The organism is Sphingomonas sp. CROZ-RG-20F-R02-07, from assembly GCF_022662335.1.
In the GTDB taxonomy this organism is placed as follows: Bacteria; Pseudomonadota; Alphaproteobacteria; order Sphingomonadales; family Sphingomonadaceae; genus Sphingomonas.
In genome coordinates, this window is the sequence record NZ_JAKNQJ010000002.1 from 173015 (window position 1) to 286792 (window position 113778).

Below are 113778 nucleotides of genomic sequence, written 5' to 3' on the forward strand. Positions count from 1 at the left end.
CAGCGCGGCGCGCATGTCGTCCTCGAGCTGCTTGCGGCTTTGGGCGCCGGCCAGCATGTCGTTCGAATAGAAACGGTGGACGCCGCGCCCGTCGCCCTTGGCGGCATAGAGCGCGAGGTCGGCGTTGCGGATCAGCGTCTCGGCGTCCTCGCCATGCTGCGGCGTGATGGCGATGCCGATCGAGCACCCGATCGCAACCGAGGCGCCGGCGATGAAATAGGGCTGCGACAGCGACGCGATCAGATCGCGCGCGAGTTCGGACAGCGCCTCGCGCGAATCCATGCCGGGCAGCAGCACCTGAAATTCGTCCCCGCCGATCCGCCCGACCAGGCCATTGTCGCCGACGCCGCGCTGGAGCCGCTGCGCCACCTGCTTCAGCAGCGCGTCGCCCGCCTGATGGCCGAGCGTGTCGTTCACCGCCTTGAACCGGTCGAGATCCATCAGGAACAGCGCGGTCGCGCGGTAGGGGCCGGCGCTCGGTGCGAGCGTCTTGTCGAGCGACAGGCGCATGCGCTGGCGGTTGGCCAGGCCGGTGAGGCTGTCGAACAGCGCCAGCCGCGTGATCTCGGCCTCCGATCGGCGGCGCTCGGTCAGGTCGGATCCCGATCCGATGAAGCCCTGGAACCGGCCGAGCTCGTCGACCACCGGTCGGCCCGAGATCGACCACCAACGCTCGCCGCTGGTGTCCGGCGCGGCGCACACGGAATAATCGGAAAACGACGTGCGCGACGACACGTGAAAGGCGAGCGTGCGCTCGGTGCCGGGCGCGTCGCTGTCCATCCGGAAGATGTCGGTGAGCGTGCGGCCGAGCGGCGCGATTCCCGCCGCGGTCAATTCGCTACCCACCTTGGCCGAGACATAGGTGAGCCGGCCGTCGCGATTGGCTTCCCAGAACCAGCCGGTGCCGTGCTGTTCGAATTCCGCCACCATCTTGGCCGCGCGCTGGCTGCGATAGCCGTCACGCAACTGGTCGATCGAAGATTTCAGGTCGAGCCGCGCGAGACGCAGGATCGCCGCCCAGAGACAGGCCAGAAAGCCGATCGCGACGCCGATGGTGACCAGCGACGCCGACAGGAACGCGACGCCCGCGACCAGCCCCGACGCCAGCGCGAGCGTCGCGCTGCGCACCGGGTGAAGCGTGATCGCACCGATCGCGATCGCGCCGACCATCGCTACGAAACAGCTCAGCCGTATCGGGCCGGCCGGCAGCGTGAGGCAACTCCACAACAGACAGGACTGCGCCAGCGCCAGCATCGCGGCGGCGAGCGCCACGCCGCGCGTGCGCAGGAAGGTCGAGCGATCGCAAAGCACGGGTAGGCGGAGCAAGGCCAGAATGCCGCAGGCGATGAGGAGAAGCCCCGCGCCGTTCACCGCCATCCTCGCGGTCGATCCGGCATCATGCGCGAGACAGGCGGCGATCGGAAATGCGGTGGCGGCCAGCGCCTGCGCACCGATGGCGATCGGCCACACCGCATCGACTTGGTTCAACCGGTGAAGATGCGTGCCGGTCGCCGGATCATTCTCGTTTTCCGCCAGGCCGAGAACACGCAGCACGCCGGCCAGGCCGGAGGGCGGCGTTTCGTCGAAAGGCACGATGAACTGCATCGCGTCATCTATCCAAACCTAGCTTACAAAAATGCTAAGCGAACACCATTAACGCGCCGCCGTTGCCGTGATGGGGTTTGGAATCTAGAGCATGCGCATGACCACGATCATCCGCGAAGCCGATCTGATCGAGAGCGTCGCCGACGCGCTCCAGTTCATCAGCTACTATCACCCGATGGATTATATCCGCGCGCTGGGCGTGGCTTACGAGGCGGAACAATCGCCCGCGGCCAAGGACGCGATCGCGCAGATCCTCACGAACAGCCGGATGTGCGCCGAGGGGCATCGCCCGATCTGCCAGGATACCGGGATCGTGACGGTCTTCATCAAATGGGGGCAGGATTGCCGGCTGGAACGCGGCGACCGTTCGCTGCAGGCGGTCGCCGACGAGGGCGTGCGCCGTGCCTATCTCCACCCCGAGAACAAGCTGCGCGCCTCGATCCTCGCCGACCCTGCGTTCACGCGGCGTAACACCAAGGACAATACGCCGAGCGTGCTGAACGTCGAGATGGTGCCCGGCAACACCGTGTCCGTCGATGTCGCGGCCAAGGGCGGCGGATCGGAGAACAAGTCCAAGTTCAAGATGATGAATCCGAGCGACTCGATCGTCGACTGGGTGCTGGAGATGATCCCGCAGATGGGCGCGGGTTGGTGTCCGCCGGGCATGCTCGGCATCGGCATCGGCGGCACCGCCGAGAAGTCGATGCTGCTCGCCAAGCAATCGCTGATGGGCGCCATCGACATGGCGCAATTGAAGCAGCGCGGGCCCCGCAACGATATCGAGGCGCTGCGCATCGAGATCTACGACAAGGTCAACGCGCTGGGCATCGGCGCGCAGGGGCTGGGCGGCCTGTCGACCATCCTCGACGTGAAGATCCTCGACTGGCCGACCCATGCCGCCTCGAAGCCGGTGGCGATGATCCCCAATTGCGCCGCCACCCGCCACGCGCATTTCGTGCTCGACGGTTCGGGCCCGGTCTATCTCGAAGCGCCAAGCCTCGCCGAATGGCCCGAGGTGAACTGGACGCCCGACCAGGCGGCGATCCGCGTCGATCTCGACACGCTGACGCCCGCGGTGGTGCAGTCGTGGAAACATGGCGACCGGCTGCTGCTGTCGGGCAAGATGCTCACCGGCCGCGATGCCGCGCACAAGCGAATCCGCGACATGCTGGACGCGGGCGAACCGCTGCCCGTCGCGTTCGCGGGCCGGGTGATCTATTATGTCGGCCCGGTCGATCCGGTCGGCGAGGAGGTGGTCGGCCCCGCCGGCCCCACGACCGCCACGCGGATGGACAAGTTCACGCGGATGATGCTCGATCAGGGCCTGCTCGCGATGGTGGGCAAGGCGGAGCGCGGCCCGGCGGCGATCGACGCGATCCGCGACGCGCGATCGGCCTATCTGATGGCGGTGGGCGGCGCGGCCTATCTGGTGGCACGCGCGATCAAGGGATCGAAGGTGGTGGGCTTCGCCGATCTGGGCATGGAGGCGATCTACGAATTCGAGGTGAGCGACTTTCCCGTCACGGTCGCGGTGGATAGCGAGGGGCAGTCGGTCCACCATCTGGCGCCGCTGGTGTGGCGCGAACGGATCGCGCGCGAAGGCCTGTTGCAGAACGCCTGAGCGCGGCCGGATCGGGCGCGGCGTCGTCGGGAAAGGGGTCGGCGGAAAACACCGCCTCGACAGGCCTTGCCAGCAGGCGCGCGATGGCCATGCCCAGTTCGAGGCTGGGCGCATAGTCGCCGCGTTCGAGGCAGCCGATGGTCTGCGGATTGACCCCCACCGCGATCGCCACGTCGCGCCTGGAAAGCCCATGCGCCTTGCGAAGCGTGCCGATGCGATTGAACATGGCAGCGTTCAACCGCAACGCGAAAACCGGAGCAAATCCAATCGCATCCGATTTGATCGGCATTCCCGCGCCTGCGCGATGCGCCACCGGACGCGCAAATGAAAAGAGGTTGCCGGACGCCTCTCGGCAGCCCGACAACCTCCAGACATGGTCAGCGGCCGGAAGCTCCAGCCCGGAGGACCATGCGAGCCGCAGGTCTATGCCGATGCGCGTTGACTGGGGGAGGATACCCCCCGCACACCGACGGCGAACCTAGCGGCGCGTCCCCCGAACGAACCGAACCGAACTCACTGCTGAACCATGAGACATCGGATCACCTCCTTTCGCTTGTTGATAAGAGCACCCAGCCTTGGGTGCGTCCGCAATGTGAGCGCGACGCGGCCGCGATGCAAGCCTTGTCTTGATCGGTCCGGCGCATGCCGCGCACGGGCGGCGGTCAGCCGCGGCAATCCTCGGTCACGCGCTCGATCTCGGCCCAGGCGGGCACCACGAGCGTCGGCGCGCCCGGCTGCTCGATCGCGAAGCGGCCGCGGCTGAACCCCATCGCGTCGAGCAGCGGATCGCGGGGGGCGAGCGCCACCGCGACATAGGGCGGCGTGCCCCCGGTCGGGCGCGTCGGCAGCGCGCGCGTGACGCTGCTCGTGCGGATCGTGAGCGCAGCCGGCGATCCGCCGGCGCGCGACAGGAAGATCTGGCGCGCGGGAAGGTCGCAGCGCAACGTCAACAGCGCGTCGGCGCCCGGCGTGCCGAACAGCGCGAGGCTGCCGCGATCGTCGCGCGTGTAGCTCCAGGTGCCGGGCGTCACCGGCCAGTCGCGCCAGTCCGCCGCGAGCGGCACGGGGGCGGGTGCCGCCGTCACGACCGGCGGGCGGCGGACCGGCTCGGGCGCCGGTCGGGGCGCGGGCGCTCCGCAGGCGGCGAGGGCGGTCAGGGCGGCGAGGGGAATGAAGGCGCGCATCCCGGCGGCTTATGCGCCTGCGACCGCGCGTGCTCAACCGCCATGCCCACGGGAACCGCCGCAGGCCGCCACCGGTTGGGCGCAACGAACATCGATGATCCGGAGAGTCCCGTGCCCCATGAGCCTGTCACCCCCAATCTCCTGCTCGTCCAGGCGACGATCGCCGGCACGCTGAAGGTCGAAGGCCGCGACGGGGACCATGTGGGCTCGGTGTTCGCGGTGATGGTGCACAAGGCTTCTGGCCGCACGACGCACGCGGTGCTGAGCCTCGGCGGGTTTCTCGGCATGGGCAAGAGCTTCTACCCGATTCCGTTCGAGCTGCTGCAATATGATCCGGTGCGCGACGTGTATGTCGTGACGATCGACAAGCGCGTACTGGAGGGCGGCCCGAGCTGGGCGAACAACGCGCCCACCTTCGACCAGGCCTATGCCGATCGCGTCGCCAGCTATTACGGCGTCACCAGCGGGTCGCTCGCCGCGGGATAGAGCTGGTCGCAGAGAGTCGCGAAACCGTCACATGGCTGCGTCAGGATGGGATGCTATACGGAGGAACAGCCATGGCATCCCAGGCGATCGACGCGAACGACGGCGCGGCTCTTCCGAGTCACCGGATGCATCCTGCCGGGATGACGGTGTTCCTGCTCCTGCTGGTCGGCGGGATCGTCTATGCCGGCGCGAGCGTGCTGCTCGACACGCGCAACGTCGGCGAACCGCTCGCGATCGGCGCGTTCCTGTTCCTGGGTCTCGCGCTGCTCGTTGCGCTCGGCTTCGAATTCGTCAACGGCTTCCACGACACCGCCAATGCGGTGGCGACGGTCATCTACACGCATTCGCTCAAGCCCGTCGTCGCCGTGATGTGGTCGGGCGCGTGGAACTTCATCGGCGTGCTCGTGTCGACCGGCGCGGTGGCGTACAGCATCGTCACGCTGCTGCCGGTCGATCTGATCCTCAACGTCGGCTCGGTCGGCGGCTATGCGATGATCTTCGCGCTCCTGATCGCGGCGGTCACGTGGAATCTGGGCACCTGGTTCTTCGGGCTGCCCAATTCGTCGAGCCACGCGCTGATCGGATCGATCCTGGGCGTGGGCCTCGCCAACCAGATCCTGACGCACGGTGCGTCGGGCGTGGAATGGAGCCAGGCGGAAAGCGTGCTGCTGGCGCTGCTGGTCAGCCCGTTGATCGGCTTCTTCGGCGCGGCCGCCTTGCTGTGGGCGATGAAGCGCGTGCTGCCCGACCCCACGCTCTATCAGGAGCCGAAGGCGGATACGCCGCCGCCCTTCCATATCCGCGTGCTGCTGATCTTCACCTGCACCGCGGTGTCGTTCGCGCATGGCGGCAATGACGGGCAGAAGGGGATGGGGCTCATCATGCTCATTCTGATCGGCGTGGCGCCCACCGCCTATTCGCTCAACCGCACCATGCCCGACAGCTCGACGCCCGCGTTCATCCAGGCGGCGACCAGTGCGCAGGGCGTGTTCCGCCAGAAATCGGGCGGGGCGCATCCCGATCTGCCGACCGCCCAGGCGACGTTGAAGCAGGCACTGCGCGATCACAAGCCGGATGCCCCTGCGGTCTATGCCGCGCTCGACACCGTTTCGGGCGAAATCGCGACCGAACTGACCAATTACGGCTCGATCCGCCACGTCCCCGCCGCGCAGACCAAGAACGTGCGCAACGCGATGTACCTCGTCTTCGATACGCTGCGCCTGTCGACCAAGGACGAGGACACCGCCAAGACCCGCTTCCCCAACGGCGGTGCGGCCAAGCTCAAGACCTATGAGGGGCTGCTGGAAAAGGGCACGCGCTACATCCCGCTCTGGGTGAAGGTGGCGGTGGCGCTCGCGCTCGGGCTCGGCACGATGATCGGCTGGCGGCGGATCGTGGTCACGGTCGGCGAGAAGATCGGGCGCACGCACCTGACCTATGGCATGGGCGCCGCCGCCGAACTGGTCGCGGCCAGCACGATCCTGCTTGCGCAGGTGAAGGGCATGCCGGTCTCGACCACGCACATCCTGTCGAGCGGCGTGGCGGGCACGATGGTGGCGAACGGCTCGGGCCTCCAGGCCAGCACGGTGCGCAACATCGCGCTCGCCTGGGTGCTCACGCTGCCGGCCGCCATGGCGATCGCGGGATTGCTCTACGCGCTGTTCCTGGCGGGGCTGCACGGGCTCGGGATCGCGTGAGCCGCGGCGGGCGGGGGGTGTGGGTTGCGATGATGCTCCCGCCCTCCGGCATCACGACACGACATTTGCTGCCTAGAGCGACGGTAGTTTGATCCAGCCTCGATCCGTTCTTGCGGAGCTTGTCGAAGCACGCTGTCCCCTGGCGAGCGTTCCCCGGTTTGGCACGCCCTCCGACGAGCTCAGGGCGAGCGGAACAGGGTCAAGTCATCGGACGCTGAAGCAACCCCGACGCACGATCACTTGGATCAGATCAGCTTCAGATCCACCGGCTCCGCGCCTGGGAACAACGTGCCCATCCGCGCCTGATCGATGCCATATTGGCGCTTCACCAGCCCGCCGATCAGCGCGCGGTAATCGGTCAGCACCGGCAGGTCGCGGCCCTGGTTGAGCGTCGCGGCGCTCACCGCCGCCTGCGGCCCCGCGATCCGGCCGCCGGCCACGCCGCCGCCCATCACCCAATAGACGCTGCCATGGCCGTGGTCGGTGCCGTGATCGCCATTCTCGCGAAAGGTGCGGCCGAATTCGGAGACGACCACCACCGTCGTAGCGCGCCACGCATCGGGCCCGATCGCGTCGGCGAAACCCGCGAGCCCGCGACCCAGTTCGCCGATCCGGTCGGCAAGATAGCCGGTCGCGCCGCCCTGGTTCACATGCGTGTCCCACCCGCCGACATCGACGAAGGCGAGGTTGAACTGGCTGCGCATCAGCGTGCCGATCCGCTGCGCCGACAGTTCGAAGCCGCGCGCGCTGACTGCGCCGCGGGCGGAGGCCTTCATCTCGTCGTCCAGCGTGCGGAACACCGTGTCGCGCACCGCGAACCCCTCGGCGACGGATCGGCCGAGATCGCTCGTGCCGACATGCTGCCCCTGGTACATCGCCTCGATCAGCTTTGCTTGGCGCGCGTCGATCGGCTTGCCGACATTCGCCATCGCCAAATTGGGGATCGGATCGGCGCCGCCGCGAAAGCACAAGGGAAGCTGGTCGGTGAAGGCGATCGGCCGGTCGCGGCTGCCGAGCACGCCCGCCAACCGCGCCATGAAGCCCGATCCGTAATCGCGGTGGCCGGCGATCGGCTGGCCGAGTTCGATGGTGTCCTGCGTCTCGAAATGGCTGCGGCTCATATCGTCGGTGCCCGCGAACGGCACGAAGGCGAGCTGCCGTTTCTGCCACAGCGGGTAGAGGCTGTCCTTCAGCGCGGGATGGAGGCTCCAATCGGCGTCCAGCGGTAGCGCGGATTTGGGATCGGCCGGATCAGGCTTGGCGAGGCGGATGCCGGGGCGCGCCTGGTGGTAGAAGTCGCTGCCCGTGGGCGCGACGATGTTGGCGGCGTCATAGGCACCGCGCAGGAACACGACGAGCAGTCGGCTGTCCGCCTGCGGGGCGGCGAACGCCTGTCCGGCCACCACGAACGGCAGCGTTGCGGCGGCGCCGCGCAACAGGTCTCGACGATGGATGTGCATCAGGCGTCTCCCGGCTAACGGCGCATGAACTCGGGCGAGGAGAGGAACAGCGCGTTCCATTCCTGCGGCGAGGCCGCCTGCGACAGCGTGGCGCGCGTTGCCGGCGCCAGCGTCGCGGCGATCGCGCCATAATAGAGCGCGTTCTGCAACTGCGGAAAGGCCGGCCGGTCCGCCGCGGCGCCGGAGGCGCGGAACAGCCCCGCCGCACCGCCGCCGATCTGGCGCGCGATGTCGAACCGGGTCGCCATCTGCCCCGGCCCCGACCAGGCAGCCGAGGTGAGCGGATAGCCATCGGGCGTCTCGTGATTGTAGAGGCCTTCGCCCATCCGGTTCAGCCAGTTGAGCAGCGGCTGCGCATTCAGGATCGTGCGGTCGCCATAAGCGAGCCGCACGGCGGAGACCGCATAATGGATCGGATCCTTGAACGCCCGCCCCAGCGACGCGCTGAATTCGGGCGAGCGCGTCATCGTGCGGATCACCTGGCCGATATCGCCGTCGCTGCGGCGGAAGGTCGCCGCCATCCGGTCGACCACGGCGGGGGGCGGGGTGTCGCCCATGAAATAGGTCGCGATGCGCAGCGACACATGGTGCGCGGTGGCGCGCGCGCGCGCGATCAGGTCCAGCGCCTGCCCCACCTCGTCGAACCCCGATCCCTTGATGACATGGCCGAGGAAATGCTTGTCGCCGAAATCATGACGCGCCGGATTGAACTCGAACAGCCCGGCGCGGACGTAGAGCGGCTGGAGCGCCGGCTTCAGCCGCGGCGCATCGGGCTTCAGATCGACGCCGACGCCGGTCAGGATGCGTGCCAGCTCCTGCACGTCCGCCTGGCTATAGCCGGAGCCCACGCCCATCGTGTGCAGTTCCATGATTTCGCGCGCGTAATTTTCGTTGATCTTGCCCGCCGCATTCTGGTCGTTGTCGAGATAGCGCAGCATCGCCGGATGGCGCAGCGTCGCCTCCAGCAGATCGCGGAAGCGGCCGAGCGCGTGGGCGTGGAGCGTGTCTTCGTAATCGCCGACCATCGCGCGGATGTCGCGCTTGCCCGCCTGCACGTTGAACTGGTCGAACCAGAACCACGTCATCTGCTCGCGAAGCTGATCGGGCGCATAGAGATCGCGCAGCACCGACCGCGCGCGGGCCTCGTCGGCCAGCGCGTTCATCGATTTCTGATAGACGTCGCGCGCGGCCTTTTTCTGGTCGGGATCGGTCAGCGCGTTGCTGTCGCGGTTGGCGGCGTCCTGCTCCACCACGATCGCGGCGAGCGGCTCGGTCGTGATCCGCATCGCCGCCACCTGCGCGGCGGCGTCCGGCGGCAGCGTGGTGTCGGCACTGGCGAGTTGCGCCGCCAGCCAGCGATCGGAACCGGGTGGATCGCCCGCCGGGGTCGCGCCGGTCGCGCCCCAGGTCAGCCGGTCGGCCCAGGCGATCCGCGCCGCCGGATTGGGCTGCGCGGCGCCGAGCGGCGTGGACGCCAGCGCCAGGGCGCCGATCGCCGCGGCGCCGATCCGCGCTGTCCAAAGCCCCGATGGGCGTGCCCGGTTGGCCGATCTCACCATGAATCCGCTCTAATAGGCGGAAGATGAACCTATGATGGAAGCGTGCTGCGTGACGCCGATTTCATCGCTGCTTCATCCGCGGCGATCTCTCAATAGGGCGGCGCGCGGCGGGCTTTCTGCGCGCGCGTCGCCTCGGTCCACCAGGCGAGATCGTCGGCGAAGCGAGGAAAGGCGTGCGTCACTGCGGCGCCGCCGTCTCCGGTCGGCAGGCCTTCCGCATCGAACGCCGCGGCGATCCCGCCCACCGCCAGCGTGCTCGACACCACCACCATCCCCATTTCCGACAGGATGCCGTGCCACGCCGTTCCCGCGCGCACGCCGGCGGTGCGCCCGGCCGAATAGCTGGCGATCGCCGCCGGTCGCCAGAACCATTCCTCGAGGAAATGATCGGTGAGGTTCTTGAGTCCCGGCTGGACGCTCCAATTATACTCGCCCGTCACGAAGACGAACGCGTCGGCGGCCTTGATCTTGCCCGCCAGCGTCTCGAGCGCGGGTGGGGCGCTGCCGGCGGGATATTCCTTGTACATCCGGTCGAGCATCGGCAGCCCGATCGCCTGGGCGTCGATCAGCTCGGCCCGCGCACCGCGCGCGTTCAGCGCGGCGACGATATAATGGGCGAGACGGATGCCCAGGCGATCGGATCGATAGGAGCCGTAGAAGACGAGGATGGAGTCGGTCATCGCGCTATCCTCATGCCGGGCGACGATCGGTCAAGCCCTGCACGGCGATCATGCGGCATCGACGAGGACGATCTCGGCATCGTCGATCGCCGTCACCTGCAGCATGCGCTCGCCCAGGATCGCCGCGCCGTCGCGCGCCTCGATGCGCACGCCGTTCACCAGCACCGTGCCCCGCGCGGGCACCAGATAGGCGTGGTGCGCCGGGTCGAGCGCATAGTCCGCCGTCTCGCCCGCGCGGATCGTCGCGCCGACGATACGGGCATCGGTGCGGATCGGCAGCGCCTCGGCATCGTCCGCGAAGCCGCTGGCGAGCGTCACGAACTGGCCGGCGCGCTCGCCCTTGGGGAAGGGCTTGGCGCCCCAGGCCGGCGTCGCGCCGCGCGTTTTCGGCTCGATCCAGATCTGGAAAATCCGCGTTGTGTCGCCCTCGCGGTTATATTCGGAATGGCGCACACCCGATCCGGCGCTCATCACCTGCACGTCGCCCGCCTCGGTGCGGCCAGTGTTGCCCAGGCTGTCCTGATGCGTGATCGCGCCTTCGCGGACATAGGTGACGATCTCCATGTCGGCATGGGCGTGCGGCGGAAAGCCGGTGCCGGCGGCGATCGCATCGTCGTTCCACACGCGGATCGGACCCCAGCCCATGCGCGCGGGCTCGTAATAATTGGCGAAGGAGAAATGGTGGTGCGCGTCGAGCCAGCCGTGGTTGGCCGCACCCAGCGTCGTAAAGGGCCTGCGTTCGATCATGATCGGTCTCCAAATGGAGCGATGGCGCCCCGTTGCCGTCTAGATGTGGCGTGGTGCGCATCATCGAAATAGAAACATCGGCATCGCATCGTTGCAGAAATGATCGATCCGCCACGCATCCGGGATGGGGGGCGTGCGTTTGTGCAGGCATATCGACAGGAGATTTGCGATGCTGGCTTCGTTTCTGATGGGTCTGGTCGGCGGCCAGCGGGCGATGACGCCGCTCGCCGTCGTCGCGATCGCCGCCGCCCGCGACGAACTCCCCGACGACAATGGCGCACCGGCGCTGCTCGGCCATCCGCTCGTCGCGGCGGGCGCGCTGGTGCTGGCGATCGGCGAGATGGCCGGCGACAAGCAGAAGACCGCGCCGGACCGGATCGTGCCGGTGGGCCTCGCCGCGCGCTTCGCCACCTCCGCCATCGCCGGGGCGGCGCTCGCCCCGCACCGCCGGCGCTGGCTGGGCGCGGCGGTCGGCGGCCTGACGGCGGTCGCGGCCTCCTATCCCGGCTGGCGGGCGCGCAAGGCGGCGATGGCGCGCTATGGCCAGACGCCGACCGGGTTCGTGGAAGATGTCGCGGTGATCGCAGGCGCCGCGGCGATCGCGCGCACAGCCGTGGCTTGACCGAACAACCGCGTCACCCGCCCTCGAGTGACGGAGTGACCGGCGCCATCGCGCGGCTGGCGGGCGGGGCCGAGCGTTGCGCGCAAGCCTCGCGCAGGCAGGCGCGGCATCCGAGCCCGATCGGGGTGGCATAGCCCGCCAGATCCACCCCTCGCGCCGCCGCCAGCCCTGCGGCCTGCGCGGCCGACACGCCGAGGCCGATCGCGAATTCGGCGGGCACCGCATTGGGCCCGCCATGCGCCGGATCGCCGACCGCGGGGACCGCCTGCGCCTGGACGAACCAGCGTGCGCCGTCTTCCAGTTCGACCAGCTGGATCGTGAGCGATCCCGGCCGGTCGAACGCATGGTGGATCCGCCATAGCGGGCATCGCCCCTCGGCTGCGACGAGCACCGATCCGCTCGCACCTGCCTGACGCACCGACGCCTGCCCGGCCCGGTCGATCCGGATCATGAAGAAGGGCAAGCCGCGCGCGCCCACGCGTTGCAGGCTGGTCAGCCGCTGCGCCACCTGTTCGAAGCCCGCGCCGAACCGGTGCTGCAAGGTCGTCAGGTCATAGCCGCTGCCCTCGCAGGCGCGCAGGAAGCGGGCATAGGGCATCATCACCGCCGCGGCGAAGGCGCCGGTCAGATGGCTGCGGAACAGCCGCTCCGCCACGCGATCGGCAAAGCCCGCGCCGCGCACCAGCGCATCGATCTCGGCGCGTGCCTCCAACTGGCCGAGCTGCGCGGCCAGTTCGAAGATCCTGGCGGACGGCGGCAGCGTCTCGCTCAGCTGCAATTGCCGCGCGTGCAGATCGAGCCGCCGCAGCGCGTCGGGCAGCACGTCGGTCGGCAGGATGCGGATCGACAGCCCGTGGCGGACGCGCAGCCGCTCGACCATCGCGCCATAGAGATCGGCGCCGCTCAGCCGCAACTCGTCAGCCAGCGCTTCGGCGGCGGCGTCGAGATCGGGAAAGAAGTTGCGCCAGCGTTCGACCTCGCGCCGCACCGATCCTGCGGCATCGTCGCCCGCCGCCGGCATCCCACCACCGCCACCGCGATCGAAGGCGCGCGCGAACGCCTCCGCGCCGCCCGGCGCCGCCGCCAGCCATTCCTCGATCTCGTGGCGGTCGATGTCCAGATCGGCGAACAGTGGGTCGCCGAGCCGCCGGCGGATTGCCTCACCGCCGCCGCCGGGCTCGCCCGCCGCCAGTTCGCGCGGATCGAAATCGAACGCCTCGGCCAGGCGGACGAGCAGCCCGGCGGGCACCGCACGCTGGTTGCGCTCGATCAGGTTCAGATAGCTCGGCGAAATGACGAGCATCTCCGCCATGGCCGCCTGGGTGAGCCCGTGGCGGCGGCGCAGGCGGCGCACGGCATGGCCGGCAAGCAGTTTTTCCCGCGCGATCGTCGGCTCCAATTCGTCACGTTCTTTACAATATAGCTATGGATACCCTGATTCCGACGACCTGACGACACGATAATCGAGCCGCACCGGCTTCGCGGCTGCATTCTTGCGGATTACACCACAACCAACGGACCGATGAAGGAGAGACCGGATGTCCAACGAACCGCAACGCAGCCGCGCCGTTTTCTCGACCGAGGATTTCTCGCTGCTGAAGGAAGCAGTCGGCGATTACGTCCGCAAGATCGCCGACGAGCCCCGCTCGGCCAAATTCTCGAATCTCTATCACCGCCTCGGCCGTCTCGGCTGACGACTTTCCTGGGGAGGAAAGGTGTCCGCCGGACGGGAGACCGGCCGGCGGACAATCCCTTCCCGCACCATCATTCGCGGAGCCGCCTCCGCGCGAAGGAAGTTTCATGACCTATCAGGACGAAACCGGCCGGATCGGCCAACTGGTCGCAAGCCATGGCGAAAGCTGGGCCGGGATCGACCCCGAAGGCGTCGCGCGGATGCGCGTGCAGAACCGCTTCCAGACCGGGCTCGACATCGCGCGCTACACCGCAGGGATCATGCGGCGCGACATGGCGGCCTATGACGCCGATCCCGCGGCCTACACCCAGTCGCTCGGCTGCTGGCACGGCTTTATCGGCCAGCAGAAGATGATTTCCATCAAAAAGCATTTCGGCTCGACCGAGCGGCGTTATCTCTATCTCTCGGGCTGGATGGTGGCGGCGCTCCGCAGCGAATTCGGGCCGCTGCCCGACCAATCGATGCACGAGAAGACGAGCGTGCCCGCGCTGATCGCGGAGCTCTACACGTTTCTGCGTCAGGCCGATGCCCGCGAACTCGGCATGATGTTCCGCGAGGTGGACGCCGCGCGCGCGGCGGGCAATGCGATCGAGGAGCAGCGGTTGCTGAAGGCGATCGACAACCACCAGACGCATGTCGTGCCGATCATCGCCGATATCGATGCGGGCTTCGGCAATGCCGAGGCGACCTATCTGCTCGCACGCAAGATGATCGAGGCAGGCGCCTGCGCGCTGCAGATCGAAAACCAGGTGTCCGACGAAAAGCAATGTGGGCATCAGGACGGCAAGGTGACGGTGCCGCACGAGGACTTCCTCGCAAAGGTGCGCGCCTGCCGCTACGCTTTCCTCGAACTGGGCGTCGAGGACGGGATCATCGTCACGCGCACCGATTCGCTGGGCGCCGGCCTCACCAAGCAGATCGCCTATTCTAAGGAGCCGGGCGATCTCGGCGATCGGTATAACGCGTTCCTCGACTGCGAGGAGGTGACCGACATCGCGGCGCTGCGCGGGGATGTGGTGATCGAACGCGACGGCAAGCTGATGCGGCCCAAACGCCTGCCGTCCAACCTCTACCAGTTTCGCGAGGGCAGCGGCGCGGATCGCTGCGTGCTGGATTGCATCACCTCGCTACAGAACGGCGCCGACCTGTTGTGGATCGAGACCGAGAAGCCGCATATCGAGCAGATCGCCGCGATGGTCGACCGGATCCGCGACGTCGTTCCGAACGCCAAGCTGGTCTACAACAACTCGCCCTCGTTCAACTGGACGCTGAACTTCCGCCAGCAGGTGTTCGACGCCTGGCAGCAGGAGGGCAGGGACGTCGCGGCTTATGATCGCGCCCGGCTGATGAGCGTGGATTACGACGACACCGCGCTGGGGCGCGAGGCGGACGAGCGCATTCGCACCTTCCAGAAGGATGCCGCGGCGCGCGCGGGCATCTTCCATCATCTCATCACCTTGCCGACCTATCACACCGCGGCCTTGTCCACCGACAACCTGGCCAAGGAGTATTTCGGCGAGGCAGGGATGCTGGGCTATGTGAAGGGCGTCCAGCGCCGCGAAATCCGCGAGGGCATCGCCTGCGTGAAGCACCAGAACATGTCGGGCAGCGATCTCGGCGACGATCACAAGGAATATTTCGCTGGCGAGGCCGCGCTGAAGGCGGGCGGCGCGCACAACACGATGAACCAGTTCGCCGCCTGAGGCGGCGTTTGCCGACGTGACTTCGCTGCGTCAGCCCTGAACCGCTTCGTCCGTGCGCGGAGCGGTTCAGGGCCGGTCTTCGCCCCGCATCGCGCGGACTTCGGCGGCGATCGCGGCCAGGATCATCTCGAGCAGCATATCGGTATCGCGCAGCGGCCGCAGCAGCCGGTGCTGCATCAGCCCCAGCGACTGGGTGAGGATCATGTCGCCCAGCACCGCGCGGCGGCGCGCCAGATGGTCGCCCGGCGCGAGAAGGGCGAGGGCGGCGTGCATGTCGCCCTCCACCGCGCCCTGCGTGCGCGTGAAGATCGCGGCGATGCGGGCGTTGCGAGTCGATTCGGCGATGATCTCGGCGAACAGCGGCTCGCTGGTGCTCTGGTCGGAAGGGCGCATGAACTGGCGGATCCACGCCCATACCAGCGTCTCGTCACCGGCCGCGATCGCACGATACAGCGACTCGCGTTCGAGAAAGGCGTAGCAATCGCCCTCGACGATCGCGGCGACGATATCTTCCTTGGCCTCGAAATCGCGATAGATCTGGCCGACCGCGACACCCGACTCCCTGGCGATCTGCGCCACGCCGGTCGCGTGAAAGCCGTTGTTCACGAACAGCTTGCGCGCCGCATCGATCACGCGCAGCCGGCGCGATCCCGCACGATCCCGCATCCCCCCGCTGCACAAGCCTTCCATTTCCATCCTCGTCCCAAGTCCAAGCCGCTTGACGCTGCTATCGTCTTCGCAGTAGCAGCATTTTGTGAGTGATCGATCACTCACATAAATTATTCGGCAGATCCACGCATGAATTTTCTTCGTCGCACCGCGCCTGCGCTGACTCTGATGCTGGCCGCGTGCGGCAAGCCGGCCACGCAGCCGGCCCAGCCACCCGCACCGGCGGTCGGGTATGTGACGGTACGTGAACAGGCGGTGACGCTGACGAACGAGCTGCCCGGCCGCACCTCCGCCTACGAAACGTCGCAGGTCCGGCCGCAGGTCAATGGCATCGTCGAGGCGCGGCTGTTCACCGAAGGCGACATGGTCCGCCAGGGCCAGCCGCTCTACCGCATCGACGCCTCGCCCTATCAGGCGCAGGTGGCCAACGCCCGTGCGGCGCTGGCGCGGGCGAAGGCGGCGATCGCGTCGAGCGCGGCGCTGGCGCGGCGTTACGGCGAGCTGGTGAAGATCAACGCGATCTCGAAGCAGGATTACGAGAATTCGCAGACCAGCGCGGCACAGGCGCAGGCCGACGTCGCGGCCCAGCAGGCCGCGCTGCGCACCGCGCAGATCGATCTGGGCCGCACCACCGTGCGCGCGCCGATCGCCGGACGCATCGGCCGCTCGGTCTACACCACGGGCGCGCTCGTCACCGCCGCGCAGACCGATCCGCTCGCGACGATCCAGCGGCTGGACCCGATCTATGTCGATATCCAGCAATCGAGCGCCGACCTGCTGAAGCTGCGCCAGCAGATCCTCGCGGGCCAGGTGGCGCGCGACGGCAATGCGCGCGTGAAGCTGCTGCTGGAGGACGGCACGACGTTCGGCCCCGAGGGCACGCTGCGCTTTGCCGACGTGACGGTGGACCCGACGACGGGCACGCAGGTGATCCGCGCGCTGTTCCCCAATCCCAACGGCCTGTTGCTGCCGGGCATGTATGTCCGCGCGCAGCTGGTGGAGGGCACGCAGGCCAGGGCGATGCTGGTGCCGCAACGCGCCGTCAGCCGCGACGAGCGCGGCAACGCGACCGTGATGGTGGTGGGGCCGGACAACAAGGTCGCGCCGCGCTCGCTCCAGACGAACCGGACAATCGGCGACAATTGGCTCGTCACCGGCGGCCTGCGCCCCGGCGACCGGGTGATCGTGGAGGGTGGCATGAACCTTCGCCCCGGCATGCCGGTGCAGCCCAGCCCCTGGAACCCGAACGCCCAGCCCGCCGCACCCGCGCAGGCGCAGCCTCAGGCACAGGGCAAGTAACGCACCATGGCCCGTTATTTCATCGATCGCCCCATCTTCGCATGGGTCATCGCGATGGTCCTGATGCTCGCGGGCATCCTGGCCATCCGATCGCTGCCGATCTCGCAATTCCCGACCATCGCGCCGCCCGCGGTGTCGATCACCGCGACCTATCCGGGCGCGGACGCGCAGACGCTCGAGAACACCACGACGCAGCTCATCGAGCAGCAGATGAAGGGGCTCGACCATCTTCGCTACTTCTCGTCGGTGTCGAGCTCGGCGGGCACCGTCACCATCACGCTGACGTTCGAACAGGGCACCGATCCCGACATCGCGCAGGTGCAGGTGCAGAACAAGCTGCAGGCCGCGACGCCGCTGCTGCCGCAGGAGGTCCAGCAACAGGGCATTCTTGTCGCCAAGGCGACGCAGAACTTCCTGCTCTTCGTCGGGCTCTATTCCGAGAACGGCAAGCATAACGGCGACGATCTCGCCGATTACATCGTCTCCAAGCTCCAGGATCCGCTCGCGCGCGTCAACGGCGTCGGCGATACGCAGGTGTTCGGCTCGCAATATGCGATGCGCATCTGGGTCGATCCGCTGAAGCTCAACAATTACGCGCTGACCATGGCGGACATCCGCAGCGCAGTCATCGCGCAGAACGCGCAGGTCGCCGCCGGCCAGATCGGCGCGCAGCCGGCCCCCAAGGAGCAGATGCTCAACGCGACCGTCTCGGTCGAATCGCGCCTGACCACGCCCGAGCAGTTCGGCGCGATCAGCCTGAAGAGCAATGCCGACGGGTCGATCGTCCGGCTGCGCGACGTGGCGCGCGTCGAAATCGGCGCGGAGAATTACGGCTTCTCGTCCAAGTGGAACGGCAAGCCTGCATCGGGCATCGGCATCAAGCTGGCGCCCGGGGCGAACGCGCTCGACACCGTCACCGCGGTGAAGGCGCGGGTGAACGCGATCGCCAAGCAGTTCCCGCCCGACGTGAAGGTGATCTTCCCCTACGACACCTCGCCCTTCGTCCGCCTGTCGATCAAGCAGGTGATCGAGACGCTGGTCGAGGCGGTGGTGCTCGTCTTCCTCGTGATGTTCCTGTTCCTCCAGAATTTCCGCGCGACGCTCATCCCGACGATCGCGGTGCCGGTGGTGCTGCTCGGCACGTTCGGCGTGCTGGCGATCGCGGGCTATTCGATCAACACGCTCACGCTGTTCGGCATGGTGCTGGCGATCGGGTTGCTCGTCGACGATGCGATCGTCGTCGTGGAAAATGTCGAACGGCTGATCCAGACCGAGCATCTCAGCCCCAAGGATGCCGCGCGCAAATCGATGGACGAGATCACCGGCGCGCTGATCGGCATCGCGCTGGTGCTGTCGGCGGTGTTCCTGCCGATGGCGTTCTTCGGCGGGTCGACCGGCGTCATCTATCGCCAATTCTCGATCACGATCGTCTCCGCGATGGTGCTGTCGGTGTCGGTCGCGTTGATCCTCACGCCCGCGCTGTGCGCGACGATCCTGAAGCCGCACGATCCCGACAGGCGGGAGAGCAACGGGCCGCTCGCGCGCTTCTTCCGCTGGTTCAACGACAAGTTCGATCGCGGCCAGGCAAAATACGAGCGCGGCGTGCGCGGGACGGCGCGCAACTGGAAGCGGTCTGCGCTGATCTACGGGCTGATCGTGATCGGCATGGCGGTGCTGTTCGTCCGCCTGCCCACCGGCTTTTTGCCGGACGAGGATCAGGGCATCATGATCGCGCTGGTGCAGGGCCCGTCGGGTGCATCGAGCGCGCGCACCGAAAAGGCGCTCGACACGATCCAGAACCATTTCCTGAATGCCGAGGGCAAGAACATCCAGGGCGTCTACACGCTCAACGGCTTCAGCTTCGCGGGCAGCGGCCAGAACAGCGGCATCGCCTTCATCCCGCTCAGAGGCTGGGAGGATCGCGCCGGCGCCGCCAACAAGGCGCAGGCGATCGCCGGCCGCGCGATGGGCGTGTTCTCGCAGTTCAAGGATGCGATGATCTTCGCGGTCGTGCCGCCGGCGGTGCAGGAACTGGGCAACGCGACCGGCTTCGACTTCCAGTTGGTCGATCAGACCGGCATCGGCCACGCCAAGCTGCTCGAGGCGCGCAACATGATGCTCGGCATGGCGATGCAGGACAAGTCGCTGGTCGGCGTGCGTCCCAACGCGCTCGACGACGCGCCGCAGTTGAAGATCAACGTCGATCACGACAAGGCGCGTGCACTCGGCCTCGATCTCTCGACCGTCAACGACACGATCTCCAGCGCCTGGGGCGGCAGCTACATCAACGACTTCATCGACCGTGGCCGCGTGAAGCGCGTCTATTTCCAGGCCGACCAGCCCTATCGGATGGCGCCCGAGGATATCGGCGACTTCTATGTGCGCGGGGCGACGGGCACGATGGCGCCGTTCAGCTCCTTCGCCGATCTGAGCTGGAGCCAGGCGCCGGTGCAGCTCACCCGCTATAACGGGCAGCCGGCGATGGAAATCCTCGGCCAGCCCGCGCCCGGCGTGTCGTCGGGCACCGCGATGGCGGCGATCGAGGCGATCCACGCCAAGCTGCCGCCGGGCACCGCGCTCGAATGGACCGGTCTCAGCTATGAGGAGCGGCTATCGGGCGGCCAGGCGCCGGCGCTCTACGGGCTGTCGCTGCTCATCGTGTTCCTCTGCCTGGCGGCGCTTTACGAAAGCTGGTCGGTGCCGATCTCGGTGATGCTGGTGGTGCCGCTGGGGATCGTGGGGGCGCTGCTCGCTGCGACGCTGACGGGCCTTGGCAACGACATCTATCTGCAGGTGGGCCTCATCACCACGATCGGCGTTTCGGCCAAGAACGCGATCCTGATCGTGGAATTCGCCGAGGAGCAGATGCGCGACGGCAAGAACGCGTTCGACGCCGCGATCGCCGCGGCCAAGCTGCGCCTTCGTCCGATCCTGATGACGTCGCTGGCGTTCATCTTCGGCGTCTTCCCGCTCGCCATCTCCACCGGTGCGGGTGCCGGCGGACAGAATGCGATCGGCCGTGCGGTGGTCGGCGGCATGCTGTCCGCTACCATCCTGGCGATCTTCTTCGTGCCGATGTTCTTCGTCGTCGTGCTGCGCCTGTTCGGCCGGCATGGCGGCAAGGACGAAGCGCACGAGGAGCGCCGCGCCGACCCGAACGATACCGATGGCGCGACCCCCGCGCCGCAGGGAGCCTGATGGCCGTGACGATCCGTTTCCCCCTCGTGGCGGCGCTCGCCGCCAGCACCGCGCTCGCTGGTTGCAACCTCGCGCCCACCTATGTCCGCCCGGCGGGTGGCGTGCCCGCGGCGCTCCCGCAGGGCGGCGTCTATCCCGCCGCGGCGACCGACGCGCGCGACATCACGCGCGTCGGCTGGCGCGATTTCTTCATCGACGAGCGCCTGCGCCAGGTGATCCAGCGCGGCCTCGACAACAACCGCGATCTCCAGGTCGCGGCGGCCAATGTGCTGCAGGCGCGTGCGCAATATCGCGTGCAGCGCGCCGAGTTGCTGCCATCGGTGGCGGCGTCGGGATCGGCGACGTACACGAACAATCTGTTCGGCGCCTCGGGAGCCACCGGCGGTGCCACGGGGGCCACGGGCACCACGACGACGGGGAGCACGACGACCGGCGGCACCACCACGGGAACCGCCGCCACGGGCACCGGCACGGTCGGCAGCGCGGTCGGCACGGGATCGACCGACCTTCATTATTACAGCGCGAACGTCGGCGTGTCGGCGTTCGAACTCGATCTGTTCGGCCGCGTCCGCAATCTGAGCAAGGCGGCGCTCGAGCAATATTTCGCGACCGAGGAGGCGCAGCGCAGCACCCGCATCACGCTGATCGCCGAGATCGCGTCCGCATGGCTGACGATCGCGTCGGACGAGGATCAGCTCGCGCTGTCGCAGCAGACGCTGGGCACGTTCAAGGAAACGCTGGATCTCACGACCGCGCAGTTCCGCATCGGGGTGGCCTCCGAATTGGAGTCGCGTCAGGCGGAGACGAATTATCAGGCCGCGCGCAACGACATCGCGGTGCTGCGCACGCAGATCGCGCGCGATCGCAACGCGCTCGACCTGCTCGTCGGCACGCCGGTGGAAGCCGCGCTGCTGCCCCCTGCGCTCGGCGACATGCGGCCGGGCATCCAGGTGCTGCCGACCGACCTGTCCTCGACCGTGCTGCTGCGCCGCCCCGACGTGCTTCAGGCGGAGCATCAATTGATCGCGCAGAACGCGAATATCGGCGCGGCGCGTGCGGCGTTCTTCCCCACGATCTCGCTGACGGCGACGCTGGGCACGATCAGCACCGCGCTCGGCGGCCTGTTCGCCAGCGGAACGCGCACTTACACCGCCAGCCCTTCGATCGCGCTGCCGCTGTTCGACGGCGGCCGCAACAAGGGCAATCTCGATTATGCCCGCGCCTCGCGCGATGCGGCGGTCGCGACCTATCAGAAGACGGTGCAGACCGCGTTCCGCGAGGTGGCCGATGCGCTGGCGGAGCGCGGCACGATCGACGAGCAGATCGCCGCCCAGTCCGCGCGTGCCAATGCCGCACAGGTGGCGGCGCGGCTGTCGGAGGCGCGCTACCGATCGGGAGTGGATTCCTTCCTCACCTCGCTCGATGCGCAGCGCACCGCCTATGCCGCGCAGCAGCAATTGGTGACGACCCGGCTCAACCGCGGAAGTAACCTCGTCGAGCTGTACCGGGCGCTGGGGGGCGGCCTGAGCTGAGGGCCGGCCGCCCGCTTGCCAGCGGCGAAAATGCGCGTACCTTGTCCGAAAACGATAAGGAGAGAGCGATGGCCACCACCCCGTCCTTCCAGGCCGATCCCGGCGAGGAAAGCCTCATCATCCTGCAGAGCCTGCTCTGCCTGATGCGCGAGAAGAACCTGCTGACCCGCGCCGATATCGAAGAGCTTTGCCACAAGGTGGAGCGGCGTTCGGACGCGGCGGCGGCACCCATGCCGATTTCGTGCTGCCCGCAAAGCGCCGCCGAGGCGTCGGGCATCATGCAGCGGCTGACCAGCTATATCGGCCAGCGTTATGGCGGGAAGCATCTGCGCGCCTATCGATAGGTTTGGCCGAATCCTCTCGTGTTGCGGGCCTCATTGGCTATAGCGACAGGCCTGTGGCGAGCCGAAGCATCGGCCGCCGACCGACCTGGAGAGGACCGCCCCATGAGAGGCCATGACGAGCCCCGTTCGTTGACCATCGACGCGCCCACGCGCCACCACGCGCTGCGCGCCTGGGTGGAGGACGTCGCAGCGCTGGCCAAACCCGACGCGATCCACTGGTGCGACGGATCGGAGGCGGAGTGGCAGGCGATGGCGGCGGCGCTGACGGCGGCCGGCACGCTGATCCCGCTCGATCCCGCCAAGCGCCCCAACAGCTTCTATGCGCGCTCCGATCCGCGTGACGTCGCGCGGGTCGAAAGCCGCACCTTCATCTGCTCCGAGCGCGAACAGGATGCGGGGCCGACCAACAACTGGCGCGACCCCGCCGAGACCCGCGCCACGATGGCCGCGCTGTTCGATGGCTGCATGCGCGGGCGGACGATGTACGTCGTGCCATTCTGCATGGGCCCGATCGGCGCGGCGCAGAGCGCGATCGGCGTCGAGATCACCGACAGCGCCTATGTCGTGATGTCGATGCGGCTGATGACGCGGATGGGCGACGCGGCGCTGGCGATGCTGGGCGAGGACGGGTTCTTCGTGCGCTGCGTCCATTCGGTGGGCATGCCGCTCGCGCCCGGGCAGGCCGATGTCGCCTGGCCGTGCAACGCCGAGAAATGGATCGTCCATTATCCCGAGACGCGCGAGATCTGGTCCTATGGCTCGGGCTATGGCGGCAATGCGCTGCTCGGCAAGAAATGCTTCGCGCTGCGCATCGCGAGCGTCATGGCGCGCGACGGCGGCTGGATGGCCGAGCATATGCTGATCCTGAAGCTCACCAGCCCCGAGGGCCGCGTCCATTTCGTCGCCGCCGCCTTTCCCAGCGCGTGCGGCAAGACCAACATGGCGATGCTCGAGCCGACCATCCCCGGCTGGACGGCGGAGACGATCGGCGACGACATCGCGTGGATGCGTTTCGGCCAGGACGGCCGGCTCTATGCGGTGAACCCGGAGGCGGGGTTCTTCGGCGTGGCGCCGGGCACCAGCCCCGCGACCAACCGCAACGCCATCGCCACGCTTCACGCCAACGCGATCTACACCAACACCGCGCTCACCCCCGATGGCGACGTGTGGTGGGAAGGGCTGACCGAGACGCCGCCCGCCGGGCTGATCGACTGGCAGGGCGAGCCCTGGGATCCCGCGAGCGGCAAGCCCGCGGCGCACCCCAATGCGCGCTTCACCGTGCCCGCCGCGCAATGCCCCGTGATCGCACCCGAATGGGACGATCCGGCAGGCGTGCCGATCTCGGCGATCCTGTTCGGCGGCCGGCGCGCGAGCGCGGTGCCGCTCGTCGTGGAGGCGTTCGACTGGGAGCATGGCGTGTATCTGGGCGCGAACATCGCGTCGGAGGGTACGCCCGCGGCCGAGGGCGCGGTGGGCGTGTTGCGCCGCGATCCTTTCGCGATGCTGCCCTTTTGCGGCTATGACATGGCGGATTATTTCGACCATTGGCTGCGGATCGGCGCGGCGGCGCAGTCGGACGACCGGCAGCTGCCGCGCCTCTTCCTCGTCAACTGGTTCCGCAAGGGCGCTCACGGTCGCTTCCTCTGGCCGGGCTATGGCGACAATGCGCGCGTGCTGAAATGGATCGTCGAACGGTGCGAAGGCCGGGGGGAGGGCGTGGCCACCCCGATCGGCACGCTGCCGAGCCCGGACGCGCTCGATCTGGAGGGGCTGGACTTGTCGGAGGACGCGCTCGCCACGCTGTTGCAGGTCGATCCGGTCGCCTGGCGCGAGGAGGCGCGCGCGAACGCCGCCGATCTGGCGATCTTCGGCGACCGGCTGCCGCGGGCGCTGGTCCGGCAGCAGCACGCGCTGGAGGAGCGGCTCGCGCGGGGATAGCGGGGCCATCGGCGGGGCGGGAATGGCGGGTGCGGCCTTATCTTTCGGCGCGCACCGCCTATCTGTTCCTTACCGATGCCCCCGAATTTTCCGCTTGTTCTCGCGTTCGGCGACAGTCTCGTCGCCGGCTATGGCCTGTCCCGCGCCGATGGCTTTTGCGCGCAGCTCGAACGCGGGCTGCGCGCGCGGCATCCAGGGGCGGTGGTGATCGACGCGGGCATGGCGGGCGACACGACCGCGGATGCCGTGCGCCGCCTGCCGCGCGTCCTCACGCGGCTTGGCGCGCGCCCGGATCTCGCGATCGTGCAGATCGGCCCCAACGACGTGCTGCACCGGCTGCCACCGGCCGCGACCCGCGCCAATCTCGACGCGCTGCTGGCGGAGCTGGGCCGTTGCCGCGTGCCGGTGCTGCTGACGACGGTGACGCCACCCGCCTTCCTCGCGGCGCGCGCGGGCGGCCATGTGGGCATCCACGAGGCGGTAGCGGCGCGGCACGGGGCGGCGGTGTGGCCGTTCTTTCCGCCTGGCGTGCTGGGGCATCCCGACATGGTGCTGGCCGACCGCGTCCACCCCAACGCGCGGGCGATTACCGCGGTGGTGGCGGCGATGCTGCCCGCGGTGGAGCGGGCGCTCGCGGCAGGCGACGGCTAGGCCTAATGACATCAGCTCTATCCGTTCGTACCGAGCTTGTCGAAGCACGCTCCCCGCAAGGCTGACTTTGCCGTCGGTACGGCCCTTCGACAAGTTCAGGGCGAACGGATCAACGTAACGTCATCAAATCCAGGCCGAGCGCCGTGCCGTCACCGCCTGGCAAACAGCGCCTTGGGCACCACGACGTGCACGCCCTTGTTGTGGTCGACCAGTTCGGTGATCTCGACATCGCCCGCCACGCTGACGAGCATGTAGGCGTCGTCGCGGGTCATGCCCTTTTCGCTCACCAGGAAATCGATCATGTTGCGCAGCGCCTTGCGCGTCGCGTTGCTCAGATCGTCGTCGAAGCCCATCGCGATATAGGCCTTGGGCGTCTCGGCGCGCAGATAGGCGAGCGGCGCCTTTTTGTGCAGCACGAATTCAAACGTGCCCGTCAGCGAGGTTTCGAGCGCGGTGATGTCCACCTCGCCATTGCCCTGCGCCGCATGGCCGTCGCCCACCTGAAACAGCGCGCCCGCCGCGTGCACGGGCAGGAACAGGATCGTGCCCGCCACCAGCGCCTTGTCGTCCATGTTGCCGCCGTTGATGGTGGGCGGTGCGGAGTCGTAGCGGCCGAAGGAAGGCGGCGGCGCCACGCCCATGCTGCCGAAGAACGGCGCGAGCGGCACGTCGATGCCGGGCGCGAACCGGCCGACCATCCGCTTGGCGTCGAGCGGCACGATCTTCATCCGCGCATAGGGAAAATCGTCGGTCAGGAAGCCGGCGCCGTAGCGGAACGCATTATAGGCATAGGGGATCGCCAGATCGATCTTGCGGATCCGCACCTCGAGCATGTCGCCGGGCTCCGCGCCGGCGATCGCGATCGGCCCGGTGAGGATATGGCCGCCGGGGCCGCGCGCGCTGGCGGGCACGCCGTCGAACACCGCGCGCAGCGCCGGCTCCACGTCCGCCGGTGCCACGCCCGCCTTTTCCAGGCCCGTGGGGCTGTTGGTCAGCAGCGTGTGGATCACCACCGTGTCGCCCGACCGGATCGTCAGCACCGGCTTGTCGGTGGCGTCGTAATGGCCCCAGGCGACGGTCTGCGGCGTGGCCTTCAGCTCATAGGTTTCGGCGGACAGCGGGGCCGCAAGCGTGGCGGCGGCCAGCGTCGCGAAAAGGGGGAGGCGCATCGTCATTCTCCTCATTTGGCTCTTCAATAGGCGAGGGCGCAGCCATCAGCGCGCATCTCGCTCGCCGCGGCATAGACGCGCGTCGCGCCGTCCATCCGGTGTTCGACGCATTCGTACCGGCCGAAGCCGCCATCGGGTTCGCCGATCGTCCAGCCGATCTCGGCGAGGCGCTGGCGCGTGGCGAGCGGCACGCCGGTCTCCAGCCGCAACAGGCCCTTCGGCCCCAGGCCGGGCGCATCCTCGCCCATCGACTGCGACGATCCCTCGTGATGCCAGCGCGGCTCGTCGCCCGCGGATTGAATCTCGAGGCCATAATCGACGCGGTTGACGATGATCTGCGTCTGGCCCTGGGGCTGCATGTCGCCGCCCATCACGCCGAAGCTCATCCACGGATCGCCGCCGCGCGTGGCGAAGCCGGGAATGATCGTCTGGAACGGCCGCTTGCCCGGCGCATAGATGTTGGGGTGGCCGTCGCGCAGGCTGAACAATTGGCCGCGATCCTGGAACATGAAGCCCAGCCCGTCCGCGACCAGCCCCGATCCCATGCCGCGAAAGTTCGACTGGATCATCGAGACCATCATGCCGTCCTTGTCGGCACAGCTGAAATAGGTGGTGTCGCCATGGCTCGGCGCCTCGCCCGGATGGACGGGGTCGAGGATCCGGTCGGTGCGGATCAGCTTGGCGCGCTGGCGGGCATAATCCTTGGAGATCAGCCATTCGACCGGCACCTGCGCGAAGCGGGGATCGGCATAGAAGCGCGCGCGATCCTCATAGGCGAGCCGCTTGGCCTCCGCCTGCAGATGGATCGACTGCGCGGACTGGAAGCCCGCACCCGCCAGATCGAACGTCTCCAGGATGTTGAGCATCTGGAGCGTGGCGATGCCCTGCGTGTTCGCGCCCAGCGCATGCACGTCGGTGCCGCGATAGCCCGTCCGGTGCGGTTCCACCCATTCCGAATGGTGCGCGGCCAGATCCTCGCGGCGCAGCCAGCCGCCGATCCGCCGGAAATAGCGATCGATGGTGCCCGCGATCTCGCCGCCGTAAAAGGCGTCGCGCCCGCCCGCCGCGATCGCGCGATAGGTGCGCGCGAGATCGGGGTTGCGGAACACCTGGCCCGCCGCCGGCCCCTTGCCGTCCGCCAGCCCATAGGTGCGCAGCGCGTTGGCGGTTTCCTCGATGCCGTTGCCGGAGCGCCGGAACGCGGCCATGCTGCGGCGGATATAATAGGCGATGATGTCGGGCACCGGCGCGCCCGCCTCGGCATGCGCGATGGCGGGTTCGAACAATTGCGCCCAGGGCAGCCGGCCATAGCGCCGGTGCATCGTCCACCATGCATCCACCGCGCCCGGCACCGACACCGACACCGCGCCCAGCGGCGGCAGCGCGCCGTTCACCGCCCGCGCGCGCACCGTCTCCAGGCTGAGCCCGCGCGGCGAGGCGCCGGAGCCCGCCAGCCCGACGACCTTGCGCAGCTTGGGATCCCAGATCATCGCATAGGCATCGCCGCCGACGCCGCTCGACGTGGGTTCGAGAAACCCGAGGCATGCGTTGATGGCGATGGCGGCATCGACCGCCGAGCCGCCCCGGCGCAGCATCTCGATCCCCGCCTGGGTCGCGAGCGGGTGCGCGGTGCCCGCCGCGCCGTTCAGGCCATAGACCGCGGTGCGCGAGGCGAAGCTCGCGCCCACCGGCCGGTCGCCGGCCGTGACGTCGGGCCGCACGAAGCGGTCCTGCCCGGCGACCCAGCGCGCCGGCCGGTCGGGTGCCGCCGATCGTGCCGCGCCGCCCTGGCCCGGCCCGGCAAGGCTCTGCCCGGTCTGCGCACCCACGGTGCCGGGCAGCAACGCCGCACCCGGCAAGGCGGCAAGGAAGGTCCGACGACGCAAGGGCAGGCTCCCGCAAATCCGCCCCGATCCTCGCGACATACGACCGTGCTGGCAAGGGGCGTCATACGGGGCGGGGCGAGGAGCGACGGGCCGCCCGATGGGCCGCACGCGAAAAGACCGGGGATCGCGTATCGCGACCCCCGGCCCCTCGTCGTTACCGGCCGTTCAGGCGTGCTTAGCGGTGCAGGTCGAAGCGGTCCGCTTCCATCACCTTCACCCAGGCCGAGACGAACTGGTTCACGAACCGGTCCATCCCGTCGCTGCTCGCATAGACCTCGGCCAGCGCGCGCAGCTCGGAGTTCGAGCCGAACACCAGATCCGCCCGCGTGCCGGTCCACTTGACCTCTCCGTCGACGGTCGCCTCGAACGTCTCCGACTGCCGATCGAGCGGCCGCCACGTCGTGTCGAGCGCCAGCAGGTTGACGAAGAAGTCGTTCGTCAACGTGCCGACCCGGTCGGTCAGCACGCCCTGCTTGGTGCCCTTGTGCGTGACGCCCATCACGCGGAGACCGCCGACGAGCGCGGTCATGTCGGGTGCGCTGAGGTTCAGCAGGTTGGCGCGGTCGATCAGCAGATATTCCGCGGGCAGCCGGCTGTCCGGGCTCTTGTAGTTGCGGAACGCATCGGCGCGCTGCTCCATATGGCTGAACGATTCGACGTCGGTCTGCTCCTGCGTCGCGTCGGTGCGGCCGGGCGTGAACGGCACGACCAGGTCGCGTCCCGCCGCCTTGGCCGCCTGTTCGATGCCGACGCTGCCGCCGAGCACGATCAGGTCGGCGACCGACACCGTCTTGCCGCCCGTGCTATAGTCCGCGGCGATCGCCTCGAGCGCTTCGATGACCGGGCCGATCACGGCCTGATCGTTGGTCGGCCAGCTCCGCTGCGGCTCCAAACGGATACGCGCCCCATTGGCGCCACCGCGCTTGTCGCTGTTGCGATAGGACGAGGCCGACGCCCAGGCGGTGGTGACGAGCTGCGTGACGCTCAGGCCCGACGCCGCGATCCGCTGCTTCAGATCGGCGATGTCGTCCGCCCCGAGGGCCGGGCCGGTCGGCTGCGGCAAGGGATCCTGCCACACCAGCTCTTCCTGCGGGACTTCCTTGCCGACGTAACGCGACTTGGGGCCCAGATCGCGGTGCGTCAGCTTGAACCAGGCGCGCGCGAACGCGTCGGCAAAGGCATCGTGATCGTTCAGGAAGCGGCGCGAGATTTCCTCATAGACCGGGTCGACGCGCAGCGCGACGTCGCTCACCAGCATCGTCGGCCGGTGAGTCTTGCTCGGATCATGCGCGTCGGGAACGTCGGCAGCGGCGTCCTTCGCTACGAACTGGTGTGCGCCGCCGGGGCTCTTGGTCAGCTCCCACTCATGCTCGAACAGGTTCTTGAAATAGAGGTTGGTCCACTTGGTCGGCTCCTGCGTCCAGGTGACCTCGAGCCCGCTGGTGATCGTGTCGCCCGCATTGCCGGTACCGTGGCTGTTCTTCCAGCCGAGGCCCATTTCCTCGATCGGCGCGCCCTCGGGCTCCGGTGCGACGACGCCTTCCGGATTGGCCGCACCGTGCGTCTTGCCGAAGGTGTGGCCGCCCGCGATCAGCGCGACGGTCTCCTCGTCGTTCATCGCCATCCGGCCGAACGTCTCGCGGATATCGCGGGCCGAGGCGGCGGGATCGGGGTTCGCGTTGGGGCCCTCGGGGTTGACGTAGATCAGGCCCATCTGGACGGCGGCCAGCGGGTTCTCCAGGTCGCGATCGCCGGTGTAGCGCTCGTCGCCGAGCCACTCGTTCTCCGGGCCCCAATAGACGTCCTGATCGGGCTCCCACACATCGGCGCGACCGCCCGAGAAGCCATAGGTGGGCAGGCCCATCGATTCGAGCGCGACGTTGCCGGTCAGCACGATCAGATCCGCCCAAGAGAGCGACTGGCCGTATTTCTGCTTGATCGGCCAGATCAGGCGGCGCGCCTTGTCGAGATTGGCGTTGTCCGGCCAGCTGTTGAGCGGTGCGAACCGCTGCTGCCCTTCGCCCGCGCCGCCGCGGCCATCGGCCACGCGGTACGTGCCGGCGCTGTGCCAGGCCATGCGGATCATGAAGGGGCCATAATGGCCGAAATCGGCCGGCCACCAGGGCTGCGAGGTGGTGAGCAGCGCAGCGATGTCGGCCTTCACCGCATCGAGGTCGAGCGCCTCGAACGCCTTTACATAATCGAAATCGGCGGGCAGCGGATTGCCGACGGCCGGGTTCTTGGCAAGGATCTTGAGGTTCAGCGCCTTGGGCCACCATTGCTGGTTCGTCCCGCCCTGCGTCGGATGCGCGACGCGGTCGGGCATGATCGGGCATTTCTGGCCGGCGGCGACGGCGCCGTCGGTGTTCATCTCGGCGACGACGGCGTCGTCGTGCTTCACTTCAGCCACGGTGGTTCTCCTTGGGGGAAAGGGATTGCGAAACAGGAATGGCAGCCGGCCGCGCGGCGACGCAGCTTCGGCACAGGCCGCGATAGGTAATCTCGGCCTCGTCGATCACGAAGCCCGCGGCATCGGCCACGTCGAGGCAGGGGGCGGCGCCCACCGCGCAATCGACATCGACCACCAACCCGCAGGCGCGACAGACGCAGTGATGATGGTTGTCGTGCGTGCGCGTCTCGTACACCGCCGGGCGGCCGTCCACGATCAGCCGGCGCAACAGCCCGGCCTCGGTCAGGTTGGCGAGGCAGTCGTAGATCGCCTGGTGCGACACGTCGGGCAGCACCAGCGACACCGCCGCCAGCACCGCGGCGGCATTGGTGTGCGGTGCGGCCTCGACCGCCTCCAGCACCGCCACGCGCTGGCGCGTGACGCGCAGCCCGGCCGCGCGGATCAGATCGATCGAACCCTGGGTCTCGGCGCCGTGCATGGAAGCCGTTTAACGGCCTTTCTGGGATGATTCAAGAAAACTTCTCGATAAAGGGATGATCCAGCCGGAGATCGTCGACGATCCGCTCGACCGCGTCATTCTCATAGGCATCGCCCGAGGGCGCGATCGACCAGTTGCAATGCGCATGCGTCGCGCGGTCGTGGACTCGCACCGGCCCGACGACGAGCCGCCAGTGCCGGCGAGTGCGGCCCGCCTCCCGCACGAGCTTCGTCACGAGGATGTCCTGGAGATCGCCGGCGGTCATCGCGCGTCCCTGGCCGAGCCCGCCCTGATCGGCAACCCGGCCGAAGCCCGCGCCATCACCGTTTGAACAGCGGCACCAGTATTTCGAGGACCGATGCCCCGGCGAGCGGCCCCACCAGCAGCATCAGCAGGTTGAAGCCGAGCAGCCAGCCGATCATCCGCTCGCGCGTCTTCGTCATGCGCGGGCGTGATGGTGGAGACCAGGGTTCGGGCGGCGGCCAGGCGTTGTGAAGATCGAGGAACATCGATGATTCCTTGCGGCCGACTCACATCGGCGGAACGCACGATCGGATGGCCCGCGCGATATAGGCCTTTTCCGCGGATCGGGAACCATCGGGCCGCTCGCCGGTAACTAGGCGCAAGCGCGCGACCAAGCAGAACAGGCGTGCATCCGGGGGCGGATCGTCATCATCTTGGGGAACGCCATGTCGGCATCGACTCACAACACCCGCCTATGGCTTCGCCTCGCGGCGCTGGCAGTGGCCGCCGTCGGGCTGTTCAACCTGATAGGCGGCGGCTGGCTCGTCGCGATCGGCGGCAGCGTCTATTATCTGCTGCTCGGGGTCGCGCTGCTGGTGGCGGCGGTGCTGCTGTGGCGGGGGCGGCCCGCCGGGCTCCACGTGGTGGCGGCGGCGATCGCAGCGACGCTCGTCTGGGCGGTCTGGGAAATCGGTTTCGACTGGTGGCAGCTCGTGCCGCGCGGCGACGTGCTGTTCGTGCTCGGCGCGCTGCTGTTGTTGCCGCCCGTGTCGCGCGGCCTGCAGGGCCGCGGCGTGGCGCGCGCGGTACCGCTGGCGCTGGTGTTGTGTGCGGCCGGCGGGGTGGCGCTCGTCTCCGCCTTTCACCGCGATCACGATCGCCCGGGCCAGCTCGACCTTGCCGCGCGGGCGCCTTTGTCGGGAGCGCCGTCCGCTACCGCGGGCGGCGACTGGCCGGCTTATGCCGGGAGCTGGAACGGACAGAAATTCGCCGCACTCGACCAGATCACGCCGGCCAATGTCGACCGGCTGAAGGTTGCGTGGCAGATCCACACCGGCGATCGCAAGCGGCCGACCGATCCCGACGAGACGACCTATGAGATGACGCCGCTGAAGATCGGCGACACCGTGTATCTGTGCACGCCGCACAACTGGATCGTCGCGGTCGACGCCGAAACGGGCAAGCCGCGCTGGCGCTTCGACCCGCATGTCGTCGTCTCGCCCAATCTCCAGCATCTGACGTGCCGCGGCGTTTCCTATGCGCGCGTGGCCCCGGGCGGCGCCTGTGCCGAGCGCCTGTACATGGCGACCGCGGACGCCCGGCTGATCGCGATCGACGCGCGCAGCGGCCGGCCGTGCGGCGGCTTCGGCGAGCACGGCGCGGTCGATCTGCGACGCGGAATGCGGGTCGGCAAGGCGGGCTGGTATCAGGGCACGTCGTCGCCGCTGGTCGCGAACGGCGTCGTGGTCATGGGCGGCGCGGTCTATGACGATGTCTCCACGCACGTGCCCTCGGGCGTGATCCGCGCCTATGACCTGCGCACCGGCGCGCTGCGGTGGAATTTCGATCCCGGCCGCGCCGGCGACACCCGGCCGCTGCCCGACGGCAGCCTCTACACGCCGTCTACGCCCAATATGTGGAGCACGGCGGCGGCAGATCCCGCGCTGGGCCTCGCCTATTTCCCGATGGGCATGGGCGCGGTGGACCAATGGGGCGGCAACCGCTCGCCCGCCACCGAGCGCTGGGCGACCACGATCCTGGCGCTCGATCTGGCCACGGGAAAGCCGCGCTGGGCGTTCCAGACGGTGCATCACGATCTGTGGGACATGGATATTCCTGCGCAGCCGACGCTGGTCGACCTCGATCTGCCCGGCAAGGGCCGCGTGCCCGCGCTCGTCCAGTCCACCAAGACGGGCAACATCTTCGTGCTCGATCGCCGGAACGGCCATCCCCTCTTTCCCGTCACAGAACGGCGCGTGCCGGGCGGCGCGGCGCCGGGCGATCATACATCGCCCACCCAGCCCTATTCGGCGGTGTCGCTGTTCCCCGAACGGCGGATCGAGGAGCGCGACATGTGGGGCGGCACGATGCTCGACCAGCTCGCCTGCCGCATCGCCTATCGGCGGCTGCGCTATGACGGCCCGTTCACCCCGCCGAGCGAGCAGGGCACGATCGTCTTCCCCGGCAATTTCGGCGTGATGGACTGGGGCGGCATCGCAATCGATCCGGTGCGGCAGGTGGCGTTCGCGCATCCCAATTACATGGCGTTCGTCGACCGGCTGATCCCGCGCAATACGGCGGGCGCCGAGAGCAAGGGATCGGCGGGCGGATCCGATTTTCGCGGGGCCGACGTGCATGGCTACAACCCCAATGCCGGCGCGCCGTTCGCGGTCGCGATGAACCCGTTCCTCTCGCCGCTCGGCCTGCCGTGTCAGGCGCCGCCCTGGGGCTATGTCGCGGGAATCGACCTGCGCACCGGCAAGGTCGCGTGGCGCCACGCCAACGGCACGGTGCGCGACGAGACGCCGCTGCCGCTGCCGTTCAAGATGGGCGTGCCCTCGCTCGGCGGGCCGCTGGTGACCGCGGGTGGCGTCGCGTTCCTGTCGTCGGCGATCGACGATTATGTTCGCGCCTATGACCTGCGCGACGGGCATGTGCTGTGGCGCGCGCGGCTGCCGGCGGGTGGTCAGGCCTCGCCGATGAGCTACCGTTCGGCCGCCACCGGGCGCCAGTTCGTGGTGGTGGTGGCGGGCGGCCACTCCTCGCTCGGCACCAAATTGGGCGATTCGGTGATCGCCTATGCGCTGCCGCGTTCGTGACAGCGATCGCAATTGACGGAGTACGGGACGCCGGCGGCCGCGACGCCCCGGTCGCCGTCGTCCTGTTCGCGCTGGCCATGGGTGGTTTCGCGATCGGCACGACCGAATTCTCGGCGATGAGCCTCTTGCCCTATTTCTCCAAGGCGCTTGGCATCGACGCGCCGACCGCCGGCCATGTCATCAGCGCCTATGCGTTGGGCGTGGTGGTGGGGGCGCCGACGATCGCGGTGGTGGGCGCACGGCTGCCGCGGCGGACGCTGCTGATGGGCCTGATGCTCGTCTTCGCGCTCGGCAATCTGGCGAGCGCGCTTGCACCCTCCTATCGCTGGATGCTCGCTTTCCGTTTTCTCAGCGGCCTGCCGCACGGCGCCTATTTCGGCGTCGCCTCGCTCGTCGCGGCATCGATGGTCGAGCAGCATCGCCGAACGCAGGCGGTCGCCAGGATGTTCACGGGGCTGACGGTGGCGACGGTCGTCGGCGTTCCCGTGGCCTATGCGATCGGCGAGTATATCGGCTGGCGCTGGGGCTTCGCGCTCGTCGCAGTCCTCGCCATCGCCACCGTGGCGCTCGTCTGGCGGTTCGTGCCGTCAACGCCCGCCGACCGGACGAGCAGCCCTTTGCGCGAACTGGGCGCTCTGCGCCGGCCGCAGGTGTGGCTGACGCTCGGGGTGGGCGCGATCGGGTTCGGCGGGATCTTCGCGGTCTATACCTATCTTGCCACCACGCTCGTGGCGGTCACGGGCGTTTCCGCCAGCGTCGTGCCGTTCGTGCTTGCCATCTTCGGCGCGGGCATGTTCGGCGGTACGCTGGTGTGCGCCTGGGCGGCGGATCGCGCGCTGATGCCGGCTGCGGGCGCCACGCTCGCCTGGACCCTCGTGTGCCTGCTGCTCTATCACGTCGCGGCGCAGAGCATCTGGACGATGGCACCGATCTGTTTCCTCATCGGCACCGGAATCGGACTTGGCACGATCATGCAGACCCGGCTGATGGATGTCGCGGGCGATGCGCAGACGCTGGCAGCGGCGCTCAATCACAGCGCGTTCAATACCGCCAACGCGCTCGGGCCGCTGCTCGCCGGGTTCGCGCTCGCGGCCGGGTTTGGGTGGACGTCGGTCGGCTGGGTGGGCGCCGCACTGGCGGTCGGCGGGCTGGTGATCTGGGCGATCTCCTGGAAGATGGACTCCAGGATCGCGGCCGCCTGACCGTAAGGTACGATAGAGGAGCCGCTCAGGCAATCGGGGCGTCGCGCGTCGCGCGCTGTAAGCAGCGGCATAAAATTTCTCGACAAACCAGCGGTCTCCTCTCGTGAGGTCGACCAACGTAGCCAATCATAAAAGTTCGCTTAGACGCCCCAAAACTTATCCGGCCTCTCACGACTAGGCCGGCATAAGTTTTCCCCGCCCGATTTAGGGCGAAGTCCACGCAGTCGAAGGGCTGAAAGGAAAAGCGGTACGCTCCGGCGATCCGCGTCGCGGCCACGGTCGCCCTCCACATTCCGACATTCAATAGGAGATTGGCCATGGCCAATGAGGAAACGCGTGCGTCCAGCCCGGACGCAGAGCGCGACGATCCGCGTCTGGACGACAGCGTCGATTCTTTCGCGGAAACGCGCAGGAAGATGCAGGAGCTCGTCCGTGGCGCTGCCGCTATGTTGCGGAACCAGCAAGTCGCCGGCCGTCCGGGTGCACAGCCGACCTATCCCGCGATCGACCACGGCACGCTCCGCATTCTGTTGATGAACCTCGTCGGCGTGACGCAGGAAGCACACGGCGCCTTCGACGCCAGGCTGAAGCATACGTTGGGACAAGGCATCATCCTCGATGACCGTCCGCGTGGCGACAAGGGCCCACGGGGCCATCGTCGCTACCTGTTGATGGACGTTCTGCAGCTAGCGCTAGTCTTCCAGCTTCAGCGTGGGTTAGTTGATCCGGCGGCGGCCGCCGCTTTCGTCATCCAAAACCGCGAGAAGCTGGAGGTGCTGTGGGTTGAGGCATCCGGCGCCCGAGACCATTACTGGCTCGAGATCGAGATCGATGCCTATGCCGCGATCGGCGGAGAGAGAAAGGGACGTCCATCCGGGCGGGTGGGTGCGTTGGCATTCCCTGGTTCGCGCGCACGGCGCGGAATAGCCGAACCAGCGCCGGTGCTGCGCTTGGATCTCGCTGCGCTACGCGACCGCGTCGGCAGCTCGATGCTGATTCTCGGCGATGCTTTCCGGACTGCGCAGAAACGATTTCCCGATCTCGATCATGTGAGCGCACTGCAAAAACATCTGGACGAACCGGAGGCATAAACAAGCTCACTGGGTCTCCGTGCGTGTGGATAAGCAGAGGATCCGCAATAACAATGTAAAATATGTGATTGGGACGAACCCAATCATGAGCGGAATTCAACGGCATGTCACGTTGAATAGTGCATGATGCACTAATTTACCTTAAAACAAATGGAATCCTTGTGCCGATGCGAGAAACTAGTGCAATCTGCACTACTTGAATTGCAATCAACCCGACCGCAGGTAGTGCAGCGAAATGGACTAAGAATGGTCGTTTGATGTTTCACCCGCTTCTCACCCGTGACGCTCGGAAACCCGCATGGTCCTCCGGCATCGATATCTCGATGGTGCCGTTGCGAAAGGTCGTTGGTCGCTCGTCGCAGATCAACAATGGCTGGCACCGCACGAACAAGCACCCGCTGGGTTATCTACCCGGGGAGTCGCGGCCCGAGCTCGCACAGTTCCTCGTCCTCGCCGAGATGGACCCCAACGTCTCGCTGGTCGCTGCACAGGCCTGCGTCATCACGTTCGGCCATGACGGCAAGCCCTGCCGACACTTCCCCGACTACGCCGTCATCGAGTCGGGCGGGAGCGTGCTCTACGAGGTCAAGACGGCCCGCAAGTATGGTCAGACCGAGGTGCGGCGACGGCTCGCGTCCGCCGGCCTGTCGATTGAGGCACGCGGATGGCCTTACTTCGTCGCACTCGACAACGAGATGCGTGGAGCTCCCTACTTCCACGCGGCCGAGACGCTGTGGCGACGGCACCGCCCGATCTTCACGGATCTTCAGCGCCTGGCGGTTGAGCGCGCGCTCGGCACCGCCGAGCGAACGGTCGCCGACGTCGTCGCCGATCTCGCCGGCGACGACAACGCGCCTAGCGTCGAACAGGTGCTGTCGCTCGCCGCCAACGCCCGCGTGTTCATCGACCTGACGCAACCCGTCGGGCGTGGCAGCGTCATTCGGCAGGCCGATCCCCAGGCGATGCCGAAGCCGTTGCTGCCGCGCCGCCGTCCCGCCGAGGACCTCGATCTGGAGCAGGCTGCATGACCGCCGTCAGGGCCGTCGACGGTGCCTGGGTCGACTACCATGGTCAGCGCTACCACCTCGAGCGACGCCAGGACCGCAACATGGAGTGGCGCTGCCGCTCGACCCTCGTCCACATGGTCTGGACCGATGCCGAACTTCAGCGGAAGGTCGCGTCTGGCGAGGCCAGGTTCTACAGCGGCATCGGCCGCCCGCCCGCCACCGGCAAGGTCTCGCCCGTGCATGGCAGGCGCAAGGCGTCCGAAGTCGACCGCGAGGAGGCGCGCCGCAAGCTCGTCTACGTCCTCGCCCTGAGGGAGGCGGGCATCCCCGGCGAGGATAAGACGGGCAGCGACTGGGAACTCGTCATCGACGCCACCTACGAGGACCAAGGGCGCACCTGGAAGCGGCTGCGCAGCCGGACCGAGGAGACCGTCCGCAAGCCCGTGCTGAAGTCCGTGCGCCGCTGGGTGGTCGATGCCGGCGATCCGCCCAAGCTGGAGAAGCTGATCTCGCGGCACCGCCACAAGGGCAACTACGACGACCGCCTCGACGCCGACCTACGCGAGCTCATCGGCTCCATGGTCGACGAGGACTACCTGTCCCGCCCGCCGATCACTATCGACGACCTGAAGGACCGGATCGCCGGCAAGATGCCCGACTTCAACGCCGAGCGGGCCAAGAACGGCGGCAAACCCCTCAAGGCGCCGGGGTACACCGCCATTCAATCGTCGATCGATGCGGTGCCCAAAGACACGGTGCTGCGGTCGCGCTACGGAGAAATGGCGGCGTTCTTGCGCTACGGCTCCGCCGCCGCGCAGGCCGATCCCGAGGCTCCGCTCGACCGCGTCGAGCTGGACGCCACCCGCATGGACCTGTTCGTGGTCGACCCGGACACGCTGCTGCCAATCGGCCGGCCGTGGCTGGTCGTCGTGCTGGACCGATGCACCCGCATGGTGCTCGGCTGGTTCGTCACCTTCGAACCCCCCAGCACGCTGGCGCTCATGCAGGCGCTGCGCAGCGCCATCCTGCCCAAGCTCTACCTGGATCAGTTGAAGGAGGAGCGCGGCTGGGTCATCGACCGCGAGCCAGAAACCGGCGGCCTGCCCCGAGTGCTCGTCGTCGACCGCGCGCGAGAAAACATCGCCGAGCACCTTGCCCGCTTCGCCATGCGCATCGGCATCAACCGCGTGGAGATCATGGCCGGCAAGAAGCCGTGGCTCAAGGGTGCCGTCGAGAAGGTCATCGGCACAATCACCCGCAAGGTGCTCCACCCGACCAAGGGCACGTCCTTCCACAACACCTTGGTTCGCATGGGGTACGACTCGATCAAGGACGCGGTCTGCACGCCCGACGACCTAGACTACGGACTGCACAAGTTCTTCATCGACATTTATCCCTGGGCCAAGCACCGGGGCCTGAACGGCCGCCAGCCGATCAAGGTGTGGCGCGAGAAGACCAACGAGCACCCGGTCGACATCATCGGCCACATCGACGATGTCGCCCATCTGTTCGGTCGCACGGATCACGCGAAGCCTGGCCGCTTCGGGATCAACGCCCACAGCATGCAATACTTCTCGCAGGAATTGCTCGAGGTCCAGACCTCGTCCCAGTTCCAGAAGGCGCTGGGCGATCAGGGCGGCAAGCTGGAGTTCCACACCGATCCCGCCTGCATCGACGTGATCCACGTCAGGATGCCTCATGACGAGAGCAAAGTGATCATCGTGCCCGTATCACCCAAGTGGCGGGAATACGCGCGCGGCCTGTCGCTGTGGCACCATCGCAAGATCCGCGAATTCATCCGCGCCGATGCCTCGACCGACGCCGATACGCTCCTCAAGGCCAAGCTGGATTTGGTCGAGATCATGCGTGGTTCCGCATTCGGAAAGCGGCGCTCCATCCGCGCCAGTTCCCAGATCGCCCGGATCGACGGCGTGGGGCGCGTGGCGCCGGCCGGCACCGATGCGCGCAATACCGTGCCCGGCACCGGTGCGCATGCGGCCAGGCCCAAGCCGAAGCCCAAGGCATCGAACGACGCGACCGTGGCCGACGGCGGATCGGCGCACCTGCGCCTGGTCAACGCGGATCAGGTGGAGACCACCGCGGTGACCAGGGCGGACTGCGGAGACAATGGCGCGCGCACGCCCGGCGACAACACCTGCAAGGCCGCTCCCACGCGGCGCAAGAAGGGGTGGACGCCGTGACCAGGCGCGCAGTGATCACGAAGAACGAACCCGCCGAGGAGGCGGTGGACACCGCACACGAAACCGCCGTCGAAGACGGCCGAGGGGAAGAACGGCTCTGGTCCGAGGCGCCGGATGCGATCCGACGCGACGCCCTTCGCGCCTTGTTCGTCGCACGCGACATCGAGAAGCGAATCGTCAACACCGTCAACTCCGCGATCCGCGACCGGCACCTGCACGCCGAGGCCCAGAACGTCGTGATCACCGGCGAGACCGGCGTCGGCAAGTCCGAGATCATGAAGCGCATCCTGGCGGCCAACCCCGAGCGCCGCGATCCCGAGACCGGGAACGTCGTGCGGCCGGTCCTCTACGTCGACGTGCGCAACTCCTCGACACCGAAGGCAGTCGCGCAGGCCATGCTCGTCCAGCTCATGACGCTGAACGGGGTGGCGCTGGTCGACCCGGACGAACTCATCGGCAGTACCAAGGCGGTCGGAGTGCCCGAACTCACCCGACGCGTGAAGACGCAGATGATGGGACAGGGAGTCGTGGCCGCGCTTCTCGACGAGTTTCACAACACCGTCAGCGACAACGGCACCGACCGCCTCAACCGGATCGCCAACTGGGTCAGGGATTTCGCCAAGTCCAAATCACGCAGCGCGGCGAAGCCCGATGGTGACCTGTCCGAGATCATCGTCTTCGTCCTGATCGGCACCAGGAAGGTCGAGCGCATCGTCGACCCCGCACTCAACGACGAGTTGGCCAGCATCACACCCTATCGCGTCAGGGTGCCCCGCTACCGCTACGAGACCGACGACGACAAGGAGGCGTTCCACGAGCTGCTTGCCGAGATCGACAACGAGCTGCCGTTCGACGAGCATGCTGGACTGGACAAGCCGGCGCTCGCGGAGAAATTCCACGTCGCGACCTTCGGCCTGCTGCGCCAGCTCGGCATCATCATCGTCAAGGCCGCCGACCTCGCGATCGAGGACGGATCGGACCGCGTCCGCGAGCACCACCTCCACGCCGCGGTCGAGCTGAAGCGCGGCGTGCTCGAATCGCACCTCATGAGCGCCGAAGCCGAGGGCGAAGAGCGCAGGATCGTCGAGAACCCGTTCATGCCGCCCGAAGCGGTGGAGCGGAAAAGGGCCTCCGGCAAGCGCGGCTGGAAGCCATAGCAATGCCGCTACGGGCACTTCCGCTGATCGTGCAACCTCTGGTCGGGGAGTCGGCCGTGGGGCTCGTCATGCGCCTCGCCGACGTGAACGGTCTATCCTACCCCTGGCTCTTCGAGCGCATCGCGGGTGGCCGCCACAATCCCGACAAATGGGGCGACGAGCGGTGGCAAATGCTCGCCGAGATCCTCTTGCTCGACATCTCCGAGCTGGACGGCATGCGCCGCCGTCCCACCGGCGACCGGCGCATCCGCAATGCGGTGACGTTCTTGGGAAATGCCGTCAGGCCCACCTACCTAACGTTCGATAGGATGCGTCTGTGCCCGCACTGCGTCGCGGAAGGCGGCGTCATGCGCGAGGCCTGGAAACTAGCGCACTGGACCGCGTGCCTTGAGCACGAAACCTACCTTGTCGACGCTTGCGACTGCGGCCGACCCCTCCACATCATCAGGCGCGGCCTCTGGCCGGACGAGTGCGTCTGCGGGAAGCCGTTCGGTGAGATCGTGACCACGACCGCCAGCAAGCAAGCGCTAGTGGCGACCCGCTGGCTGGTGCAGCTGTTTGGACCCCACCACACCGCAACGGCGCCCCGCCTGTGGCTGGACGGACGCCAGCTCGGACCCCCATTCAACGGGCTTAGTCGCACGATTGCCCCCTGTGTCGCCCGGATCGACGCAGACGACCTCGATCTGCCGGTATTCGAGCTACCGCTGCCCGAAACCGAGGCAATGCACACGATCGACGCGCTGGGCATCCTAGAGCTGATCGGTCGCGTCGCAACTACGCCGGCTACCGACGACCGGGCGCGGCCAGGCAGGAACCCCAACCTTACCGGCCGCGACGGCGTCGTTGAGCCGGTCGCGCAGAGCATCGCGCTGGTCGAAGCGGCAATGCCCGTGATTACCGGGTGGCCCGGCTCCTGGCACCAGCTAGCCGCCGAAGTCGCAGGCAGGAACGGTTTGGCGGGCGACGACACGCCCGCCGACCTTTTCGCCACCGACATGGGCCGGCTGATGCTCGACCCTTACCTCGGCGTGGATGGCTACCCGATCACCGTACTGTCCGATGAGACGAGGCGATGGCTGGAGACGCGCGGCTACAGGATGCGGCCAAGGGCAGTGGCGCGCTCAAGCGACGTCGCCAAGCGCCTGCTAGGCGTGCTGCCGCTGAAAGACATCGCCAAACGCCTCCGGGGGCGGATTGGACCGGGCGTGAGGCGTAGCTACCATCAGGCCCTCAAGGAGCTTGACCGCGCCGACATCAGCCACCTGACGGACGAGCAGCTGGCCGAGGCTCTGCTCGCGCGCGTACAGCAGCTGCTCAAGGCGGTAGAGGGACACGTCTCGGTCAACGTCATCGCCGAAACGCTCTGCAGCCGCGAGAGACGCACGGGCGGCGCCGTCTGGGTCGATCCCAGGCTGCTGCGGCCCGTCACCATCGAGATCACCGCCCACGCCCGCTACAAGGGCGACGTGTTCGTGATGGCCGAGGTCATGGCGATGCGCGAGCGGCTAGCGGGCGCGGCGCGGCGGGTCCGCAGGAACGCTGTCCCAGACAACTTCGAGAAGTACGGCGACGTCACCCAGGGGACGGTGAGCACGCTATACACGGCCTCGGATCTGATCGTGGACATCCTGTCGGGCAAAGTGCCGTCCGTCACCACGGCGGCGAAGCCGACCCTGGCGGACCTCTGGATCCCGAGACACGCCGTGGAGCGCTTGGCCCTCGCGGCCAGGGTTCGAGCGGCGGTGACTGCCGACCGGTTCATGACGGCTTCCTCCATCACCGATATAACCAACAGACTCTGGGGAGCACGTCACCGCGAATTCACGAAACTGATGCGGAGACTAAGGGACACGCACGTCCTGCGCTTCGAAGAAACGCTCGACGAACGACATGACAAGGTGCGCTACAGCATGGCCGTCACTGACTGCCTGCGCGAGGCCGAGGCGATGTTCGGCCCCAGCGGCATCGACGGCGTCGACACGGTCATCGGCGAACTGAAGGGCTGCAGTTCCGCGAAGCGGCCTGAGCATCGAACCAGATCCCGGGCGGCGATACGAAACGTCGAGAAGGTGAAGAAGGTGCGACGCGAAGTTGTCCCGATTCGAACCGTCGCCCACGATGGAAAAACGATTAAATCGGGACAAATTACGCCATAGGTTCAGAAAACATATGGGGTGAACCGGGACAACTTATGCCCGTGCTCACACGCGCAGACGCCCCCTGCGCGGCGTCAGGCCTTCACATGCTGCGAGATGTACTTGTTCATCTCGAACATCGTCACCTTGTCGCGGCCGAAGACCTTCTTGAGATTCTCGTCGGCGAGGATCTCGCGCTTGTTCTCGGGATTCTGGAGATCGTTGCCCTTGATATAGGCCCAGACCTTGCTGATGACTTCGCTGCGCGGCAGCCGGTCGTTGCCGACGATCGCGCCAAGCTCGGGCGAAGGCTGCACGGGGGCGTGGATGCCGGTGCCGGCCTTGGTTTCCTTGGCGGCCGTCTTCTTGGCGGCGGTTTCCTGCTTTGCGGTTGCCATGATGTTCCTTCCTGTGAAGCCTTAGGTGTGCTCTGCCGGTTTGCCCGGACTCACGCCTTTTTGAGCGCTTCCCGCTTGTGCGCCGCCTTTCCGCCGTTGTCACTCTCTACGATGTATTCGGGGTTCTCCGGCGAGGCGGCGACGTGATGGCCCTTGATGTCGGTGGGGCTCGTCTGCTTCTTCTCGACCGTGCCGTGCGCGGTGCCGCCATGCGATTTCCAGGTGACCTCGTCGCCCTTCTTCAGATCGGCCATCGTCCTTCTCCTTCGGGTGTAGGATTGTGCAATGGTCGAGGCCGCCGCTTGGTTGCGCGGGCGGCGAAGCCTTGGCATCTGGGCGCCATCCTCGAGGAGCCATTCCCATGAAGACCCGTGCCGCCGTCGCGTTCGAAGCCAAGCGCCCGCTCGAGATCGTCGAGTTGGATCTCGAAGGGCCGAAGGCCGGCGAGGTGCTGGTCGAGATCATGGCGACGGGCATCTGCCACACCGACGCCTATACGCTGGACGGGCTCGACAGCGAGGGACTGTTCCCGAGCGTGCTGGGGCATGAAGGCGCGGGCATCGTGCGCGAAGTGGGGGCGGGCGTCACCAGCCTGGCGCCCGGCGATCACGTGATCCCGCTCTACACCCCCGAATGCCGCCAGTGTAAATCCTGCCTCAGCCAGAAGACCAATTTGTGCACCGCGGTCCGCGCGACTCAGGGCAAGGGGGTGATGCCCGACGGCACCACGCGCTTCAGCTACAAGGGGCAGCCGATCTTTCACTATATGGGCTGTTCGACCTTCTCCAACTTCACTGTCCTGCCCGAGATCGCGCTCGCCAAGATCCGCGACGACGCGCCGTTCGACACGAGCTGCTATATCGGCTGCGGCGTGACGACCGGGGTGGGCGCGGTGGTGAACACCGCCCGGGTGCAGCCGGGCGACACCGTGATCGTGTTCGGGCTGGGCGGCATCGGGCTGAACGTCGTGCAGGGTGCACGGCTGGCGGGCGCGGGGATGATCGTCGGCGTCGATCTCAATCCGGACCGCGAGGAATGGGGCCGCCGCTTCGGCATGACGCGGTTCGTCAACCCCAAGGACGTGGCCGGCGACATCGTCGCGCATCTGGTGGCGCTGACCGACGGCGGCGCGGATTACACCTTCGACTGCACCGGCAACACGACCGTGATGCGCCAGGCGCTGGAGGCGTGCCATCGCGGCTGGGGCACCAGCATCGTGATCGGCGTGGCCGAGGCGGGCAAGGAGATCAGCACGCGGCCCTTCCAGCTCGTCACCGGCCGCAATTGGCGGGGCACCGCGTTCGGCGGTGCCCGCGGGCGCACCGACGTGCCCAAGATCGTCGACTGGTATATGGACGGGATGATCGAGATCGATCCGATGATTACCCACCGGCTGAGCCTGGACGAGATCAACCGCGGCTTCGATCTGATGCACGCGGGCGAAAGTATCCGGGCAGTGGTGGTGTATTGATCCATTCTTTCCTGCGATCGGCCTTGTGCGATGCTACGATGCGTTGCAGCATGGAACCGGAACGATATGGGAAAGCTTTAACGTAGATGGGGATCGGCACGGCGTTCGACGAGATCATGGGCGATGGCGCGGGCGCCGAACCGCGCGGGCCGCTCGCCGCGCTCGGCCGCTGGCTCGACGAGACGCCCGATGCCGAACTCCGCCGCCGCCAGCAGGCCGCCGAGACGACGTTCCGCCAATTGGGCATCACCTTCGCGGTCTATGGCGACAGCGATGCGAGCGAGCGGATCATCCCGTTCGACATCGTGCCGCGCGTGTTCCTGCATGACGAATGGACGCGGCTGTCCGACGGGCTCGTCCAGCGCGTCGAGGCGATCAACGCGTTTCTCGACGATATCTATGGCGCCCGGCGGATCATGGACGCGGGCGTCCTGCCGCCCGATCTGATCTACGGCAACGCACAATTCCGGCCCGAAATCGCGGGGATGCGGCCGCCGCACGGCATCTGGGCGCATATCTGCGGGATCGATCTGGTGCGCACGGGCCCCGACGAATTCTTCGTGCTGGAGGATAACGCGCGAACGCCCTCCGGCGTGAGCTACATGCTCGAGAATCGCGAGGCGATGCTGCGGCTCTGCCCCGAGCTGTTCCGCGAATTCCGCGTCGCCGCGGTCGACAGCTATCCCGATCGCCTGCTGGAAACGATGCGCTCGGTCGCGCCGCACGGCACGGGCAGCAACCCGGTGTGCGTGCTGCTGACGCCCGGCCATTACAATTCGGCCTATTACGAGCACAGCTTCCTCGCCGATTCGATGGGGATCGAGCTGGTCGAGGCGGCGGATCTGGTCGTGGACGACGATCTGGTGTGGATGCGCACCATCGCCGGGCGGGTGAAGGTGGACGTGATCTACCGCCGGATCGACGATGATTTCCTCGATCCGCTGGTGTTCCGCCCCGACAGCGCGCTCGGCGTGCCGGGGCTGATCGCCGCCTATGCCGCCGGCAACGTCGCGATCCTCAACGCGCCCGGCAACGGCATCGCCGACGACAAGGCGATCTACAGCTATATGCCCGAGATCGTGCGCTTCTATTCGGGAGGCGAGCCCAAGCTGCCCAATGTCGAGACGTGGCGCTGCCGCGAGCCGCAGGCGCTGAAATATGTGCTCGATCACCTGCCCGAACTGGTGGTCAAGCTGGTCGACGGCTCGGGCGGCTATGGCATGCTGGTGGGGCCCACCGCATCGAAGCAGGAGATCGCGGACTTCCGGGCAGCGCTGATCGCGGAGCCCGAACGCTATATCGCGCAGCCGACGCTCGCCCTGTCCACCGTGCCGACGCTGGCGGACGAGGGGCTGAGCCCGCGCCACGTCGATTTCCGCCCCTTCGTGCTGACGGGGTCGAACGGCGTTCAGGTGGTGCCGGGCGGGCTCACCCGGGTGGCGCTGAAACAGGGCTCGCTGGTGGTGAATTCCAGCCAGGGCGGCGGCACCAAGGACAGTTTCGTGCTGATGGCGGATCAGCATCAGGCGATGCGGCCGGGCGGCATGACGCAGACCATGGGCGGCATGACGCAGACGCTGGGCAATATGTCGCGCCCGCTCGGCGGGGGCGCGTGATGCTGTCGCGCACCGCCTCGTCGCTCTATTGGCTCGGCCGCTATTTCGAACGCGCGGATTTCATCGCGCGGCTGGTGGAGGCGACCGTTCGGCTCGACGTGCTGTCGTCGCGGCCGGCGGGCGCCGAGGGCTGGGCGTCGGCGCTGGCGGTGCTCGACTGCGCGCCGGCGTTCGACGCGTCCGAAGGGGAGATGACGCAGGAATCGGTCGCGCGCTTCCTGACGCTCGATCGCTCGCACCCCGCCTCGATCGTGCGCTGCCTCGACATGGCACGCACCAACGCGAAGGCGGTGCGCACCGCGCTGACCCGCGAGGCATGGACGGCGGTCAACGCCGCCTGGCTCGCCTGCGACAACCGCGCGAGCCCGCAGGGGACCACCGCGACGCTGGGGCTGGTCGAGGCGATCAAGACCGAGACGCGCGGATTCGAGGGCGCGGTGCACCGCATGCTGCGCAACCAGACGACATGGTTCATCCGGCTCGGCCAGACGGTGGAGCGCGCGGACAACACCGCGCGGCTGCTCGACGTCAAATATCACATCCTGCTGCCGCAGGGCGAGCGCGTGGGCGGCGTCGTCGATCGCGACCAGTGGACGACGATCCTCCATACCGTCTCGGCGGTGACCGCCTATCGCTGGCTCTACAGCGAGGGGCTGCGGCCCGCCAACGTCATCGATCTCCTGATCGCGCGCGCCGAGCTGCCGCGCAGTCTCGCGGCCTCGGTCGAGGAAGCGGTCGACATGCTCGGGCTGCTCGCCAAGCGGACGGGGCATCATGGCGAGGCGGACCGGATGGCGCGTATGCGCAGCGCGCGTCTGGCGCGGACGCGCTCGGGCCAGGTGATCGCCTCGGGGCTGCACCAATATCTGCAGGCGTTCATCCACGAAAACGATCTGCTGCACGGCGCGATCGGGCGACAATTCAAGTTCCACTAGGGGGCTGAAAAAAGGGGGCAAGACATGCGGCTGTCGGTCGATCACCGAACGGTCTACCGGTTTAGCGAGCCGCAGGAACGGCTGGTGCAGATGCTGCGGGTGAGCCCGGAGAATTCGCACGACCAGACGGTGGCGTCGTGGCGGATCGATGTCGATTGCGACGCGCGGATGAAGGTCGGGCGCGACGGCTTCGGCAATGCGATCACGATGCTCTATGTCGAAGGGCCGATCGCGCATATTGCGATCACGGTATCGGGCGAGGTGCTGACCAGCCATTCGGACGGCGTGCTGCACGGCGTCGCCGAGACGCTGCCGCCCGCCCTGTTCCTCCGCGCGACGCCGTGCACCGCGGCGGACGCTGCGATCGCCACCTTCGCCGCCGACACGACGGCAGGCGAGCGGGACCGGCTGGCGCGGCTGCACGCGGTGAGCGCTGCGCTGCACGGCCGGTTCGCGCGCGACCGGGGGCGCGGTGATCCGTCGATCGATGCCGCCACCGCCTTTGCAGCCGCCACCGCGACGCCGCGCGACATGGCGCAGATGTTCGCGGTGGCGGCCCGATCGCTCGGCGCGCCGGCGCGCTACGTCTCGGGCTATTGCCTCACGGGATTCGACGGCGCGCACCGGCCGACGCCGCATGGCTGGGCGGAGGCGCATGTCGACGGGCTCGGCTGGGTGGGGTTCGACCCGTGGTTCGGCCTGTGCCCGCAGGAGGATTATGTCCGCGTCGCGGTCGCGCTCGATGCGGCGGGCGCGGCGCCGGTCGCGGGGTCACGGCTGGGGCGGGGCGACGAGGAACTGGACGTCGACGTGGTGGTGTCGCGCGAGGAGTGAGTCAGGCGAGTTCGCGCCGCAGCGCGTGATGCTGCGCCGGGCTGGCGGGCACGGCCTCGGGCTCGTCCTCCATCCGCCGCCAGCCCTTGGGGCCGAGCATCTCGATCGGCCGATAGCGCACCTTGTACGCCATCCGCGCCGAGCCCTTCACCCAATAACCCAGGTAGATATAGGCCAGCCCCGCGTCGCGCGCGCGCAGGATATGGTCCATGATGATGAAATTGCCGAAGCCGGGCCGAGCGTCCTCGTCGGTGGCGAAGAAGCTGTAGATCATCGACAGCCCGTCCGCCTGGCGATCGGTGAGGCAGGCGCCGATCAGCCGCCCGGGTACGCCGCCGATCGAGGGCTCGCGATATTCGAGGATCATCGAATTGACGGGGGAATGCTCGATCATGTCGGCATAATCCTCCTCGTCCATGCCCGCCATGCCGCCGCCGGGATGGCGGCTGGCGAGATAGCCGCGAAGAAGCTGATATTGCTCGTCCGTGGCCCAGGCGCGGCAGGCGGTCACCTCGACGTCGCGGTTGCGGCGCAGCAGCTTGCGCTGCGTGGCGTTGGCGACGAACTCGTTCGTGACGACGCGCACCGAGATGCAGGCCGCGCAGCCTGCGCAACTGGGGCGATAGGCGACGCCCTGGCTGCGACGAAATCCGATCCGGCCGAGCGCGTCGTTCAGCTCGCCCGCATGCGGGCCCGCCAGTTCGGTGAACACCTTCCGCTCCTGCCGGCCCGGCAGATAGGGGCACGGCGACGGGCTCGTGACGAAGAAGCGGGGAAAGCGGAAGGGCGCGGTCACCGCGAATGGCCTGTCATGATCCGCCCGTTATGAATCGTCCGCGCCTCCGTGAAAAGCGGCTTTACCATCATAAAGGGTTAACGTGAACAGGATCAGGCCAGTTCGACCAGGCTCGTCTCGTATCCCGCTGCGCGCAGCGCCGTCACCAGCTTGTCGAGATGCGCCCGGTCGCGCGCCTCGCATTCGATATCGGTGACGAGGCCCTTGGCCGGCAGGGTGGTGAACACGCGCTGGTGATACACCTCGATGATGTTGATCCGTTCCTGATCGAAGATTCGGGCGACGTTGAACAGCGCGCCCGGCTGATCCTGCAGGCGGATGCGCAGCCGCGCGAGACGGCCCGAACGCGCGAGATCGCGCAGGAGCACGTTGGCGAGCAGCCGCGTGTCGATGTTGCCGCCGCACAGCACCACGCCGACGGTCTTGCCGCGGAACCGCTCGGGATGCGCGAGCAGCGCGGCCAGCCCCGCGGCGCCCGCGCCCTCCACCACGGTCTTCTCGATCTGGAGCAACAGGCTCACCGCTTCCTCGAGGCTGCGTTCGCTCACCAGCACGATGTCGTCGACCAGCGCGCGCACCATCCGCGACGTGATCGCGCCCGGCTCCTTGACCGCGATGCCCTCCGCCAGCGTATCGCCCGCGCACGGCATTTCGGTGCCGCGGATGCGGTTGTACATCGACGGGAACAGCTCGGCCTCCACGCCGATCACCTCGATCGGACGGTCCGCCGCGCGCGCCACGGTCGCCATGCCCGAGATCAGGCCGCCGCCGCCGATCGGCGTGACGATCGTGTCGATCGTGGGCACGTCCTCCAGCATCTCGACCGCCACCGTGCCGGCGCCCGCGATGACGCGGGGATCGTCGAACGGATGGACGAAGGTATAGCCGCGCTCCGCCTCCAGCAGCCGGGCGTGCGCGTGCGCGGCGTCGAACGTGTCGCCCTCCAGGATCACGGTCGCGCCGTGCCCGGCGGTCTGCGTCACCTTCACCGTGGGCGTGTTGCGCGGCATCACGATCGTGGAGGGGATGCCGAGTCGCGTGGCGTGATAGGCGACGCCCTGCGCGTGATTGCCCGCCGACGCCGCGATCACGCCTTTGGCGCGCGCCGCCTCGTCGAGTTGCAGCAGCGTGTTCAGCGCGCCGCGTTCCTTATAGGCCGCGGTGAACTGAAGGTTCTCGAATTTCAGGTAAACCTCGGCTCCGGTCATCTGCGAAAGCGTGCGGCTGACGAGCGTCGGCGTGCGGACGACCGCGTCGCGGATGCGATCATGCGCGGCATGGACGTCGTCGATCGAGACGGGAAGGGCGGAGCGCGCGTCGGCGCTTGCAAGGGTAGCCATGATGCGTGGAATTAGACCATCTGGCGTGACGGGGGAACACGGCTTATGCGGCGGCGCATGATGCGGCCGGCGGCGGAGCGAGTGGCGATGAAATTCCTGTACGCCGCGGCGATGCTCGCGCTGACCCCTGCGCCCGCCTTCGCCGACGCGCTGATCGACAATGTCGATGGCATCACGCTCGACAAGGACGGGCACGTCATCCACTTCACCGGGATCGGCATGACCCGCGACGGCGTCGTCTCCCGGCTGTTCGCGGCCAAGGAGAAGCGCCCCGACCGGCCCGACTGGCGCGCGGACATGAAGGGTCGCGTGCTGCTGCCGGGCTTCATCGATGCGCATGGCCATGTGATGGAGCTGGGGTTCCGCGCGCTGGAACTCGATCTGTCGGGCACGAAGTCGCTCGAGGAGGCCAAGGCGCGGATCGTCGCCTATGCCGCCGCCAATCCCGATCGCAAATGGATCCTGGGCGGCGGCTGGAACCAGGAAAGCTGGGGTTTGGGGCGCTTCCCCACCGCAGCGGACCTGGATTCGGTGGTGGGCGACCGGCCGGTGTGGCTGTCGCGCGCGGACGGCCATGCCGCCTGGGCGAACAGCGCGGCGATGAAGGCCGCGGGCGTGACCGCGAAGAGTGTGGCGCCCGTGGGCGGGCGGATCGAGCGCAGCGGCGGCGTGCCGTCGGGCGTGTTCGTCGATGCCGCGCAGGATCTGGTCGCCAAGACAGTGCCGCAGCCCTCGGCCAAGGATCGCAACGCCGCGTTCCTGAAGGCGCAGGCGATCCTGCTCGGCTATGGCATCACCGCCACCGACGACATGGGCACCTCGCTCGACGACTGGATGACCTATCGGCGGATGGGCGACACCGACCGGTTGCGCGTGCGGATCGTCAGCTATGGGCTGGGCGTCGAGACCGCGGTGCAGATCGGCGGCACCGGGCCGACGCCGTGGCTCTATGGCGACCGGCTGCGGCTGGTGGGCGTGAAGCTATACGACGACGGCGCGCTCGGCTCGCGCGGGGCCTGGCTGAAGGCGCCCTACAGCGATGCGCCCGGCCAGTCGGGCGCTGGCTTCATGAGCGACACGCTGATCCGCAACCGCATGAGCCGCGCGGCGATGGACGGCTATCAGGTCGCGGTCCACGCGATCGGCGACAAGGCGAATGCGCAGGTGCTGGGCGCGATCGAGGAGATGTCGGACACCTATACCGGCGATCGCCGCTGGCGGATCGAGCATGCGCAGATCGTCGATCCGGCCGATCTGCCGCGCTTTGGCCATCATGGCATCATCGCGTCGATGCAGCCGACCCACGCCACCAGCGACCGGACGATGGCCGAGGCACGGCTCGGCCCCGATCGGCTGGGTGGCGCCTATGCGTGGAACACGATGCTGAAGAACGGCGCCGCACTCGCCTTCGGATCGGACTATCCGGTCGAAAGCCCCGATCCGTTCGCGGGCTGGGCGGCGGCGTTCACGCGGATGGACGCGCAAGGGCAGCCGTTCGGCGGATGGCGCCCGGAAGAGCGCGTGACGCGCGAACAGGCGTGGTGGGCGTTCACCGGCGGCGCGGCCTATGCCGGCTTCGCCGAGGGCAAATACGGCCGGCTGGCGGTGGGGCAGCACGCCGATTTCATCATCGTCGACCGCGACCCGCTGACCGCCTCGCCGACCGAGCTGCGCGCCACCAAGGTGGAGGAGACCTGGGTGGGCGGCCAGCAGGTGTACAAGCGGCCCTGACGAACCGCATCCCGGCCTGGCGGACGTGTATGGCGGCTGACATGCGGGTTCAGCGTCGGGACAGCGCCCGGCGCCTAGATCGGAGCCATCGGGGCGGATTGAACCATCCCCGGACTTGCTGGTTACGCAAGGGTAACGAGGAGACGATCGATGAAGAAGTTCCTGATGGCGACGCTGATGGCCGTGACCGTCACCGCGCCGATCGCGCTGCCGAGTGCGGCATCGGCGCAGTATCGCGACAATGGCCGCGATTATGGCTGGCACGGCGACGACAACGGCAACTGGAACCCGCGCGACAATTATCGCGGCCGCCGCGGTTACGACCGGGCGCTGAGCCGCGACGACCGGATCTACCGTGGCCGTGATGGCCGCGCCTATTGCCGTCGCAACGACGGGACGACGGGCCTGGTGGTCGGTGCGGTCGGCGGCGGCGTGCTGGGCAACGTGCTCGGCGGCGGCACGCTTGGCACGCTGCTCGGCGCCGGTGGCGGTGCGCTGCTCGGTCGTTCGATCGACCGCAACCAGGTGCGCTGCCGCTAAGGCGGGTCGGCTGTCGTTCGTCCATCCCTCCGACGGTTCGTGCTGAGCTTTTCGAAGCACGCTCTCCGTGGCCGAACCTTGGCCCTGGAACAGGCTCTTCGACGGGCTCAGGGCGAACGGGTCGGGGTGACGTGATCGAACAATAGCTTGCGCCAAAACGAAAAAGGGCTGCCGCATCACCATGCGGCAGCCCTTTTTCGTGGTGATTGACCGAAGGTCAGGCGACCTGCGTCACCGCCATCTCTTCGGGTTCGCGCAGCACATAGCCGCGGCCCCACACCGTTTCGATGTAATTCTCGCCGTCGCAGGCAAGGCTCAGTTTCTTGCGCAGCTTGCAGATGAAGACGTCGATGATCTTCAGCTCGGGCTCGTCCATCCCGCCGTAGAGATGGTTGAGGAACATTTCCTTGGTGAGCGTGGTGCCCTTGCGGAGCGAGAGCAGCTCCAGCATCGCATATTCCTTGCCGGTCAGGTGCACGCGGCTGCCATCGACCTCGACCGTCTTGGCGTCGAGATTGACCGCCAGCTTGCCGGTGCGGATCACGCTCTGCGAATGGCCCTTGGACCGGCGGACCACGGCCTGGATGCGCGCGATCAGCTCTTCGCGGTGGAACGGCTTGGTCACATAATCGTCCGCACCGAAGCCGAACGAGCGGACCTTGCTGTCCATCTCGTTCACGCCCGACAGGATCAGCACCGGCGTCGACACCCGCGCCACGCGCAGCTTCTTCAGCACGTCGTAACCGTGCATGTCGGGCAGGTTCAGATCGAGCAGGATGATATCGTAATCATAGAGTTTGCCGAGATCCAAACCCTCTTCACCCAGATCGGTGGTGTAGATGTTGAATCCTTCGGTCGTCAGCATCAGCTCGATCGCCTTGGCGGTCGTCGGCTCGTCCTCGATCAGCAGCACGCGCATCGCATTCCCCCGTCCTCGAGGACGGTTCCATACCCGTCGCTCCAGCCGTATTTATTAACCACACCACATGTGAAGGCAAAAGGTTAATTTCGGCTTAAGAGCGGATTTCCGGCGATTCATTCGGGCCGAGCAGCCGCTGGTGCTGCGCGCGCGGAATATCCTGGCCCAGCACCTCGCGCAGATAGAGGCTGCGGATCAGCGTGTAGATCACCACCAGCAGCGCGGCCGAGAAGAACAGGCCGAACAGCCCGAACACCATGCCGATCGCGATGATCGCGAACAGCGTGACCGCCGGCGGGATGGCGATCACGCGGTTGGTGACGAAGGGGGTGATGAAATTGGTCTGCACGAGCCGCACGACCGCATAGGTGACGAGCGTGCCGACGACGGGCCCGCTGCCGTTCACCGCCGCCAGCCCCAAAGCCGGCAGCATCGCCGCGGTGGGCCCGACATAGGGGATGAATTCGGACAGGCCGGCGAGCAGGCCGAGCGCGGCGGGCGAGGGCACGTCGGCGATCCACAGCCCCACGCCGACAAGCACGCCCATCGTCGTCATCTGGATGAGCTGCGCGCGCAGCCAGAGCCGCAGTGTCGATCCGACGTCGAACAGCGCATCCTCGAACGCGGCGCGCTTGGACGACGGCACCAGGAACAGGAACCCGCGCTCATAGACCTTGGGGTCGGCGGCAAAGAACAGCGCGCCGACGAGCAGCAACAGGCAGTTGAGCAGCAGTTCGCCCGTGCCCTGCACCAGCCCGCCGACGTCGCGCGCGACGCGGCTGCCGGCGAAGGCGGCGTGGACTGCGTCGACGATCTTGGCGCCCACCGGCGTCTGCGACATCCAGGCGGCCAGATGGTCGAGCAGCGCCGGCAACTGGGTGATGAAGCTGTTGACCTGCTGGCGAAAGGCGACGCCGAACAGCCAGCCGAGAAAGCCGATGATCGCCAGCACGGTCGCGATCGCGAGGCCCAGCGACAGCTTGGCGTTCACGCGTAGCAGCGTGCGGTAATTCTCGGCGATCGCATGGATCACGATCGCGCCGAGCGCGGAGCCGAAGGCGAGGATCAGCAGGTCCCCGGCGCGGTAGAGCGCGGCGACCACCGCCAGGATCAGGATCGCGATGACGATCCGGCGGACGAAGCGCGCATCGTCGGCATCGGGGGCAAGGCGGTTCATCGGGGCGGGTGCGAATCGGGCATGGCGCATCCGTGGCAGATCGCACGCGCGGGGGACAGGCTCAGCGTGGATCGCGCAGCCGTTCGCCGAGAAACGCGATCAGCGCCTCGACGCGCGCCGGCCGAAGGGGGCTGGGCGGGGTCAGCAGGTGCAGCCCCACTTCGGGGTTCGGCCAGTCGGTGAGGATCGCGACCACCGCGCCCGAGCGGATATGCGCGCCGACGATGAAATCGGGCAGCCGCGCGATGCCGATCCCCGCCAGCAGCGCGGGCAGCAGCGCCTCGCCGCTGTTCGCGGCCAGCGGGCCGCTCGCGCGCACCGCCACGTCGGGCTCCCCCGGCCGCTCGAAATGCCATGGGCCGACGACGTTCGAATAGCCGAGCAGCCGGTGCGCGGCGAGTTCGGCCGGGTGGGCGGGGGTGCCGTGCGCCGCCAGATAGGCGGGCGCGGCCACCACATGCGTGGCGATGCCGCACAGCCGCCGTGCACGCAGCGAACTGTCGGGCAGCCGGGCGATCCGCAGCGCCACATCGAACCCCTGCGCGACGATGTCGACGCGCGCGTCGGAGACGTGGAGGTCGATCTCGATTCCCGGATGAAGTGCCAGAAATTCGGCGAGCACCGGCGCCACCGTGTCGATCCCGAAGCTCATCGGCGCGGCGAGCCGGATGCGGCCGGTGGGGGCGCGCGCGGCATCGAACGCCGCTTCTTCGGCGGCACGCGATTCGGCGAGGATGCGCGCAGCATGCTCGGCCAGCGGCTTGCCCGCTTCGGTCAGCGCGATGCGGCGCGAGGTGCGGTGGAACAGCGATTGGCCGAGATGCGCCTCCAGCCGCGTGATCGCCTTGGAGACGGTCGCCTTGGACAGGCCGAGCGTGTCGGCGGCGGCGCTGAACGAGCGATGCTCGACCACGCTGGCGAAGATCGCCCAGGCTTCGAGATCGGGCAGGCGCATCGGGCTTCTCCGCAAAGCCCGGATCATAGCTCCGAAACGATCCGTTTCCACGGCTTCCGTTTACCCGTCGGGCGGAGCGACTATTTCCGGCCGGGTGCGTTCGAGGCGCGCAAAGGAGATTTCGCGATGACCAAGGTGCTGGTGCTCTATTATTCGTCCTATGGCCATATCGAGCAGATGGCCGATGCCGTTGCCGAGGGCGCGCGCGAGGGTGGTGCGCAGGTCGATATCCGCCGCGTCGCCGAGACCGCGCCGCAAGAGGTCGTCGAGGCCGCACATTTCAAGACCGACACCAAGCATCCGCTGATCGAGAGCCCCGATGCGCTCGCCGATTACGATGCGATCGTCGTCGGCGCGCCGACCCGCTTCGGTCGGATGCCCGCGCAGATGGCGGCGTTCTGGGACACGACGGGCGGCCTGTGGTTCAAGGGCGCGCTGGTCGGCAAGGTGGGCGGCGCCTTCACCGCCACCGCCAGCCAGCATGGCGGCCAGGAGACGACCCTATTCTCGATCATCACCAACCTGCTGCATCACGGCATGACGATCGTCGGGCTGGATTACGGCTTCCAGGGCCAGATGGGCGTGGACGAGGTGCGCGGCGGATCGCCTTACGGCGCGACGACGATCGCGGCCGGCGACGGCAGCCGCCAGCCGCACGCCGAGGAACTGGCGGGCGCCCGCTATCAGGGCAAGCGCATCGCCGAGACCGCGGCCAAGCTCGCCTAGAACGGTAGGCGATAGGGCGACCCGGCTGCCCCATCCGTTCGGGCTGAGCCTGTCGAAGGGCCTGTCTAGAACGCGAAGGCGCATATGTGGAGAGCGTGCTTCGACAAGCTCAACACGAACGGAAGAGGGATGGCGTCGGCCTGACGTCATCCCGCTCCAGGCGAACGGAGCGAGGTGGCATCGGGCAGCGCGAAGGATCAGCGGCGTTTCCTAACCACCGGTCGGGGTGGCGCGCCATGCACCGGCATCGCCGGCTGCACCGCCACCCGGACCACCAGGGGCACGATCCCCGGATCGGCGGGGAAACGTTTGCGCGCACAGGCGAAGAGCGCGCGGGCGCGGGCGGCGGCGGCGACGTCGCCGTTCACCCCCACCCAGCGCCAATGCCACGGCTCCCATTTCACCTGCTGGCGGTTGCCGCCGGGGAAGGATTGTTCGAAGCCGTAGCGCGGCGCATTGGTCCGCAGCCAGCGCGCGGCGGGAGTTGCGGCCATGCACGCCTCGGCATCGGGGCAGCCATTGGCCGGGCGGATCGCGAAATCGAGCGCATAGCCGGTGCCATGCTCGCTATAACCCGGCGGCGCGACCGACTCGGCGCGGTCCGACGCGCCGCCATCGGGCCGCTCGCGCCCGAACACCGCGCTCTGCCGCGCGACCGAGCGGTGGCACGACAGCGCGAGGATCCGTCCGCCGGTGCGCGGATCGGCGCGCGAGGCGTCGATCAGGCGGATCAGATCGGGCATCGCGTCGCGCCGCAACAGGCATTCGCGCCCCAGCGCATAGCCGGCGGGCGCGGGCACGAGATCGTCCTGGGGCGCGTCGCCATAGAAGAGATGCCCCATCAGCCGCCCTTCGCCGACACCGCCCAGCCCGCCCGAACAGACCTGCGCCATGGCCGGCGACGCGGCGGCGACGAACGCGAGCAGGGGGAGAATGCGGCGCATCATCGTGCGCGAGCCTCTGGCATGCGCGGGCTTGCGGTGGCAAGGGCGGGCCATGCATGGTGATCGCGTACTCTTCCTCGACGGCGAGGCCCTGGTGATCGACAAGCCCTCGGGCCTGCCGGTCGATCCGCCGCGTGACGGATCGCTCAGCCTCGAGAACCATCTCGAAAGCCTGAAGTTCGGTTTTCAGCGCTGGCCGGTCGCGGTACACCGGCTCGATCGCGACACCAGCGGCTGCCTGCTCCTCTCGCGCAACCCCAAGGCGCATGCCCGGCTGCAACAGGCGTTCGAACAGGGGCTGGTGCAGAAGCGCTATCTCGCGGTGCTCGACGGCGTGCCGGAGGGCGAGGGCGGCATCATCGACATGGCGCTGGCCAAGACGAGCACGCGCGAGGCGGGCTGGCGGATGGTGCCCGATGCGAAGGGCAAGGCGGCGCGCTCGGCATGGCGGCTGGTGCGCGTGGTGGACGGCCGTGCGCTCGTCGAGTTCCGGCCGGAGACGGGGCGCACGCACCAGATCCGCGTCCACGCCGCCAGTGGCCTCGGCGTGCCCGTGGTGGGCGATCAGGTCTATGGCCGCGCCGACCGGCTGGGCATGATGCTCCATGCGCGTGCGCTGACGGTGCCGCGCGGCGCCAAGGATCCGATCGTCGCGGAGGCGCCGATGCCCGAACGCTTCGCCGGCTTCGACGATGGCTGAGGTGCCCGAGGACGCGATCGAGGAGCGCTTCCTCGCCGCCTCGGGGCCTGGCGGGCAGAACGTCAACAAGGTGGCGACCGCGTGCCAGTTGCGCGTCGACGCCTACGCGCTGGGGCTTCATCCCGAGACGTTCCGCCGGCTGCGGATCGCGGCGGGCAGCCGGATGACCGCGGGCGGCACGATCGTCATCACCGCGCGCCGCTATCGCACGCAGGAGCAGAACCGCGCCGATGCGCGCGCGCGCCTGTCCGACCTGCTGGATACCGCAGCGGAGCGCGACGCGCGCCGCGTGAAGACCAAGCCCTCGCGCGCGGCCAAGGCGCGGCGGGTGGATGCCAAGAAGGGACGCAGCGCCGTGAAGGCCGGGCGCGGCCGCGTATCGATGGAGTGACGATGTACGAATTCGACATAGCCACGGGCAGCCGGGCCGATCTCTATCGCGACCTGCACGCCGCGCTCGACGCGCTGACCGCCGACGAGCCCGACGCCATCGCCAACATGGCCAACGCGGCGGCGCTGATCTGGCAATATCTGCCCGATCTCAACTGGGCGGGTTTCTACCGGCTGGTCGCGGGCGAGCTGGTGCTCGGGCCGTTCCTCGGCAAGCCTGCCTGCATCCGGATCGCGCTGGGCAGCGGCGTGTGCGGCACCGCGGCGGATACGCGCGTCACGCAGCGCGTGGCCGATGTTCACGCCTTTCCCGGCCATATCGCCTGCGACGCGGCGAGCCGGTCCGAACTGGTCGTCCCGATCGTGCATGACGGGCGGTTGCTGGGGGTGCTCGATCTCGACAGCCCGGTGCCCGCGCGGTTCGACGACGCGGATCAGGCGGGGTGCGAGGCGCTGGTCGCGCTGCTCGCGCCACGGATCGCCGCCATCGCCGGGTGATCCGTATCGGGACAGCCGCGCGCTGGCGGGGTGGTTCATGATTTGGTAAGCAACCGCGTAACGAACTCGGCGTTGAGGCGTGCGAGAACAGGGAGATACGCATGCGGACCATCGGAATCGCCAGCGCGGTGATCGCGCTCGTCGCCGCGGACGGCGCGGGCGCGCAGCGGATGGTCGCGCACGGACCGGGCGTCGGCGCCGGCACCACCTATTCGACGGCGCAGGCGAACGGCGGCGGCTATCCCGCGCCGCAAGGCGGTGGTTACGGCAACCATTATGTCAGCGGCCCGCAGCCGCGCCCGATCGGCGTGCCCCAGGGCGGCCATCGCTGGGGCAGCAAGGTCGGTGGCCATTGGTGGGGCGGCGTGAACGCGCCCGGCGGATGGAACGGCTACCGCCGCCCGTATCGCGGCTATGCGCTGCCGGGCTATTGGCAGTCGCCGCGCTTCGGCATAGACGACTGGTCGACCTATGGCCTGTCGCAGCCCGCCAACGGCTATCGCTGGATGCGCTATTATGACGATGCGGTGCTCGTCGATGCCGGCGGCTCGGTGTACGACACCGTCGGCGGCCTGGATTGGGACCGGTATGACGGCGGCTATGACAGCGACGAGACGGTCTATGCCGGGCCGGGCGATCGCGGCGGCTATGCGCAGCCGGTCTATGCCCAGCCCGCTTATGCCCAGCCCGCTTATGCCCAGCCCGCCTACGCGCGGCCGGCCCCGCCGCCATCCTATGGCGCGGGCTATGCCCAGCCGGGTTACGCGCAACCCGGCTATGGCCAGCCTGCCTATGAGCATCGCAGCAACGGGGTCGGCGGCGCGCTCGCCGGTGCGGCCGTCGGTGGCGTCGCGGGCAATCTGATCGCGGGGCGCGGCAACCGGCTGGGCGGAACGCTGATCGGCGCGGGCGTCGGTGCGGCGGCGGGCTATGCGATCGACCGCTCGGCGAACCGCCGCCAGCCCGATTATGGCGCCGGCTATGACCGGCCGCCGGTCGCACCGCGCCATGCGCCGCCGCCGCCCATGGGCTATGTCCAGCCCGTACCGCCCGAATATGGCTATGCCTCGCCGCCGCCTCCGCCGCGCCGCCCGCTGCAGGGCGGTCCCGGCGGGTGGGTGTCGCCGGACGGGCGCACCACCGTCACCACGACGAGCGCGGGCTATTATGGCGGCGGCACCACCACCGTCGTCGTGCAGACCGCGCCCGTCGTCACCACGACGACGACCGAGCTGATCGAGGACGACGTGACCTACACCCGCGCCCATCGCAAATGGCGGCGCCCGGCGTCGAAGGTGCATATCCGCTGCGGCTGCTGAACTGTCCGCATCACCGCCTATCGGCGGTGACGCGCCGGGCCTGAACAGCGAGGGGTCGGGATCACGCGAGTTAGATCCCGTCCCCCCATTTCGTTCGTGCTGAACCTGTCGAAGCAAGCCCCAGCGATGGCGCCGTTATCTGCGGAACAGGACCTTCGACGAGCTCAGGGCGAACGGTTCGTTGGGCGTCGTCTGCCTCCGCGCGGAATGGCGCGAGTCTGATCCCGCCCCCAAACTCGGTTCGTGCTGAGCTTGCCGAGGCACGCTCTCCCGCGATGGGGCTCCGCTCGCGGAATAGTCCTTCCAACAAGCGCAGGGCGGACGGCGGATGGCTAAACCCCAGCGCGCTCGCGTCGGTCAGCGCCGCGCGGCGTGCCCGGCGAAGGTGACGAGGCTTTCCGATCCGTCCGCCGCGAGCGACGAGACGCCGACGAAGTGATCGTCCACCGGCACCTGTTGCAGCACGGTGCTCGTGCCGGTCACGTCGCGCATCGCGGTCCAGTCCTGCGCGTCGTTGCGGCGCCAGCGCACGCGGTAGCCGGCGGCGTTGGGCACCGGGCTCCACGTCACCGTCGTATCGCGCGACAGCGCGCCCGCGATGCCGGCGCTGGCAGGGGCGGCGGGTGCGTCCGCCAACCGTTCGAGCGTCGCCATGTTGATCGCGGTCACTTTCGCCAGATAGGGAAAGTCCATGCCCGCGATCGTGTCGCCATAGTCGACGCCGTTCTCGGTGCGCAGATCCTGATGCTGGCGGTCCCAATTCTCGGCGCCGACCGAGAAACGCACCGCCGGATAGCCCAGCTTCAGGAACGGCTCGTGGTCGCCGCCGCGACCGAACCGGTCAGGCCGGCGGTCGAGCATGACGTCCAGGCCGCCGGGCAGCGTGCCCGCGATGCCGTCGATCGCCTTGGCAAGCGCGCGGCTCGGGCCGTCGTCCTCGCCGCCGATCGCGCGGCGTTCCTGCTGCTGCACCATGTCCTCGGAGGCGCGGATGCCTTCGGAGAAGACGCGCACCCGATCCGCGACGCGCACGCCGCCCTGACCCACCGTGTTGCCGACGATGTCGTTGTTGAGCATCGCCGACACCTGCCAGCCGCGCGCCTTGGCGGTGTCGGCCAGCAGCGTCGCGCCCCACAGGCCCTGCTCCTCGCCCGAGAAGACGGCATAGACGATGGTGGCGTCGTGCGACCGTTTGGAGAGGATGCGCGCGGCCTCAAGCACCAGCGCGACGCCCGAGGCGTCGTCATTGGCGCCGGGCGCGTCGGCGGTGGCGTTCATCTCGTCGGTCACGCGGCTGTCGATATGCGCGCCGACGATCACGACGCGCTCGGAATCGCGGCCCTTTTGGATGCCAAGCACGTCCTCGACCATCACGCCGTTCGGCGCGCGCGGGCCGGTGAAGCGGCGCGCGATCCGCTCGACCTTGATGCAGCCGCCGCAGTCCTTCGCCATCTCGGCGAAGCGTGCCGCGGCCCAGTCGCGCGCCGCCCCGATCCCGCGCTTGCGATCGGTGACCGTGGAGAGCGTATGCCGCGTGCCGAAGCCGACGAGCGTGGTGACGGTAGCGCGCAGCCGCGGCTCGGACGGGGCGGGCAGCGCCGGGGCAGGGGCGGCGGCGAGCAGGAGCGGGATCAGCATGGCCATGATGTTGACCGCAAACGAAATCGCTGTCCACCGTGCATCCGCCGCCGGCTCACACGTCCTGCGCGCTGTCGCCGCCCGTCACCTCGAAATTGGCGCCCGAGCACATCGCCGATCCGTCCGAGGCCAGGAACACCGCCATCGGCGAGATGTCCTCGGGCCTCAGCCACGCGACGCGCAGCGGCACGCGCGGCGCGCGGTTGTTCCACGTCTCGGCTTCGGTCGGGTTCTTGGGCGGATCGTCCTGCGTTTCGCCGATCACGTGGCTCCAGCGCGCGGGATAGCGGGTGAGCGCAGTGTCGACGAGGCCGGGCAGGATGCAGTTCACCGTCACGCCATGTTTGCCGAATTCCTCGGCCGCCGATTTCATCAGCCCGATGATCGCGTGCTTGGACGCGGAATAGGAGGCGGCGCCTGCGGTGCCGTGCTTGCCCTGCATCGACGAGATCAGGATGAACCGGCCGCTCTTCTGGCCGGTCAGCGTCTTGGCGAAGGCGCGCACGGTGTTGGCGGTGCCGTTCACATTGTTGTCGATCACGTCGTACCAGTCGCTGTCCTCCATCTCGAGCAGGTCCTTCCAACGCTGGATCGCGGCGTTGGCGACCACCACGTCGATCCGGCCGAGCTCCTTCAGCACGCGGTCGTGTGCGGCGCGGAGCTGCGCGATCTTGCGGATGTCGCCCTTGATCGCGAGGCAGCGCCGGCCATGCGCCTCGATCTGACGCTTGGTCTCGGCCAATTCGTCGGGCGTGGCGGGCGTGGCGTTGGAGGCGGGGCTGACATAGCCGGCGATGTCGAGGATCGCGACGTCGGCGCCGTTCGCCGCCAGCTCCACCGCGATCGCACGGCCGATGCCGCGCGCGGCGCCCGTCACGAACGCCACCTTGCCCGCCAGTTGCGAATCGCGGCCCGCCACGATCGGGCCTGCGGTGCGCGGGTCGGCCGGTACCTGCGCGGCGGCGGCGCCTGCCACGCCCATCGCGGCGAGCGCGCCTGCGCCCATGATGATCCCCCGCCGGCCCGTATCCGCTGTCTCGTCGCCCGCCATCGCCTTGCTCCTATTCGTCTCGCAGCCACGAACCGCTGGAATCGCAAGGGGTTGCAGGCGCAGTGATGAATTCGGCGTCACGCGGGGGCGACGCGGAAGCCGGCCGGTCGGCCGCCGGCTTCCGCAGCCGCGGCTCAGGCCACCCCGCTGAAGACGAGGCCGGTGCTGTCGCTTCTGCTCGTGCTGCCGCTCGACGTGCTCGTACCATAGGTGGCCTGGCTGCCGATGCTGCTGCGCATCTTTTCGAGAAAGGCGATCAGCGTGTCGAGCTGGCTCTTCTCGGTGGCGCCCGTGCTGCTCGTGGACGACGTGCTGCTGCTGGACGAGCTGCTGCTCGAATCGTCATCGTCGTCGGACGAACCGCCGGACGGTGGCGGGCCGGGGGGCGGGCCGCCGGCGCCCTGCGGGCCGTGCATGCCGGACATGCCGCCGGCGCTCGCGATCGCGATCGCGCCACTGTCGGTGTCGCTGTCGGTATCCGCACTGCCGTCCGCGCTCTTCTGCGATCCGCCGGTCGCGAAGAACTGTTTGAGCTCATCCGCCTGGTCGCTCGTCAGCGTCCCCTTGGTCACCTGATCGTCGATCAGCGACGCCATCTTGTCCTTCATCGAAATGGTGGAGGTGCCGGAAATGCTCGTGCCGCTGCTACTCGCCAGCGTCGAGTCGATGCTGTCGAGCGCGCTGCCGAGCGCGGTCTGGTCGGTCTTGCTGATCGCGCCCTTGGAAACGGCGGCCGAGATTCGCGCGTTCATCATCGTGCGCCCGCTGGTCTGGGCGCTCGACAGCGCGCTGGTCAAAGATGAGAGACTGGTCACTCCGTTACTCCTGTTGCCGCCGGTCGATGCCGGCGGCGCCAAGGGTATCAGAAACGATTTACCATCTTCTTAAACCATAGCGATAGAGCGAGAAGGTCATGGGGAAGGGCGCCGCTCACGGCTGCCATCGTCCCCGATATTGGGCTCATGTTGCGCGAAGATTTCGCCATGTTGCAGCCGTGTCAGCTCAATCGGTCGATCTGTTCGGGGGAAAGCGATCCCGGCACGATCATCAGCGGCACGCTCAGCGCGCCCGCATCGGCGCCCGCGAAATGGCTGACCAGCGCGCCCGGTGCGCCGCTGGCGGCGGCGCCCAGCACGAGTGCGGCGATCTGGGGATTGGCGGCGATCATCTCGCGGATCACCTTGGGGCCGTCGCCCTCGCGCACCGTGATCGCGGGGTGAAGCCCCGATTCCGCCAGCAGCGTGCCCGCGGCGCCCGCCACCAGCCCTTCGGCATGAAGCCGCGCCTCGTCCTCGATCGTGGCCTGCACGCCGCCGAACGCCATGAACTCCTGCGGCGGCAGCAGCGTCAGGATCTCCACGCCGCCGCCCGTCTTCACCGCGCGCCGCGCCGCGAAGCGCAGCGCGATCTCGGCCTCCGGGCTGTCGTCGATCACGACCAGATAGATGCGCACCCGCTTCGTCCCCCCCTCGATTTTCGCGGGTGAAGGTGCCGTGCGATGCGCGCGCGCGCAAGGCCACGGCTTGACCGGGCGCGGCAGGAGCGCGAGAGGATGCGCGCCCAACGACGAGGATCTTCATGTCGATCGCAATCAAGATGCCTGCGCTGTCCCCCACGATGGAGGAAGGCACGCTGGCCAAATGGCTCGTCAAGGAGGGCGATACCGTCAAGTCCGGCGACATCATGGCCGAGATCGAGACGGACAAGGCGACGATGGAGTTCGAAGCGGTCGACGAGGGCGTCATCGCGCGCATCGTGGTGGCCGAGGGCACCGATGGCGTGAAGGTGGGCGCGACGATCGCGATCCTGGCCGAAGAGGGCGAGGATGCCGCCACCGCCGGCGCCGTGTCCGCCCCGTCCGAACCCGCCAGGAGCGAGTCGCTCCAGCCCGCCGATCCCGAATTCCGCGGCCGCCCCGACGCGACCGACCCCAACGCCAAGGGGAACGAGGGCGAGCCCGTCGCGCGCACCGAGACGATGGCCGAGGATCATGGCCGCCCCGCCGACGCGGGCGCCGAGCCTGCCCCGGCCGCAGAGGCGTCGGGCATGCGCGTGAAGGCCAGCCCGCTCGCCCGCCGCCTTGCCGCGGAGACGGGCGTCGATCTGTCCGCGGTCACCGGCTCGGGGCCGAACGGCCGGATCGTGCGCGCCGATCTCGCCAACGCCCAGCCGGCCCAGGCCGCCACCGCCGCCGCGCCCGCAACGGCCGAGACGGCAAAGGCCGATGCGCCTGCGCCGGCCGCAAAGCCCGCCGCCGTGCCCGACATCCCGCATGAGACGACCAAGCTCAGCAACATGCGCAAGACGATCGCGCGGCGCCTGACCGAATCGAAGCAGACCGTTCCGCATATCTATCTGACCGTCGATGTGCGGCTCGACGCGCTGCTGAAGCTGCGGGCCGAGCTGAACGACAGCCTCGCCGCGCGCGGCGTGAAGCTGTCGGTCAACGATCTGCTCATCAAGGCGCTGGGCGTCGCGCTGATGCAAGTGCCCAAGTGCAACGTACAGTTCGCGGGCGATCAGTTGCTCACCTTCGCCCGCGCCGACATCTCGGTTGCGGTCAGCGTGCCCAACGGGCTCGTCACGCCGGTGGTGAAGGGCGCGGACACCGCCTCGATCTCCGCGATCGCCACCGCGATGAAGGATCTCGCGGGCCGCGCGCGCGACGGCAAGCTGCGCCCCGAGGAATATGCCGGCGGCACCGCCTCGCTGTCGAACATGGGGATGTACGGCATCACCCAGTTCGATGCGGTCATCAATCCGCCGCAGGGCATGATCCTCGCGGTGGGTGCTGGCGAGAAGCGGGCGGTGGTGAACGGCGATACGCTCGGCGTCGCGACGGTGATGTCGGCGACGGGCAGCTTCGATCACCGCGCGATCGACGGCGCGGACGGCGCGCAACTGATGAAGACGTTCCGCGAACTGGTGGAACGGCCGCTGGGCCTGCTCGCCTGATGGCAGGCGCCGGACCCCGCAGGATGCGCGGCTTCTGGCTGGAGCTCCTGTGGTTCGTCGTCAGCGTCGGCGCGTTCGGCGCGTTCGTCTGGGGGATGGCCTGGGGCTATCCGCTCGGCCGCGACACGATCTGGACGATCGGCGGCGTCGCGGTGCTGATCGTCGCGGCGATGGGCGTGCACGCGCTCGTCCGCGCATGGCAGGCGGGGGTGGCATGAGCGACGAAGGCAACGGCCGGCTGCCCGCGGGCGCGCCCACGATCCGCGTCACCGCGATGCCGGGGGACGCCAATCCCTATGGCGACATCTTCGGCGGCTGGCTGATGGGTCAGATGGATCTGGCCGCGGGCTCTACTGCGTCGCGCCATTCGGGCGGCCGGGCCGTCACGATCGCGGTGGAGGGGATGAAGTTCCACGCCCCCGTGTTGATCGGCGACGAGGTCTCGGTGTTCGCCACGCTCGTCGCGGTGGGCAACACGTCGATGACGATCGAGGTCGAGGCCTGGCGCCGCGCGCGGCATGTCGAGGATATGTGCAAGGTGACCCAGGCGCGCTTCGTGTTCGTGGCCACCGACGAGAATCGCCGGCCGCGGCGCGTGCCGGGGCTTCCGGCGTGACGCTGCCCGCTTCGCCGCGGCTTCATAACTTCGTTATCAATCAGGGTGATACGCGTGGCTGACCAATTCGATCTCGTGATCCTCGGCTCGGGCCCCGGTGGCTATGTCGCCGCGATCCGCGCGACGCAGCTCGGGCTGTCGGTCGCGATCGTGGAGCGCGAGCGGCTGGGCGGGATCTGCCTCAACTGGGGCTGCATCCCGACCAAAGCGCTGCTGCGCACGTCCGAAATCTATCACTACATGACCCACGCCGCCGATTACGGGCTGAAGGCGGACAATGTCGGCTTCGATCTGGGCAGGATCGTCGATCGCAGCCGCAAGGTGGCGGGCCAGCTCAACGCCGGCGTGAAGGGCCTGATGAAGAAGAACAAGGTCCGCGTGGTGGAGGGCGTCGGCACGCTCACCGCGCCGGGCACGCTGTCGGTGAAGCAGGGCGACCAGACGGTCGAACTGCAGGCGAAGCACATCATCGTGGCCACCGGCGCGCGCGCGCGCGACCTGCCCTTTGCCAAGGCGGACGGCAAACGGATCTGGACCTATCGCCATGCCATGGTGCCGGTCGAGATGCCGACCAAGCTGCTGGTGATCGGATCGGGCGCGATCGGCGTCGAATTCGCCAGCTTCTACAACGATATGGGCGCCGACGTGACGATCGTCGAGATGCTGCCGCGGATCCTCCCCGTCGAGGACGAGGAGGTTTCCGCCTTCATGGACAAGGCGCTGACCAAACAGGGTATCGCGATCCGCACCGGCGTCGGCATCGAAGGGCTGGCGACGGGCGCGAACGGCGTGACCGCGAAGATCAAGAACAAGGACGGCCAGGTCGAGACGGTCGAGTTCAGCCATGCGATCGTCGCGATCGGCATCGTGCCGAACACCGAGGCGATCGGGCTGGAGGCGCTGGGCGTCGAAACCGAGCGCGGCCATATCAAGGTCGACGGCTATGGCCGCACCAATGTCGAGGGCGTGTACGCGATCGGCGACGTGACCGGGCCGCCCTGGCTGGCGCACAAGGCCAGCCACGAGGGTATCGTCTGCGTCGAGCGGATCGCGGGCGAGAATCCGCATGCGTTCGAGACGTGGAACATTCCCGGATGCACCTATAGCCGCCCCCAGGTGGCGAGCGTGGGGATGACCGAGGCGAAGGCCAAGGAGGCGGGCCACGACGTCAAGGTCGGCAAATTCCCCTTCATCGGCAACGGCAAGGCGATCGCGCTGGGCGAGGCCGAGGGCTTCGTGAAGACGGTGTTCGATGCGAAGACGGGCGAACTGCTCGGCGCGCATATGGTGGGCGCCGAAGTCACCGAGCTGATCCAGGGCTATGTCATCGCGCGCCAGCTCGAGACGACCGAGGCGGAACTGATGGAGACGGTCTTCGCGCATCCGACCCTCTCGGAGATGATGCACGAAAGCGTGCTCGGCGCCTACGGCCGCGCGATCCACTACTGACATGATGCGCGCCCGCCCGCGCTGGCCGGTGGCGGCGGCGGGCGTGCTCTTCCTGGCCAGCCTCGCGCTCTTCTGGCCGGGCATCGCCATGTACGACAGCGTCGTCCAATATGGGCAGGTGCTGGCGGGCGCCTATGACGATTGGCATCCGCCGGCGATGGCGCGGCTCTGGGCGCTGTTCGGCCCGACCGGCGCCGCGCCGCTATTCGCGTTGCAGATGGGCAGTTACTGGCTGGGGCTGGGGCTGATCGCCGCCGCGCTGGCCGCCGCCGGGCGACGCGGCGCGGCGTTCGCCGTGCTGGCGATCGGGCTTTGGCCGCCGTTTCTCGGCTGGCAGGCGGCGGTGCTGAAGGACGCGCAGATGCTGGGTGCGATGCTGGCCGCGGTGGGGCTGGTCGGCTGGTGGCGGCTGCGCGCGCGGCCGGTGCCCTGGCCCGTGGTGCCGGTGGTGGTGGTGCTGCTCGGCTATGCGGTGCTGGTGCGCGCCAATGCGCTCTTCGCGGTGCTGCCGCTTTGCTTCGCGCTATGGCGCCGGCCGAGCGACCTGCGGTGGCGCGCGGTTGCGCTGGTGGTCGCGACCTTGGCGGTGCTGGCGGCGATGCCGTTCGTCAACCACCGCCTGCTCGGCGCGAGCCCCAGCGGCGTCGAGCGGACGCAGGCACTCTACGATCTGAGCGCGATCGCGGTGCGCACCGGCGACGGCGCGGCGACCGGGCTCGCACCCGATGCGATCGCCGGGCTGCGCGCGCATGGCTGCGTGAAGCCGTTCTTCTGGGATCCGCTGGGCGATGCCGATCACTGCGAACCCTATGTCGAGGCGCTGCACGTGGGCCCGCCGGGTGCGCTGTACGTCCGGCTGGCGGGCGCGATCCTGCGCCATCCGCTGGCCTATGCGGCGCACCGTCTCGCACACTGGAACTCCACCGAGCGCTGGATCGTGCCCGCGCGGCTGATGGGTGCGGGGCCGCCCAACCATAGCGAGGCCAATACCCTGGGGCTGGCGGGGCCGGGCTGGCTGGCGGTGATGTGGCAGCGGCTGGCGGATTGGCTGATCGAGACGCCGCCGGGCTGGCCGATCCTGTGGACAATGCTCGCCTTGCTCCTGCTGCCGGGCGCGTGGCGGCGGATGGATGCGGGCGCGCGGCTGGCGCTGGCGCTGCTCGCCTCGGCGCTGGCGCTGGAGGCGAGCTTCCTCGTCCTCAGCATCGCGTCGGACCTGCGCTATCATCTATGGCCGATGGTCGCGACCGCGCTGGCTGCGGTGCTGCTGGCGCAGGCGCGCTGGTGGAGGGGGCGGGGGCTCGCCATCGTGCTGGCCGCGGTGGCGCTGGCCGGCGGCGTCACCCGCCTGGCCCTGCCGCTGCCGCCGCAAGGCTATCAGGCGATGGTCGCGGGATAAGCGGTCGGCGTCGTCCTTCACCGTTCGCCCTGAGCGTGTCGAAGGGCCTGTACCGCATGCGATGGATCGACTGTCGAGAGCGTGCTTCGACAGGCTCAGCGCGCGGGGGGGAGGTAACGCTGCCCCGATATGGCATTATGTGATACCAATGAATGTGGGTCGATTGTGTGCCACCTTCGCCGACTTCGGCCCGGATGCTCACGCCGCCGCCGATGCGCCCCAGTCGCGGTTCGCCAGCGCCCGCGCTTCCTCGACGGGCAGCGGCCGGCCGAAATAATAGCCCTGCACCTTCGAACAGCCCAGTTCCTGCACCATCCGGTGCTCCGCCTCGGTCTCCACGCCCTCGGCCGTCGTCGCCATGCCCAGGCTCTTGGCGAGCGCCACGACCGCGCGGATGATCGCGATCGCCTCGCGCACGCCCTTCGATGCGCCCTGCACGAAGCTGCGGTCGATCTTGATCGAGGAAAAGCGCGTGCGGCTCAGATAGCCGAGCGACGAATAGCCGGTGCCGAAATCGTCCAGGCTGAGGCGGACGCCCAGATCGAGCACGCGCTCCAGCACCTTGGTGGCGCCGAGGCCCTCGTGCATGAACACGCTCTCGGTCACCTCGAGTTCGAGGCGCTCGGCGGACAGGCCGCTGTTCGAGAGCGCCGAAGTGACGGTGGTGACGAAGCCCGGGATCTGGAGCTGGTCGGGCGAGACGTTGACCGCCACGCGGATGTGGCTCGGCCAGCGCGCCGCCTCGTCGCAGGCGGTGCGCATCACCCATTCGCCGATCGGGCCGATCAGCCGCGCCTCTTCGGCGAGCGGGATGAACTTCACCGGCGACACATTGCCGAACTCGGGGCTCGCCCAGCGCAGCAGCGCCTCGAAGCCCATCAGCCTGCCGGTGCCGGCATCGACCACCGGCTGATAGGCGAGGTGCATCTCGCCCTTCTCCACCGCCTTGCGCAGCGCGATCTCCAGCACGCGGCGTTCCTCGGCCTGGACGTGAAGCTGCGGCTCATAGGCGTGGAAGACGCCGCCGCCCGCATCCTTCGAACGATAGAGCGCCAGATCGGCGGAGCGGATCAGCATCTCGGCGGTGCGGCCGTCGCGCGGTCCCACCGCGACGCCGACGCTGGCGCCGACATAGAGCGTGTGCTGATCGACCTCATAGGGCCGCGAGAGCGTGTCGATGATCCGCTTGGCGAACGCCTCCAGCGCGTTGCTGTCGCGCGCGTCGTGGACGATCACCGCAAACTCGTCACCGCCCAGCCGCCCGCACATCGCATGCTCGCCCATCAGCTGGCCGAGCCGTTCGGACACGCGCTGCAGCAGGCGATCGCCGATCGGATGGCCCAGCGTGTCGTTCACCGCTTTGAAGCGGTCGAGATCGAGCATCATGAACGCGCAGCGGCTGCCCCATCGGTCGGCCTCGGCCATGGCCCGTGCGAGATTCTCGTTGACCATCAGCCGGTTGGGCAGGCCCGTCAGCGTGTCGAAGCGGGCCATCCGGTTGATCTTGTCGGCTGACGCGCGCTGTTCGGTCACGTCGGAGCCGACGCCGCGAAAGCCGGCGAATGCGCCGCGATCGTCGAACCGCGGGCTCGCCGCGATCTCCCACCAATGCTCCTCGCCGTTCACGTGGACGGGCAGGCGCAGGTCGCGAAAGCTCTCGCGCGCCTTAAGCTTGTCGGCCAGCGTGCGCAGGCCCGCGGCGAAATTGCCCGTCTCCCAGGTGGGGCCGGCCAGCACCTGAAGGAACGGCATGCCGTCGATCGTCAGCGGATCGATCCCGCAGGCGAGCGAGAACCGCGGCGAGGCGCGAACCACGCGGCGCGCGCTGTCGGTTTCCCACAGCCAATCGGCGCCCTGATCCTCGAATTCGCGCAGCAGCAGGCTGACGGTCTCGTTGCGCTCCTCCAAGGCGAGTTCGGCGGCACGGATCGCCACGAGCGCCCGTGCCCGGCTGACGCAGGTGGCCATCAGCAGCAGCGTGAAGACGATGCTGCCGGCCGCGGCGCTGTAATCATGCGCGAGCGTCAGTTCGAGCGAGACCGACATCCCCAGCAGCCCGAGAAAGGCGAGCGTGGCAAGCGCCAGCGGCGCCATCGCGAACGAGGCGGCGGTCATGAGGACGGCGATGATGACGCCCAGCCCGGACGTGACCGGCGGCGGGGTGTGCATGCAGAAGGCAAGCGGCACGACCGCCCAGATGGCGGCAAGCGCCAGTCCGTCGAAACCGGTGGTGCGCAGATCCTCGAGCCGCGCATAGCCGTCGCCCCGGTGATGCGAGGCGAGCCGCCGCGTCGCAACGCCGACCGCGACGGCCGTGACGAGGGCGCCCCAGCCGACCAGTTCCCAAAGCGCAATGCTCGGCCTGAGCAGCAGCACCGCCCCCACCGCGCCCACCAGATTCGCGGCGAGCAGCAGCAGCGCCAATCGTCGCCCCGCTGCCAGTTGCGTCGCCCGGATGCGGCCGCATTCGGCCGCATCGGCGCCGTCGCGCAGCCCGAGCAGCGTGTGGAAACTGATCCGGACGGGATCGGTGTGCGAGGTCATATGTTGGGTCACGGCCATATGATAGCCGTGGCTGGTTAGCGGATGGTTTCCATCACCGCTCGACCGGTCGCAATCCGCCCCGTTTTCGTTCGATGCCTGAAAGAATTAGGCCGCGATATCATAGGGCTTGATCTCGCCCGCCAGATACAGGTTGCGCGCCTTCGCCCGGCTCAGCTTGCCCGAGCTGGTGCGCGGCAGCGTGCGCGGCGGGATCAGCTCGATCACGCAGTTCATGCCCGTCACCGACCGGACCCGTTCGCGGATCGCGTCGCGCAGCCGGCTGCGCTCGCCTTCGTCCGAACTGCGGCACTGGACGAGCACCGCGGGGGTCTCCTCGCCACCCGGCGTCGTGATCGCAAAGGCGGCGATGTCGCCCGCCTTGAACCCAGGCAGTTGCTCGACCGCCCATTCGATATCCTGCGGCCAGTGATTGCGGCCGTTGACGATGATCATGTCCTTGGCGCGGCCGACGATATAGATGTAACCGTCGGAGATATAGCCCATGTCGCCGGTGTCGAGCCAGCCATCGACCAATGTGGCGGCGGTGGCGGTCTCGTCGCGGAAATAGCCGGCCATCACCGAAGGCCCGGCGCACCACAGCTTGCCGATCGCGCGTTCGGGCAGGGGCGTGCCGTCCTCCTCGCGGATTTCGACCTCCATGTCGCGCACTGGCTTGCCGCAATTGACGATCGCGCGGAAACGCTGCGGGCGGTTCGCGCCGTTCTCGCCGCCCGAGAGCTGGGTTTCCTCGACCAGCTCCACGCGGATGCCCTCGCCCGGCGGCATGATCGACACCGCGAGCGTCGCCTCGGCCAGGCCATAGCTCGGCAGGAACGCCGTCGCTTCGAACCCGGCATCGGCGAACGCGTCGACGAATGCCTGCATCACGTCCGGCCGGATCATGTCCGCGCCGTTGCCCGCGAGGCGCCAGCGCGCGAGATCGAAGCGGTCCGACGCACGCGTCTGGCTGGAGATGCGACGCGCGCAGATATCGTAGCCGAAGGTGGGCGAATAGCTGATCGACGTGCCCGGATTGCGCGAGATCATGTCGAGCCATGCCAGCGGACGGCGCGCGAAATCCTCGGTCTTGAGATAGTCGGTCGAAACCTGGTTGGCGATCGGCGAGAGGAAGCAGCCGACCAGCCCCATGTCGTGATACCAGGGCAGCCACGAGACGCAGCGATCGCTGTCGATGAGCGCCATGCCGTGCGCATGCGCCGCGAGATTGTTCAGCAGCGCGCGGTGGGTGATGACCACGCCGTGCGGGAAACGCGTCGAGCCGCTCGAATATTGGAGATAGGCGATGTCGTCGGGCCCGGCTTGCGGAAGCACCGCGGGTGGCGCTTGGCGGGTGGCGAGTTCGGCCCAGTCGATGCCCTGCGTCCCGGCGGCCTCGGCCGCCGCGCCCGCCATCTGCGCCAGTTCGGGCGGGTAGATCAGCATCTTCGGATCGCAGCTCGAAAGCTGGACGCGAAGCTGTTCGATATAGGATTCGCGGCCACCGAACGAGGTGGGCAGCGGTAGCGGCACCGGCCATGCGCCCGCGTAGATCACGGCGAAGAACAAGGCGGCGAATTCCGGCCCCGTCTCGGCGACCAGCGCGATCCGGTCTTCGGGCGCAACGCCCGCCGCGATCAGCCGGTGTGCCATCGCCAGCGCATCGTCGCGCAATTCCGCGAAGGGATAGCCGCGTGTCAGGCTGCCGCGCGCGTCGTGGAAGTTCAACCCCCGCACGCCGGTCGCGGCATAATCGAGCGCCTCGCCCAGCGTCGCGAAATCGGCAAATCGACGCGGCAGACCGTCCGCCGTCGCGGTGGCCCGGGGCGCGGCGACGCCCTCGATCGTCATCTGGGTCTGCTCGCTCGACATGCCTTCGTACCCTGTTTCCGGGTGCAGACGCACCCCGACCATTTTTCGACTGGCCTGCAACGTGGCAGACGCCGGCGTTCAAATTCGGTTGGCACTGTGGCACAAACATGGCGATGCCACGCGAACGTCCCCCGATCCGCCCGCTGGATGCCGCCGCACTGGAGCGGATGGCGCTTCGCTATGTCGAGCGGTTTGCCACGACGCGGGGAAAATTGGCCGATTATCTGACGCGCAAGATCCGCGAACGCGGCTGGTCGGGCGACGAATCCGATCCCGTGGCGCTCGCCGAGCGGATGGCGGAACTGGGCTATATCGACGATCGCGGTTTCGCCGAGGCACGCGCGGCGGCGATGGCGCGGCGCGGTCTGGGTGGCCGTCGCGTCGCCGATGCGCTGCGTGCCGCGCGGGTGGGCGAGCCGGACCGGCAATCCGTGGTGCCGCAGGTGGCGGAGCGCGCCTATGACGCCGCGATCGCGTTTGCGAAGCGCCGCCGGATCGGACCATTCGGCGATGGATCGGGCGATCGGGCGGTGCGCGAGAAACAGGTGGCGGCGATGTTGCGCGCGGGCCACGGCTTCGATCTCGCCCGGCGGATCGTGGCGCTGCCCCCCGGGGACGTGCCGCCGGAAGACGATTTTTCCTGAAACCTGTCATCCGTGTGCGTTGCAGCACGGGCGATCCATGCTAGCGTGACCGTCCTCAGGGGTGAGTAAGACATGCGTAACGATGCGCTGCAGGGTGGCGATGCCACGCCCGACGCCGATCCGCTGGATGACGGACGGCGGATCGGCGGTGTGGTCAAATGGTTCGACGTGACTCGGGGCTTCGGTTTCGCGGTGGCGGACGAAGCCGAGATCGGCGACATTCTGGTGCATTTTTCCGTTCTCCAACCGCACGGCCGGCGGTCGCTGCCCGAGGGCGCGCGCATCGACGTGCTGGCGGTGTCGCGCGGACGCGGCTTCCAGGCGCGCGAGATCCTATCGATCGACCTGAGCGACGTCGTCGAGGAGCCGATGCCCGAACGCCGAACCGCGTCCGACCGCATCGATCCGATCACGCTGATCGAGGATGCCGGGCCGTTCGAGCCGGTGACGGTCAAATGGTTCAACCGCCTGAAAGGCTATGGCTTCCTGATCCGCGATCGCGATGGGGCGGACGTGTTCGTCCATATGGAAACGCTGCGCCGGGCCGACATCGCGACGGTGGAGCCCGACCAGCCGATGCGCGCGCGCGTCGTTTCGGGTCGCAAGGGGCCGCTGGCGGTGGTGGTCGAGGAGGGGCCGTGATGCGCCGGGCGGTGGCGATCGCGGCGCTGGCGGTGGCGGGCTGCACCGCCCAGGACGATGGCGCGGCGACGAACCGAAGCGCCGGGGCGGCATCCGCGGTCCGCATTCCGCTGACGATCCGCGGCGCCGGCGGTACGCATGGCTTCGCGGTCGAGCCCGCGCGCACCGTGGCGGCGCAGGAACAGGGGCTGATGTACCGCACCGATCTGGCGCGCGACGGCGGCATGCTCTTCTGGCCTTATCCCCCGGATGGCGCGCAGCCGCGCGAGGCGTTCTTCTGGATGAAGAACACGCCCACCCCGCTCGATATCCTGTTCATTCGGGCGGACGGGACGATCGCGCGGATCGCGGACAATGCGGTGCCCTATTCGGAAGCGAAGATCCCGTCGGGCGAGCCGATCGGCGCCGTTCTCGAACTGGTGGGCGGCCGCACCGCGGAACTCGGCATCGCAGAGGGCGACACCGTGTCATGGCCCGGCGGACCGCCGCCACGATCCGCGGTTGAAGGCGGGCGCGCGGCGCGGTAAGCGGGCGTCCATGGGCATCAACCTCAATCCCTTCACCTGGTGGAACGGCGCCACGATCGGCACCTGGTTCGGCCTGCGCGGCAAGGCGCAGGTCGGCGAGGATTCGATCGGCAACACCTATTGGCAGGGCGGTGCCGACACCGCCGGCAATCCGCGCCGCTGGGTGATCTACAACGGATCGAACGACGCCAGCCGGGTGCCGCCCGAATGGTTCAGCTGGTTGCACCACCAGGTCGATGCCGTTCCCGAGAAGGCGCTGCCCGCGCCACGCGCCTGGCAAAAGCCCGCCATCCCCAACATGACCGGCACCGCGCTCGCCTATCGCCCCCCGGGTGCGCTCGAAATGGGTGGCAAGCGCGCGATGGCGACGGGCGACTACGAAGCCTGGTCGCCGGACGCGTGATCCGCCGCGGGATCGCCGCGGCGGTGATCGCCGCGGTGCTGATCGTCGGCGGCTGGTTCGGCTATCGCGCGCTTCATGGCGATGACGCGCCCGTGGCGACGACCGGCCCGGTGGTGCAGGCGGTGCCGAGCGCAGCCGGTACTGACGGCGTGGAGACGGTCGATACCGGCGACGCCGCGACCGCAGGCGGCGGTACGCCGATGGCGCAGCGGGTGGCGGTCCTCGGGCTGCTCAACAAGCGAAACGGCGTCGCGCGCGATCTCACGTTGAAGCCGGGTCAGGCGGTGCGGGTCGGCGATGCGGTGGTGCGGCTGCGGGCCTGCGAGGAAACCGCGCCCTGGGAGGCCGATCATCTGACCGGCGCCTTCGTGCAGCTCGACGTGCGCGGACCCGACCGGCATTGGCGGCGCGGCTTTTCGGGATGGCTGTACAAGGAGCGCCCGTCGCTGAACGTCGTCCAGCATCCGATCTACGACGTGTGGATCAAAAGCTGCGCGATGGCTTTTCCCGACAAGGGGCCCGACACCGTCTCGCTTTCCGATCCCGCGCCGCGATCGAGCGCGAAGAAGTCGCCGGAGGCCGATGCCGGTGCGGATGCCGCGCCGATCACGCCCGACAGCGCTTCGGACAACAGCACCATGTAATCGGCACGGTCGATCTCGACCGTGCCCATCGATGCCAGATGATCGGTCTGGAATTGGCAGTCGAGGAGCGTGAAGCCGCCGGCCCTCAGCCTCGCGACCAGCCAGGCCAGCGCGACCTTGGAGGCATCGGTAGCGCGGCTGACCATGCTCTCGCCGAAGAACGCGCGGCCCAGCGCCAGACCGTAAAGGCCGCCGACCAGCGTCTCGCCGTCCCAGCATTCGACCGAATGCGCAAAGCCCATCCGGTGGAGCTGCACGAACACATCCTCGATCGCATGGTTGATCCACGTCTCGGGCCGGTCCGCCGCACCCTCCGCGCACAGCCGCAGGACGCGCCGGAACGCGGTGTCCGCCGTCACGCGAAACCGGTCGTTGCGCAGCGTCTTGCGAAGCGAGTGCGAGGGGCGGAACGCCTCGATCGGGAGGATGGCGCGGCGCTTCGGCTCCACCCAGAAGACGCTGTCGGCCTCGCGCGCGTCCGACATAGGGAACACGCCCACCGCATAGGCGCCGAGCACGAGCTGCGGGTCCAGCGGCGGCATCAGGCGGCGAGCTGGCGCTCCACGGCTCGCCACAGCCCGTCGAACGCGACGGCGGCCGCCGATCGCGGCGCGAACGCGCCGACGGGTTCGCGGCGAACGGTCATTTCCTCGATCACGCTCGCCATCGGGATCACCGGCCAGTCGGGGTTGCGCGAGAGGGCGGCCGCATGAAGGCTGCGCCGGCGATCGACCATGACATGCACGGGCATCAGCGCGGTGCGATCGCCCAGATGCGCCTTCACCGCGGCGAAGGCGCGTTCGGAAAGTGGGGAGGGGATGACGGGCACCACGATCACGTCCGCGGCACGCATCACCTGATCTGCCGTGTCGGTCAGGCCGGGCGGGCAATCCAGCAACACCCGGTCATAGCCTTTCAAGCCGCCCAGCAGCTTGGCCAGGCGCTTCTTCTTGTCGAGATCCTGGAAGAGCCGGTCGAGCCCGCGCAGCGAACCGTCCGCCGGGATCAGGTCGAGCCGCGGCCACGCCGTTGCGATGGCGCGGGTGGCGAGCGGCACGTCGCGCGAGAAGATCGCCTGCGCATCGTTCGAGGGGGTGCCGTGCGCGAGCACCCAGCTGCTCGCCGCCTGCGGATCGAGATCCCAGAGCAATGTCCGCCGGGCCGAGCGCGTCGCCGCGCACCAGGCCAGATTGACGCTGAGTGTCGTCTTACCGACACCGCCCTTCAAGCTGTAGATCGCGATGGTGGCCATGCGCGCAAGATTGGCGCGACAGGCCGGCCAACGCAAGTGGATATGGCGGGGAGAAGAAGGCCAGCCTTGCCGCATGGCCGAAAGGAAACGGGCTGACGAATCGCTCCGCCAGCCCGCTCCGAGTAAAAAGTCTACTGAATCAAGACTTGCAGGTGAGCTCGCCCTTGCCGGGCTGAGTCAGGGTGACGCTGTCGGGGCCGCCCGTCATCTTCCAGCCGCCATCGGCGACATAGGGATCGCCCGACTTCGCGGCGATCAGCTTGGTGGCGGTGCCGCCTTCCTTGGTGCGGACGGTGGCCTGCTTCTCGCCCTGGAAGAAGGTGACATAGACGAGGCTGTTGTCCTTGCAGCGCAGCGTCTTGTCGGCCTTGATCGCGGGCGGCAGCTCGACCGGGGGGGCGTTCTTCAGGGCGTTGGCCATCGGATCCGGGTTGGCGTCGACCACTTCGGCCTTGGGCTGGGAGTTGCAGGCAGCCAGCGCAAGCAGCGTGGCCAGGGCGGCGGTGGGGAGGAGGCGTGTCATAGCGATCCGGGCTTCGCGCATGCAGCATAGGGCGTCAAGGCGCGCGCGACGAGGCGTGGTGGAAATCGCCGCTTGCCGGCGGCAAAGCGACGCTCGCTTGCCGCCGGCGCACGCACTATCCATCTATGGGCGATGCATATCATTCCCGACACGCTGGGCCTTATCGGCAACACCCCTCTCGTCCGACTGAAGGGCCCGAGCGCGGAAAGCGGCGCCGAGATCTTCGGCAAATGCGAGTTCGCCAATCCCGGTGCTTCGGTGAAGGATCGTGCGGCGCTGGGCATCGTCGAGGATGCGGAGGCGCGGGGCGTTCTGAAGCCGGGCGGTACGATCGTGGAGGGCACGGCGGGCAACACCGGCATCGGCCTCGCGCTCGTGGGCAATGCCAAGGGCTATCGCACGATCATCGTGATGCCCGAAACGCAAAGCCGCGAAAAGATGGACACGCTGCGCGCGCTGGGCGCCGAACTCGTTCTCGTCCCCGCCGCGCCCTATTCGAGCGCCTGCCACTTCGTCCACACGTCCCGACGGATCGCCGAGGAGACGGAGGGCGCGATCTGGGCGAACCAGTTCGACAATATCGCCAATCGCCGCGCGCACATCACCGGCACTGCGGAGGAAATCTGGGCGCAGATGGACGGCCGGATCGACGGCTTCACCTGCGCGGCCGGCACCGGCGGAACGATCGCGGGCGTGGGGCTGGGGCTGAAGGCGCGGGACGAATCGGTGACGATCGCGCTCACCGATCCGCATGGCGCCGCGCTCTATGAATATTATGCGCATGGCGAGTTGAAGTCGGAAGGGTCTTCGGTGGCGGAGGGGATCGGGCAGGGGCGGATCACCGCCAATCTGGAGGGCGCGCCGATCGACACCCAATTCCGCATCTCCGATCAGGAGGGCTGGTATTGGGTGCGTCGCCTGCTCGATGAGGAGGGGCTGTGTCTCGGCTTGTCGTCGGGTATCAACGTGGCCGGCGCGGTGCGGCTGGGGCAGCGGCTGGGCGCGGGCACGCGCGTTGCGACGATCCTGTGCGACACCGGATTCCGTTATCTCTCGACGCTCCACGATCCCGCCTGGCGCGAGGCCAAGGGTCTGGCGTGACGCGAATCGACAGAGGCGTGCCGATCCGGTACGTCAAATTGGCGTCATGAAGCCCAAGCCCGATCCCCAACAATCGATGCAACGCGTGAAGGTCGGCATGATCGGCCTCGCTGTCGTGATCCTGCTCATCGGCCTGGCCAGTGCGATCATCGGTTCCGCCACCCACGAGCGGCCGCTGCCGTCGATCGGCGCCCCCCATGCCGATGTCATGGCCAACATGGCGCTCGCCAACGAAGCCGCCGCGGGGCCGCTTGCCGAACTGGGTGTCGCCCCCAGCGCCGACAATGTCCAGCCGGCGGCGGGAGGCGCGCCGTGAGCCGTCGGGGATTTCCGGGGATCGCGGTTCCTGCGGTTCTTGTGTGACGGGCGACGTGCCCGCGCTGCCACCGGATCGGCACCATTATCCGGCGTGATTCCCCGGCCATCCCCAAAAATCCCGTTGCGTCCCCGGCGCTCCCTTGGTAACCAGCGTTAACACAGGGGCAGGCTTTACCGTTCGTGAAAAACGATCCGGTGGGCGGCGATCAGCCGCCTTCCGGGCGGTCGGGTCGTGCACGCCAAACGCGAGGTCGGCGTGTCGGACAGGGAGTATTATCAGGGCGATGGCATCGGTCTTGTCGACGACAAGGGCCGGGTCGCGATCCCTGCATCCCTGAGATCGGTTCTGGCGACCAACGCGCCCAAGGCGAATGGCAAGGACGGGGGCACGATCGTGATCGGCGCCCATCAGAAGAACCGCTGCCTCGTTGCCTATGATCCCGGCTTCGTCGCGATCCTGGCCGAACGGCTGGGGCGACGCGAGGCGGAGAACACCCGCGACGATGGTGAATTCGACTATAACATCAAGCGTCGTGCGTCCTCGGGCGAGGCGGTGCCTTTCGACGGATCGGGGCGCTTCATCATGCCGGCATTTCCGCGCTTCTATGCCGGCATCAAGGGCCATGCCTTCTTCTATGGCGTGCTCGACTATATCGAGATCTGGGATCCGGCGACGTTGATCGCGACGCCCGACATGCCCGACGTCGTCAAGGAGATGGCGCGCTTCTACATGGCGGAAAAGGGTGTGGCGTTGTGAGCCAATTCCCGCATATCCCCGTTCTGCTCGACGAAGTCGTCGCCGCGCTCGCGCCGGCCCCCGGCGAGACGATGGTGGACGCCACCTTCGGTGCCGGCGGCTACACGCGGGCGTTGCTTGCGCGCGGCGCCTGCGTGGTCGCGTTCGATCGCGATCCGGACGCGATCGCGGCGGGGCGTGCGCTCGAGGCCGAGGAGGACGGTCTGCGTCTCGTGGCGGCGGATTTCTCGCGGCTGGAGGCGGCGCTCGATCGGCCCGTCGACGGCGTCACGATGGATATCGGCGTGTCGTCGATGCAGCTCGACCAGGCCGGGCGCGGCTTCTCGTTCCAGGCGGATGGCCCGCTCGACATGCGGATGGCGCAAGTGGGCATGTCCGCGGCGGACTTCCTGAACGAGGCCGACGAAGAGGCGATCGCCGACATCCTCTATCGCTATGGCGACGAGCCCAAGTCGCGCCGCGTCGCGCGGGCGATCGTCGCCGCGCGGCCGCTGACGCGCACGTCCGAGCTGGCGAGCGTCGTTCGTCGTGCGCTCGGCCACCGCCCGCACGACAAGAAGGATCCCGCGACGCGCGCGTTCCAGGCGATCCGCATCCATGTGAACCGCGAGCTGGACGAGCTGGCCGAAGGGCTCGCTGCCGCCGAGCGCGTGCTGAAGCCCGGCGGCCGGCTGGCGATCGTGACGTTCCACAGCCTGGAGGACCGGATGGTCAAGCGCTTCCTGCGCGACCGTTCGGGCGGGGCGCCGGCGGGCTCGCGCCATCTGCCGCAGGCGGATGCGGGTGCGGCCGCCAGTTTCGAGAATGTCGGTCGCGCGGTGCGCGCCGGCGAGGACGAGGTCGCGCGCAATCCCCGCGCACGATCGGCGACGCTCAGGACGGCGCGGCGGACCGCGGCCCCTTCCTGGACGAACACACCCTGGGCGAACGAGGTGACGGCATGACGGCGGCGTATCGGTTGAAGGGCTTCGGCTGGTTCGCCAGCGGCGTGGGCGTGGTGCTCGCCTTCTATCTGGTCTCGCTCCAGGTCGCGACCGAGCGCAAGAAGCTGGAGGCGGTCAACGGCCACATCCTGGCGGCGCAGCGCGACATCCGCGCGCTGGAGACCGAATTCGATACGCGTGCAAACCTCGCGCAGCTCGAACGGTGGAACGGCGACACGCTGGCGCTGGCCGCGCCCACCGCCGGGCAGTTCGTGGCCGATGCGGATCAATTGGCGGCGCTCGACGTGAACGCTTTGCCGTCGGACGATGCCAAGGTGCAGACCGCCGCGCTGGTGGTGCCCTCCGCACCCGGTGCGATGCCCGCACCGATCACCTCCGCGCCCGCGATCGCCGCGCCGGTATCTGCGCCATCATCCGCGCCGGCGGTACAGGTCGCCGCGGTGCAGATGGCCAAGGTGGCGGCCAGCCCGCGCGTGATCCGCGCCGCCGCGATCCACATCGTGGAGGCCGCCCATGCGCCGACGGTGCATGCGGCGCATGCCAAGCCGCAGGCGATGGCCATGCTCGATCGCAAGCTCCTGTCCGACACCACGCTCGGCGATATTCTGAGCGGCGCGCGCGCCGAGGCGGGTCACCGGCGTTGACCGCCGTCGTCGCCCGGCCGCTCCAGGGGCCACGGCGCACCGCGGGTCAGCGCCACCAGCTGGTCGCGACCGCGCATATGCGCCTGATGATGCTGATGGTGCTGTTCGCCGCGGCGGTGCTGCTGGTGATCGGGCGGCTGGCGATGCTGGCGATCGTGTCGGGGCCGGCGGACGCCGCCGCGCGCACCGCGACGCTCGCCGCACGCGGCGACATCGTCGATCGCAACGGCGCACCGCTCGCGCGGACGATCGACGCCTGGACGATCGCGATTCATCCCGGCAAGCTGATCGGCGATCCGATGGACATCGCCGCGCGCCTCGCCGCGCTGATGCCGGACGGCGGCAATCAGGCGCATTATTACGCGCTGCTCACCAGCCACGCGAACTTCGTCTATCTCCAGCGGCGGGCGTCGCCGGCGCTGGTCGAGCAGGTCAACGCGATCGGCGAACCCGGGATCGTGTTCGACCGCGAGACGCAGCGGCTTTATCCGCAATCGGCGATGGCGGCGCATGCGCTCGGCTTCCTGTCTACCGACGGCCACGGGATGAGCGGCATGGAACGCGTGCTCGACGCGCGGCTGCTCGATCCGGCGAATGCGGGCAAGCCCATCGCGCTGTCGATCGACACGCGCGTGCAGGCGGCGATGGAAAGCGAACTCGGTCACGCCGCCGCCACCTTCCAGACGCGCAGCGCCGCGGGCGTGGTGCTCGACGTCCACACCGGCGAGGTGATCGCGATGGCGTCGCTGCCGATCTTCAACCCCAACCGGGTCGGGATGGCGGGCAGCGAACAGTTGCGCAACACCGTCACGCAGAGCGTCTACGAGCTCGGCTCGACGTTCAAGCCGATCACGATGGCGGCGGCGATCGACGGCGGCGTCGTCACGTCGATGGCGCGCCGCTTCGATGCGACCGCCCCGCTGCGGGTGGGCAGCTATACGATCCATGACGAGCGCGGCGATCCCAAGCGCTGGCTCAACATCCCCGAAACGCTGATCTATTCCTCCAACGTCGCCACCGCCCGGATCGCCGACGAGGTGGGGCCGCAGCGGATGCAGGCGATGTTCCGCAAACTCGGCTTCGATACCAAGCCGGATATCGAACTGCGCGAGAAGGGCCATCCGCTCTGGCCGAAATATTGGGCCCGCACGACGGTGATGACGACGGCTTACGGCCACGGCATCGCGGTGACGCCGCTGCATCTCGCCAGCGCCTATGCCGCGCTCGTCAACGGTGGCATCTGGCGGCCGGCAACGCTGCTGAAGGTGCCCGCGGGCCAGGCGCCGCAGGGCCGCCGCGTCATCAGCGAGGCGACCAGCGCGCGGATGCGCCAGTTGCTGCGGCTGATCGTGCTGCGCGGCACCGGCCGCAAGGGCGACGCCCCCGGCTACCGCGTCGGCGGCAAGACCGGCACCGCCGAGGCGGCGGTCGCGGGCGGCTACGACCATCACCGCAACGTCGCAACCTTCGCCGCGGCGTTCCCGATGGACGCCCCGCGCTATGTCGTGCTCGCCATGCTCGATTCGCCGATCGGCACGAAGGAGACCTTCGGCTGGAAGACCGCCGCATGGAACGCCGCGCCCGTCGTCGGGCGGACCGTGTCGCGGATCGGCGCGATTCTGGGTGTGATCCCCGACACCCGCCGCGACGTCGATGTGTCGGACATCACGCCCTTGCTGTGGCAGGCGCCCGGCGAGAAGCAGGTGGATGGGCGATGAGGGCGGTCCCATGAAGCTCGGTGCGCTGACCGGCGGCGACGAGCCCGAAACCGTCACCGGCTTCGCGATCGATCACCGCAAGGTCGCGCCGGGCACCATCTTCGGCGCGTTCGTCGGCGCCCGCGCGAACGGCGAGGATCATATCCGCGACGCGGTGAAGGCCGGCGCGATCGCGGTCGTTGCCCGGCCGGAGGCGGTGGTGGAGGGCGCGGTGCACATCGCCGATGCCGATCCCCGCCGCGCGTTCGCGCGTGCCGCTGCCGCTTTCTTCGCGCCGTTCCCGAAGGTGAACGTCGCGGTGACGGGCACCAACGGCAAGACATCCTGCGTCGAGATGGTGCGCCAGCTCTGGCGGATGGCGGGGCACCATGCCGCCTCGATCGGCACGCTGGGCGTCACCACCGCGGACGAGCGCACGCATACCGGGCTGACCACGCCCGACGTGGTGACGTTCCTGTCGAACGTCGCCGGCCTGGCGCGCGAAGGTGTGACCCATCTGGCCTTCGAGGCGTCGAGCCACGGGCTGACCCAATATCGCACCGAGGGCCTGGACGTGATGGCGGCCGCCTTCACCAATCTCAGCCGCGATCATCTCGATTATCATGGGACGATGGACGCCTATCTGGCGGCCAAGCTGCGGCTGTTCGCCGAGGTGCTGCGGCCCGGCGGCACCGCGGTCGTCTGGGCGGACGACGATCACGCCGCCGACGTGATCGCCATCGCGCAGGGACGGGGCCAGCGGCTGCTGAGCGTCGGCACGCGTGGCGAGACGCTGCGGCTGGTGGAGCGCAGTCCCACCCTGCTGGGGCAGCGGCTGACGATCGCGGCGGAGGGCGCGAGCCACCGGGTCGATCTGCCGCTGATCGGCGCCTATCAGGCGGCGAACGCGCTGGTGGCGGCGGGGCTGGCCATCGCGACCGGCGCCGCCGTCGCGCCGACGCTCGCTGCACTCGCGCGGCTGCAGCCGGTGCCGGGGCGGCTCGAACGCGCCGCGATCACGCGCGCCGGCGCACCCGTCTATGTCGATTACGCGCATACCCCCGACGCGCTGGAGGCGGCGATCGCCGCGCTGCGTCCCCATGCCGGCGGCCGGCTGATCCTGGTGTTCGGCGCCGGTGGCGACCGCGATGCCGGCAAGCGCGCCGCGATGGGCGCGGTCGCCGTCGCGCAGGCCGATCGCGTGATCGTCACCGACGACAATCCGCGCACCGAGGACGCCGCCGCCATTCGCGCGCACGTGCTGGCGGGGGCGACGGACGCCACCGAGATCGCCGACCGCCGCGCCGCGATCGCCGCGGCTGTGCGCGGGGCGGGCGCGGACGACATCGTGCTGATCGCGGGCAAGGGGCATGAACAGGGCCAGATCGTGGGCGACATGACGCTGCCGTTCGACGATGTGGCGGTCGCACGGGAGAGCGTGGGATGAACGAAGCACGCAAGTCCGACGACCCGACGTTCGTCGTAGGCGAAGACGCGGGCGGACAGGGGCGAAATCCCCCGCAACCTCCGCGTGAACGGCGGCGGCTCGGCCTGCGCTATGGCGCGGGGGCGGATGCCAAGGGAGAGCGTCCATGAGCGAAGCGCTCTGGACGGCCGCCGACATCGCCGCGGCGACCGGCGGGACCGCCTTCGGCGACTTCACCGCCGATGGCATCGCCTTCGATTCGCGCGAAGTCGGCCCCGGCGACCTGTTCGTGGCGCTGACCGGCGAAACCACCGATGGCCATCGCTTCCTCGATCAGGCTTTCGCGCAAGGGGCTGCCGGGGCGATCGTCTCGGAGGACGCTGCCAGGCCGCGGATTCGCGTGGGGGACACCTTCGCGGCGCTGCGCGATCTCGCCCGTGCGGCCCGCACCCGCACCGCGGCGACGATCGTCGGCGTGACCGGATCGGTCGGCAAGACGAGCGCCAAGGAGGCGCTGTTCGCGGCGCTCGACCGATCGATGCCGGGCGCGGTGCACCGCTCGGTCAAAAGCTACAACAACCATACTGGCGTGCCGCTCAGCCTGGCGCGGATGCCCGCGTCGACGCGCGTCGGCGTGTTCGAGATGGGGATGAACCATGCGGGCGAACTCGCCGACCTGACGCGGCTGGTCCGCCCGCATGTCGCGCTCGTCACCGCCATTGCGCCCGCGCATACCGCCTTCTTCGCGGGCGAAGAGGCGATCGCGGATGCGAAGGGGGAGATTTTCCAGGGGTTGCAGCCCGGCGGCACCGCGATCGTCCCTTTCGACAGCCCGCACCGCGACCGGCTGATCGCGGCGGCGCGGCCCTATGCCGCGCGGATCGTGACGTTCGGGATGAAGGAGGGGGCCGATGTCCGCTCGCTGGAGGCGATGCGCCTGCCGACCGGCACCTTCGTCACCGCGCGTGTCGGCGAGCGGGAACTGAGCTTCACGATGGCGCAGCCGGGCATGCACTGGGTATCGAACGCGCTCGCGGTGCTGGCGGCGGTCGATGCGGTGGGAGCGGATCTCGGCCTCGCCGGGCTGGCGCTGGCCGAGATGGGCGGACTTGCCGGGCGCGGGGCGCGGATGCCCGTGTCGCTCGCGGAAGGCGAGGCGCTGCTGATCGACGAAAGCTACAACGCCAATCCCGCTTCGATGCGCGCGACGCTCGCCGTGCTGGGGCACGAACCGGGCCGCCATGTCGCGGTGCTGGGCGAAATGCGCGAACTCGGCGACGATTCCGCGACCTACCACGCATCGCTCGCCGAGCCGATCGCGGCCGCGCGCGTCGAAGCGGTGGTGCTCGTCGGCGAAGCGATGGCGCCGCTTGCCGCCGCGCTTGAGGGGCACACCGAATTGGTCCATGTGATGGCCGCCGCGGACGCCCTCGCAGCACTTCGGTCGATGCTGGCACCGGGGGACGCGGTGCTCATCAAGGGATCGAATGGAGTCGGGCTGTCGCGCGTCGTCGCAGGCCTGGCGGACGGGGCTTAGCATGTTCTACTGGATCGCGGAGCATCTGGGCTTTCCGAGCCTTCTCAATCTGATCCGCTATCAGACGTTCCGCACGGGCGCCGCTGTGGCCAGCGCGCTCGTAATCGGGCTCATCATCGGCCCGCGCTTCATCGGATGGCTGCGCCTGCGCCAGGGCAAAGGGCAGCCGATTCGCGCCGACGGGCCGCAGACACATCTGGCCAAGCGCGGCACGCCGACGATGGGCGGCCTGATGATCCTCACCTCGATGGGGCTGTCGATCTTCGCGTGGATGGATCTGAGCAACCCCTATGTCTGGGCGTGCCTCTTCGTGACGCTCGGCTTCGGCGCGATCGGCTTCATGGACGATTACGACAAGGTGAAGAAGGCGAGCACCGCGGGCGTCTCGGGCCGCGTGCGGCTGTTGCTGGAATTCGCGATTGCCGGGATCGCCGCGGCGGTCATCATGCATTCGAACGGTCCGCATCTCTATCTGCCGTTCACGACGCGCGTGTATCTCGACCTCGGCTATGCCTATCCGCTGTTCGCCGCCTTCACGATCGTGGCGTTCGGCAATGCGGTGAACCTCACCGACGGGCTGGATGGTCTCGCGACGATGCCCGTCATCATCGCCAGCGTCGCGTTCATGGTGATCGTATATCTCGTCGGAAACGTGAAGTTCGCCACCTATCTCGGCATCCCGCACGTGCCCGGCGCGGGCGAACTCGCCATCTTCTGCGGCGCGGTGGTGGGTGCAGGGCTCGCCTTCCTGTGGTTCAACGCACCGCCCGCCGCGGTGTTCATGGGCGACACCGGCAGCCTCGCGCTGGGCGGCGCGCTCGGCACCATCGCGGTGGTCGCGCATCACGAGATCGTGCTCGGGATCATCGGCGGCCTCTTCGTCGTGGAGGCGATGTCGGTCATCATCCAGGTGTTCTTCTACAAGCGCACCGGCAAGCGCGTGTTCCGGATGGCGCCGATCCACCATCATTTCGAACAGCTCGGCTGGAGCGAGCCGACCGTGGTGATCCGCTTCTGGATCATCGCGCTGGTGCTGGCGCTCGCCGGCCTGTCGACGTTGAAGCTGCGGTGATCGTCGCGCGCGCCTGGGGGGGCAAGCGCTATGCGGTGCTCGGTCTGGCGCGATCGGGTGCCGCGACGGTGCGCGCGCTGCTGGCGGGTGGCGCCCGCGTCGTGGCATGGGATGCCGACGAGACGAAGCGCAACGCCTTTCTCCCCGCCACGGGTGACGACCTGACGATCGCGCCGCTCGACGATCTCGCCGGGTTCGATGCATTGGTGGTGTCCCCCGGCGTGCCGCTCAATACCCATCCGCTCGCCGCTCCGGCGCGCGCGGCGGGCGTGCCCGTCATCGGCGACATCGAACTCTTCGCGCAGGCCCGCGGCGATTTGCCGGCGCACCGCGTCGTCGGCATCACCGGCACCAACGGCAAGTCGACCACCACCGCGCTCGTCCACCACATGCTGCAAGGCACCGGGGTGCCGAGCCTGATGGGCGGCAATATCGGCCTGCCGATCCTGGGCGAGGATCCGCTGTCTCCGGGCGGCGTCTATGTGCTCGAACTGTCGAGTTACCAGATCGATCTGACGCAAAGCCTCGACTGCGACGTCGCGGTGCTGCTGAACGTCACGCCGGACCATCTCGACCGCTATGACGGCTTCGACGCCTATGCCGCGAGCAAGGCGCGGCTTTTCGCGATGCAATCGATCGGGCACGCCGCGGTGATCGGGATTGGCGATGCGTCGTCGGCGGCGATCGCGCGGTCCCTTGACGATCGCGGCGCGCCGGTGACGAAGATCGCGCCGGGCCAGTGCATGGACCAGTCGCGCTGGCCGGCGCTTCAGGGGCCGCACAACGCCCAGAACGCGCTGGCCGCGATCGCCGTGGCGCGGGCGTTGGGCATCGCGGCGGCGGAGATCGACCGCGCGCTGGCAAGCTTCACCGGCTTGCCGCACCGGATGCAGACGATCGCGCAGCGCGGCGGTGTGGCGTTCGTGGACGACAGCAAGGCGACCAACCCCGAATCGACCGCCCCGGCGCTGGGCGCGTTCGGGCGGATCCACTGGATCGTCGGTGGCCGGCCCAAGGGCGACGATCTCGACGCCTGCGCGCCCTTTTTCGGCAACGTCGCCGCGGCCTATACGATCGGGGAGGCCGCAGCGCGCTTCGCCGAGATCCTGCGCGGCCAGGTGCCGGTGGTGGAACAGGCCGGCACGGTCGAGGCCGCGGTGCGCGATGCCGCGGCGGCGGCGCGGCCGGGCGATACCGTGCTGCTGTCGCCGGCCTGCGCCTCGTTCGACCAGTTCCGCGATTACGAGGCGCGGGCCGCCGCGTTCCGCACCGCCGTGGAGGGGCTGGCATGACCGACACCCGCGCGAATTCGGGCGCACAGCCGGGCGGGATCGTCGCGCGCATGAAGCAGCGCGGCGGTCGCGGCGACCGGTCGCCGCTCGGCACCTGGTTCTGGGACATCGACCGGATGCTGCTGCTGCTCACCCTGTTCCTGATCGCGATCGGGCTGGTGGCGGTGGCGGCGGCGAGCCCGGCCAGCGCGGTCCGCTATTCGGGCGATCACCACAAGATCGCGCCGCTCTATTATTTCTGGCGCCAGCTCATGTGGGTCGGCGTGTCGCTGCCGGTGCTGTTCGGCGTGTCGATGATGCCCGTGGCCGCGGCGCGGCGGATGGCGATCGGCGGCGCGATCCTCTTCGTCGCGCTGCTGGTGCTCACCCCGCTTGTGGGCGTGCAGGTGAACGGCGCGCGGCGCTGGATCGGCTATGGCTTCGCCCAGTTCCAGCCTTCCGAATTCCTGAAGCCGATGTTCATCGTGACGACGGCGTGGCTGTTGTCGCTGAAGGCCAAGGAGCCCGACCTGCCGACCGTGCCGATCACCTTCGTGATGACCGGCGGCGTCGCGTTCCTGCTGATGCTCCAGCCCGATTTCGGCCAGACGGTGATCTTCTGCACCGTCTGGCTCGCGCTCCTCATGATCGCGGGCACGCCGACGCGCGTGCTGGTCGGCATCGTCGCGATGGTGCCGGCGGGGCTCGGCGCAGCCTATGTCTTCTACGGCGTGGCGCGGGCGCGGATCGACGCGTTTCTGTTTCCGAGCGTGGAGGGCGAGGGCGCGGCGGACCATTTCCAGACCAACGCCGCGCACGCCACGCTGACGGCAGGCGGCTGGACGGGCACCGGCCCCGGCGCCGGCGTCGCAAAGTTCGGCCTTCCCGAGGCGCATACCGACTATGTGTTCTCGGTGATCGGCGAAGAGTTCGGGCTAATGGCCTGTTCGATCGTCGCGCTGGTGTTTCTTGCGATCGTCGTGCGCGTGTTCGTCAAGCTGCTCGACGAGCAGGACGAGTTCAAGCTGCTCGCCGCCTCGGGCCTCGCGGTGCAGTTCGGCGCGCAGGCGCTGGTGAGCATGGCGGTGAATACGGGGCTCGCACCCTCCAAGGGCATGACGCTGCCGTTCATCAGCTATGGCGGATCGTCGATGATCGCGCTGTCGATCGGCATGGGGTTGCTCCTCGCATTCACCCGGCGCAATCCGTTCCTCACGCGGAGCCCGTACGTCGTCCGCTGGAGTGGTGAATGACGAAGCATTTCGTATTGGCGGCCGGTGGCACCGGCGGCCACATGGTTCCCGCCGCCGCGCTCGCGGCGGAGCTGACGCGACGCGGCCACCGCGTGGCGCTGGTCAGCGATGCGCGCGGGGTGCGCTTCCCCGGCCTGTTCGAGGGCATCCAGACTCATGTCCTGCCCGCCGGGCGGTTTCAGATGAAGCGCCCGCTCGGCTGGCCGTCGGCGGCGCGCGAGATGTGGCGCGGCCGGGCGATGGCGCGCGAACTCTATGCCACGTTCAAGCCCGCCGCCGTGATCGGCTTCGGCGGCTATCCCGCGCTGCCAGCGCTGCTCGCGGCCTTCGCCGCGCGGATCCCCACCGCGGTGCACGAACAGAATGCGGTGCTCGGCCGGGTCAACCGGCTGGTGGCGGGGCGTGTCGATGCCATCGCCACTTCCTATGACCGCACGGAGCGGCTGGCGGCGAAGCTGGCGGGCAAGACGCACCGGGTGGGGAACCCGGTGCGCGAGGCGGTACTGGCGCTACGCGACCGGCCCTATCCGCTGCTGGAGGAGGACGGCATCTTCCGCGTTCTCGTCACCGGCGGCAGCCAGGGCGCGAGCATTCTGAGCCAGGTGGTGCCCGACGGGCTGGCGATGCTGCCCGTGACGTTCCGCCGGCGGTTGCAGGTGACGCATCAGGCGCGGATCGAGGATATCGATGCGGTGCGCGCGCAATATGCCGAGCATCAGATCCCGGCCGAACTCGCCACCTATCTGCCCGACATGCCCGAGCAGCTCGCCTGGGCGCATCTGGTGATCGCGCGGGCGGGGGCCTCGACGATCGCGGAACTGACCGCCGCGGGGCGCCCGGCGATCCTGGTGCCGCTGCCCTCGGCGATGGACGACCACCAGACCGTCAACGCCCGCGAGATCACGCAGGCGGGCGGCGCGCGGACGATCGCGCAAGGCGAGTTCACCGCGGTGGAACTCGCCAAGCAGATGCAGAAGCTGGGGCTCGACCCCGCCGCGCTGGAGAATGCCGCGGCGCGTGCCCGGAGTGTGGGGCGGCCGGACGCGGTCGGCGATCTGGCGGATTTGGTCGAGAGCCTCGATGCCCCGGTCGCCCGGCTGCCCGTCGCCGCACCCGCCCGCAAGGAGGCACTGGCGTGAGAGGTGTCGCAATTGACATCGGCACGATCCATTTCGTCGGCATCGGCGGGATCGGCATGTCGGGCATCGCCGAGGTGATGAAGAATCTGGGCTATGCGGTGCAGGGCTCGGATGTTGGCGAAGGTTACGTGGTTCAAGGGCTTCGCGGTAAGGGAATACCCGTCACGATCGGCCATGCCGCCGAGAATCTGGGCGACGCGGCGGTCGTCGTCGTCTCCACCGCGATCGTGCGCAGCAATCCCGAGGTGGAGGCCGCGCTCGAGCGCCGCATCCCCGTGGTGCGCCGTGCCGAGATGCTGGCCGAGCTGATGCGGCTGAAATCCACGGTGGCGGTAGCGGGCACGCACGGCAAGACGACGACGACGTCGATGGTCGCCGCGATCCTCGATGCCGGCGGCGTCGATCCCACCGTCATCAACGGCGGGATCATCAACAGCTATGGCTCGAACGCGCGGCTGGGTGCGTCGGACTGGATGGTGGTGGAGGCCGACGAGAGCGACGGCAGCTTCCTGCGGCTGGACGGCACGATCGCCGTCGTCACCAACATCGACCCCGAACATCTCGATCATTATGGCAGCTTCGATGCCGTGAAGGACGCTTTCGTCGCCTTCATCGAGAACGTGCCCTTTTACGGCGCGGCGCTGCTGTGCCTCGACCACCCGGAGGTGCAGGGCATCCTGCCGCGGGTGCGTGACCGGCGGGTCGTCACCTATGGCTTTTCGGCGCAGGCCGACGTTCGCGGCGTGAACGTCACGCCGATTCCCGGCGGCAGCCGCTTCGAATGCCTCGTCCGCGCGCGCGACGGCGCGGTGCGCTCGATCGAGGGGATCGAGCTGCCGATGCCGGGCCGGCACAACGTCCAGAACGCGCTGGCCGCGATCGGCGTCGCGCTCGAACTGGGGCTGGACGATGCGACGATCCAGCAGGGCTTCGCCAAGTTCGGCGGCGTGAAGCGGCGCTTTACTAAAGTAGGCGAGGTGCCGCTGGGCGAGGGCACGGCGACGATCATCGACGATTACGGCCACCACCCGGTCGAGATCCGCGCCGTGCTGGCTGCGGCGCGCGAGGGCGCGCAGAGCACGGGCGGCAAGGGGCGGGTGATCGCGGTGGTGCAGCCGCACCGCTATTCGCGGCTCGGCAATCTGATGGAGGATTTCCAGACCGCGTTCAACGACGCCGACCGCGTGCTGGTGACGCCCGTCTATGCCGCGGGCGAGGCCCCGGTGGCCGGCGTCGATTCGGAGGTGCTGGTCGAGGGGCTGAAGCGTCGTGGCCACCGCTCGGCCGCTTTGGTCGCCGATGCCGATGCGCTGGCGGACGAACTCGCCGCGATGCTGCGCGCCGACGACATGGTGGTGTGCCTGGGCGCGGGCGACATCACCCGGTGGGCGGCGGGCCTGGCCGACGCGATCGGGGCGCGGGCATGAGCGCGCCCGCGCGGGAATTTGGGGGCGACGGCGCGTTCCGGGGCACGATCGAGGGCGGCGGCAGCCTGGCGGACTTCATCTGGTTCCGCACCGGCGGCCCGGCGGAATGGCTGGTGCGGCCGGCCGATACCCACGATCTCGCGGGCCTGCTGCGCGCGCTCGATCCGGCGATCCCGGTGCTGCCGATCGGGGTCGGATCGAACCTGATCGTCCGCGACGGCGGCGTGCCCGGCATCGTCGTGCGGCTGCCCAAGGCGATGGCGCGGGTGAGCATCGAGAATGGCCGCGTCCGCGCCGGCGCCGCGGCGATGGGCATCACCGTGGCGAGTGCGGCGCGCGATGCGGGCATCGCCGGCATGGAGTTCCTGCGCGGCATTCCCGGCACGGTGGGCGGCGCGGTGCGGATGAACGCGGGCGCCTATGGCAGCGATGCGAGCGACATCCTGGTCGAGGCGACGATCGTCACCCGCGACGGCACGGTGGAGGTGTGGCCGGCGGAGCGGCTCGGCTATACCTATCGCCATTCGGACGTGCCGGCGGGCGCGATCGTGGTGGAGGCGGTGTTTCGCGGTATGCCGGGCGAACCCGCGATCATCGGCGCGGAGATGGACCGGATCGCCGCCGAGCGCGAAGCGTCGCAGCCGCTGCGCAGCCGCACCGGCGGATCGACCTTCAAGAACCCGCCGGGCCACAAGGCCTGGGCGCTGATCGACGCCGCCGGCTGTCGCGGCCTGACGCGTGGCGATGCGCAGGTGAGCGAGAAACACTGCAATTTCCTGCTGAACCTCGGCAGCGCCTCCAGCGCCGAGATCGAAGCGCTGGGCGAAGAGGTGCGCCAGAGGGTGAAGGCGCATTCGGGCGTGACGCTCGAATGGGAAATCCAGCGCGTGGGAGTGGCAGGGTGAGCGTGGACGGTCTGCATATCGTGGTGCTGATGGGTGGCTGGTCGGCCGAGCGCGAGGTTTCGCTGCTGTCGGGCAAGGGCGTGGCCGAAGCGCTCGAATCGCTCGGCCACCGCGTCACCCGGATCGACATGGGCCGCGACGTCGCCGCCCGGCTCGCGGAGGCGGCGCCCGATCTCGTGTTCAACGCGTTGCACGGCACGCCCGGCGAGGACGGCTCGGTGCAAGGCATGCTCGACCTGATGGGCCTGCGCTACACGCATTCGGGGCTCGCCACCTCGGTGATCGCGATCGACAAGGTGCTGACGAAGCAGGCGCTGGTGCCCGCCGGCATCCCGATGCCCGGCGGCCGGATCGTGCGCAGCGAAGACCTGTATGCGGGCGATCCGCTGCCCCGCCCCTATGTGCTCAAGCCCGTCAACGAGGGATCGTCGGTGGGCGTGGCGATCGTGACCGAGGGCGGCAATCACGGCAACCCGATCGCGCGCGGATCGGCGGGCCCCTGGGCGGAGTTCGACGAGCTGCTGGCCGAGCCCTATATCCGCGGGCGCGAGCTGACGACCGCGGTGCTGGGCGGCCCGCAAGGTCCCTGGGCGTTGGGCGTCACCGAACTGAAGCCCAAAAGCGGCTGGTATGATTACGACGCCAAATATACCGACGGCATGACCGAGCATGTTTGCCCCGCCGACATCCCGGACGCGATCGCCGCCGCCTGCCGTACGCTGGCGCTCGACGCGCATCGCGTGCTCGGCTGCAAGGGCGCGAGCCGCAGCGATTTCCGCTGGGACGACGAGCGCGGCGTCGACGGGCTGTTCCTGCTGGAGGTGAACACCCAGCCGGGGATGACGCCGCTCAGCCTCGTTCCCGAACAGGCGCGGCATCTGGGCATGAGCTATGCCGAACTCGTCCAGCGGATCGTCGACGATGCAATGGACGGCGGCAGCCCGTGAGCCGCACGATCAAGCGCGGGCCCCCGCCCAAGCGCCCCGCACCGCGCAAGAAACAGCCGGTCGCCAAGGTGTCGATCATGGACCGGCTCGTCGGCATGCTGCCGGTGAGCGAGGAGACGCTCGCGAAGATCGTCACCTGGACCTTCACCGGCGCGGCGGCGGCGGCCGTGCTGGGCGCGGCGATCTGGTTCGGCGTGCCCGGCCTGATCGGCGGCGCGATCGCGCAAGGGGCGGGCAAGGCCGGTTTCCGCGTCGAGCAGATCGAGGTGACGGGGCTGAAGCGGATGGACCGGATGTCGGTCTATGCGGTGGCGCTGGAGGACAAGCAGAACGAGACGTCGATGCTGTCGGTCGATCTCGACGCGATCCGCACGCGGCTGCTGCGCTATGGCTGGATCGCCGACGCGCATGTCTCGCGCCGCCTGCCCGACACGCTGCTGATCGACATCGTCGAGAGGAAGCCCGCCGCGGTGTGGCAGGACAATGGGCAATTGACGCTGATCGATTCGACGGGTGTGCTGCTCGAGCCGGTGCAGGCGGACGCCATCCCCAATCTGCCGCTGGTGATCGGCCCCGGGGCGGATCGGCAGGAGGCGGCCTATCAGACGCTGCTGTCCGCCGCGCCCGCGCTGAAGCCGCGGATCACCGCCGCCACATGGGTCGGCAACCGGCGATGGGACTTGACGTTCGAATCGGGAGAGACTCTGCTGCTGCCCGAGGATGGCGCGCCCGGCGCGCTGGTGAAGTTCGCCGAGCTGGACGGGGCGCGGCCGTTGCTCGGCCGGGGCTGGCTCCGGTTCGACATGCGCGATCCGGACAAGCTGGTCGCGCGCAAGCCGGGATCGAACGTCGCGCATGCGGTGGCCGATCCGGGGGATGCACCAAAGGGGCAGCCGTCCGGCATCGCGGCGGCATCGGGTAGGGAAGGCTGAGGGGCATGGCGAAGGCGGCACCGGAAGGACTCATCACCGCGCTGGACATCGGATCGTCCAAGGTCTCCGCGATGATCGCGCAGAAGGGCGATGGCGGCGAGCTGATCGTGCTCGGCACCGGCCAGCGCGAGAGCCGCGGCGTCAAGCGCGGCTATATCGCCGACATGGGCGCGACCGAGGCGGCGGTGCGCGAGGCGGTGGAGCAGGCCGAGCGGATCGCCGGGATCAACATCGAGAATGTCTGGGTCGGCTTTTCCGCGGGCGGCCTCGTCAGCGACGTGGCCGAGGTGGAGTTCGAACTGGGTGGCCACCGCGTCGAACAGGGCGATATCGATGCGCTGCTGGCGGCAGGGCGAGGCTCGATCGATCCGCAGGGGCGGATGGTGCTGCACGCGCAGCCCGCGCTTTATACGCTCGACGGGCTGACCGGGGTGAAGAAGCCGTTGGGGCTCCACGCCGATCGCCTCGGCGTGCACATCCATGTCGTGGCCGCGGACGGATCGCCGGTGCGCAACCTCGATCTGTGCGTGCGGTCGGCGCATCTGGAGGTGAAGTCGATCATCGCCTCGCCCGTCGCCACCGGGCTTGCCTGCCTCAGCGACGAGGAGCGCGAACTGGGGGTCGCGCTGGTCGAGATGGGGGCGGGGATCACCAACGTTTCGCTGTTCGCGGGCGGCATGCTCGTCGGGCTTACTTCGATCCCGATGGGCGCGGCGGACATCACCGACGACATCGCCTCGGCCTTCGGCACCCGGCGCCAGCAGGCGGAGCGGATGAAGTGTTTCCACGGCTCCGCCAACGCCTCCCCGCGCGACAATCACGACATGATCCCGGTGACGCCGATCTCGGCCGAGGACGGCGCGGGCGACGGCACGCAGATCACCAAGGCGCAGCTGATCGGCGTGATCCGCCAGCGGCTGGAGCATCAGATGGGCGAGGTGCGCCAGGCGCTCGCGCGGCTGAAGTTCGAAGGGCCGGTGGGGCGGCAGGTGGTGCTGACCGGCGGCGGCGCCGAGCTGAAGGGCGTGGCGGATTATGCGCAGCAGGCGCTCGGGCGATCGGTGCGGATCGGGCGCCCGCGCGGGCTGACCGCGCTGCCGGAGGCGCATGCCGGGCCGGCCTTCGCGACGCTGGCTGGGCTCGCCTTCTATGCGGCGACCGATCCCATCGACCTGCGCGGGCTCGCGCCGCAGCAGCAGGTGGTGCACCGCACCCGCGGCATGGGTCTGTTCCGCAAGCTGGTTCAGGCGGCGCGCGCGAATTATTAAGCTTTTGTCCCGCCAACGCATTGTTTGCGCTGGCGGGGCGCGAGACGATCGGGCACAAAGGTTAATCAGGGGCCGGGGCGCGTAACTCCCGGAACGGCGGAGATACAGGCGATGAGCATCGAATTCCTCACACCCGAAGTCGACGAGCTGACGCCGCGCATCGCGGTGATCGGCGTGGGCGGGGCCGGCGGCAACGCCATCGCCAACATGATGCGCGCCGAAGTGCAGGGCGTCGATTTCCTGGTCGCCAACACCGACGCGCAGGCGCTCAAGCAGTCGATCGCGCCGCAGCGCATCCAGCTCGGCGCGAAGATCACGCAGGGGCTGGGCGCGGGCAGCCGGCCCGAGATCGGCCGGGCCGCGGCCGAAGAGACGATCGACAGCCTCGCCAAGCAGCTCGAGGGCGCGCACATGGTGTTCATCGCCGCGGGCATGGGCGGCGGCACGGGCACCGGCGCGGCACCGGTGATCGCCAAGGCGGCGCGCGACATGGGCATCCTGACCGTGGGCGTCGTGACCAAGCCGTTCAGCTTCGAGGGCAACCGCCGCGCCAAGAGCGCCGATGCGGGCATCGAGGAGCTGCAGAAATATGTCGATACGCTGATCGTCATCCCCAACCAGAACCTGTTCCTGATCGCCAATGCGAACACCACCTTCAAGGAGGCGTTCAGCATGGCGGACGAGGTGCTGCAGCAGGGCGTGCGCGGCATCACCGACCTGATGGTGATGCCGGGCCTCATCAACCTCGACTTCGCCGACGTGCGTTCGGTGATGCAGGAGATGGGCAAGGCGATGATGGGCACTGGCGAGGCGACCGGCGACAACCGCGCGCTGGAAGCCGCGCAGAAGGCGATCGCCAACCCGCTGCTCGACGGCGTGTCGATGCAGGGCGCCAAGGGCGTCATCATCTCGATCACCGGCGGCGACGACATGCGCCTGCTCGAGGTGGACGAGGCCGCGAACCACATCCGCGACCTGGTCGATCCCGATGCCAACATCATCTGGGGATCGGCGTTCAACCCCGAGCTGGAGGGCCGCATCCGCGTGTCCGTCGTGGCTACCGGGATCGAGGCGGACGCCGCCCCCGCCGCGGCACCCGCCGAGCCGACGCGCAGCTTCAGCTTCGGCGCCCGCAAGACCGACGACACCACCTCGTTCCGCCCCAGCGAACCGCAGCAGCAGGCGCAGCCCGTCGCGGCGACGCCGGCACCCGCTCCCGTGACGCCGGCACCGGTCGCGGCACCCGCCCCCCAGCCGCGCGACGAAGCCGCCGCGGCCGACGCCGCACCGTCCACTGCGGATGCCGCGGACGAAGAACTGGTGCTGGGCGCCGAGACGATCGTCTCCAGCCCGCCGCGAGCCTATGACGATGGCGCGTTCGGTACGCCGACGCCGGCCCCCGCGCCCGTCGCGCCCACTCCGGCCGCAGACGAGGGCGGCGCGCGCCGCCGCTGGCTCGCGCCCGGCAGCGAGGCAGCGACGCCCGAGTTCGCCCCGGCAGCACCGCGCGTGAAGCTGGGCGGCACGCTGTTCGAACGCATGTCCAACGCCGCGCGCGGCAACGCCAAGGACGACGCCACCGGCGAGGACGCGCCCGTCGACATCCCCCGCTTCCTGCACCGGCAGAACAACCAATAGGCTGTTTCCCGGCGCAGGCGGGGGCCCAGTTGGAAGGCCGTTATAACGGAGCGATTCCCCGTTACCGTCGCACCCCAACTGGGCCCGGCCTTTGCCGGGGAACATGCCTCCGCGGGAAGCATGTCTCCGCCGGGGAACATGCGCTCCGCTGGTGAACAGCCCCGGCGTGACCCACCGAATGCTGGCGCGAACCCGCTGGAATCCCTAGATCGGCGGCGATGTCGACGCCCAACGCCCCCGATCGGTTCAACGAGGACAAATCCACCTTCGCGGTCAGGGGATCGGATACGCCCGATCTCGCCGCGGGGGTGGCGGCGATCCGCAACGTGCTCGCCACCTTGCCCGCGCGGCCCGGCGTGTACCGGATGCACGATGCGCGCGGCGACGTGCTCTATGTCGGCAAGGCGCGGGCGCTGCGCCAGCGCGTCGTCAACTACACGCAGGTCGATCGGCTGACCAAGCGGCTGCAGCGGATGGTGGCGCAGACGCGGTCGATGACGATCGTAACGACCAACAACGAGGCCGAGGCGCTGCTGCTCGAAGCACAGCTCATCAAGCGCTATCGCCCGGCCTACAATGTGCTGCTGCGCGACGACAAGAGCTTCCCCTTCATCCTGCTTCGCCAAGATCACGACTTTCCGCGGATCCAGAAGCATCGCGGCGCGCGGCGCGCCAAGGGCGATTATTATGGCCCCTTCGCCAGCGCGGGATCGGTCAACAACACGCTGAACGCGCTCCAGAAACTATTCCTGCTGCGCTCCTGCACCGACGGCTTCTTCAAGACGCGCGACCGGCCGTGCCTGCTCTACCAGATCAAGCGCTGCTCGGCGCCGTGCGTCGGCCGGATCGACGCGGCCGGCTATGCCGAGCTGGTGGGCGACGCCAAGAACTTCCTGGCCGGCAAGGCGACCGACGTTCAGGCCAAGCTCGGCGCGCAGATGCAGGCCGCCGCCGAGAATATGGATTTCGAGCTTGCCGCGCTGCTGCGCGACCGGCTGAAGGCGCTCACCTTCATCCAGGGTACGCAGTTCATCAACGCCGAGGGGATCGGCGACGCCGACATCTTCGCGATGGCGAGCAAGGACGGCGTGATCGGGATCGAGGCGTTCTTCATCCGCGGCGGCCAGAATTGGGGGCATCGCAGCTTCTTTCCCGGCCATGTCGCGGACGTGCCCGAGGACGAAGTGCTGTCGTCGTTCCTCACCCAATTCTACGAGGAGGTGCCGCCCGCGCGCACCGTGTTCGTCGATCGGGAGCTGCCCGAGGCGGCGTTGCTCGCCGAGGTGATGGGCACGCAGGCCGGGCGCAAGGTGGATCTGAGCGTGCCCCAGCGCGGCACCCGCCGCCGCCTGCTCGATCAGGCCAAGCGCAACGCCGAGGAGGCGCTCGACCGGCGGCTGGCGGAAAGCACGACCCAGGCCCGGCTGCTGCGCGAGGTGGCCGAACTGTTCGAACTGCCCGAGCCGCCCGACCGGATCGAGGTGTATGACAACAGCCATATCCAGGGCACCAACGCACTGGGCGCGATGGTCGTCGCCGGGCCCGAGGGATTTCGCAAGGGCCAGTATCGCAAGTTCAACATCAAGGGGAACGAAGCGGCGACCGACGACGATTTCGGCATGATGCGCGAGGTCTTCCGGCGCCGGTTCGCGCGGCAGCTCGACGAGGCGCCCGACCGCGACGACGCGACCTGGCCCGATCTGGTGCTGATCGACGGCGGTCGCGGCCAGTTGAACGCGGCCAAGGCGGTGCTGGAGGATCTGGGGATCGAGGATGTGTGCCTGGTCGGCGTGGCCAAGGGGCCGAACCATGGGCGCGAGGGGCGGGAGGTGTTCCACATGCTCGATGGCCGCGAATTCCAATTGCCGGTGAACGCGCCCGTGCTGTTCTACCTCCAGCGGCTGCGCGACGAGGTGCACCGGTTCGCGATCGGCGCGCATCGCGACAAGCGCAGCAAGGCGATCGGCGCCAGCCCGCTCGACGACGTGCCGGGCATCGGCCCCGCGCGGAAGAAGGCGCTGCTGATGCATTTCGGCACCGCGCGCGCGGTGCGCAACGCCAGCCTGGAGGATCTGCAAAAGGCGCCGGGCGTCTCGCGGACGATGGCGCAGGGGCTGTACGACTTCTTCCACGCGCGGTGATCGGGCGCGTCGCCGTCTTCGCGAACGGGAAGACGCTCGTTCACCCACCCCGTTCGCCCTGGGCTTGTCGAGGGGCCAGTCCTGCATGCAACGGCGCCCTTGTCGTCGCACACCAAGTCATGAGGATGCCGGAGATGCCGGAGATGCCGGAGATGCCGGAGATGCCGGAGAAGCCGGTATTGCCGACCGGTCGAAGCACCGATGAGCCTCGAAACCCCCTATTGGGATCCGGCCGAAGAATCGACAGTCGGATCGGCTTGGAGCACCGAACCAGAACCGCACGCTTTCTTCACGCGACGCGGTTATGACATGAGCATGCCGACGCCCGTGTTCCTCACGATCGACACCGAATATGCCTGGCGTCACCATCGCGCAGGGCTGGACGGCGCGGCGATCCATGCGCGCTCGATCGAGCCGGCGGGGGTGGGGATCGGCTATCAGCTCGCGGTGCTGCAGCGGCATGGCCTGAAGGCGTGTTTCTTCGTCGATCCGATGCCCGCGCTGCTCTTCGGCATCGCGCCGATCGCGCGGCTGGTGGAGGCGATCCTGGCGGCGGGGCAGGAGGTGCAGCTTCATCTCCATGCCAATTGGTCGGGCGCGACGGCGGGCGATCGCGGCCGATCGCATGCGCGCTTCGAGTTGTTCGACTATGATGCCGGCGAGCAGGTCGCGTTGATCGCGCAGGCGACCGAACTGCTGATCGCGGCCGGCGCGCCGCCGCCGATCGCGTTTCGTGCGGGAAGCTATGCCGCGGACGATGCCACGCTCGCCGCGCTCGATCGGCTGGGCTTCGTCTATGACAGCAGTCACAATGGCGCGGAGGCGCCGCGGTTCAGCCGGATCGGCCTGCCCGCGAACCGGATCGCACCGCTGCGCCGCGGGGTGATCGAGCTGCCCGTCACGACGATCGAGGATGGGGCGGGCCGGCTTCGCACCTTCCAGCTTTGCGCGCTGTCTACCGACGAGGCGCGCGCCGCGCTCGACCATGCAGTGCGCCGGGGCCATGCCGCGGTGACGATCGTCAGCCATGGCTTCGAACTCGCGAACCGCGCGGGCACGCGGCCGAATGCGGTGCATGTCCGCCGGTTCGACGCGCTGTGCCGCATGCTCGCGGCGCGGCGCGCGGTGCTGCCGACGGTGCATTTCGCCGATCGCCCCGCCTTGCCGCTCGACCGCGACGACCGGCCGCTGCCGCCCCGCGCGGTGCGCCGCCGCTTGCGTCAGGCGGAGCAGCTCTGGTCCAATTGGGTGTCCGAGCGCCGATGGTCGCGCTGAAATTCCAGATCGGCGCACGGACGTTCGCGCGCGTCGAGCGCCGGCTGGCGCGCGTGCCGCTGTCGCTCGCCGATGTGCTCGCCGGCGTCGTGCCCGTCCTTCCGCCGCTGGATGGTGCGGACGGCTATCTGGTGACGTCGCTCCGCGCCGATCTTGCCGCAGCGCTAAACACGCACGGGCTGCTCGCTACAGTTCGGCAACGCTATCGCCGCTATCATGTCGATCTGGTGGACGAACCCGCCTGGTTCGCGGGATTGTCCGGCAACGTCCGCTCGGGGCTCGGGCGCAAGACGCGCAAGCTCCGCGGCGAGGTGCGCGCCTATCGCACACCGCACGAGGTCGCCGCCTTTCATCCGCTCGCCCGCGCGGTATCGGCGACGACCTATCAGGAGCGGTTGCTCGGATCGGGGCTGCCGCAGGATCCGGCGCCCCTGCTGTCGCTGGCGGCCGAAGACCGGGTGCGGGCATGGCTGATGGTGGTGGAGGGCGTGCCCGCCGCCTATCTGTGCTGCACCGCCGATGGCGACGTGCTTCGCTACGATCATGTCGGCCATGATCCCGCCTTTTCCGATCGTTCGCCCGGTGCGGTGCTGCAGATGGCGGCGCTGCGGGATCTCTTCGCCGATCGCTTCACGCATTTCGATTTCACCGAAGGCGAGGGGCAGCACAAGCGCCAGCTCGCCAGCGGGAGCACCGATTGCGTCGACCTGCTGCTGCTGCGCCCGACGCTTGCCAACCGCGGCCTGCTCGCGGCGCTGTCCGGGTTCGATCGCGCGGTCGGCTGGGCGAAGCGCCGGGCGGCGTCGCCGCGCCTGGCCGCGCTGGCACGGCGGGTGCGGCGTTAGGGGGGATGACGTCAGCTTGGCCGGATCAAAGTAACGTCATCAAACTTGAGAGTTCGCGCGGAGGCGCGGAGAAGTGGACGCGGCCGTACCCCGGCCCTTCATCCCAGATTGTGGGGGATGAGCGCTGCCGCGCTCGAACCATCTCCGCGCCTCCGCGTGAACCTCCACCTTCGTGCCGCTACCCACCGGCGCCACCTATGCCCGACCCCCGATCCCACCTAGAACCGCGCGATGCACATCGTCGCCGAAGCCATCGTCCTGGCCGTCCGCCTGCATGGCGAAAACGGTGCGGTGGTGCGTGCGCTAACCCGCGATGACGGGTTGCAGCCCGGCTATGTGCGCGGCGGCCGGTCGCGCCAGTTGCGGCCGGTGCTGCTGCCCGCCAACCTGATCCGGGGCGAATGGCGCGCGCGTACCGGGGAGCAGCTTGCCGGCCTCGTTCCCGAACTGCTCGTCAGCCGCGCGGCGCTTCATGGCGAGCCGCTCGCCGCCGATGCGATCGCCTGGGCCTGCGCGCTGACGGCGGCGGTGTTGCCCGAGGCGCAGCGTTATCCGCGCGTGTACGACGCGCTGGGCGGCCTGCTGGACGCGGTGGCCGCGGCGCCCGCCGCACGCGACTGGGCCGCGGCGCTGGCGCGGTACGAATTGCTGCTGCTCGCCGAGCTGGGCTTCGGGCTGGATCTCGATTCCTGCGTGGCGACCGGCGCGACCAGCGATCTCGCTTATGTCAGCCCCCGGAGCGGCGCGGCGGTCAGCGCAGGGGCCGCGATGGGCTATGAGGCGAAGCTGTTGCCGCTTCCCGATTTTCTGCGGCTGGGCGGCGCGGCGGACTGGCCCGCGATCTTCGCAGCGCTGCGCATCACCGGCCATTTCCTCGAACGCGACCTGTTGATCGAGCGCCAGGCCCGCGTGGCCGCCGGCCGTGCCCGGCTGATCGATCGGCTGAAGAGGGCGGTTGCGTGATTCGGGTGCGCCCGGCAAGGCATGATCCATGACCCTGATCGCGATCCTGGCCGGCGACGGCATCGGCCCCGAAGTCACCGCCGCGGCGCGCCGCGTGCTCGACACGCTCGACCTCGGGTTGGTCTTCGAGGCGGCGCCCGTGGGCGGCGCGGCGTACCGCGCTGCGGGGCATCCGCTGCCGCCCGCGACGCTCGCGCTCGCGCACCGCGCCGATGCGGTGCTGTTCGGCGCGGTGGGCGATCCGGCATTCGACGGGCTGGAACGCGCGCTGCGGCCTGAACAGGCGATCCTCGGCCTGCGCAAGGAACTCGGCCTGTTCGCCAATCTGCGCCCCGCCAAGCTGTTCGCGGGGCTGGAGGACGCCTCGGCGCTCAAGCCCGCCATCGCGCGGACGATCGACATGGTGATCGTCCGCGAGCTGACCGGTGACGTGTATTTCGGCGAGAAGGGCCGTCGCACCCTGGCGGACGGGCTGCGCGAGGGATACGACCTGATGCGCTATGACGAGGCCGAGGTGGCGCGGATCGCACGCGTCGGGTTCGAGACCGCGCGCACGCGCAAAGGGCGGCTGCTGTCGGTCGACAAGGCGAACGTGCTCGAGACGTCGCAATTGTGGCGCGACGTGGTGATCGAGACGGCCGCGCAATATCCCGACATCGCCCTGTCACATATGTACGTCGATAACGCCGCCATGCAGCTCGTTCGCGATCCCGGCCAGTTCGACGTCATCGTCACCGGCAATCTGTTCGGCGACATCCTGTCGGACCAGGCGTCGATGTGCGCCGGCTCGATCGGGATGCTGCCCTCGGCCGCGCTCGATGGATCGGGCAAGGGCCTGTACGAGCCGATCCACGGCAGCGCGCCCGATATCGCCGGGCGGGGCCTGGCCAATCCCTGCGCCGCGATCCTGTCGGCGGCGATGATGTTGCGGCACTCGCTCGACCGGGCGGATGCGGCGGACTGGATCGAGGCGGCGGTGGCGATGGCGATCCGCGGCGGCGCGCGGACGGCGGATCTGGGTGGCGCGCTTTCCACCGATGCGATGACCGACGCGGTGCTCCAGGGCTTGTGAGCGGACTGCTCGAACTCGCGGTCGTTATCCCGACGTTCAACGAATCGGGCAATGTGGCGACCTTGGTCGCGAGGCTCGATCAGGCGCTCGCCGGCCGGCGGTGGGAAGCGATCTTCGTCGACGACGACAGCCCCGACGGAACCGCGGATGCCGCGCGCACGATCGGCCGGGTCGATGCGCGGGTGCGGGTGATCCAGCGGATCGGCCGCCGCGGCCTGTCCTCCGCCTGTGTCGAGGGGATGTGCGCCACCGCGGCGCCCGTTGTCGCGGTGATCGATGGCGATCTCCAGCATGACGAGACGCTGCTGCCGCGGATGCTCGATCTGCTGCAGGGCGAGCCCGCGCTCGATCTGGTGGTCGGCTCGCGCTTCGTCCCGGGTGGCGGCACGGGCGAGTGGGACCGCGACCGCGTCGCCAAATCGGCATTGGCGACAAGGCTTTCGCGGCGGGTGCTCAAAGCCGATCTCACCGATCCGATGAGCGGTTTCTTCATGATCCGCACGCCTGTCGTGCGCCGCCTGGTGCCCAAGATCGCAGCGATCGGTTTCAAGATCCTGCTCGACATCATGACCGCGGCGCCGCAGCCGCTCGCCTTCGCCGAGCTGCCCTACACCTTCCGCGTGCGCACGGAGGGGGAGAGCAAGCTCGATCACGTCGTCGCGATGGAATATCTCATCGCGCTTTACGATCGCAAGTTCGGCCGCTTCGTGCCGGTCCGCTTTGCGATGTTCTCGGCGATCGGGGTGCTCGGCATCGGCGTGCACATGGGCGTGCTGGGCGCGGCGATGCTGCTGGGCAGCGCGTTCCTGCCGGCGCAGATCCTGGGCGCGATGGCGGCGATGACGTTCAATTTCTTCCTGAACAACATGCTGACCTATCGCGATCGCCGGCTGAAGGGCGCGCGGGCGCTGTTCGACGGGTGGATCTCCTTCTGCGCGGTGTGCGCGGTGGGCGTGGTCGCCAATATCGGGATAGCGGCGTTCCTCTACGACGCGCGCGACGGCACCGCGGCGACGTCGGCGCTGGCCGGCATCCTGATCGGCGCGGTGTGGAATTACGTGCTGTCGTCCAAATTTACCTGGGGCCGTTATTAGACCCAGGATCCGAACCACATCCAGCGGTGGAACGCCTGCGGGCCGGCGAGCGGCGCGGCGGACAGGATGGGGTAGAAGTGGATGAACAGCACCGCCGCCGCCAGCACGAACGCCTCGTCCCAATAGCCCCCGTTCGCACGCTCGCGATCGAACGCGGCGGCGATGGCGAGCGGCAGCCAGATGCTCGGCAGATAGTAATAATAATAGAATCCCAGGGACTTGGGGATGATCGCCCAGATCAGATAGGAGCCGAGCCACAACAGACCGATCGCCCCGGCCTTGCCGTTCCCGCGCCACCCCGCCCACAGGCAGGCGGCCACCGCGACGAGACCGCCCCACATCACCGCTGGATTGCCCAGCAGCAGGATGCCGCGCTGCGCGCCGTCGGCCACTTCGTAGAAATACCAGATCGGCCGGAGCATCAGCGGCCAGCCATACCAGGCGGATTGGTAGACATGATGCGGCAGCACCTGCACCTGCTGCGCGTACATCGTCGCCTGGAACGGGATCAGCGTCGCGAGCGTCAGCGGTTCGTCGGCATAGAAGAAGGCGGGCGCGAAGGTGAGGAGGTACCCCACCCCGCTCGCCACCCCCAGCAGCGCGAGCGCGGTGAGCGTCGGCAGCCCCGGCCATGCCGCGGGGTGGCGCCGGCGCACCGCCACGAACGCCGCCGCGGCGAAGGCGAGATAGGGCACCGCCGCCCATTTGCACGCGACCGCCAGGCCCAGCAGAATCGCGCCCAGCACCCAGCGCCACCACACTGCCGCGCCCTTGCCCCGCGCGCTCCAGAGCATCGCCGCGATCGCCAGCACGACGAAGGCGGCAAGAAATCCGTCGAGCATCGCGATCCGCGCCTGCACGAACACGGTGAAGTTGAGCATCACCAACAAGGCGCCGATCGTCGCGGTGCGCAGCCGATGGAACACCAGCCAGAGGATGGCGAAGCTGCCCGTCACGACCGCGCTGGCGGCGACGGTCGACAGGATCCGCCAGCCGAGCGGCCCGTCGCCGAACAGCCGAATGCCGAGCGCGATCAGGATCTTGCCGAGCAGCGGATGCTCGATGTTGGCAGGATGTCCGAGCGTCAGCAGCGTGCGCGCGGCGGGCACATAATGGATCTCGTCGAACACGAGCTGGTGCGGCGTGGTCAGCCGCCAGCAGAACAGCGCCTGCGCGATCAGGCCGATCGCCAGCGCGGCGGGCAGGGGGCGGCGGAGGAAGCGGGGCACCGCGCCCTTGTTCCTGCATCCGCGCTCGGCGGCAAGCTCCCTTGCAGCCGTCCGTGCGAGCGGGCAAAGCGCGTGGCATGAAGCGCAAGACCGGCCAGGACCGCGAAATCACCCGCCAGTGGCACCCTGCGACGCAGGCGATCCGCGGCGGCACCGCCCGCAGCGAGTATGGCGAAACGTCGGAGGCGTTGTTCCTCACCTCGGGCTATGCCTATGATTGCGCGGGCGACGCCGCCGCGCGTTTCGCGGGCGAGCAGGCGGGAATGACCTATTCGCGCCTTCAGAACCCCACGGTCGAGATGCTCGAGGAGCGGATCGCGCTGCTGGAGGGGGCCGAGGCGTGCCGTACGATGGCGAGCGGCATGGCCGCGATGACGGCGGCGCTGCTGTGCCAGCTCCAGACCGGGGACCATCTCGTCGGCGGCCGCGCCGCCTTCGGCTCGTGCCGCTGGCTGACCGACACGCTGCTGCCCAAATTCGGCATCGGTACCACGATCGTGGACGCGCGCGACCCGCAGGCGTTCATCGATGCCGTCCGGCCCGAGACCAAAGTGTTCTTCTTCGAGACGCCCGCCAACCCCACGATGGACATCGCCGATCTGGCCGCGGTGTGCGCGATCGCGCGCGAACGCGGGATCGTCACCGTGGTCGACAACGCCTTCGCCACGCCCGCGCTGCAGCGGCCGATGGATTTCGGCGCGGACGTGACGGCCTATAGCGCGACCAAGATGATGGATGGGCAGGGCCGCGTGCTGGCCGGCGCGGTGTGCGGGACGAGGGATTTCATCGACAACACGCTGCTGCCCTTCACGCGCAACACCGGGCCGACGCTATCCGCGTTCAACGCCTGGGTGGTGCTGAAGGGGCTGGAGACGCTCGACTTGCGCATCCGCCGCCAGTCCGAGAACGCGATGGCGGTGGCGAGCTTCCTCGAACAGCGCGTGCCGCGCGTGCTCTATCCCGGCCTCGCCAGCCATCCGCAGCATGCGATCGCGGCGCGGCAGATGCTGGGCGCCTATGGGCCGATCCTTGCGATCGAGGTGCCCGGCGGGCGCGCCCAGGCGCATGCGCTGCTCGACGCGCTCGAACTCGTCGATATCTCGAATAATATCGGCGATTCGCGCTCGCTGATGACTCACCCGGCCTCGACCACGCATGCGGGCGTCGCCGAGGACAAGCGGCTGGAGATGGGCGTGACCGAGGGGCTGCTGCGCCTCAATGTCGGGCTGGAGGATGTGCGCGACACGATCGCCGATCTCGACCAGGCGCTGACGGTCGCGGGGCTGTGAAGGCGCTCTTTCCCCATGCGCAGACGACGCGCGGGGTGACGGTGCGCGTGTCGGTCAGCTATCTGCCCGAGCAGTCCGAGCCCGATCGCGGCCGCTGGTTCTGGGCCTATCACGTCCGCCTCGAAAACGACGGTGCGGGCGCGGTGCAGTTGCTGACGCGGCACTGGGTCATCACCGACGGCCGCGGCGCGCGCCACACCGTGGAGGGCGAGGGCGTGGTCGGCGAACAGCCGCTCGTCGAGCCCGGCGCCAGCTTCGACTATGTCTCGGGCTGCCCGCTCGCCACGCCGACGGGCGCGATGCAGGGCAGCTATCGCATGGTGGACGAGCGCGGCGACGTGTTCGATGTCGAGATTCCGCGGTTCGCCCTGCTCGCGCCTGCGGTGACCCCGTGAAACGGACTCACCTGCCGCTGAACGGGATGCGAGTCTTCGATGCGGCGGCGCGGCACCTGTCGTTCACGCGGGCGGCGGACGAACTCGCGGTCACGCCTGCGGCGGTAGGGCAGCAGATTCGCGCGCTGGAAGATACGCTGGGCGTGGTCCTGTTCCGCCGCACTACGCGTGGGCTGGAACTGACGCCCGAGGCGGAGGGTGGCCTGCCGGCACTGCGCGGTGGGTTCCTCCAGTTCGAGGAAGCGGTGCGCGCGATGCAGGCGGGGCAATCGTCCAAGTCGCTGACGATCGCGGCGCCGCGCGACGTGACCGAGAAGTGGCTGATGCCGCGGCTCGCGGCGATCGCGGCGGCGGATCCCGATCTGCGCTTCGTGTTGCTGAGCGCGGACGAGGGCGTCGATTTCACCGAAGCCAATCTCGATCTGGCGATCCGCTGGGGCGAGGGACCGGGCGGGCATGAGGGCGAGGCGATTGCCTCCGAAGGCCTGGTGACGGTCGCGCGGCCGGGTGGCGCGGATGCGGCCATTGCCTGGATCGGCGGGCCGGACGAGGCGGCGGCGCTGGTGCATGTCGCCGATGCGGGGTTGGCGATCGACGCGGCGACCGCGGGGCTGGGCCGGGCGACGGTGCCGGAATTGCTCGCCGCGCCCGATCTGGCTGCGGGACGGCTGATCGCGATCGGCGAACCGCGCCCGTCGCGCAGCGGCTATTGGCTGGTCGCGCCGCTGCCGCAGTGGCGCCAGAAGAAGGTGCGCGCACTGGTGGATGCGCTGACGGGCTGAACCTCCGGGGCGAGGCCGCGTGGGGCGTGGTTCACGCGGAGGCGCGGAAGTGGCGCGCGTTCGGGAGTGCTCGCTCTAACCGCCGGTGATCGGAGCGGGATGACGACCACTTGATCCCATCACCCACTCCGTTCGTGCCGAGCTTGTCGAAGCACGCTTTGCGCATCCGTGCGTTTGCGTATGGCACAGGCCCTTCGACAGGCTCGGGGCGAACGGGGTGAGGTAAGGTCCCGATGGTGCGCCAGGCGCACCTGCTCCGCGTCCTCCGCCTGACCACATCCATCAGCGCGATAGCAATCCCGCCTAGTTCTTCAGCTTCCACCCGCCGCGAAGGGCGGCATAGACCACGCCGCCCAGCACCAGATCGGCCACCAGGATCGCCACGCCGCCCAGCATCACGGGCGAATCGGCGATGCCGAGAAAGCCGTAGCGAAAGCCCGAGATGATGTAGAAGAACGGGTTGAGGTGGCTCGCTACGCGGAAGGCGGGGGCCAGCCGGTCGACCGAATAGAAGGTGCCCGACAGCAGGGTGAGCGGCGCGATCACGAAATTCTGCACCGCGGCGGCATGGTCGAACTTGTCGGCCCAGATCGAGGTGAGGATGCCGACGAGCGCCAGGAACACCGACCCGAGCAGCCCGAACCACAGGATCGCGAACGGCGCATGCGGCGTGACGTGCACGCCCGGCCAGATCGCCATCGCCAGCCACACCGCGGCGCCGACGCAGAACGCCCGCGTCACCGCGCCCGCCACGAGCGCGAACAGCAGTTCGGCGGACGAGAGCGGCGGCATCAGATAATCGACGATCGTGCCCTGGATCTTGCCGACGAGCAGCGAGAAGCTGGAATTGGCGAAGCTGTTCTGCAGCATGCCCATCACGATCAGGCCGGGCGCGATGAAATCGGCGAACGGCACCTGATAGCCGCCGACGAAGACCGGCCGCTTGCCCCCGGTGGCGACCGTGAAGATCACCAGATAGAGCAGCGTGGTGATGGCGGGCGCCCACACCGTCTGGAGGTGGACCTTGAAGAACCGGCGCACCTCCTTGATATAGAGCGTACGAAGGCCGCCCCAGTTCACGTTGCGGATGACGGGCACGCCGGGGGCGGAACGCACCGCCGACTGCAATTCGCCGATTTGGGGTTGGCTGCTCATGAAGATGGGCGGTAATCGCTGCCGCTGCCGCCCGCAAGGCGACGAAAGACGAGGAATGACGACGATGTCGTGGACGGACGAGCGGATCGATACGCTCAAGACGATGTGGGAGGGCGGGCAGACCGCGAGTCAGATCGCCGAGGCACTTGGCGGCGTCAGCCGCAACGCGGTGATCGGCAAGGCGCACCGGCTGGGCCTCCAGTCGCGCCCGTCGCCAGTGAAGTCGAACGAGCCCGAGGCAAAGCCGGTCGCGGCCGAACCCGCGCCGCCGCCGGTCGTGGTGCCACCCCCGCCACCCGAACCCGAGCCGGAACCGGTCCGCGCCGCGCCGGCGCCGGTCGCGGCACCCCCCGCCGACGAGGACATGGACGCCGAGGAGCCCGCACCCGTGCGGCCCCCGCAACCGATCCTCCGCTCGGTCGGCCCCGGCGGCTTCCTGCGCCAGGCGCCCGGCGAGCAACAGCCCCCCAGCACGCCCGCGCCGCCGCGCCGTCTCGTGCCGGCCAAGCCCTCGGCCGACATGGCGGGCAAGACGAGCCTGCTCGATCTGAACGATCGCATCTGCAAATGGCCGCTCGGCCATCCCGGCGAGCCCGATTTCCATTTTTGCGGCGACAAGGTGAATCCGGGCTTCCCGTACTGCGTGGATCATTGCGGCCATGCCTATCAGGCGCAGCTCCCCCGCCGCGACCGCCGCCCGCCGCCGCCGCTCCCGTTCGGCGGACCGCGCGTACGGTAAAGCCCAAGGCTTTGCCGACGCATAGCGGCGGTCCGCCTGGCCGGCGCGGCCGAAAGCCGCGTCCGACATCATGGGCTTTGCCCATGATGCGTGGTGGAGAGCCCGTGGCACCCCTGTTCCCCGGCGAAGGCCGGGGCCAGTTGGGGAACATGCGTAACTGAGCGCCGCCCGTCGTCGCTCTGGCCTTCCCACCTGGGCCCCGGCCTTCGCCGGGGAACTGGATCGTCCTTGCCCGCCTCACCAAAAGGCGGTCGCGCTTGCTCTCGCACCGCGCGTACCCCATACGTTCGCGCATGGTCGAAGATCTGTTTGCTGGTTCCAAATCCACACCCGCCTATGACGCATCGTCGATCGAGGTGCTGGAGGGGCTGGAGCCGGTCCGCCGCCGCCCCGGCATGTATGTCGGCGGCACCGACGAGCGCGCGCTGCACCATCTGGCGGCCGAGGTGCTCGACAATGCGATGGACGAGGCGGTCGCCGGCCATGCGACGCGGATCGAGATCACGCTGGAGCCCGGCAACCGGCTGACCGTGGTCGACAATGGCCGCGGCATACCGGTCGATCCGCACCCCAAATTTCCCGGCAAGTCGGCGCTCGAGGTGATCCTGTCGACGCTCCATTCGGGCGGCAAGTTCGCGGGCAAGGCCTATGCCACCAGCGGCGGCCTGCACGGCGTGGGCGTGTCGGTGGTCAACGCGCTGTCGTCCGACACGGTGGTGGAGGTGGCGCGCGACCGGCAGCTCTATCGCCAGCGATTCGCGCGCGGGCTGACGCTCGGGCCACTGGAGACGGTGGGCCCGACGCCCAACCGCCGCGGCACCTCGGTCGCGTTTACGCCCGATGCCGAGATCTTCGGGCCCGAGCTGAGCTTCAAGCCGCAGCGGCTCTACCGGCTCGCGCGATCCAAGGCGTATCTGTTCGCGGGCGTCGAGATCCGCTGGCATTGCGCGCCCGACCTGCTCACCGACGATACGCCGGCCGAGGCGGTGTTCCAGTTTCCCGGCGGCCTGGCCGATCACCTGCGCGAGCAGATCGCCGGCCGCGAATGCGCGACCGCGGATTTCTTCGCCGGGTCGCAGGATTTTCCCAGGACCGACGGTGCCGAGCAGGGGCGCGTCGAATGGGCGGTCGCCTGGCCGCTGTGGAGCGACGGATCCTACAGCTGGTACTGCAACACCATCCCCACGCCCGATGGGGGCACGCACGAACAGGGGCTGCGTCAGGCGCTGGTGCGCGGGCTTCGCGCCTTTGCCGAGCTGGTGCACCAGAAGAAGGGCAAGGACATCACCGCCGACGACGTGATGGTCGGCAGCGAACTGATGCTTTCGGTCTTCATCCGCGAGCCGCAATTCCAGAGCCAGACCAAGGACCGGCTGACCTCGCCCGAGGCGGCAGGACTGGTCGAAAAGGCGGTGCGCGACCATTTCGACCATTGGCTCGGCCATAATATGGAGCGCGGCAAGGCGCTGCTGGGCTACGTCCTCGAACGGATGGACGAGCGCCTGCGGCGCAAGCAGGAGCGCGAGGTCAAGCGCAAGACCGCGACGTCTGCGAGAAAGCTGAGATTACCCGGCAAGCTGACCGATTGCTCGGCGGACGACCCCAAGGGCACCGAACTCTTCATCGTGGAGGGCGATTCGGCCGGCGGCTCGGCGAAACAGGCGCGCGACCGCAAGACGCAGGCGATCCTGCCGATCCGCGGCAAGATCCTGAACGTGGCGTCTGCCACCAGCGCCAAGATCTTCGCCAATCAGGAGATCGCCGACCTGACGCTCGCGCTCGGCTGCGGCACGCGCAAGGACTGTACGCCCGATACGCTGCGCTACGAACGGATCGTCATCATGACCGACGCCGATGTCGACGGCGCGCACATCGCCACGCTTTTGATGACGTTCTTCTTCCAGGAGATGCCCGATCTCGTCCGTCGTGGGCATCTCTATCTGGCGCAGCCGCCGCTCTATCGCCTGACGGTGGGCGCGAAATCGCTCTATGCGCGCGACGACGCGCACCGTGCCGAGCTGGAGCGCACCGCGTTCAAGGGCAAGAAGGTCGAGGTGTCGCGCTTCAAGGGGCTGGGCGAGATGAACCCGATCCAGCTCCGCGAAACCACGATGGATCCCAAGACGCGCTCGATGATCCGCATCACGCTGCCGCAGGAATATGAGGAGCGCGCGGGCGTGAAGGATCTGGTCGATCGGCTGATGGGCACGAACCCCGCGCACCGCTTCGCCTTCATCCAGGAAAACGCCGCGCGGATGGACGAGGAGGCGATCGACGCGTGAGGTGTTGATTCGCGGGTGCGATCGCCCGTATTGAACGGCTTCGGGGCGGTCCTCCACGGGCCGCCCTTTTCGTTTCGAGGAAGGAAGCGCCCGTGGCCATCACCCCGCTCATGCCCGTCTATCCGCGGTGCGGCGTGCGTCCGGTGCGCGGCGAGGGCTGTCACCTGATCGGCGAGGACGGCACGCGCTATCTCGACATGGCGGCGGGCATCGCGGTCAACGCGCTGGGCCACGGCCATCCGCATCTGGTGAAGGCGATCGCCGAACAGGCCGCCACGCTGATGCACGTCTCCAACCTGTACGGCAG

104 protein-coding genes and 1 pseudogene (2 of these 105 only partly in view) are annotated in these 113778 nt (G+C 68.6%); 71 read left to right on the forward strand and 34 right to left on the reverse strand.

Annotated features, from left to right (window positions below; all coding sequences use genetic code 11):
• Positions 1 to 1605 carry the 5' portion of an EAL domain-containing protein gene (locus tag L8H00_RS04630; RefSeq protein ID WP_242096068.1) on the reverse strand. It extends 1044 nt beyond the left edge of the window, so the window shows 1605 of its 2649 coding nt (coding positions 1-1605); its start codon is at positions 1603 to 1605; its stop codon lies off the left edge, out of view.
• 97 nt (positions 1606 to 1702) lie between these two features.
• Here L8H00_RS04630 and L8H00_RS04635 point away from each other — a divergent pair, with 97 nt between their 5' ends.
• On the forward strand, positions 1703 to 3226 hold the full coding sequence (locus tag L8H00_RS04635) for a fumarate hydratase (RefSeq protein ID WP_242096069.1): 1524 nt from the start codon (positions 1703 to 1705) through the stop codon (positions 3224 to 3226).
• On the opposite strand, the gene L8H00_RS04640 is transcribed toward L8H00_RS04635, so the two are convergent.
• The gene (locus L8H00_RS04640; RefSeq protein ID WP_242096070.1) at positions 3126 to 3515 is read right to left on the reverse strand and encodes a helix-turn-helix transcriptional regulator; all 390 of its coding nucleotides are present in this window, start codon (positions 3513 to 3515) and stop codon (positions 3126 to 3128) included. The genes L8H00_RS04635 and L8H00_RS04640 overlap by 101 nt on opposite strands.
• Before the next feature lie 373 nt (positions 3516 to 3888).
• On the reverse strand, positions 3889 to 4410 hold the full coding sequence (locus tag L8H00_RS04645) for a hypothetical protein (RefSeq protein WP_242096071.1): 522 nt from the start codon (positions 4408 to 4410) through the stop codon (positions 3889 to 3891).
• Between the two features lie 111 nt (positions 4411 to 4521).
• Between L8H00_RS04645 and L8H00_RS04650 the strand changes: the two genes are divergently transcribed.
• Together L8H00_RS04650 and L8H00_RS04655 are read left to right on the forward strand one after the other, a co-directional pair.
• Positions 4522 to 4896, forward strand: a complete 375-nt coding sequence (locus L8H00_RS04650) for a PRC-barrel domain-containing protein (RefSeq protein ID WP_242096072.1) — start codon at positions 4522 to 4524, stop codon at positions 4894 to 4896.
• A gap of 71 nt (positions 4897 to 4967) precedes the next feature.
• Positions 4968 to 6593, forward strand: coding sequence for an inorganic phosphate transporter (locus L8H00_RS04655; RefSeq protein WP_242096073.1), 1626 nt, complete (start codon positions 4968 to 4970; stop codon positions 6591 to 6593).
• Between the two features lie 245 nt (positions 6594 to 6838).
• Here L8H00_RS04655 and L8H00_RS04660 read toward each other — a convergent pair whose 3' ends face one another.
• The 4 genes from L8H00_RS04660 to L8H00_RS04675 form a co-directional block, all read right to left on the reverse strand.
• Complete coding sequence (locus L8H00_RS04660; RefSeq protein WP_242096074.1) at positions 6839 to 8053, reverse strand: DUF1501 domain-containing protein; 1215 nt, start codon at positions 8051 to 8053, stop codon at positions 6839 to 6841.
• Between the two features lie 14 nt (positions 8054 to 8067).
• On the reverse strand, positions 8068 to 9612 hold the full coding sequence (locus L8H00_RS04665) for a DUF1800 domain-containing protein (RefSeq protein WP_242096075.1): 1545 nt from the start codon (positions 9610 to 9612) through the stop codon (positions 8068 to 8070).
• An 89-nt stretch (positions 9613 to 9701) separates the two neighbouring features.
• Complete coding sequence (locus tag L8H00_RS04670) at positions 9702 to 10292, reverse strand: NADPH-dependent FMN reductase (RefSeq protein ID WP_242096076.1); 591 nt, start codon at positions 10290 to 10292, stop codon at positions 9702 to 9704.
• Positions 10293 to 10340: 48 nt separating this feature from the next.
• Entirely contained in the window at positions 10341 to 11039 is a 699-nt protein-coding gene (locus L8H00_RS04675) for a pirin family protein (RefSeq protein ID WP_242096077.1), read from the reverse strand.
• Between the two features lie 169 nt (positions 11040 to 11208).
• Between L8H00_RS04675 and L8H00_RS04680 the strand changes: the two genes are divergently transcribed.
• A complete protein-coding gene (locus L8H00_RS04680; protein WP_242096078.1) occupies positions 11209 to 11661 on the forward strand; it encodes a DUF4126 domain-containing protein in 453 nt (150 codons plus the stop codon).
• A gap of 13 nt (positions 11662 to 11674) precedes the next feature.
• Here the strand turns inward: L8H00_RS04680 and L8H00_RS04685 are convergent, their stop codons facing one another.
• A complete protein-coding gene (locus L8H00_RS04685; protein ID WP_242096277.1) occupies positions 11675 to 13048 on the reverse strand; it encodes a helix-turn-helix transcriptional regulator in 1374 nt (457 codons plus the stop codon).
• Positions 13049 to 13199: 151 nt separating this feature from the next.
• Between L8H00_RS04685 and L8H00_RS04690 the strand changes: the two genes are divergently transcribed.
• Both L8H00_RS04690 and L8H00_RS04695 read left to right on the forward strand, forming a co-directional pair.
• On the forward strand, positions 13200 to 13355 hold the full coding sequence (locus L8H00_RS04690; protein WP_242096079.1) for a hypothetical protein: 156 nt from the start codon (positions 13200 to 13202) through the stop codon (positions 13353 to 13355).
• Positions 13356 to 13461: 106 nt separating this feature from the next.
• Complete coding sequence (locus tag L8H00_RS04695; protein ID WP_242096080.1) at positions 13462 to 15057, forward strand: isocitrate lyase; 1596 nt, start codon at positions 13462 to 13464, stop codon at positions 15055 to 15057.
• 66 nt (positions 15058 to 15123) lie between these two features.
• Here L8H00_RS04695 and L8H00_RS04700 read toward each other — a convergent pair whose 3' ends face one another.
• Positions 15124 to 15723 (reverse strand): TetR/AcrR family transcriptional regulator, encoded by a 600-nt coding sequence (locus L8H00_RS04700; RefSeq protein WP_242096081.1) that lies wholly within the window; start codon positions 15721 to 15723, stop codon positions 15124 to 15126.
• Positions 15724 to 15894: 171 nt separating this feature from the next.
• On the opposite strand from L8H00_RS04700, the gene L8H00_RS04705 reads away from it, so the two are divergent.
• From L8H00_RS04705 to L8H00_RS04730, 6 genes are all read left to right on the forward strand, one after another.
• The gene (locus L8H00_RS04705; protein WP_242096278.1) at positions 15895 to 17025 is read left to right on the forward strand and encodes an efflux RND transporter periplasmic adaptor subunit; all 1131 of its coding nucleotides are present in this window, start codon (positions 15895 to 15897) and stop codon (positions 17023 to 17025) included.
• Positions 17026 to 17031: 6 nt separating this feature from the next.
• On the forward strand, positions 17032 to 20223 hold the full coding sequence (locus tag L8H00_RS04710) for an efflux RND transporter permease subunit (RefSeq protein ID WP_242096082.1): 3192 nt from the start codon (positions 17032 to 17034) through the stop codon (positions 20221 to 20223).
• Positions 20223 to 21755 (forward strand): efflux transporter outer membrane subunit, encoded by a 1533-nt coding sequence (locus L8H00_RS04715; protein WP_242096083.1) that lies wholly within the window; start codon positions 20223 to 20225, stop codon positions 21753 to 21755. The genes L8H00_RS04710 and L8H00_RS04715 overlap by 1 nt, the downstream gene beginning before the upstream one ends.
• A gap of 68 nt (positions 21756 to 21823) precedes the next feature.
• Positions 21824 to 22099 (forward strand): hypothetical protein, encoded by a 276-nt coding sequence (locus tag L8H00_RS04720; protein WP_242096084.1) that lies wholly within the window; start codon positions 21824 to 21826, stop codon positions 22097 to 22099.
• Between the two features lie 102 nt (positions 22100 to 22201).
• Positions 22202 to 24037 (forward strand): phosphoenolpyruvate carboxykinase (GTP), encoded by a 1836-nt coding sequence (locus tag L8H00_RS04725; protein ID WP_347340709.1) that lies wholly within the window; start codon positions 22202 to 22204, stop codon positions 24035 to 24037.
• 75 nt (positions 24038 to 24112) lie between these two features.
• Complete coding sequence (locus L8H00_RS04730) at positions 24113 to 24688, forward strand: GDSL-type esterase/lipase family protein (RefSeq protein ID WP_242096086.1); 576 nt, start codon at positions 24113 to 24115, stop codon at positions 24686 to 24688.
• 149 nt (positions 24689 to 24837) lie between these two features.
• On the opposite strand, the gene L8H00_RS04735 is transcribed toward L8H00_RS04730, so the two are convergent.
• From L8H00_RS04735 to L8H00_RS04760, 6 genes are all read right to left on the reverse strand, one after another.
• Positions 24838 to 25857 carry an acetamidase/formamidase family protein gene (locus L8H00_RS04735; protein WP_242096087.1) on the reverse strand — a complete coding sequence of 340 codons (1020 nt, stop codon included), beginning with the start codon at positions 25855 to 25857 and terminating at the stop codon, positions 24838 to 24840.
• A gap of 23 nt (positions 25858 to 25880) precedes the next feature.
• On the reverse strand, positions 25881 to 27743 hold the full coding sequence (locus tag L8H00_RS04740; protein ID WP_242096088.1) for a gamma-glutamyltransferase family protein: 1863 nt from the start codon (positions 27741 to 27743) through the stop codon (positions 25881 to 25883).
• Between the two features lie 175 nt (positions 27744 to 27918).
• Positions 27919 to 30069, reverse strand: a complete 2151-nt coding sequence (gene katG, locus L8H00_RS04745; RefSeq protein WP_242096279.1) for a catalase/peroxidase HPI — start codon at positions 30067 to 30069, stop codon at positions 27919 to 27921.
• Between the two features lie 76 nt (positions 30070 to 30145).
• Positions 30146 to 30631 carry a Fur family transcriptional regulator gene (locus L8H00_RS04750; RefSeq protein WP_242096089.1) on the reverse strand — a complete coding sequence of 162 codons (486 nt, stop codon included), beginning with the start codon at positions 30629 to 30631 and terminating at the stop codon, positions 30146 to 30148.
• A 31-nt stretch (positions 30632 to 30662) separates the two neighbouring features.
• The gene (locus L8H00_RS04755) at positions 30663 to 30896 is read right to left on the reverse strand and encodes a hypothetical protein (protein WP_242096090.1); all 234 of its coding nucleotides are present in this window, start codon (positions 30894 to 30896) and stop codon (positions 30663 to 30665) included.
• A 55-nt stretch (positions 30897 to 30951) separates the two neighbouring features.
• Positions 30952 to 31140: a hypothetical protein gene (locus L8H00_RS04760; RefSeq protein ID WP_242096091.1), complete on the reverse strand. Its 189-nt coding sequence runs from the start codon at positions 31138 to 31140 to the stop codon at positions 30952 to 30954.
• A gap of 180 nt (positions 31141 to 31320) precedes the next feature.
• Between L8H00_RS04760 and L8H00_RS04765 the strand changes: the two genes are divergently transcribed.
• The 7 genes from L8H00_RS04765 (at position 31321) to L8H00_RS04795 (ending at position 42510) form a co-directional block, all read left to right on the forward strand.
• On the forward strand, positions 31321 to 33693 hold the full coding sequence (locus L8H00_RS04765; protein WP_242096092.1) for a membrane-bound PQQ-dependent dehydrogenase, glucose/quinate/shikimate family: 2373 nt from the start codon (positions 31321 to 31323) through the stop codon (positions 33691 to 33693).
• 77 nt (positions 33694 to 33770) lie between these two features.
• The gene (locus L8H00_RS04770) at positions 33771 to 34895 is read left to right on the forward strand and encodes an MFS transporter (RefSeq protein WP_242096280.1); all 1125 of its coding nucleotides are present in this window, start codon (positions 33771 to 33773) and stop codon (positions 34893 to 34895) included.
• A gap of 317 nt (positions 34896 to 35212) precedes the next feature.
• The gene (locus tag L8H00_RS04775) at positions 35213 to 35986 is read left to right on the forward strand and encodes a hypothetical protein (RefSeq protein ID WP_242096093.1); all 774 of its coding nucleotides are present in this window, start codon (positions 35213 to 35215) and stop codon (positions 35984 to 35986) included.
• A 257-nt stretch (positions 35987 to 36243) separates the two neighbouring features.
• Positions 36244 to 37014, forward strand: a complete 771-nt coding sequence (locus L8H00_RS04780; RefSeq protein WP_242096094.1) for a hypothetical protein — start codon at positions 36244 to 36246, stop codon at positions 37012 to 37014.
• Complete coding sequence (locus L8H00_RS04785; RefSeq protein ID WP_242096095.1) at positions 37011 to 39194, forward strand: transposase family protein; 2184 nt, start codon at positions 37011 to 37013, stop codon at positions 39192 to 39194. Before L8H00_RS04780 ends, L8H00_RS04785 begins: the two co-directional genes overlap by 4 nt.
• On the forward strand, positions 39182 to 40351 hold the full coding sequence (locus L8H00_RS04790) for an ATP-binding protein (protein WP_242096096.1): 1170 nt from the start codon (positions 39182 to 39184) through the stop codon (positions 40349 to 40351). The genes L8H00_RS04785 and L8H00_RS04790 overlap by 13 nt, the downstream gene beginning before the upstream one ends.
• Positions 40352 to 40353: 2 nt before the next feature.
• On the forward strand, positions 40354 to 42510 hold the full coding sequence (locus L8H00_RS04795) for a TniQ family protein (RefSeq protein ID WP_277924278.1): 2157 nt from the start codon (positions 40354 to 40356) through the stop codon (positions 42508 to 42510).
• 74 nt (positions 42511 to 42584) lie between these two features.
• Here L8H00_RS04795 and L8H00_RS04800 read toward each other — a convergent pair whose 3' ends face one another.
• Both L8H00_RS04800 and L8H00_RS04805 read right to left on the reverse strand, forming a co-directional pair.
• On the reverse strand, positions 42585 to 42887 hold the full coding sequence (locus L8H00_RS04800) for an SWIB/MDM2 domain-containing protein (RefSeq protein ID WP_242096098.1): 303 nt from the start codon (positions 42885 to 42887) through the stop codon (positions 42585 to 42587).
• A gap of 50 nt (positions 42888 to 42937) precedes the next feature.
• Positions 42938 to 43141, reverse strand: coding sequence for a DUF2945 domain-containing protein (locus L8H00_RS04805; RefSeq protein ID WP_242096099.1), 204 nt, complete (start codon positions 43139 to 43141; stop codon positions 42938 to 42940).
• A gap of 107 nt (positions 43142 to 43248) precedes the next feature.
• On the opposite strand from L8H00_RS04805, the gene L8H00_RS04810 reads away from it, so the two are divergent.
• The 4 genes from L8H00_RS04810 to L8H00_RS04825 all read left to right on the forward strand — a co-directional run bounded on the left by L8H00_RS04810 (position 43249) and on the right by L8H00_RS04825 (position 47743).
• On the forward strand, positions 43249 to 44358 hold the full coding sequence (locus tag L8H00_RS04810; RefSeq protein WP_242096100.1) for an S-(hydroxymethyl)glutathione dehydrogenase/class III alcohol dehydrogenase: 1110 nt from the start codon (positions 43249 to 43251) through the stop codon (positions 44356 to 44358).
• 86 nt (positions 44359 to 44444) lie between these two features.
• Positions 44445 to 45974 carry a circularly permuted type 2 ATP-grasp protein gene (locus L8H00_RS04815; protein ID WP_242096101.1) on the forward strand — a complete coding sequence of 510 codons (1530 nt, stop codon included), beginning with the start codon at positions 44445 to 44447 and terminating at the stop codon, positions 45972 to 45974.
• On the forward strand, positions 45974 to 46909 hold the full coding sequence (locus tag L8H00_RS04820) for an alpha-E domain-containing protein (protein ID WP_242096102.1): 936 nt from the start codon (positions 45974 to 45976) through the stop codon (positions 46907 to 46909). The genes L8H00_RS04815 and L8H00_RS04820 overlap by 1 nt, the downstream gene beginning before the upstream one ends.
• A gap of 24 nt (positions 46910 to 46933) precedes the next feature.
• Complete coding sequence (locus L8H00_RS04825) at positions 46934 to 47743, forward strand: transglutaminase family protein (protein WP_242096103.1); 810 nt, start codon at positions 46934 to 46936, stop codon at positions 47741 to 47743.
• Between the two features lies 1 nt (position 47744).
• On the opposite strand, the gene L8H00_RS04830 is transcribed toward L8H00_RS04825, so the two are convergent.
• Together L8H00_RS04830 and L8H00_RS04835 are read right to left on the reverse strand one after the other, a co-directional pair.
• On the reverse strand, positions 47745 to 48539 hold the full coding sequence (locus L8H00_RS04830) for an arginyltransferase (RefSeq protein ID WP_242096104.1): 795 nt from the start codon (positions 48537 to 48539) through the stop codon (positions 47745 to 47747).
• 92 nt (positions 48540 to 48631) lie between these two features.
• Complete coding sequence (locus L8H00_RS04835; protein ID WP_242096105.1) at positions 48632 to 49879, reverse strand: threonine ammonia-lyase; 1248 nt, start codon at positions 49877 to 49879, stop codon at positions 48632 to 48634.
• 87 nt (positions 49880 to 49966) lie between these two features.
• Between L8H00_RS04835 and L8H00_RS04840 the strand changes: the two genes are divergently transcribed.
• Positions 49967 to 51610: an amidohydrolase gene (locus tag L8H00_RS04840; protein WP_242096106.1), complete on the forward strand. Its 1644-nt coding sequence runs from the start codon at positions 49967 to 49969 to the stop codon at positions 51608 to 51610.
• A gap of 150 nt (positions 51611 to 51760) precedes the next feature.
• Positions 51761 to 52150, forward strand: a complete 390-nt coding sequence (locus tag L8H00_RS04845; RefSeq protein ID WP_242096107.1) for a glycine zipper 2TM domain-containing protein — start codon at positions 51761 to 51763, stop codon at positions 52148 to 52150.
• Between the two features lie 217 nt (positions 52151 to 52367).
• On the opposite strand, the gene L8H00_RS04850 is transcribed toward L8H00_RS04845, so the two are convergent.
• From L8H00_RS04850 to L8H00_RS04860, 3 genes are all read right to left on the reverse strand, one after another.
• On the reverse strand, positions 52368 to 53069 hold the full coding sequence (locus L8H00_RS04850; RefSeq protein WP_242096108.1) for a response regulator transcription factor: 702 nt from the start codon (positions 53067 to 53069) through the stop codon (positions 52368 to 52370).
• 94 nt (positions 53070 to 53163) lie between these two features.
• Positions 53164 to 54246 carry an AI-2E family transporter gene (locus L8H00_RS04855; RefSeq protein WP_242096109.1) on the reverse strand — a complete coding sequence of 361 codons (1083 nt, stop codon included), beginning with the start codon at positions 54244 to 54246 and terminating at the stop codon, positions 53164 to 53166.
• A gap of 61 nt (positions 54247 to 54307) precedes the next feature.
• Complete coding sequence (locus L8H00_RS04860) at positions 54308 to 55201, reverse strand: LysR family transcriptional regulator (protein WP_242096110.1); 894 nt, start codon at positions 55199 to 55201, stop codon at positions 54308 to 54310.
• Between the two features lie 126 nt (positions 55202 to 55327).
• Here L8H00_RS04860 and wrbA point away from each other — a divergent pair, with 126 nt between their 5' ends.
• On the forward strand, positions 55328 to 55927 hold the full coding sequence (gene wrbA / locus L8H00_RS04865; RefSeq protein ID WP_242096111.1) for an NAD(P)H:quinone oxidoreductase: 600 nt from the start codon (positions 55328 to 55330) through the stop codon (positions 55925 to 55927).
• A gap of 197 nt (positions 55928 to 56124) precedes the next feature.
• On the opposite strand, the gene L8H00_RS04870 is transcribed toward wrbA, so the two are convergent.
• Positions 56125 to 56874, reverse strand: coding sequence for a M15 family metallopeptidase (locus L8H00_RS04870; protein ID WP_242096112.1), 750 nt, complete (start codon positions 56872 to 56874; stop codon positions 56125 to 56127).
• A gap of 49 nt (positions 56875 to 56923) precedes the next feature.
• Between L8H00_RS04870 and L8H00_RS04875 the strand changes: the two genes are divergently transcribed.
• The 4 genes from L8H00_RS04875 to L8H00_RS04890 all read left to right on the forward strand — a co-directional run bounded on the left by L8H00_RS04875 (position 56924) and on the right by L8H00_RS04890 (position 59778).
• Positions 56924 to 57571: an RNA pseudouridine synthase gene (locus L8H00_RS04875; protein ID WP_242096113.1), complete on the forward strand. Its 648-nt coding sequence runs from the start codon at positions 56924 to 56926 to the stop codon at positions 57569 to 57571.
• Positions 57564 to 57962, forward strand: coding sequence for an alternative ribosome rescue aminoacyl-tRNA hydrolase ArfB (gene arfB, locus L8H00_RS04880; protein ID WP_242096114.1), 399 nt, complete (start codon positions 57564 to 57566; stop codon positions 57960 to 57962). Before L8H00_RS04875 ends, arfB begins: the two co-directional genes overlap by 8 nt.
• Before the next feature lie 2 nt (positions 57963 to 57964).
• On the forward strand, positions 57965 to 58459 hold the full coding sequence (locus tag L8H00_RS04885; RefSeq protein ID WP_242096115.1) for a GAF domain-containing protein: 495 nt from the start codon (positions 57965 to 57967) through the stop codon (positions 58457 to 58459).
• 101 nt (positions 58460 to 58560) lie between these two features.
• Entirely contained in the window at positions 58561 to 59778 is a 1218-nt protein-coding gene (locus L8H00_RS04890; RefSeq protein ID WP_242096116.1) for an RcnB family protein, read from the forward strand.
• A gap of 357 nt (positions 59779 to 60135) precedes the next feature.
• Here the strand turns inward: L8H00_RS04890 and L8H00_RS04895 are convergent, their stop codons facing one another.
• The 3 genes from L8H00_RS04895 to L8H00_RS04905 form a co-directional block, all read right to left on the reverse strand.
• The gene (locus tag L8H00_RS04895; RefSeq protein WP_242096117.1) at positions 60136 to 61416 is read right to left on the reverse strand and encodes a M20/M25/M40 family metallo-hydrolase; all 1281 of its coding nucleotides are present in this window, start codon (positions 61414 to 61416) and stop codon (positions 60136 to 60138) included.
• A gap of 55 nt (positions 61417 to 61471) precedes the next feature.
• Positions 61472 to 62467, reverse strand: a complete 996-nt coding sequence (locus L8H00_RS04900) for an SDR family NAD(P)-dependent oxidoreductase (protein ID WP_242096118.1) — start codon at positions 62465 to 62467, stop codon at positions 61472 to 61474.
• Positions 62468 to 62601: 134 nt separating this feature from the next.
• Positions 62602 to 63063 carry a hypothetical protein gene (locus L8H00_RS04905; RefSeq protein ID WP_242096119.1) on the reverse strand — a complete coding sequence of 154 codons (462 nt, stop codon included), beginning with the start codon at positions 63061 to 63063 and terminating at the stop codon, positions 62602 to 62604.
• A 1-nt stretch (position 63064) separates the two neighbouring features.
• On the opposite strand from L8H00_RS04905, the gene L8H00_RS04910 reads away from it, so the two are divergent.
• Positions 63065 to 63355, forward strand: coding sequence for a hypothetical protein (locus tag L8H00_RS04910; protein ID WP_242096120.1), 291 nt, complete (start codon positions 63065 to 63067; stop codon positions 63353 to 63355).
• A gap of 109 nt (positions 63356 to 63464) precedes the next feature.
• Here the strand turns inward: L8H00_RS04910 and L8H00_RS04915 are convergent, their stop codons facing one another.
• Positions 63465 to 63920 (reverse strand): universal stress protein, encoded by a 456-nt coding sequence (locus L8H00_RS04915; protein WP_242096121.1) that lies wholly within the window; start codon positions 63918 to 63920, stop codon positions 63465 to 63467.
• 125 nt (positions 63921 to 64045) lie between these two features.
• Here L8H00_RS04915 and L8H00_RS04920 point away from each other — a divergent pair, with 125 nt between their 5' ends.
• From L8H00_RS04920 to L8H00_RS04940, 5 genes are read left to right on the forward strand one after another with little or no spacing between them, the layout of a single operon-like run.
• Positions 64046 to 65422 (forward strand): pyruvate dehydrogenase complex dihydrolipoamide acetyltransferase, encoded by a 1377-nt coding sequence (locus tag L8H00_RS04920; protein WP_242096122.1) that lies wholly within the window; start codon positions 64046 to 64048, stop codon positions 65420 to 65422.
• Between the two features lie 23 nt (positions 65423 to 65445).
• On the forward strand, positions 65446 to 65640 hold the full coding sequence (locus L8H00_RS04925) for a hypothetical protein (protein ID WP_242096123.1): 195 nt from the start codon (positions 65446 to 65448) through the stop codon (positions 65638 to 65640).
• Positions 65637 to 66038 carry an acyl-CoA thioesterase gene (locus tag L8H00_RS04930; protein ID WP_242096124.1) on the forward strand — a complete coding sequence of 134 codons (402 nt, stop codon included), beginning with the start codon at positions 65637 to 65639 and terminating at the stop codon, positions 66036 to 66038. Before L8H00_RS04925 ends, L8H00_RS04930 begins: the two co-directional genes overlap by 4 nt.
• A 54-nt stretch (positions 66039 to 66092) precedes the next feature.
• Positions 66093 to 67487 carry a dihydrolipoyl dehydrogenase gene (gene lpdA / locus L8H00_RS04935; RefSeq protein ID WP_242096125.1) on the forward strand — a complete coding sequence of 465 codons (1395 nt, stop codon included), beginning with the start codon at positions 66093 to 66095 and terminating at the stop codon, positions 67485 to 67487.
• A gap of 1 nt (position 67488) precedes the next feature.
• Positions 67489 to 68886 (forward strand): hypothetical protein, encoded by a 1398-nt coding sequence (locus tag L8H00_RS04940; RefSeq protein WP_242096126.1) that lies wholly within the window; start codon positions 67489 to 67491, stop codon positions 68884 to 68886.
• A 198-nt stretch (positions 68887 to 69084) separates the two neighbouring features.
• On the opposite strand, the gene L8H00_RS04945 is transcribed toward L8H00_RS04940, so the two are convergent.
• On the reverse strand, positions 69085 to 71430 hold the full coding sequence (locus L8H00_RS04945; RefSeq protein WP_242096127.1) for an EAL domain-containing protein: 2346 nt from the start codon (positions 71428 to 71430) through the stop codon (positions 69085 to 69087).
• A 105-nt stretch (positions 71431 to 71535) separates the two neighbouring features.
• Positions 71536 to 73278 carry a fatty acyl-AMP ligase gene (locus L8H00_RS04950; protein ID WP_242096281.1) on the reverse strand — a complete coding sequence of 581 codons (1743 nt, stop codon included), beginning with the start codon at positions 73276 to 73278 and terminating at the stop codon, positions 71536 to 71538.
• A 128-nt stretch (positions 73279 to 73406) separates the two neighbouring features.
• Between L8H00_RS04950 and L8H00_RS04955 the strand changes: the two genes are divergently transcribed.
• The 5 genes and pseudogenes from L8H00_RS04955 to L8H00_RS18770 form a co-directional block, all read left to right on the forward strand.
• Positions 73407 to 73943: a RecX family transcriptional regulator gene (locus tag L8H00_RS04955; protein ID WP_242096128.1), complete on the forward strand. Its 537-nt coding sequence runs from the start codon at positions 73407 to 73409 to the stop codon at positions 73941 to 73943.
• A gap of 72 nt (positions 73944 to 74015) precedes the next feature.
• A complete protein-coding gene (locus L8H00_RS04960; RefSeq protein ID WP_242096129.1) occupies positions 74016 to 74585 on the forward strand; it encodes a cold shock protein in 570 nt (189 codons plus the stop codon).
• On the forward strand, positions 74585 to 75112 hold the full coding sequence (locus tag L8H00_RS04965) for a DUF192 domain-containing protein (RefSeq protein ID WP_242096130.1): 528 nt from the start codon (positions 74585 to 74587) through the stop codon (positions 75110 to 75112). Before L8H00_RS04960 ends, L8H00_RS04965 begins: the two co-directional genes overlap by 1 nt.
• A gap of 10 nt (positions 75113 to 75122) precedes the next feature.
• On the forward strand, positions 75123 to 75515 hold the full coding sequence (locus tag L8H00_RS04970) for an NADH:ubiquinone oxidoreductase subunit NDUFA12 (RefSeq protein WP_242096131.1): 393 nt from the start codon (positions 75123 to 75125) through the stop codon (positions 75513 to 75515).
• A 200-nt stretch (positions 75516 to 75715) separates the two neighbouring features.
• Positions 75716 to 75949: pseudogene (locus tag L8H00_RS18770) on the forward strand (DUF2155 domain-containing protein); the annotation flags it as partial.
• Between the two features lie 35 nt (positions 75950 to 75984).
• Here L8H00_RS18770 and aat read toward each other — a convergent pair.
• From aat to L8H00_RS04990, 3 genes are all read right to left on the reverse strand, one after another.
• Positions 75985 to 76701 (reverse strand): leucyl/phenylalanyl-tRNA--protein transferase, encoded by a 717-nt coding sequence (aat, locus tag L8H00_RS04980; RefSeq protein ID WP_242096132.1) that lies wholly within the window; start codon positions 76699 to 76701, stop codon positions 75985 to 75987.
• Positions 76701 to 77411, reverse strand: coding sequence for a ParA family protein (locus L8H00_RS04985; protein ID WP_242096133.1), 711 nt, complete (start codon positions 77409 to 77411; stop codon positions 76701 to 76703). The genes aat and L8H00_RS04985 overlap by 1 nt, the downstream gene beginning before the upstream one ends.
• Positions 77412 to 77550: 139 nt before the next feature.
• Positions 77551 to 77934, reverse strand: a complete 384-nt coding sequence (locus tag L8H00_RS04990) for a hypothetical protein (protein ID WP_242096134.1) — start codon at positions 77932 to 77934, stop codon at positions 77551 to 77553.
• A 132-nt stretch (positions 77935 to 78066) separates the two neighbouring features.
• On the opposite strand from L8H00_RS04990, the gene L8H00_RS04995 reads away from it, so the two are divergent.
• The 24 genes from L8H00_RS04995 to L8H00_RS05110 all read left to right on the forward strand — a co-directional run bounded on the left by L8H00_RS04995 (position 78067) and on the right by L8H00_RS05110 (position 105600).
• On the forward strand, positions 78067 to 79035 hold the full coding sequence (locus L8H00_RS04995) for a cysteine synthase A (RefSeq protein ID WP_242096135.1): 969 nt from the start codon (positions 78067 to 78069) through the stop codon (positions 79033 to 79035).
• A 76-nt stretch (positions 79036 to 79111) separates the two neighbouring features.
• On the forward strand, positions 79112 to 79351 hold the full coding sequence (locus L8H00_RS05000; RefSeq protein ID WP_242096282.1) for a hypothetical protein: 240 nt from the start codon (positions 79112 to 79114) through the stop codon (positions 79349 to 79351).
• 234 nt (positions 79352 to 79585) lie between these two features.
• Positions 79586 to 80110, forward strand: a complete 525-nt coding sequence (locus L8H00_RS05005) for a division/cell wall cluster transcriptional repressor MraZ (protein ID WP_242096136.1) — start codon at positions 79586 to 79588, stop codon at positions 80108 to 80110.
• A complete protein-coding gene (rsmH, locus tag L8H00_RS05010; RefSeq protein ID WP_242096137.1) occupies positions 80107 to 81054 on the forward strand; it encodes a 16S rRNA (cytosine(1402)-N(4))-methyltransferase RsmH in 948 nt (315 codons plus the stop codon). Before L8H00_RS05005 ends, rsmH begins: the two co-directional genes overlap by 4 nt.
• Positions 81051 to 81698 (forward strand): hypothetical protein, encoded by a 648-nt coding sequence (locus L8H00_RS05015; RefSeq protein ID WP_242096138.1) that lies wholly within the window; start codon positions 81051 to 81053, stop codon positions 81696 to 81698. Before rsmH ends, L8H00_RS05015 begins: the two co-directional genes overlap by 4 nt.
• Positions 81695 to 83416 carry a penicillin-binding protein 2 gene (locus tag L8H00_RS05020; protein ID WP_242096139.1) on the forward strand — a complete coding sequence of 574 codons (1722 nt, stop codon included), beginning with the start codon at positions 81695 to 81697 and terminating at the stop codon, positions 83414 to 83416. Before L8H00_RS05015 ends, L8H00_RS05020 begins: the two co-directional genes overlap by 4 nt.
• Positions 83417 to 83426: 10 nt before the next feature.
• Positions 83427 to 84842 carry a UDP-N-acetylmuramoyl-L-alanyl-D-glutamate--2,6-diaminopimelate ligase gene (locus tag L8H00_RS05025; protein ID WP_242096140.1) on the forward strand — a complete coding sequence of 472 codons (1416 nt, stop codon included), beginning with the start codon at positions 83427 to 83429 and terminating at the stop codon, positions 84840 to 84842.
• Positions 84843 to 84987: 145 nt separating this feature from the next.
• Positions 84988 to 86358 carry a UDP-N-acetylmuramoyl-tripeptide--D-alanyl-D-alanine ligase gene (gene murF / locus L8H00_RS05030; protein ID WP_242096141.1) on the forward strand — a complete coding sequence of 457 codons (1371 nt, stop codon included), beginning with the start codon at positions 84988 to 84990 and terminating at the stop codon, positions 86356 to 86358.
• 1 nt (position 86359) lies between these two features.
• The gene (gene mraY, locus L8H00_RS05035; RefSeq protein WP_242096142.1) at positions 86360 to 87430 is read left to right on the forward strand and encodes a phospho-N-acetylmuramoyl-pentapeptide-transferase; all 1071 of its coding nucleotides are present in this window, start codon (positions 86360 to 86362) and stop codon (positions 87428 to 87430) included.
• A complete protein-coding gene (gene murD, locus L8H00_RS05040) occupies positions 87427 to 88722 on the forward strand; it encodes a UDP-N-acetylmuramoyl-L-alanine--D-glutamate ligase (RefSeq protein ID WP_242096143.1) in 1296 nt (431 codons plus the stop codon). Before mraY ends, murD begins: the two co-directional genes overlap by 4 nt.
• The gene (locus L8H00_RS05045; RefSeq protein WP_242096144.1) at positions 88719 to 89954 is read left to right on the forward strand and encodes a putative peptidoglycan glycosyltransferase FtsW; all 1236 of its coding nucleotides are present in this window, start codon (positions 88719 to 88721) and stop codon (positions 89952 to 89954) included. Before murD ends, L8H00_RS05045 begins: the two co-directional genes overlap by 4 nt.
• Positions 89951 to 91093: an undecaprenyldiphospho-muramoylpentapeptide beta-N-acetylglucosaminyltransferase gene (gene murG, locus L8H00_RS05050; protein ID WP_242096145.1), complete on the forward strand. Its 1143-nt coding sequence runs from the start codon at positions 89951 to 89953 to the stop codon at positions 91091 to 91093. Before L8H00_RS05045 ends, murG begins: the two co-directional genes overlap by 4 nt.
• Positions 91090 to 92520 (forward strand): UDP-N-acetylmuramate--L-alanine ligase, encoded by a 1431-nt coding sequence (gene murC / locus L8H00_RS05055; protein ID WP_242096146.1) that lies wholly within the window; start codon positions 91090 to 91092, stop codon positions 92518 to 92520. The genes murG and murC overlap by 4 nt, the downstream gene beginning before the upstream one ends.
• Positions 92517 to 93425: a UDP-N-acetylmuramate dehydrogenase gene (gene murB / locus L8H00_RS05060; protein WP_242096147.1), complete on the forward strand. Its 909-nt coding sequence runs from the start codon at positions 92517 to 92519 to the stop codon at positions 93423 to 93425. Before murC ends, murB begins: the two co-directional genes overlap by 4 nt.
• 11 nt (positions 93426 to 93436) lie before the next feature.
• The gene (locus L8H00_RS05065) at positions 93437 to 94372 is read left to right on the forward strand and encodes a D-alanine--D-alanine ligase (RefSeq protein WP_267380071.1); all 936 of its coding nucleotides are present in this window, start codon (positions 93437 to 93439) and stop codon (positions 94370 to 94372) included.
• Complete coding sequence (locus L8H00_RS05070; RefSeq protein WP_242096148.1) at positions 94369 to 95304, forward strand: cell division protein FtsQ/DivIB; 936 nt, start codon at positions 94369 to 94371, stop codon at positions 95302 to 95304. Before L8H00_RS05065 ends, L8H00_RS05070 begins: the two co-directional genes overlap by 4 nt.
• 5 nt (positions 95305 to 95309) lie before the next feature.
• On the forward strand, positions 95310 to 96572 hold the full coding sequence (gene ftsA, locus L8H00_RS05075; protein WP_242096149.1) for a cell division protein FtsA: 1263 nt from the start codon (positions 95310 to 95312) through the stop codon (positions 96570 to 96572).
• A gap of 111 nt (positions 96573 to 96683) precedes the next feature.
• The gene (gene ftsZ / locus L8H00_RS05080; protein ID WP_242096150.1) at positions 96684 to 98210 is read left to right on the forward strand and encodes a cell division protein FtsZ; all 1527 of its coding nucleotides are present in this window, start codon (positions 96684 to 96686) and stop codon (positions 98208 to 98210) included.
• Between the two features lie 218 nt (positions 98211 to 98428).
• A complete protein-coding gene (uvrC, locus tag L8H00_RS05085) occupies positions 98429 to 100351 on the forward strand; it encodes an excinuclease ABC subunit UvrC (RefSeq protein ID WP_242096151.1) in 1923 nt (640 codons plus the stop codon).
• Positions 100352 to 100666: 315 nt separating this feature from the next.
• Complete coding sequence (locus L8H00_RS05090) at positions 100667 to 101626, forward strand: polysaccharide deacetylase (RefSeq protein ID WP_242096284.1); 960 nt, start codon at positions 100667 to 100669, stop codon at positions 101624 to 101626.
• The gene (locus L8H00_RS05095) at positions 101614 to 102471 is read left to right on the forward strand and encodes a GNAT family N-acetyltransferase (RefSeq protein WP_242096152.1); all 858 of its coding nucleotides are present in this window, start codon (positions 101614 to 101616) and stop codon (positions 102469 to 102471) included. Before L8H00_RS05090 ends, L8H00_RS05095 begins: the two co-directional genes overlap by 13 nt.
• A gap of 231 nt (positions 102472 to 102702) precedes the next feature.
• On the forward strand, positions 102703 to 103434 hold the full coding sequence (gene recO, locus L8H00_RS05100; protein ID WP_242096153.1) for a DNA repair protein RecO: 732 nt from the start codon (positions 102703 to 102705) through the stop codon (positions 103432 to 103434).
• A 28-nt stretch (positions 103435 to 103462) separates the two neighbouring features.
• Positions 103463 to 104506: a 3-isopropylmalate dehydrogenase gene (gene leuB / locus L8H00_RS05105; protein ID WP_242096154.1), complete on the forward strand. Its 1044-nt coding sequence runs from the start codon at positions 103463 to 103465 to the stop codon at positions 104504 to 104506.
• Positions 104503 to 105600, forward strand: coding sequence for a glycosyltransferase family 2 protein (locus tag L8H00_RS05110; RefSeq protein WP_242096155.1), 1098 nt, complete (start codon positions 104503 to 104505; stop codon positions 105598 to 105600). The genes leuB and L8H00_RS05110 overlap by 4 nt, the downstream gene beginning before the upstream one ends.
• Here L8H00_RS05110 and L8H00_RS05115 read toward each other — a convergent pair.
• On the reverse strand, positions 105597 to 106829 hold the full coding sequence (locus L8H00_RS05115; protein WP_242096156.1) for a phospholipid carrier-dependent glycosyltransferase: 1233 nt from the start codon (positions 106827 to 106829) through the stop codon (positions 105597 to 105599). The two genes, L8H00_RS05110 and L8H00_RS05115, sit on opposite strands and share 4 nt — an antisense overlap.
• A 77-nt stretch (positions 106830 to 106906) precedes the next feature.
• Between L8H00_RS05115 and L8H00_RS05120 the strand changes: the two genes are divergently transcribed.
• From L8H00_RS05120 to L8H00_RS05130, 3 genes are read left to right on the forward strand one after another with little or no spacing between them, the layout of a single operon-like run.
• On the forward strand, positions 106907 to 108118 hold the full coding sequence (locus L8H00_RS05120; RefSeq protein WP_242096157.1) for an aminotransferase class I/II-fold pyridoxal phosphate-dependent enzyme: 1212 nt from the start codon (positions 106907 to 106909) through the stop codon (positions 108116 to 108118).
• The gene (gene apaG / locus L8H00_RS05125) at positions 108115 to 108513 is read left to right on the forward strand and encodes a Co2+/Mg2+ efflux protein ApaG (RefSeq protein ID WP_242096158.1); all 399 of its coding nucleotides are present in this window, start codon (positions 108115 to 108117) and stop codon (positions 108511 to 108513) included. Before L8H00_RS05120 ends, apaG begins: the two co-directional genes overlap by 4 nt.
• A complete protein-coding gene (locus tag L8H00_RS05130; RefSeq protein ID WP_242096159.1) occupies positions 108510 to 109295 on the forward strand; it encodes a LysR family transcriptional regulator in 786 nt (261 codons plus the stop codon). Before apaG ends, L8H00_RS05130 begins: the two co-directional genes overlap by 4 nt.
• A gap of 303 nt (positions 109296 to 109598) precedes the next feature.
• Here the strand turns inward: L8H00_RS05130 and L8H00_RS05135 are convergent, their stop codons facing one another.
• Positions 109599 to 110450, reverse strand: coding sequence for an ABC transporter permease (locus L8H00_RS05135; RefSeq protein WP_242096160.1), 852 nt, complete (start codon positions 110448 to 110450; stop codon positions 109599 to 109601).
• Between the two features lie 64 nt (positions 110451 to 110514).
• Here L8H00_RS05135 and L8H00_RS05140 point away from each other — a divergent pair, with 64 nt between their 5' ends.
• From L8H00_RS05140 to L8H00_RS05150, 3 genes are all read left to right on the forward strand, one after another.
• Positions 110515 to 111189, forward strand: coding sequence for a GcrA family cell cycle regulator (locus tag L8H00_RS05140; RefSeq protein ID WP_242096285.1), 675 nt, complete (start codon positions 110515 to 110517; stop codon positions 111187 to 111189).
• Positions 111190 to 111482: 293 nt separating this feature from the next.
• Complete coding sequence (gene parE, locus L8H00_RS05145) at positions 111483 to 113471, forward strand: DNA topoisomerase IV subunit B (protein WP_242096161.1); 1989 nt, start codon at positions 111483 to 111485, stop codon at positions 113469 to 113471.
• A 92-nt stretch (positions 113472 to 113563) separates the two neighbouring features.
• On the forward strand, positions 113564 to 113778 hold the beginning of the coding sequence (locus L8H00_RS05150; RefSeq protein ID WP_242096162.1) for an aspartate aminotransferase family protein. Its footprint extends 982 nt past the window's final position; 215 of the gene's 1197 nt are visible here — the first part of the coding sequence; the start codon lies at positions 113564 to 113566; its stop codon lies off the right edge, out of view.

What these genes read in the sequence shown, in the direction of transcription:
- L8H00_RS05095 (WP_242096152.1), top strand. Translation starts at nt 101,614, where the DNA reads ATGGTCGCGCTGAAATTCCAGATCGGCGCACGGACGTTCGCGCGCGTC.
- L8H00_RS05015 (WP_242096138.1), top strand. Translation starts at nt 81,051, where the DNA reads ATGACGGCGGCGTATCGGTTGAAGGGCTTCGGCTGGTTCGCCAGCGGC.
- L8H00_RS04675 (WP_242096077.1), bottom strand. Translation starts at nt 11,039, where the DNA reads ATGATCGAACGCAGGCCCTTTACGACGCTGGGTGCGGCCAACCACGGC.
- L8H00_RS04680 (WP_242096078.1), top strand. Translation starts at nt 11,209, where the DNA reads ATGCTGGCTTCGTTTCTGATGGGTCTGGTCGGCGGCCAGCGGGCGATG.
- L8H00_RS04840 (WP_242096106.1), top strand. Translation starts at nt 49,967, where the DNA reads ATGAAATTCCTGTACGCCGCGGCGATGCTCGCGCTGACCCCTGCGCCC.
- parE (WP_242096161.1), top strand. Translation starts at nt 111,483, where the DNA reads ATGGTCGAAGATCTGTTTGCTGGTTCCAAATCCACACCCGCCTATGAC.
- L8H00_RS05000 (WP_242096282.1), top strand. Translation starts at nt 79,112, where the DNA reads ATGCAACGCGTGAAGGTCGGCATGATCGGCCTCGCTGTCGTGATCCTG.
- murG (WP_242096145.1), top strand. Translation starts at nt 89,951, where the DNA reads ATGACGAAGCATTTCGTATTGGCGGCCGGTGGCACCGGCGGCCACATG.
- L8H00_RS04825 (WP_242096103.1), top strand. Translation starts at nt 46,934, where the DNA reads ATGCGGCTGTCGGTCGATCACCGAACGGTCTACCGGTTTAGCGAGCCG.
- L8H00_RS04640 (WP_242096070.1), bottom strand. Translation starts at nt 3,515, where the DNA reads ATGCCGATCAAATCGGATGCGATTGGATTTGCTCCGGTTTTCGCGTTG.
- L8H00_RS04990 (WP_242096134.1), bottom strand. Translation starts at nt 77,934, where the DNA reads ATGACACGCCTCCTCCCCACCGCCGCCCTGGCCACGCTGCTTGCGCTG.
- L8H00_RS04635 (WP_242096069.1), top strand. Translation starts at nt 1,703, where the DNA reads ATGACCACGATCATCCGCGAAGCCGATCTGATCGAGAGCGTCGCCGAC.
- L8H00_RS04770 (WP_242096280.1), top strand. Translation starts at nt 33,771, where the DNA reads ATGGGTGGTTTCGCGATCGGCACGACCGAATTCTCGGCGATGAGCCTC.
- L8H00_RS04690 (WP_242096079.1), top strand. Translation starts at nt 13,200, where the DNA reads ATGTCCAACGAACCGCAACGCAGCCGCGCCGTTTTCTCGACCGAGGAT.
- leuB (WP_242096154.1), top strand. Translation starts at nt 103,463, where the DNA reads ATGACCCTGATCGCGATCCTGGCCGGCGACGGCATCGGCCCCGAAGTC.
- L8H00_RS04655 (WP_242096073.1), top strand. Translation starts at nt 4,968, where the DNA reads ATGGCATCCCAGGCGATCGACGCGAACGACGGCGCGGCTCTTCCGAGT.
- L8H00_RS04665 (WP_242096075.1), bottom strand. Translation starts at nt 9,612, where the DNA reads ATGGTGAGATCGGCCAACCGGGCACGCCCATCGGGGCTTTGGACAGCG.
- L8H00_RS04960 (WP_242096129.1), top strand. Translation starts at nt 74,016, where the DNA reads ATGCGTAACGATGCGCTGCAGGGTGGCGATGCCACGCCCGACGCCGAT.
- L8H00_RS04985 (WP_242096133.1), bottom strand. Translation starts at nt 77,411, where the DNA reads ATGGCCACCATCGCGATCTACAGCTTGAAGGGCGGTGTCGGTAAGACG.
- ftsA (WP_242096149.1), top strand. Translation starts at nt 95,310, where the DNA reads ATGGCGAAGGCGGCACCGGAAGGACTCATCACCGCGCTGGACATCGGA.
- katG (WP_242096279.1), bottom strand. Translation starts at nt 30,069, where the DNA reads ATGCCCGACCGCGTCGCGCATCCGACGCAGGGCGGGACGAACCAGCAA.
- L8H00_RS04900 (WP_242096118.1), bottom strand. Translation starts at nt 62,467, where the DNA reads ATGGCGGGCGACGAGACAGCGGATACGGGCCGGCGGGGGATCATCATG.
- mraY (WP_242096142.1), top strand. Translation starts at nt 86,360, where the DNA reads ATGTTCTACTGGATCGCGGAGCATCTGGGCTTTCCGAGCCTTCTCAAT.
- L8H00_RS04940 (WP_242096126.1), top strand. Translation starts at nt 67,489, where the DNA reads ATGATGCGCGCCCGCCCGCGCTGGCCGGTGGCGGCGGCGGGCGTGCTC.
- L8H00_RS04645 (WP_242096071.1), bottom strand. Translation starts at nt 4,410, where the DNA reads ATGCGCGCCTTCATTCCCCTCGCCGCCCTGACCGCCCTCGCCGCCTGC.
- L8H00_RS04905 (WP_242096119.1), bottom strand. Translation starts at nt 63,063, where the DNA reads ATGGCGTCGCTGATCGACGATCAGGTGACCAAGGGGACGCTGACGAGC.
- L8H00_RS05090 (WP_242096284.1), top strand. Translation starts at nt 100,667, where the DNA reads ATGCCGACGCCCGTGTTCCTCACGATCGACACCGAATATGCCTGGCGT.
- L8H00_RS05135 (WP_242096160.1), bottom strand. Translation starts at nt 110,450, where the DNA reads ATGAGCAGCCAACCCCAAATCGGCGAATTGCAGTCGGCGGTGCGTTCC.
- L8H00_RS04715 (WP_242096083.1), top strand. Translation starts at nt 20,223, where the DNA reads ATGGCCGTGACGATCCGTTTCCCCCTCGTGGCGGCGCTCGCCGCCAGC.
- L8H00_RS04750 (WP_242096089.1), bottom strand. Translation starts at nt 30,631, where the DNA reads ATGCACGGCGCCGAGACCCAGGGTTCGATCGATCTGATCCGCGCGGCC.
- L8H00_RS04875 (WP_242096113.1), top strand. Translation starts at nt 56,924, where the DNA reads ATGCATGGTGATCGCGTACTCTTCCTCGACGGCGAGGCCCTGGTGATC.
- L8H00_RS04835 (WP_242096105.1), bottom strand. Translation starts at nt 49,879, where the DNA reads ATGGCTACCCTTGCAAGCGCCGACGCGCGCTCCGCCCTTCCCGTCTCG.
- ftsZ (WP_242096150.1), top strand. Translation starts at nt 96,684, where the DNA reads ATGAGCATCGAATTCCTCACACCCGAAGTCGACGAGCTGACGCCGCGC.
- L8H00_RS05045 (WP_242096144.1), top strand. Translation starts at nt 88,719, where the DNA reads ATGACCGACACCCGCGCGAATTCGGGCGCACAGCCGGGCGGGATCGTC.
- L8H00_RS04800 (WP_242096098.1), bottom strand. Translation starts at nt 42,887, where the DNA reads ATGGCAACCGCAAAGCAGGAAACCGCCGCCAAGAAGACGGCCGCCAAG.
- L8H00_RS04945 (WP_242096127.1), bottom strand. Translation starts at nt 71,430, where the DNA reads ATGACCTCGCACACCGATCCCGTCCGGATCAGTTTCCACACGCTGCTC.
- L8H00_RS04725 (WP_347340709.1), top strand. Translation starts at nt 22,202, where the DNA reads ATGAGAGGCCATGACGAGCCCCGTTCGTTGACCATCGACGCGCCCACG.
- L8H00_RS04705 (WP_242096278.1), top strand. Translation starts at nt 15,895, where the DNA reads ATGCTGGCCGCGTGCGGCAAGCCGGCCACGCAGCCGGCCCAGCCACCC.
- L8H00_RS04820 (WP_242096102.1), top strand. Translation starts at nt 45,974, where the DNA reads ATGCTGTCGCGCACCGCCTCGTCGCTCTATTGGCTCGGCCGCTATTTC.
- L8H00_RS04855 (WP_242096109.1), bottom strand. Translation starts at nt 54,246, where the DNA reads ATGAACCGCCTTGCCCCCGATGCCGACGATGCGCGCTTCGTCCGCCGG.
- L8H00_RS04810 (WP_242096100.1), top strand. Translation starts at nt 43,249, where the DNA reads ATGAAGACCCGTGCCGCCGTCGCGTTCGAAGCCAAGCGCCCGCTCGAG.
- L8H00_RS04720 (WP_242096084.1), top strand. Translation starts at nt 21,824, where the DNA reads ATGGCCACCACCCCGTCCTTCCAGGCCGATCCCGGCGAGGAAAGCCTC.
- L8H00_RS04760 (WP_242096091.1), bottom strand. Translation starts at nt 31,140, where the DNA reads ATGTTCCTCGATCTTCACAACGCCTGGCCGCCGCCCGAACCCTGGTCT.
- L8H00_RS05025 (WP_242096140.1), top strand. Translation starts at nt 83,427, where the DNA reads ATGAAGCTCGGTGCGCTGACCGGCGGCGACGAGCCCGAAACCGTCACC.
- L8H00_RS04860 (WP_242096110.1), bottom strand. Translation starts at nt 55,201, where the DNA reads ATGCGCCTGCCCGATCTCGAAGCCTGGGCGATCTTCGCCAGCGTGGTC.
- L8H00_RS05140 (WP_242096285.1), top strand. Translation starts at nt 110,515, where the DNA reads ATGTCGTGGACGGACGAGCGGATCGATACGCTCAAGACGATGTGGGAG.
- L8H00_RS04885 (WP_242096115.1), top strand. Translation starts at nt 57,965, where the DNA reads ATGTACGAATTCGACATAGCCACGGGCAGCCGGGCCGATCTCTATCGC.
- L8H00_RS04955 (WP_242096128.1), top strand. Translation starts at nt 73,407, where the DNA reads ATGGCGATGCCACGCGAACGTCCCCCGATCCGCCCGCTGGATGCCGCC.
- L8H00_RS04735 (WP_242096087.1), bottom strand. Translation starts at nt 25,857, where the DNA reads ATGCGCCTCCCCCTTTTCGCGACGCTGGCCGCCGCCACGCTTGCGGCC.
- recO (WP_242096153.1), top strand. Translation starts at nt 102,703, where the DNA reads ATGCACATCGTCGCCGAAGCCATCGTCCTGGCCGTCCGCCTGCATGGC.
- L8H00_RS04795 (WP_277924278.1), top strand. Translation starts at nt 40,354, where the DNA reads ATGCCGCTACGGGCACTTCCGCTGATCGTGCAACCTCTGGTCGGGGAG.
- L8H00_RS04700 (WP_242096081.1), bottom strand. Translation starts at nt 15,723, where the DNA reads ATGCGGGATCGTGCGGGATCGCGCCGGCTGCGCGTGATCGATGCGGCG.
- L8H00_RS04785 (WP_242096095.1), top strand. Translation starts at nt 37,011, where the DNA reads ATGACCGCCGTCAGGGCCGTCGACGGTGCCTGGGTCGACTACCATGGT.
- L8H00_RS04730 (WP_242096086.1), top strand. Translation starts at nt 24,113, where the DNA reads ATGCCCCCGAATTTTCCGCTTGTTCTCGCGTTCGGCGACAGTCTCGTC.
- L8H00_RS05120 (WP_242096157.1), top strand. Translation starts at nt 106,907, where the DNA reads ATGAAGCGCAAGACCGGCCAGGACCGCGAAATCACCCGCCAGTGGCAC.
- L8H00_RS04780 (WP_242096094.1), top strand. Translation starts at nt 36,244, where the DNA reads ATGTTTCACCCGCTTCTCACCCGTGACGCTCGGAAACCCGCATGGTCC.
- L8H00_RS04775 (WP_242096093.1), top strand. Translation starts at nt 35,213, where the DNA reads ATGGCCAATGAGGAAACGCGTGCGTCCAGCCCGGACGCAGAGCGCGAC.
- L8H00_RS04970 (WP_242096131.1), top strand. Translation starts at nt 75,123, where the DNA reads ATGGGCATCAACCTCAATCCCTTCACCTGGTGGAACGGCGCCACGATC.
- L8H00_RS04920 (WP_242096122.1), top strand. Translation starts at nt 64,046, where the DNA reads ATGTCGATCGCAATCAAGATGCCTGCGCTGTCCCCCACGATGGAGGAA.
- L8H00_RS04805 (WP_242096099.1), bottom strand. Translation starts at nt 43,141, where the DNA reads ATGGCCGATCTGAAGAAGGGCGACGAGGTCACCTGGAAATCGCATGGC.
- aat (WP_242096132.1), bottom strand. Translation starts at nt 76,701, where the DNA reads ATGCCGCCGCTGGACCCGCAGCTCGTGCTCGGCGCCTATGCGGTGGGC.
- wrbA (WP_242096111.1), top strand. Translation starts at nt 55,328, where the DNA reads ATGACCAAGGTGCTGGTGCTCTATTATTCGTCCTATGGCCATATCGAG.
- L8H00_RS04870 (WP_242096112.1), bottom strand. Translation starts at nt 56,874, where the DNA reads ATGATGCGCCGCATTCTCCCCCTGCTCGCGTTCGTCGCCGCCGCGTCG.
- L8H00_RS04965 (WP_242096130.1), top strand. Translation starts at nt 74,585, where the DNA reads ATGCGCCGGGCGGTGGCGATCGCGGCGCTGGCGGTGGCGGGCTGCACC.
- murB (WP_242096147.1), top strand. Translation starts at nt 92,517, where the DNA reads ATGAGCGCGCCCGCGCGGGAATTTGGGGGCGACGGCGCGTTCCGGGGC.
- L8H00_RS04995 (WP_242096135.1), top strand. Translation starts at nt 78,067, where the DNA reads ATGCATATCATTCCCGACACGCTGGGCCTTATCGGCAACACCCCTCTC.
- L8H00_RS04670 (WP_242096076.1), bottom strand. Translation starts at nt 10,292, where the DNA reads ATGACCGACTCCATCCTCGTCTTCTACGGCTCCTATCGATCCGATCGC.
- L8H00_RS04710 (WP_242096082.1), top strand. Translation starts at nt 17,032, where the DNA reads ATGGCCCGTTATTTCATCGATCGCCCCATCTTCGCATGGGTCATCGCG.
- L8H00_RS04895 (WP_242096117.1), bottom strand. Translation starts at nt 61,416, where the DNA reads ATGCTGATCCCGCTCCTGCTCGCCGCCGCCCCTGCCCCGGCGCTGCCC.
- L8H00_RS04755 (WP_242096090.1), bottom strand. Translation starts at nt 30,896, where the DNA reads ATGACCGCCGGCGATCTCCAGGACATCCTCGTGACGAAGCTCGTGCGG.
- L8H00_RS04765 (WP_242096092.1), top strand. Translation starts at nt 31,321, where the DNA reads ATGTCGGCATCGACTCACAACACCCGCCTATGGCTTCGCCTCGCGGCG.
- L8H00_RS04930 (WP_242096124.1), top strand. Translation starts at nt 65,637, where the DNA reads ATGAGCGACGAAGGCAACGGCCGGCTGCCCGCGGGCGCGCCCACGATC.
- L8H00_RS04925 (WP_242096123.1), top strand. Translation starts at nt 65,446, where the DNA reads ATGCGCGGCTTCTGGCTGGAGCTCCTGTGGTTCGTCGTCAGCGTCGGC.
- arfB (WP_242096114.1), top strand. Translation starts at nt 57,564, where the DNA reads ATGGCTGAGGTGCCCGAGGACGCGATCGAGGAGCGCTTCCTCGCCGCC.
- uvrC (WP_242096151.1), top strand. Translation starts at nt 98,429, where the DNA reads ATGTCGACGCCCAACGCCCCCGATCGGTTCAACGAGGACAAATCCACC.
- L8H00_RS04950 (WP_242096281.1), bottom strand. Translation starts at nt 73,278, where the DNA reads ATGACGATCGAGGGCGTCGCCGCGCCCCGGGCCACCGCGACGGCGGAC.
- L8H00_RS04845 (WP_242096107.1), top strand. Translation starts at nt 51,761, where the DNA reads ATGAAGAAGTTCCTGATGGCGACGCTGATGGCCGTGACCGTCACCGCG.
- L8H00_RS04695 (WP_242096080.1), top strand. Translation starts at nt 13,462, where the DNA reads ATGACCTATCAGGACGAAACCGGCCGGATCGGCCAACTGGTCGCAAGC.
- L8H00_RS04890 (WP_242096116.1), top strand. Translation starts at nt 58,561, where the DNA reads ATGCGGACCATCGGAATCGCCAGCGCGGTGATCGCGCTCGTCGCCGCG.
- L8H00_RS04815 (WP_242096101.1), top strand. Translation starts at nt 44,445, where the DNA reads ATGGGGATCGGCACGGCGTTCGACGAGATCATGGGCGATGGCGCGGGC.
- L8H00_RS04660 (WP_242096074.1), bottom strand. Translation starts at nt 8,053, where the DNA reads ATGCACATCCATCGTCGAGACCTGTTGCGCGGCGCCGCCGCAACGCTG.
- L8H00_RS04850 (WP_242096108.1), bottom strand. Translation starts at nt 53,069, where the DNA reads ATGCGCGTGCTGCTGATCGAGGACGAGCCGACGACCGCCAAGGCGATC.
- murF (WP_242096141.1), top strand. Translation starts at nt 84,988, where the DNA reads ATGAGCGAAGCGCTCTGGACGGCCGCCGACATCGCCGCGGCGACCGGC.